The organism is Sorangiineae bacterium MSr11367, from assembly GCA_037157805.1.
Taxonomy (GTDB): domain Bacteria; phylum Myxococcota_A; class Polyangia; order Polyangiales; family Polyangiaceae; genus Pendulispora; species Pendulispora rubella.
This window is the reverse complement of record CP089983.1, coordinates 12,257,501-12,372,843: the sequence shown is the minus strand read 5'-3', so window position 1 is coordinate 12,372,843 and position 115,343 is coordinate 12,257,501. Positions and strand designations below refer to the sequence as shown.

At 64.6% G+C, this 115,343-nt stretch carries 92 protein-coding genes and 2 rRNA genes (2 of these 94 running past the window's edge); 38 read left to right on the top strand and 56 right to left on the bottom strand.

The window, feature by feature from the left end:
* Positions 1 to 1,480, top strand: the 3' portion of a protein-coding gene (locus LVJ94_48065) for a hypothetical protein (protein ID WXB04638.1). It extends 356 nt beyond the left edge of the window; 1,480 of the gene's 1,836 nt are visible here — the last part of the coding sequence; the start codon falls outside the window, past its left edge; it ends in the stop codon at positions 1,478 to 1,480.
* A 2-nt stretch (positions 1,481 to 1,482) separates the two neighbouring features.
* On the opposite strand, the gene LVJ94_48060 is transcribed toward LVJ94_48065, so the two are convergent.
* Positions 1,483 to 2,856, bottom strand: coding sequence for an NAD-dependent succinate-semialdehyde dehydrogenase (locus tag LVJ94_48060; GenBank protein ID WXB04637.1), 1,374 nt, complete (start codon positions 2,854 to 2,856; stop codon positions 1,483 to 1,485).
* A gap of 81 nt (positions 2,857 to 2,937) precedes the next feature.
* Positions 2,938 to 3,927, bottom strand: coding sequence for a matrixin family metalloprotease (locus LVJ94_48055; GenBank protein WXB04636.1), 990 nt, complete (start codon positions 3,925 to 3,927; stop codon positions 2,938 to 2,940).
* A gap of 202 nt (positions 3,928 to 4,129) precedes the next feature.
* Here LVJ94_48055 and LVJ94_48050 point away from each other — a divergent pair, with 202 nt between their 5' ends.
* Together LVJ94_48050 and LVJ94_48045 are read left to right on the top strand one after the other, a co-directional pair.
* Positions 4,130 to 5,182: a cobalamin-independent methionine synthase II family protein gene (locus LVJ94_48050; protein ID WXB04635.1), complete on the top strand. Its 1,053-nt coding sequence runs from the start codon at positions 4,130 to 4,132 to the stop codon at positions 5,180 to 5,182.
* On the top strand, positions 5,179 to 6,318 hold the full coding sequence (locus tag LVJ94_48045) for a glutamate--cysteine ligase (protein ID WXB04634.1): 1,140 nt from the start codon (positions 5,179 to 5,181) through the stop codon (positions 6,316 to 6,318). The genes LVJ94_48050 and LVJ94_48045 overlap by 4 nt, the downstream gene beginning before the upstream one ends.
* Here LVJ94_48045 and LVJ94_48040 read toward each other — a convergent pair.
* From LVJ94_48040 to LVJ94_48030, 3 genes are all read right to left on the bottom strand, one after another.
* Positions 6,315 to 7,847 (bottom strand): NAD(P)-binding domain-containing protein, encoded by a 1,533-nt coding sequence (locus LVJ94_48040; GenBank protein ID WXB04633.1) that lies wholly within the window; start codon positions 7,845 to 7,847, stop codon positions 6,315 to 6,317. The two genes, LVJ94_48045 and LVJ94_48040, sit on opposite strands and share 4 nt — an antisense overlap.
* A gap of 10 nt (positions 7,848 to 7,857) precedes the next feature.
* The gene (locus LVJ94_48035) at positions 7,858 to 9,552 is read right to left on the bottom strand and encodes an acyl-CoA/acyl-ACP dehydrogenase (GenBank protein ID WXB04632.1); all 1,695 of its coding nucleotides are present in this window, start codon (positions 9,550 to 9,552) and stop codon (positions 7,858 to 7,860) included.
* Between the two features lie 72 nt (positions 9,553 to 9,624).
* Positions 9,625 to 10,104, bottom strand: coding sequence for an SRPBCC family protein (locus tag LVJ94_48030; GenBank protein WXB04631.1), 480 nt, complete (start codon positions 10,102 to 10,104; stop codon positions 9,625 to 9,627).
* Between the two features lie 113 nt (positions 10,105 to 10,217).
* On the opposite strand from LVJ94_48030, the gene LVJ94_48025 reads away from it, so the two are divergent.
* From LVJ94_48025 to LVJ94_48000, 6 genes are all read left to right on the top strand, one after another.
* Positions 10,218 to 11,021, top strand: coding sequence for an SDR family oxidoreductase (locus LVJ94_48025; protein WXB04630.1), 804 nt, complete (start codon positions 10,218 to 10,220; stop codon positions 11,019 to 11,021).
* Positions 11,022 to 11,064: 43 nt separating this feature from the next.
* Positions 11,065 to 12,429 carry an MFS transporter gene (locus LVJ94_48020; GenBank protein ID WXB04629.1) on the top strand — a complete coding sequence of 455 codons (1,365 nt, stop codon included), beginning with the start codon at positions 11,065 to 11,067 and terminating at the stop codon, positions 12,427 to 12,429.
* Positions 12,430 to 13,235: 806 nt separating this feature from the next.
* Positions 13,236 to 14,471, top strand: coding sequence for an HlyD family efflux transporter periplasmic adaptor subunit (locus LVJ94_48015; GenBank protein WXB04628.1), 1,236 nt, complete (start codon positions 13,236 to 13,238; stop codon positions 14,469 to 14,471).
* A gap of 8 nt (positions 14,472 to 14,479) precedes the next feature.
* Positions 14,480 to 16,861 (top strand): ABC transporter permease, encoded by a 2,382-nt coding sequence (locus LVJ94_48010; GenBank protein ID WXB04627.1) that lies wholly within the window; start codon positions 14,480 to 14,482, stop codon positions 16,859 to 16,861.
* A 22-nt stretch (positions 16,862 to 16,883) separates the two neighbouring features.
* Positions 16,884 to 18,245, top strand: a complete 1,362-nt coding sequence (locus LVJ94_48005) for a sigma-54 dependent transcriptional regulator (GenBank protein WXB04626.1) — start codon at positions 16,884 to 16,886, stop codon at positions 18,243 to 18,245.
* The gene (locus LVJ94_48000; protein WXB04625.1) at positions 18,242 to 19,573 is read left to right on the top strand and encodes an ATP-binding protein; all 1,332 of its coding nucleotides are present in this window, start codon (positions 18,242 to 18,244) and stop codon (positions 19,571 to 19,573) included. The genes LVJ94_48005 and LVJ94_48000 overlap by 4 nt, the downstream gene beginning before the upstream one ends.
* Here the strand turns inward: LVJ94_48000 and LVJ94_47995 are convergent.
* Positions 19,560 to 20,585: a hypothetical protein gene (locus LVJ94_47995; protein WXB04624.1), complete on the bottom strand. Its 1,026-nt coding sequence runs from the start codon at positions 20,583 to 20,585 to the stop codon at positions 19,560 to 19,562. The two genes, LVJ94_48000 and LVJ94_47995, sit on opposite strands and share 14 nt — an antisense overlap.
* Positions 20,586 to 20,802: 217 nt before the next feature.
* Positions 20,803 to 22,272: a polysaccharide lyase 6 family protein gene (locus tag LVJ94_47990; protein WXB04623.1), complete on the bottom strand. Its 1,470-nt coding sequence runs from the start codon at positions 22,270 to 22,272 to the stop codon at positions 20,803 to 20,805.
* A 321-nt stretch (positions 22,273 to 22,593) separates the two neighbouring features.
* On the opposite strand from LVJ94_47990, the gene LVJ94_47985 reads away from it, so the two are divergent.
* Complete coding sequence (locus LVJ94_47985) at positions 22,594 to 23,529, top strand: CPBP family intramembrane metalloprotease (GenBank protein WXB04622.1); 936 nt, start codon at positions 22,594 to 22,596, stop codon at positions 23,527 to 23,529.
* 181 nt (positions 23,530 to 23,710) lie between these two features.
* Positions 23,711 to 25,645: a glycoside hydrolase family 32 protein gene (locus LVJ94_47980; protein WXB04621.1), complete on the top strand. Its 1,935-nt coding sequence runs from the start codon at positions 23,711 to 23,713 to the stop codon at positions 25,643 to 25,645.
* 5 nt (positions 25,646 to 25,650) lie between these two features.
* Here LVJ94_47980 and LVJ94_47975 read toward each other — a convergent pair whose 3' ends face one another.
* The gene (locus LVJ94_47975; GenBank protein ID WXB04620.1) at positions 25,651 to 26,460 is read right to left on the bottom strand and encodes a methyltransferase domain-containing protein; all 810 of its coding nucleotides are present in this window, start codon (positions 26,458 to 26,460) and stop codon (positions 25,651 to 25,653) included.
* 70 nt (positions 26,461 to 26,530) lie between these two features.
* On the bottom strand, positions 26,531 to 27,817 hold the full coding sequence (locus tag LVJ94_47970; GenBank protein ID WXB04619.1) for a hypothetical protein: 1,287 nt from the start codon (positions 27,815 to 27,817) through the stop codon (positions 26,531 to 26,533).
* A gap of 320 nt (positions 27,818 to 28,137) precedes the next feature.
* Between LVJ94_47970 and LVJ94_47965 the strand changes: the two genes are divergently transcribed.
* A complete protein-coding gene (locus tag LVJ94_47965; protein WXB04618.1) occupies positions 28,138 to 29,703 on the top strand; it encodes a hypothetical protein in 1,566 nt (521 codons plus the stop codon).
* A 285-nt stretch (positions 29,704 to 29,988) separates the two neighbouring features.
* Positions 29,989 to 30,339 (top strand): hypothetical protein, encoded by a 351-nt coding sequence (locus tag LVJ94_47960; GenBank protein ID WXB04617.1) that lies wholly within the window; start codon positions 29,989 to 29,991, stop codon positions 30,337 to 30,339.
* A 21-nt stretch (positions 30,340 to 30,360) separates the two neighbouring features.
* Here the strand turns inward: LVJ94_47960 and LVJ94_47955 are convergent, their stop codons facing one another.
* The 5 genes from LVJ94_47955 to LVJ94_47935 all read right to left on the bottom strand — a co-directional run bounded on the left by LVJ94_47955 (position 30,361) and on the right by LVJ94_47935 (position 34,828).
* Positions 30,361 to 31,227: a hypothetical protein gene (locus tag LVJ94_47955; protein ID WXB04616.1), complete on the bottom strand. Its 867-nt coding sequence runs from the start codon at positions 31,225 to 31,227 to the stop codon at positions 30,361 to 30,363.
* 150 nt (positions 31,228 to 31,377) lie between these two features.
* Entirely contained in the window at positions 31,378 to 32,247 is an 870-nt protein-coding gene (locus tag LVJ94_47950; protein ID WXB04615.1) for a prolyl oligopeptidase family serine peptidase, read from the bottom strand.
* 140 nt (positions 32,248 to 32,387) lie between these two features.
* Positions 32,388 to 32,774, bottom strand: coding sequence for a cupin domain-containing protein (locus LVJ94_47945; GenBank protein ID WXB04614.1), 387 nt, complete (start codon positions 32,772 to 32,774; stop codon positions 32,388 to 32,390).
* A 57-nt stretch (positions 32,775 to 32,831) separates the two neighbouring features.
* Positions 32,832 to 33,488 carry a VOC family protein gene (locus tag LVJ94_47940; protein WXB04613.1) on the bottom strand — a complete coding sequence of 219 codons (657 nt, stop codon included), beginning with the start codon at positions 33,486 to 33,488 and terminating at the stop codon, positions 32,832 to 32,834.
* Positions 33,489 to 33,541: 53 nt separating this feature from the next.
* A complete protein-coding gene (locus LVJ94_47935; protein WXB04612.1) occupies positions 33,542 to 34,828 on the bottom strand; it encodes an epoxide hydrolase in 1,287 nt (428 codons plus the stop codon).
* A gap of 77 nt (positions 34,829 to 34,905) precedes the next feature.
* Between LVJ94_47935 and LVJ94_47930 the strand changes: the two genes are divergently transcribed.
* Positions 34,906 to 37,419, top strand: coding sequence for an RICIN domain-containing protein (locus tag LVJ94_47930; protein WXB04611.1), 2,514 nt, complete (start codon positions 34,906 to 34,908; stop codon positions 37,417 to 37,419).
* On the opposite strand, the gene LVJ94_47925 is transcribed toward LVJ94_47930, so the two are convergent.
* The 5 genes from LVJ94_47925 to LVJ94_47905 all read right to left on the bottom strand — a co-directional run bounded on the left by LVJ94_47925 (position 37,420) and on the right by LVJ94_47905 (position 46,194).
* A complete protein-coding gene (locus LVJ94_47925) occupies positions 37,420 to 38,646 on the bottom strand; it encodes a Hint domain-containing protein (GenBank protein ID WXB04610.1) in 1,227 nt (408 codons plus the stop codon). It lies immediately after the preceding gene.
* Positions 38,647 to 38,883: 237 nt separating this feature from the next.
* Positions 38,884 to 40,887, bottom strand: coding sequence for a Xaa-Pro dipeptidyl-peptidase (locus tag LVJ94_47920; GenBank protein ID WXB04609.1), 2,004 nt, complete (start codon positions 40,885 to 40,887; stop codon positions 38,884 to 38,886).
* A gap of 218 nt (positions 40,888 to 41,105) precedes the next feature.
* Positions 41,106 to 41,960, bottom strand: a complete 855-nt coding sequence (locus LVJ94_47915) for an SDR family oxidoreductase (protein WXB04608.1) — start codon at positions 41,958 to 41,960, stop codon at positions 41,106 to 41,108.
* Between the two features lie 18 nt (positions 41,961 to 41,978).
* Positions 41,979 to 42,920 (bottom strand): SRPBCC family protein, encoded by a 942-nt coding sequence (locus tag LVJ94_47910; GenBank protein ID WXB04607.1) that lies wholly within the window; start codon positions 42,918 to 42,920, stop codon positions 41,979 to 41,981.
* Positions 42,921 to 43,332: 412 nt separating this feature from the next.
* A complete protein-coding gene (locus tag LVJ94_47905) occupies positions 43,333 to 46,194 on the bottom strand; it encodes a tetratricopeptide repeat protein (GenBank protein ID WXB04606.1) in 2,862 nt (953 codons plus the stop codon).
* A gap of 173 nt (positions 46,195 to 46,367) precedes the next feature.
* On the opposite strand from LVJ94_47905, the gene LVJ94_47900 reads away from it, so the two are divergent.
* Complete coding sequence (locus tag LVJ94_47900) at positions 46,368 to 46,655, top strand: GFA family protein (protein WXB04605.1); 288 nt, start codon at positions 46,368 to 46,370, stop codon at positions 46,653 to 46,655.
* A gap of 23 nt (positions 46,656 to 46,678) precedes the next feature.
* On the opposite strand, the gene LVJ94_47895 is transcribed toward LVJ94_47900, so the two are convergent.
* Both LVJ94_47895 and LVJ94_47890 read right to left on the bottom strand, forming a co-directional pair.
* A complete protein-coding gene (locus LVJ94_47895; GenBank protein ID WXB04604.1) occupies positions 46,679 to 47,767 on the bottom strand; it encodes a pectinacetylesterase family protein in 1,089 nt (362 codons plus the stop codon).
* A 235-nt stretch (positions 47,768 to 48,002) separates the two neighbouring features.
* A complete protein-coding gene (locus LVJ94_47890; protein ID WXB04603.1) occupies positions 48,003 to 49,334 on the bottom strand; it encodes a phospholipase D-like domain-containing protein in 1,332 nt (443 codons plus the stop codon).
* A 279-nt stretch (positions 49,335 to 49,613) separates the two neighbouring features.
* Here LVJ94_47890 and LVJ94_47885 point away from each other — a divergent pair, with 279 nt between their 5' ends.
* The gene (locus LVJ94_47885; protein ID WXB04602.1) at positions 49,614 to 50,003 is read left to right on the top strand and encodes a hypothetical protein; all 390 of its coding nucleotides are present in this window, start codon (positions 49,614 to 49,616) and stop codon (positions 50,001 to 50,003) included.
* Positions 50,004 to 50,011: 8 nt separating this feature from the next.
* Here LVJ94_47885 and LVJ94_47880 read toward each other — a convergent pair whose 3' ends face one another.
* The 4 genes from LVJ94_47880 to LVJ94_47865 all read right to left on the bottom strand — a co-directional run bounded on the left by LVJ94_47880 (position 50,012) and on the right by LVJ94_47865 (position 54,977).
* Complete coding sequence (locus LVJ94_47880) at positions 50,012 to 50,791, bottom strand: M48 family metalloprotease (GenBank protein WXB04601.1); 780 nt, start codon at positions 50,789 to 50,791, stop codon at positions 50,012 to 50,014.
* Positions 50,792 to 50,828: 37 nt separating this feature from the next.
* Positions 50,829 to 51,602, bottom strand: coding sequence for a hypothetical protein (locus LVJ94_47875; protein WXB04600.1), 774 nt, complete (start codon positions 51,600 to 51,602; stop codon positions 50,829 to 50,831).
* A 26-nt stretch (positions 51,603 to 51,628) separates the two neighbouring features.
* Positions 51,629 to 52,327, bottom strand: coding sequence for a glutathione S-transferase N-terminal domain-containing protein (locus LVJ94_47870; GenBank protein WXB04599.1), 699 nt, complete (start codon positions 52,325 to 52,327; stop codon positions 51,629 to 51,631).
* Positions 52,328 to 52,394: 67 nt separating this feature from the next.
* Complete coding sequence (locus LVJ94_47865) at positions 52,395 to 54,977, bottom strand: DUF3857 domain-containing protein (protein ID WXB04598.1); 2,583 nt, start codon at positions 54,975 to 54,977, stop codon at positions 52,395 to 52,397.
* A gap of 144 nt (positions 54,978 to 55,121) precedes the next feature.
* Here LVJ94_47865 and LVJ94_47860 point away from each other — a divergent pair, with 144 nt between their 5' ends.
* Positions 55,122 to 57,062 carry a hypothetical protein gene (locus LVJ94_47860; GenBank protein WXB04597.1) on the top strand — a complete coding sequence of 647 codons (1,941 nt, stop codon included), beginning with the start codon at positions 55,122 to 55,124 and terminating at the stop codon, positions 57,060 to 57,062.
* Positions 57,063 to 57,155: 93 nt separating this feature from the next.
* Positions 57,156 to 58,274, top strand: coding sequence for a ferredoxin--NADP reductase (locus LVJ94_47855; GenBank protein ID WXB04596.1), 1,119 nt, complete (start codon positions 57,156 to 57,158; stop codon positions 58,272 to 58,274).
* Positions 58,275 to 58,283: 9 nt separating this feature from the next.
* Here LVJ94_47855 and LVJ94_47850 read toward each other — a convergent pair whose 3' ends face one another.
* The 19 genes from LVJ94_47850 to LVJ94_47760 all read right to left on the bottom strand — a co-directional run bounded on the left by LVJ94_47850 (position 58,284) and on the right by LVJ94_47760 (position 76,768).
* Complete coding sequence (locus tag LVJ94_47850) at positions 58,284 to 59,132, bottom strand: alpha/beta hydrolase (protein ID WXB04595.1); 849 nt, start codon at positions 59,130 to 59,132, stop codon at positions 58,284 to 58,286.
* Positions 59,129 to 60,094: a MaoC family dehydratase N-terminal domain-containing protein gene (locus LVJ94_47845; protein WXB04594.1), complete on the bottom strand. Its 966-nt coding sequence runs from the start codon at positions 60,092 to 60,094 to the stop codon at positions 59,129 to 59,131. The genes LVJ94_47850 and LVJ94_47845 overlap by 4 nt, the downstream gene beginning before the upstream one ends.
* A complete protein-coding gene (locus LVJ94_47840) occupies positions 60,091 to 60,831 on the bottom strand; it encodes an SDR family oxidoreductase (protein WXB04593.1) in 741 nt (246 codons plus the stop codon). Before LVJ94_47840 ends, LVJ94_47845 begins: the two co-directional genes overlap by 4 nt.
* The gene (gene fabG / locus LVJ94_47835; GenBank protein ID WXB04592.1) at positions 60,828 to 61,574 is read right to left on the bottom strand and encodes a 3-oxoacyl-ACP reductase FabG; all 747 of its coding nucleotides are present in this window, start codon (positions 61,572 to 61,574) and stop codon (positions 60,828 to 60,830) included. The genes LVJ94_47840 and fabG overlap by 4 nt, the downstream gene beginning before the upstream one ends.
* Positions 61,575 to 61,591: 17 nt before the next feature.
* Positions 61,592 to 62,389 carry an SDR family oxidoreductase gene (locus tag LVJ94_47830; GenBank protein ID WXB04591.1) on the bottom strand — a complete coding sequence of 266 codons (798 nt, stop codon included), beginning with the start codon at positions 62,387 to 62,389 and terminating at the stop codon, positions 61,592 to 61,594.
* Positions 62,386 to 62,637, bottom strand: coding sequence for an acyl carrier protein (locus tag LVJ94_47825; GenBank protein ID WXB04590.1), 252 nt, complete (start codon positions 62,635 to 62,637; stop codon positions 62,386 to 62,388). Before LVJ94_47825 ends, LVJ94_47830 begins: the two co-directional genes overlap by 4 nt.
* The gene (locus LVJ94_47820; protein WXB04589.1) at positions 62,621 to 63,229 is read right to left on the bottom strand and encodes a hypothetical protein; all 609 of its coding nucleotides are present in this window, start codon (positions 63,227 to 63,229) and stop codon (positions 62,621 to 62,623) included. Before LVJ94_47820 ends, LVJ94_47825 begins: the two co-directional genes overlap by 17 nt.
* A complete protein-coding gene (locus LVJ94_47815) occupies positions 63,226 to 64,353 on the bottom strand; it encodes a hypothetical protein (protein WXB10817.1) in 1,128 nt (375 codons plus the stop codon). Before LVJ94_47815 ends, LVJ94_47820 begins: the two co-directional genes overlap by 4 nt.
* A 2-nt stretch (positions 64,354 to 64,355) precedes the next feature.
* Positions 64,356 to 65,624, bottom strand: a complete 1,269-nt coding sequence (locus LVJ94_47810; GenBank protein ID WXB04588.1) for a hypothetical protein — start codon at positions 65,622 to 65,624, stop codon at positions 64,356 to 64,358.
* Positions 65,625 to 65,635: 11 nt separating this feature from the next.
* Positions 65,636 to 66,862, bottom strand: coding sequence for a beta-ketoacyl-[acyl-carrier-protein] synthase family protein (locus LVJ94_47805; protein WXB04587.1), 1,227 nt, complete (start codon positions 66,860 to 66,862; stop codon positions 65,636 to 65,638).
* The gene (locus LVJ94_47800) at positions 66,859 to 67,488 is read right to left on the bottom strand and encodes an SDR family oxidoreductase (GenBank protein WXB04586.1); all 630 of its coding nucleotides are present in this window, start codon (positions 67,486 to 67,488) and stop codon (positions 66,859 to 66,861) included. Before LVJ94_47800 ends, LVJ94_47805 begins: the two co-directional genes overlap by 4 nt.
* Positions 67,485 to 68,798, bottom strand: coding sequence for a beta-ketoacyl-[acyl-carrier-protein] synthase family protein (locus LVJ94_47795; GenBank protein WXB04585.1), 1,314 nt, complete (start codon positions 68,796 to 68,798; stop codon positions 67,485 to 67,487). Before LVJ94_47795 ends, LVJ94_47800 begins: the two co-directional genes overlap by 4 nt.
* Before the next feature lie 9 nt (positions 68,799 to 68,807).
* On the bottom strand, positions 68,808 to 71,294 hold the full coding sequence (locus tag LVJ94_47790) for a redoxin domain-containing protein (GenBank protein WXB04584.1): 2,487 nt from the start codon (positions 71,292 to 71,294) through the stop codon (positions 68,808 to 68,810).
* A 15-nt stretch (positions 71,295 to 71,309) separates the two neighbouring features.
* The gene (locus LVJ94_47785) at positions 71,310 to 72,068 is read right to left on the bottom strand and encodes an SDR family oxidoreductase (protein WXB04583.1); all 759 of its coding nucleotides are present in this window, start codon (positions 72,066 to 72,068) and stop codon (positions 71,310 to 71,312) included.
* Positions 72,068 to 72,535, bottom strand: a complete 468-nt coding sequence (locus tag LVJ94_47780) for an acyl carrier protein (GenBank protein ID WXB04582.1) — start codon at positions 72,533 to 72,535, stop codon at positions 72,068 to 72,070. Before LVJ94_47780 ends, LVJ94_47785 begins: the two co-directional genes overlap by 1 nt.
* 31 nt (positions 72,536 to 72,566) lie before the next feature.
* The gene (locus LVJ94_47775; GenBank protein WXB04581.1) at positions 72,567 to 73,376 is read right to left on the bottom strand and encodes an alpha/beta hydrolase; all 810 of its coding nucleotides are present in this window, start codon (positions 73,374 to 73,376) and stop codon (positions 72,567 to 72,569) included.
* A complete protein-coding gene (fabD, locus tag LVJ94_47770; GenBank protein WXB04580.1) occupies positions 73,364 to 74,251 on the bottom strand; it encodes an ACP S-malonyltransferase in 888 nt (295 codons plus the stop codon). The genes LVJ94_47775 and fabD overlap by 13 nt, the downstream gene beginning before the upstream one ends.
* 119 nt (positions 74,252 to 74,370) lie before the next feature.
* Positions 74,371 to 75,300, bottom strand: coding sequence for a hypothetical protein (locus LVJ94_47765; protein WXB04579.1), 930 nt, complete (start codon positions 75,298 to 75,300; stop codon positions 74,371 to 74,373).
* A 19-nt stretch (positions 75,301 to 75,319) separates the two neighbouring features.
* Complete coding sequence (locus LVJ94_47760; protein WXB04578.1) at positions 75,320 to 76,768, bottom strand: cation:proton antiporter; 1,449 nt, start codon at positions 76,766 to 76,768, stop codon at positions 75,320 to 75,322.
* Positions 76,769 to 77,283: 515 nt separating this feature from the next.
* Here LVJ94_47760 and LVJ94_47755 point away from each other — a divergent pair.
* From LVJ94_47755 to LVJ94_47735, 5 genes are read left to right on the top strand one after another with little or no spacing between them, the layout of a single operon-like run.
* The gene (locus tag LVJ94_47755; protein ID WXB04577.1) at positions 77,284 to 78,075 is read left to right on the top strand and encodes an outer membrane lipoprotein-sorting protein; all 792 of its coding nucleotides are present in this window, start codon (positions 77,284 to 77,286) and stop codon (positions 78,073 to 78,075) included.
* A gap of 4 nt (positions 78,076 to 78,079) precedes the next feature.
* Complete coding sequence (locus LVJ94_47750; protein WXB04576.1) at positions 78,080 to 79,297, top strand: FtsX-like permease family protein; 1,218 nt, start codon at positions 78,080 to 78,082, stop codon at positions 79,295 to 79,297.
* Between the two features lie 43 nt (positions 79,298 to 79,340).
* Complete coding sequence (locus tag LVJ94_47745; GenBank protein WXB04575.1) at positions 79,341 to 80,588, top strand: ABC transporter permease; 1,248 nt, start codon at positions 79,341 to 79,343, stop codon at positions 80,586 to 80,588.
* An 11-nt stretch (positions 80,589 to 80,599) separates the two neighbouring features.
* The gene (locus LVJ94_47740) at positions 80,600 to 81,403 is read left to right on the top strand and encodes an ABC transporter ATP-binding protein (GenBank protein ID WXB04574.1); all 804 of its coding nucleotides are present in this window, start codon (positions 80,600 to 80,602) and stop codon (positions 81,401 to 81,403) included.
* Positions 81,400 to 81,654, top strand: coding sequence for a phosphopantetheine-binding protein (locus LVJ94_47735; protein ID WXB04573.1), 255 nt, complete (start codon positions 81,400 to 81,402; stop codon positions 81,652 to 81,654). Before LVJ94_47740 ends, LVJ94_47735 begins: the two co-directional genes overlap by 4 nt.
* Positions 81,655 to 81,681: 27 nt before the next feature.
* Here the strand turns inward: LVJ94_47735 and LVJ94_47730 are convergent, their stop codons facing one another.
* From LVJ94_47730 to LVJ94_47720, 3 genes are all read right to left on the bottom strand, one after another.
* The gene (locus LVJ94_47730) at positions 81,682 to 82,500 is read right to left on the bottom strand and encodes a helix-turn-helix transcriptional regulator (GenBank protein ID WXB04572.1); all 819 of its coding nucleotides are present in this window, start codon (positions 82,498 to 82,500) and stop codon (positions 81,682 to 81,684) included.
* A 742-nt stretch (positions 82,501 to 83,242) separates the two neighbouring features.
* Complete coding sequence (locus LVJ94_47725) at positions 83,243 to 84,457, bottom strand: hypothetical protein (GenBank protein WXB04571.1); 1,215 nt, start codon at positions 84,455 to 84,457, stop codon at positions 83,243 to 83,245.
* The gene (locus LVJ94_47720; GenBank protein WXB10816.1) at positions 84,450 to 85,133 is read right to left on the bottom strand and encodes a queuosine precursor transporter; all 684 of its coding nucleotides are present in this window, start codon (positions 85,131 to 85,133) and stop codon (positions 84,450 to 84,452) included. Before LVJ94_47720 ends, LVJ94_47725 begins: the two co-directional genes overlap by 8 nt.
* A 124-nt stretch (positions 85,134 to 85,257) precedes the next feature.
* Here LVJ94_47720 and LVJ94_47715 point away from each other — a divergent pair, with 124 nt between their 5' ends.
* Complete coding sequence (locus LVJ94_47715; protein WXB04570.1) at positions 85,258 to 86,973, top strand: hypothetical protein; 1,716 nt, start codon at positions 85,258 to 85,260, stop codon at positions 86,971 to 86,973.
* Here the strand turns inward: LVJ94_47715 and LVJ94_47710 are convergent.
* Together LVJ94_47710 and LVJ94_47705 are read right to left on the bottom strand one after the other, a co-directional pair.
* Positions 86,957 to 88,204, bottom strand: a complete 1,248-nt coding sequence (locus LVJ94_47710; protein WXB04569.1) for a DUF418 domain-containing protein — start codon at positions 88,202 to 88,204, stop codon at positions 86,957 to 86,959. The genes LVJ94_47715 and LVJ94_47710 overlap by 17 nt on opposite strands.
* 185 nt (positions 88,205 to 88,389) lie before the next feature.
* Positions 88,390 to 90,354, bottom strand: a complete 1,965-nt coding sequence (locus LVJ94_47705; GenBank protein ID WXB04568.1) for a M57 family metalloprotease — start codon at positions 90,352 to 90,354, stop codon at positions 88,390 to 88,392.
* Positions 90,355 to 90,924: 570 nt separating this feature from the next.
* On the opposite strand from LVJ94_47705, the gene LVJ94_47700 reads away from it, so the two are divergent.
* The 7 genes from LVJ94_47700 (at position 90,925) to LVJ94_47670 (ending at position 99,482) form a co-directional block, all read left to right on the top strand.
* Positions 90,925 to 92,028: a cobalamin-independent methionine synthase II family protein gene (locus LVJ94_47700; GenBank protein ID WXB04567.1), complete on the top strand. Its 1,104-nt coding sequence runs from the start codon at positions 90,925 to 90,927 to the stop codon at positions 92,026 to 92,028.
* A complete protein-coding gene (locus tag LVJ94_47695; protein WXB04566.1) occupies positions 91,977 to 92,873 on the top strand; it encodes a hypothetical protein in 897 nt (298 codons plus the stop codon). The genes LVJ94_47700 and LVJ94_47695 overlap by 52 nt, the downstream gene beginning before the upstream one ends.
* A gap of 79 nt (positions 92,874 to 92,952) precedes the next feature.
* A complete protein-coding gene (locus LVJ94_47690; GenBank protein ID WXB04565.1) occupies positions 92,953 to 95,250 on the top strand; it encodes a hypothetical protein in 2,298 nt (765 codons plus the stop codon).
* Between the two features lie 54 nt (positions 95,251 to 95,304).
* Complete coding sequence (locus tag LVJ94_47685; GenBank protein ID WXB04564.1) at positions 95,305 to 97,071, top strand: hypothetical protein; 1,767 nt, start codon at positions 95,305 to 95,307, stop codon at positions 97,069 to 97,071.
* 24 nt (positions 97,072 to 97,095) lie between these two features.
* Positions 97,096 to 97,878, top strand: a complete 783-nt coding sequence (locus LVJ94_47680) for a carboxymuconolactone decarboxylase family protein (GenBank protein WXB04563.1) — start codon at positions 97,096 to 97,098, stop codon at positions 97,876 to 97,878.
* Positions 97,879 to 98,146: 268 nt separating this feature from the next.
* The gene (locus LVJ94_47675) at positions 98,147 to 98,539 is read left to right on the top strand and encodes a hypothetical protein (GenBank protein ID WXB04562.1); all 393 of its coding nucleotides are present in this window, start codon (positions 98,147 to 98,149) and stop codon (positions 98,537 to 98,539) included.
* A gap of 13 nt (positions 98,540 to 98,552) precedes the next feature.
* Positions 98,553 to 99,482, top strand: coding sequence for an MBL fold metallo-hydrolase (locus LVJ94_47670; protein WXB04561.1), 930 nt, complete (start codon positions 98,553 to 98,555; stop codon positions 99,480 to 99,482).
* 56 nt (positions 99,483 to 99,538) lie between these two features.
* Here LVJ94_47670 and LVJ94_47665 read toward each other — a convergent pair whose 3' ends face one another.
* Positions 99,539 to 99,913: a VOC family protein gene (locus LVJ94_47665; GenBank protein ID WXB04560.1), complete on the bottom strand. Its 375-nt coding sequence runs from the start codon at positions 99,911 to 99,913 to the stop codon at positions 99,539 to 99,541.
* Positions 99,914 to 100,068: 155 nt separating this feature from the next.
* Between LVJ94_47665 and LVJ94_47660 the strand changes: the two genes are divergently transcribed.
* Positions 100,069 to 100,983: a hypothetical protein gene (locus LVJ94_47660; protein WXB04559.1), complete on the top strand. Its 915-nt coding sequence runs from the start codon at positions 100,069 to 100,071 to the stop codon at positions 100,981 to 100,983.
* A 55-nt stretch (positions 100,984 to 101,038) separates the two neighbouring features.
* Here LVJ94_47660 and LVJ94_47655 read toward each other — a convergent pair whose 3' ends face one another.
* Positions 101,039 to 101,914 carry a dienelactone hydrolase family protein gene (locus tag LVJ94_47655; protein WXB04558.1) on the bottom strand — a complete coding sequence of 292 codons (876 nt, stop codon included), beginning with the start codon at positions 101,912 to 101,914 and terminating at the stop codon, positions 101,039 to 101,041.
* Positions 101,915 to 101,972: 58 nt separating this feature from the next.
* Here LVJ94_47655 and LVJ94_47650 point away from each other — a divergent pair, with 58 nt between their 5' ends.
* The gene (locus LVJ94_47650) at positions 101,973 to 104,303 is read left to right on the top strand and encodes a GH92 family glycosyl hydrolase (protein WXB04557.1); all 2,331 of its coding nucleotides are present in this window, start codon (positions 101,973 to 101,975) and stop codon (positions 104,301 to 104,303) included.
* On the opposite strand, the gene LVJ94_47645 is transcribed toward LVJ94_47650, so the two are convergent.
* Positions 104,272 to 105,039, bottom strand: a complete 768-nt coding sequence (locus LVJ94_47645; GenBank protein WXB04556.1) for a tyrosine-protein phosphatase — start codon at positions 105,037 to 105,039, stop codon at positions 104,272 to 104,274. The two genes, LVJ94_47650 and LVJ94_47645, sit on opposite strands and share 32 nt — an antisense overlap.
* A 40-nt stretch (positions 105,040 to 105,079) precedes the next feature.
* Between LVJ94_47645 and LVJ94_47640 the strand changes: the two genes are divergently transcribed.
* The 5 genes from LVJ94_47640 to LVJ94_47620 all read left to right on the top strand — a co-directional run bounded on the left by LVJ94_47640 (position 105,080) and on the right by LVJ94_47620 (position 109,289).
* A complete protein-coding gene (locus LVJ94_47640; GenBank protein WXB04555.1) occupies positions 105,080 to 106,528 on the top strand; it encodes an MFS transporter in 1,449 nt (482 codons plus the stop codon).
* A 44-nt stretch (positions 106,529 to 106,572) separates the two neighbouring features.
* The gene (locus LVJ94_47635) at positions 106,573 to 106,902 is read left to right on the top strand and encodes a multidrug efflux SMR transporter (protein ID WXB04554.1); all 330 of its coding nucleotides are present in this window, start codon (positions 106,573 to 106,575) and stop codon (positions 106,900 to 106,902) included.
* Positions 106,899 to 107,471 carry a TetR family transcriptional regulator gene (locus LVJ94_47630; GenBank protein WXB04553.1) on the top strand — a complete coding sequence of 191 codons (573 nt, stop codon included), beginning with the start codon at positions 106,899 to 106,901 and terminating at the stop codon, positions 107,469 to 107,471. Before LVJ94_47635 ends, LVJ94_47630 begins: the two co-directional genes overlap by 4 nt.
* A 128-nt stretch (positions 107,472 to 107,599) precedes the next feature.
* Positions 107,600 to 108,760 carry a M23 family metallopeptidase gene (locus LVJ94_47625; GenBank protein WXB04552.1) on the top strand — a complete coding sequence of 387 codons (1,161 nt, stop codon included), beginning with the start codon at positions 107,600 to 107,602 and terminating at the stop codon, positions 108,758 to 108,760.
* An 82-nt stretch (positions 108,761 to 108,842) separates the two neighbouring features.
* Entirely contained in the window at positions 108,843 to 109,289 is a 447-nt protein-coding gene (locus tag LVJ94_47620; GenBank protein ID WXB10815.1) for a nucleoside deaminase, read from the top strand.
* Between the two features lie 14 nt (positions 109,290 to 109,303).
* On the opposite strand, the gene LVJ94_47615 is transcribed toward LVJ94_47620, so the two are convergent.
* The 4 genes from LVJ94_47615 to LVJ94_47600 all read right to left on the bottom strand — a co-directional run.
* Positions 109,304 to 111,706 (bottom strand): transglycosylase domain-containing protein, encoded by a 2,403-nt coding sequence (locus LVJ94_47615; protein WXB04551.1) that lies wholly within the window; start codon positions 111,704 to 111,706, stop codon positions 109,304 to 109,306.
* A gap of 76 nt (positions 111,707 to 111,782) precedes the next feature.
* Complete coding sequence (locus tag LVJ94_47610) at positions 111,783 to 112,172, bottom strand: TfoX/Sxy family protein (GenBank protein WXB04550.1); 390 nt, start codon at positions 112,170 to 112,172, stop codon at positions 111,783 to 111,785.
* A gap of 117 nt (positions 112,173 to 112,289) precedes the next feature.
* Positions 112,290 to 112,406, bottom strand: a 5S ribosomal RNA gene (gene rrf, locus LVJ94_47605).
* Positions 112,407 to 112,537: 131 nt separating this feature from the next.
* Positions 112,538 to 115,343, bottom strand: a 23S ribosomal RNA gene (locus LVJ94_47600); it runs 154 nt beyond the window's last position.

Genomic DNA, 115,343 nt, shown 5'->3' with positions numbered 1-115,343 from the left:
GGGGGGCGCCCTCACCATCCAGAACAATGCCGTCGTCGAATGGATCGGCCCCAGCCATCTCACCAAGGTCGGTGGACTTAAGATCTCCGGAGAACGGAAGCTCGAGCACATCGGGGGATTCCAGGCGCTCGAAGAAATCCAGAACAACTTCATCCTCGAACATACGCCTCGATTGTCGGCCTTCGACAAGCTTCCGGCCCTGACCACCGTTCGAGGTTACGTGTGGATCGAGGGGGACTCGGACGATCTGGGCACGTTCCGCGACTTTTCCGCGTTCGACAACGTGAGCACGCTGGGCGAGTTGCGCCTCCGAGACACGCGATTGCAGCGCGTGTCCTTCCCCCGGGTCACGGCGATCCGCGGCTCCGTCTATCTATGGCGGTGCCTCTCCCTCCGGACGCTGGACCTCGGGGGTGTCGAGACCGCCGGGGCCGTGACCCTCGACCAGGTATCGTTGTCGACGCTCGAAGGCCTGCGGAACCTGACCTCGGCAGGGCACCTCACCATCGCACGATCCTTCCTCCTGCGGGATCTTCGCGGCCTCGAGCATCTCACGACGATGACCGGCCACCTCACCCTCGAGAACACCGCGCTGACCTCCCTCACGGGGCTCGAAAATCTGTCCAAGGTGCGCGCCTTGAACGTCACCGACAACGACGACCTTCCGAATCTGCACGGCCTCGATGCGCTCGTGTCGGAGGCTGGAATATGGATCTCCGGCAACAAAGAACTGACCGAGATTGGCAGTTTGAACGCATCGACCCAGATGGAGGTCGTCAACGTTCGCGAGAATCCCAAGTTGACGCAACTCAACGCGCTGCACGGCCTGAAGTCGGTCCAATTCGTGATGGTCGAGAAAAACGATGCCCTCACGTCGCTGGGAGCCTTCGAATCTTTGGAGACGGTGAACGGTGATGTGTCGTTGGATTTCTATGCGGCCAACCATTTGACCAGGCTCGACACGTTCACGTCGCTCCGCGAGGTGAACGGCAATCTGAGCATCAGCAGCTCCGCCCTGACATCCATCGACGAGCTGCATTCGTTGAGCCAGATCGGGGGCAATCTTTCCCTGTATGCGCCGTCGCTCACCAGCCTTGCGCCACTGAGCTCCGTGACCACCTTGGGCGGTTATCTGAGCGTTCGGCACTGCGATGCCCTCACCGACTTGACCGGGCTCGATGCCCTGCAGTCCGTGGGTGGTGGGCTCACCATCGAAGACAACGCCAACCTCGCCAGCATCACCGCGCTCGCGCAGCTCACGACCGTCGGCGGCAATTTCAACATCGGATACAACAAGAAGCTGCGCAGCATGACGGCGCTGGCACAGCTCACGACGGTCGGGGGCGACTACTTTACGGTCTGGGCCAATTCGTTGCTTCCCCAGTGCCAGGCGCAGAACCTCGACGCGCAGCTTCGTGCGCACGGGTTCTCAGGCACGACCCAGATTCGGTACAACGACGAATCTGGGACCTGCAACTGACGTCAGCGGATCCAGACCGATTTCGCGTTGGTGAAGGAGCGAACGCCCTCGATGCCCAGCTCGCGGCCGAACCCGGAGTCCTTGATGCCGCCGAACGGAAGCCGCGGATCGCTCTTGACCATGCCATTGACGAAGACGGCGCCGACCCGAAGCTGCGCGGCAACGCCGTCGAGCTCCTTGGCATTGCCGCCCCACACCGCGGCCGAAAGACCGTAGACGGTGTCGTTCGCCGCCTCGACGGCCGCCGCCGTGTCCTTCACGCGCGTGACGATGGCCACGGGGCCAAAGAGCTCTTCCCGGAATGCCGCGGCGTTGGGCGGCACGTCCGCGATCAGGGTCGGGGGGTAGTACGCGCCCGCTCCATCCGGCACCGCGCCCCCGAGGAGCAGCCGGCCGCCCGAGGCCACCGCCGCCTCCACCTGCTGGTGCAGCCGCTCGCGCTGCGCGCGGCTCACCATCGGCCCGAGATCCGTGGTCTCCGCCATCGGATTGCCCAGGCGCAGCTTGCCCATGTTCTCGCGAAGCAACGCGACGAACCGATCGTATGCGCTGTCGACGACGATGAACCGCGTCGCCGAAATGCACGTCTGCCCGGCGTTCATCGTCCGGGACTTCACGCCCACCTGCGCCGCCTCCTCCAGGTTGGCGTCGCCGAGGACGACGAAGGCGCCGTTGCCCCCGAGCTCGAGCACCACCGGCTTGAGCGCCTGCCCCGCCGCCGCCGCAAAGGACCGGCCCGCGCGCGTGCTTCCCGTGAGGGTGCCCGCGGCGATGCGGCGATCGTTCAAGATCCCCGGCAGCTGATCGATGTCCGCGAACAGGTTCTGCACCAGCCCGGCGGGCAGGTCCGCATCGCGGAACACCGCCTCCAGCGCCAGCGCGCATTGCGGGACGCTCGGCGCATGTTTGATCACCAGCCCATTGCCAGCCATGAGCGCGCCCGAGGCGAGGCGCACAGCCTGCCAGTAGGGGAAATTCCAGGGCATGATCGCGAGCAGCACGCCCAGCGGCTCGTAGTGGACCGCGCTTCGGGACGCGTCGCTCTCGACGATGCGTGGCGCGAGAAACGCTTCCGCTTGCGAGGCGTAGTACTCACAGGCGAGCGCGCACTTCATCGCCTCGGCGACACCTTCCGCGAGGGGCTTTCCCATTTCGCGCGCCGCATGCTTGGCCAAGTCGCCCGAGCGGGCCTTGAGCAAGGCCGCCACGCTGCGAACGCCGTCGGCCCGCTCGCGCACCGAACGCTGCGCCCATTGCCCTTGAGCATGGTCGGCCCGTCCGAGAATCTGCTCGATCTCCGCGGCGCCCGCGAGGGGAAAGGTTCCCAGTACTTCTCCGCTTGTCGGGTCGATGGAACGAAACGGCGTCTCTTTCATGAGCTCTCTCCCTGAGCTCCACTCTCGCACGGAAACGCTTCTGCATCGCGGTCTCTTTGCCGCGCGAGGGCTTCTGGAAGCTCAGCGGCCGTCGATGTCCCTTCGAACCGCGCGCGCGGTTCGAAGGCGCCGCAGGAGAAGAAGGCTGAGCGCGCTCAACACGCTCCACACGGCCGTGAGCACCGAACTGTCCGAACGGGAAGGAGGCACCGCGCAGCCCCCGCCCTCGATGGATAAGTTGTCGGCACACGTGGTCATGTAGCCGTGCGCGGGCGTGGGATCGCACGTGCTGGCACGCACGAGGCCATCGCCGGTGCCGTGGTTTTGGTCGGGCTTGTACACGTTGCAGATGCCCGTGGAGTCGTCGGGCGAAAGGTCGCGCATCCCGACACCGAAGTACGTCGCGTACATCGTGGCGTCGGCCACCGTCGAGTGCGCAAAGCCGAGGAAGTGCCCTGCTTCGTGCGTGGCGATGCTGAGAAGGTCGACCGCGCCGGCGGGCGGAGCGTCGCTGACCGAAAGCGGCTTTGACTGCGCGCCATTGATTTCCATGTCGGCGCCCGAAATCTCCCCGGTGTCCGTGTCGTAGCGCACCGTCGTGAGCCCGAGGGTGGCGCTCGGATCGAGATGGGTCCACCCCGAATCGCGAAAGATGATGACGTTCTGGTTGGGGGCATCGTCGTTGAACTCGACCTTGTTGCACTCGACGGCCCCCAGGTAGCTCACGTCCATGCTCACCCGCCCCACCGGCGTCCCGTTCAGCGAGCACGTGGTGGCCGTCCACGTCCCGAACGCGCGCTTGAACACGCGTTCCGCGTCGCTCAGGGAGACTTGCCGGCTCGCGTTCTTCTGCAGGCTGAATCCGACACAGGCGTTTCGCCAGAAAAGCGGTTTGCCGTAAGGGCAGCAGGCGTTCTGCTCCTGCTCCTTCCAGCTCGAGCATCGATTCGTTTGGTCCGAGTCACCGGGTTCCCGGCCGGTCATCGTGCGACAGAAGCCATGCGCGCTCGGGGCGGCTCCCAGGACCATCCCCGCCGCCGCCAAGAAAAGAAAGGTTGCCTTGAAGGTCATGAAGTGGGCCCGTAAAACCCGCGTGAAAGAGAGCCCGGTGGGCTCGGTGATGTCGATGAGATGCCCGCGTATTCCAATTTGATTCTGGGCGACGCTCGAGCTGAATTCGATGAAAGAAAACCGGATGAGCAAAATTCTTTATTACGACTAAGCCGGATACGGCGCTTGTCGCCCATCCGACGGCGCTTCTAGCATCCGCGCCATGGCCATTCCCACCGAACCAATCGGAAGTATTCCGCGACCGCAGCGTTTGATCGATGCGGTCCAGAAGAAGTCCCCCGCCGACGTCCTCGAACCGTTGTTCGACGAAGCCGTGCGCGACACCCTCCGCGGTTTCGAGAAGACCGGCTCGCTGGTCCTCACCGATGGAGAGCAGTGCAAACCGAGTTTCGTGACCTATCCGATCGCGGGACTTGCGGGCTTGTCGGACGGCGGAATCACCATCCCATTCGCGGACGGGCATCAGCGCCAATTGCCGCAGATCGCGCGCGGACCGTTCCGTTATCGAGTGTACGCCGACGGATACCTCGCCCGCGCACGCAAGCACACCAAGCTGCCGGTCAAGCAAGCGGTGATCTCGCCGTCGGCGATCAGTCTGCTGTACCCCGCCGAGGGCATCGCCGATTACTCGCGCGAGAAATTTCTAGGCGATGTCGTCCGCGAGGCGGAGACGGACATCCGCCGTTGCCTCGCCGCGGGCGCGGACAGTGTGCAGATCGACTTCACCGAGGGGCGTCTATCGCTCAAGTTGGATCCCTCGGGCCAGTTGCTCGAGGATTTCGTGGCGATCAACAACGAGGTGCTGGGGAAGTTCACCGAAGCGGAGCGTGCGCGCATCGGTGTGCACACGTGTCCGGGCGGTGACCACGACTCGACCCACAGCCTCGACGTCGATTACGCGGAGCTGTTGCCGCGGTTGTTCCAGCACCGCGTGGGACGCTTCTACCTGCAGCTCGCCAGCGAGGCCGATCCCAATCGTGTGCTCCAACTGGTGGCCCAGCACCTGCCACCGGGGGCCCGGGTCTTCGTCGGGGTGACCGATCCGATCGATCCCCGCGTCGAGTCCCCCGAGGAGGTGCGCGATCGCGTGCTGGCGGCGGCGCGCCACATCCCGGTCAATCAGCTCGGTACGTGCGACGACTGCGGCTTCGCGCCATTCGGCGACGACGTGTCCACGTCGCGTGAGCTCGCATTTGCCAAGATCACGGCGCGCGTTCGCGGCACGGCCCTGGCTGCGAAGGAGCTCGGCGTGTGAGTTCGGACGTGGGCGGCGATGGCCCCCGCTTCGGGGTGGAGGAAGAGTTCCTGGTCGTGGATCCGGAAACCCGGGCGGTCGTGCCCGGATCCGAGGCGGCACTGCGGCAGGCACGGGATCGGCTCGGCGCTCGCGTTGGCGGGGAGATTACGAAGTTCCAAGTGGAGAGTCGGACCGATCCGTGCCGCACTCTCGAGGAGCTCTACACGCAATTGGCCGAGGCGCGCGCCGTGCTTGCGACCTCGGCCGCCCATGCCGGACTGCGGATCGTAGCCTCGGGTTCGCCGGTGCTCGGAAACGTCGTTTCACCACCTCTCACCGAGGGAGCCCGGCAAGCCCGCGGCGATGCCACCTTTCGGGGGCTGCACGACGAAGCGAGCATCTGCGCCGTGCAGGTGCACGTGGAGCTACCCGATCGCGAGCGAGCCTTGATGGTGAGCAACCACCTGCGGCCCTACCTTCCGCGGCTGATCGCGCTCACGGCCAACTCGCCGTACTGGGCCGAGCACGATACCGGGTACGCCAGCTGGCGCACGATGACCTGGCACCGATGGCCGGTGGCCGGTCCGCCTCCGTATTTCACCTCGGCGAAGCACTACGACGCGATCATCGCCACGCTGCAGGAGACGGGCGCCTTGGTCGACGCGGGCACGATCTTCTGGGACATCCGCCCGTCGGTGCACCTGCCGACGCTCGAACTCCGCGTCTCCGACGTGCCGATCACCGCCGAGGAATCCGCCCTGTTCGCCGCCTTGGTTCGGGCCCTCGTGCTGGCCTCTCTCCCAGCCGTGGACGCGGGCGAGCGCGGACCGATCATCCCGCCCGAAATGATGCGCGTCGCCTACTGGCGCGCCGCCCGCGATGGGATGGCAGGCCACGGCGTCGAGCTCTCCACCGGACACCTGGTCCCCGCCGCGACGCTCGCGCAGGGCATGCTCCAGGTGGCTCGGCCCTTCCTGGCAGAGCACGGAGATCTCGACCGCGTTGCGGGCTGGCTGCGCCGCGTGATCGAGGGTGGCGACGGCGCCACGCGACAACGGCGGATGGCCGCGCGCTCCGGCCGGCTCATCGACGTGGTGGACGATTTGATCGCCCGCACCGCACCGGAGAGTCGGGGCCAAGCAAAAAGCCTTTAGCTCCCGAGCTCGCGGTGGAAGAAGTCGCGCAGAGGCGCGACGTGCCGGTCAGGGCGCCGCCATTCGGCGAGCAGATCTTCCAGCAAGTGGCACTCGGCCGTGAGCTCACCGCGTCGATAGCGCCGGACCACCGGGTGGATGAAGGCACTCTCCTGGGCACGCTCTGGGGTCGGATGCCGCTCGATGGCGAAAACATCGCCATACGCACGGCGCCCCCATCGCAAGGTGACCGTGTACAGATGCGGCGCGTGCGCGAAGCGGGACACGGCATAGTCCTCGGGCAAGTCGGCATAACATCGCATCTGCCCCGTTGCCTCGTCGAGCACCAGCGCGTCGCAGAGGTATTCGAACTGTGTCCACAGCGCGGAGCTCCAGTTCACTCGGTCCAGCACGTGCGAGGTGAGTCTCTCGGACGCGGCCGGCACCTGGTCGTAGGTCAGCGGGGCGCCCTCGTAGCGCTCGCGCAGCAGGGAGGTGAGCGTGCGCAGGTTGTAGCGGAATCCGTCGATGAAGGCCGACGAAGCGCGCTTGAAGTCGCGGGCTTGGGCCATGGTGCCGGCGAAGTAGAGGCCGTCGACGTTGGTCGACTGCCAATCCGTGCGGACCGCCGGCAACCTCCCGCCGTGCACCAGCTCCGGGGTGCACTCCGGGGCGAAGATGGATGTGTTCATCCGGAAGCCCGTGCAGCGGATCACCACGTCGTAGGCAAGCGTCGCGCGCTCGCCGTCGGCATGGGTGTAGGTGATGTCCGCCTCGAAATGGTCGCCGAACCGGCGTATCTCGTCGATGGTGCAATCGAGGACCGAGTGCAACGTCTTGAACTGATAGCTGTCCAGGAACGCCCCGAACTGGCCACGCACATCCCCCGGGTGCTTGGTGTTCCACGCCAGACGCAGCGGTCGCGGGCTGGCGAGATGGATCATCGACGCTTCGCCGAGAAGGGCATTCGCCGTCTCGAACGCGGAGTTTCCCTTGCCGATGATGAGCACCCTCCGATCGGCATACGTGGACGGGGCGGTCGTCATGGTCTCGTAACCAACAGCGTGCTCGATGCCGCGAATGGCCGGAACGAACGGCTTGCCCCAGCCGATGGCCGCGATGAGGCAGCGTCCTAGAAGGGGGCCGTCGGCAGTGTGCACGAGGAAGCCGCTCCCCTCGCGCTCGAGTCGCTGCACCGCCGTGCCGTAGCGCACCGCGAGCTTGTGAAACCGCTGAAACGCGGCGAGGTAGCGCACCAGATCGTCGGCGCGCGGGAAGTAATCGCGGCTGAATTCCGGGAACCGCAATCCCGGCGAATCGTGGAGCAGCGAATTCCAATCCCATCGCAGCCGTATCTCGGGATCGGCGCTGCGCGTGTGCACCTTGTTGAGCGAAATCAACGTGCGATGGCGCGGAAATTCCCGAAAGAAACTCCCCGGTGCGGTCTCGCGTTCCAGCGTCACGTAGTCCGCGCCCGCCTGCTGCAGGTAATAACTCAGCTGCAAACCGGCGGGCCCCGCCCCAACGATGATGTAGTCGTAGGTTCGCATCGACAATCGACTACGGGTTCATTCGATACACGCCCTTCAGGGCGTCCACGTGCTCGGTCCACACCTTGCGGTAGCGCGCGTCGTCCAGGATCGGCTTTCGAATCATCTTGGTGCAGTGTTCCATCTGCTCGGTCGTGCTGCTCGGCTTACTGTACAGATTCAGGGCGAGGCGCGAAAAGTCGCGCACCATGAAGTCGAAGATCTGGTCGACCAGTTCGCCCTCGATGGCGTAGAGGCGCGCGTTCTCCAGAATCAATTGGGCGTAGACGACCAGCGCGAAGAGTTCCCCTCCGGCTAGTAGAAAATCGACATCTTTGAGCTGTGATTCGCTCGGGGGTGCCGCCGCCAGCATCGCTTTGAAGAGCGACGCCTGCTCGGCAAAGAGGCGCACGTTCGGCTGCTCGAACCCGACGAATGCGCGGGTGTAGTCGTGAAATCGAATTTTGCTCAGCCCCTTGGCCGGCCCTTGATGAAACAGAAAATCGTCGTGGACGGCCTGGTCGCGCCGCGGAACGTCGGGAAGCTCGGCAGGGAAAAAGAAATAGCTGGGCATGAACTTCACGATCAGCGCAATGTTCACGTGCACCGTACCTTCCAGCTTCGGTAGCGCGCGAATGTCGATGGCCGCCTGGCCGAAATAGGTACTCTTCTCGAAGCCTTTGGCGGCGATCACGTCCCAGAGCAAGTCGATGACCGCTTCACCCTGCGTGGTCACCTTCATCTTCACCATGGGATTGTACAAAAGGTAGCGTCGGTCCTCGGCGGACGCCGAACGCATGTAGTCGGCCGCGCGCAAGGCGAACAGTTTCATGGCCACGAGCCGGGCATAGGCGTCCACGAACATCTGTTTGACGTGCGGGAAGTCGGTCACGTGCATGCCATACAGGCGGCGATGGGCCGCGTGATCGATGGCCTCGTAAAATGCGTGCGTGCAAATCCCGATGGACGCCCAACCGAGATTGTATTTCCCGATGTTGACCGTGTTGAGCGCGGCGTTCCACGCCTCCTGGCCCTTTTCCAGAATATCGTCCTCTCCGACGGGGTAATCGTGGAGCGCGTATTCGGCCACGTAGTTCTGGCTGGAAACGACGTTTCGAATGCACTCGAACGCCTTGTGCTGGGAGTCGGCGGCAAAGAAGACGTAGTCCCCCGTGTCGAGCTTTCCGAACGTCGACACGAGGGCCGCCTGGTTGGCATTGCCGATGTAGTACTTGCGGCCATTCGCCACGTAGCGCCCATTCGCGGCCGGCGTGAGGTTCATGTCGGTGGAATAGATATCGGCGCCGTGCTCCTTCTCCGAGAGCCCGAAGGCGAAAATCCCGCCCGCCTCGAGCATGGCGGCGGCACGGCGCTTGAGCGGTTCGTTCGTGCTCATCCAAATGGGGCCCAGCCCCAGCACCGAAACTTGCCACGTGTACCAATACTGCAGTCCGTAGAATCCGAGTATCTCGGCGAATTCGCAAATGCGCCAGGTGTCCCAGCGGGCGTCGGGTGCGCCGTACCCCGCGGGGGTGCACATGGTGGCGAAGATCTTCTTCTCTTTGACGAAACCGAGAAAATCCGAATACCAGACACGCGCATAGTAATCGTCCAGGAGCTTCTGCTTCCCCTTGTTCTCGAAGAACGCGATGGTGTCGACCATCACCTCCTTCGAACGCGCATCGTGGTACGAACGACTGTGGTGCTTCGGGTCGAGTAGGATCATGGGCCCCCTCCAAGCCGACCTACCTTCGCGCGATTGCCCGTGCGCTGCAACCCGCGCGGCGGGCGTTGTGCCTCAGCTCCGTTTGCTCGTGGGCAGGCCGTCGGGGAAGCGATCGGGCACGAGATTCAGTTGCACACCGTGCTCCAGAAGCGCTTTTGCGCCCGCCAGCAAGAACGAAAAGCCCTCGGTCGAGTCCACGAGCAATTTGGCTATCTCGGCGGGGCTGCCGCGGAATCCGGAATTGGTGATGCGGACGAAGGTCGTGCCGTCCGGGCGTGCGGTAAAGACCCACTCGACATCCGTGGGGTAACCATAGCCGGACCATTCGACGACGATTCGCTCGTTGGGCTCGATCACCTTGACCTTGGCCGTGCTCGAGAAGTCGTACCACTGCCAATCCCACTGCACCGTCTTGCCCGCCTCGAGCTTGCCGCTCCCGTGGCTGAACCAGATTTTGCTGGTGATGGCCGGATCGACGAAGGCCTCGAACACCTTGGCCACCGGGCTCCGAATCAGCATCTCGGCCCTGGCGGCCAGCTCTTGAGAACTCATGGTTTTCTCCTCTGGTTTACTGCAACCTTTTGGTTGCACGTGATGTAGCAACCGCCCCGCCGAGCCGCAACCATTTAGTTGCACTTCAGCTCGCACTCCTCCACGATGCGGACATGGCGGAGTTCGACGGCAAGGTGGCTCTGGTTTCCGGCGGAATGAGCGGCATCGGGCGGGCCACCGTGGATCTGCTGCTCGACCGGGGTGCGTCGGTCGCCCTGTGCGGGATCGACCCACGGGAAACGGAACGGGTCGCCGCGGAGTTGGCGGGGAAGGCAGGGACGCGTGCCCTGGCCCGCACCGCGGACGTGACCCAGGAGTCCGAGGTCGCCGATCTGATCGCGGCCACCGTGGAACGCTTCGGCAGGTTGGACGCCGTGGTCATGGCCGCAGGTGTGCAGACCTATGGAACGGCCGCCGACACCGCGGCCGCGGATTGGGAGCGCACCTTCGCGGTGAACGTCACGGGGGCGTTTCTCGTGGTCAAACACGCGCTCCCGCACTTGCGGGCCAGCGGCCGTGGTGCCATCGTGGCCGTCTCGTCGGTGCAGGCGTTCGTATGCCAGAGCGCGGTCGCCGCCTACTCGGCGACCAAAGGCGCGATCAACGCGTTCATCCGCACGGTGGCGCTCGACGAGGCCCGGCACGGTGTCCGCGCCAACACGGTCTGCCCCGGATCGGTCGACACACCGATGCTTCGTGCGAGTGCCCGGCGATTCAGCGACGGCTCTCCTCAAGGCGAGCAAGCGATGATCACACAATGGGGATCGGCGCACCCGCTTGGACGAATCGCGCGGCCCTCCGAAGTGGCCGAGGTGATCGCGTTTCTGGCCAGCGAGCGCGCCAGCTTCGTCACGGGGACCAGCCTGCCCGTGGACGGTGGCCTGTTGTGCACCGTCGGCGTCGCGTTGCCGGATTGACGAGCGCCTTGCCGGAGGCGGCGAACCGTGAGCACCTGGGGAGATGCACGACGCCCCCGCGCGACACGATCCCGCTCCTACAGGGACCGCGCCGAAGAGCCCCGTTCTGGCCATCATCGGCGCGTCGTCCGGCAACTTGGTCGAGTGGTTCGACTTCTACACGTATTCGTTCACGGCGATCTATTTCGCCTCCGCGTTCTTTCCCTCGGGCGATCCGACGACCGAGTTGCTCAACACGGCCGGCGTTTTCGCCGTGGGCTTCTTCATGCGGCCGCTTGGCGGGTGGTTGTTCGGCCGCCTGGCCGACAAACTCGGGCGGCGCACCTCGATGATGGTGTCGGTCCTGATGATGTGCTTCGGCTCCCTCATGGTGGCCTGTTTGCCGACCTACGCCACCGTCGGCAAGCTCGCACCCGCGCTCTTGCTCGTGGCCCGGTTGATTCAAGGGCTGTCGGTGGGCGGCGAGTACGGCACGAGTGCCACCTACATGAGCGAGGTGGCGGTGGCCGGCAAACGGGGGTTCTACGCGTCGTTCCAATACGTCACCCTCATTGGCGGGCAGCTGCTCGCGGTGTTGGCGCTGGTCATCCTCCAGCAGCTCCTTTCGGCCGACGAGCTCAAGGCCTGGGGCTGGCGCATCCCCTTCGTGCTCGGTGCGCTCGGCGCCGTGGTCGCATTGTTCCTGCGCCGCTCGCTGGTGGAAACGAGCAGCGCCGAAACGCGCCACGACGAGAAGGCCGGCACGTTGCGTGGGGTGCTGCAACACCCGCGGGCGCTGCTCATCGTGCTCGGGTACACGGCGGGCGGCTCGCTGGTCTTCTACACGTACTCCACGTACATGCAGAAGTACCTGGTCAACACGGCGCACCTGGCGCGCGAGACGGCGAGCCAAGTCATGACCGCCGTTCTCTTTTGCTACATGCTCATGCAGCCCGCGTTCGGTGCCCTCTCCGACCGCATCGGCCGGCGTGCATCGATGCTCTGTTTCGGCGTGTTCACCACCTTGGGCACCGTGCCGCTGCTCACCGCCCTCGGCCAAGTGCAGTCGCCGATGGCTGCATTCGCGTTGCTACTGCTCGCCCTGGCGGGGGTAAGCTTCTACACATCGATCAGCGGGCTGGTGAAAGCGGAAATGTTCCCGCCCGAAATCCGCGCCCTGGCCGTGGGCCTCTCGTACGCCATCGGCAATGCCGCATTTGGCGGGACGGCCGAATATGTGGCCCTGCGGTTCAAAGCCCACGGCCTCGAGCGAGGGTACTTTTGGTATGTCACCGTCCTCGCCGCCGTCGCGCTCCTCGCATCGTGGGCCATGCCCGATCCGCGCAAACACGGTTACCTCCGCGACGAAGCCGCGCCCCCGGGCAAAGGCGCACCCGCCCCGTCCGCGGTGGAGAACGTGGACGGTTAGAGGCCTCCGACACCTGCAAGAAAGCAGTACGCGGCAAAGGTTCACCGCGATACGCGCTCCGGGCTCGGCGAAGGTCCGCGGCTCGCCGGCACGCGTTAACGTGACCGCGTGGGGGCGCGCACCGCCACGGGCGGGGAGGGGGGCGGGGTGTCCGGGACTGTCCGGGACAGGCGAACGGCTGTCCGGGACAGGGGCGCGGTACGGGTCCGAGGCCTTTTTCGACGGGATGCGGATTGGCACTGCGTTGGCAATGCGGCGGGTCAGACCTTGGAGTGCGGAGCTCCGGATGCCGCCCTCGCAAGGTCGCGGATTTGAATGATGGGTTGCCACAAGGTACGAGTGGGAGGCAACAGCCCTCCACGTGCCCGTTGACGCGCGGAGCCACCCCTACGGGGGTCCAGCCAGCGGGAACACCACGTAGAGCGGTGACGGGAGGCGCTGCGGGCGCGGACCGGTAGCCGACATCCACGTTGGGGAAGCAGCGCAAAAACTGCTCGCATCTACCGGAACCTCTTACCCCTCATTTTTATCTGGCAGCGAGAAGGCCAGAAGAAGAACGTCTGAGGTTGCGCGGAACGCGCGATCACGCCCCCGTTTGTCCCCCCCCTCCCCCACTCCGGCATGAGCTCCACGTTCACTGCCCATAAAGAAGCGATTGCCACCCGTTCTCTGGTCGCGCCCCAACCGTCCGGCTGTGGGAATCGCCGTCCTGCGGGCGGACGGTCCGTTCGGGATAACCGGACGTCTCAATACGAGAACCGCGTACCAACGCGGATGGCACATGCGTTGCTCGGGGACGCGATTCGATGGACATTCCTCGCGTCCCACGCGCGGCCCGCCGCCAATGGCTCCTTCCGCTTCTCGGCTTGGTCATCGTGCTGCTCGTCACGGTCTCCGTGGGCCGGCTCAAGGCGGCGGCGCCGACCCTCGACCGGTCCGCGTTGTGGCTCGGCACCGTGAAGCGGGGGCCGATGCTGCGGCACGTGAAGGGCAATGGTCGCCTCGTGCCCGAGCAGACGCAATGGATCACCACCGAGACCGCCGGTCGCGTCGAGCGGATCTCCGGCCGGCCGGGGATGGCCGTGCAACCCGACACGCCGCTGATGGAGCTCACCAACGCCGACCTGATGCTGCAGGCGCTCCAGGCGGAGCGTGAAGTGGCCAGCGCCGAGGCCGACCTTCTCCAGATGAGCAGCCGACTGCGCACGCAGCAACTCAAGGAGCGCGGGGCGTTGGCCACGCTCGTCGCCGAGCGGATCGATGCCGAGCACCGCGCCCATGCGTACACGAACGGCGCGGGCGAGGTCTTCACGGAGCTGGACGTCCACCGGATGCAAGCGCGCGCCACCGAGCTCACCTCGCGCGTCGAGATGGCGAAAGAACAAATCGACGTCGTGGCCCAGAGCCTTCGCGATGAAATTGCGGCACAACGGAACCAAATCGGCCGCCGCCGCGAAGTCGCCGCATTCCGAAAGCAGCAGGTGGCCGCCATGCACGTGCGCGCCGGAGGGAGCGGCGTGCTGCAGGAGATCCCTGTCGAACTCGGGCAATGGGTCGTCCCCGGCACCGTCCTCGCGAAGGTGGTGCAGCCCGAGCGGCTGAAAGCCGAAATCCGCGTGTCCGAGGTGCAGGCGAAAGATTTGATCGTCGGGCAGCACGCCGAGGTGGACACGCGCAACGGCATCGTGGCCGGCCACGTCGCGCACATCGCCACCGCGGCCCATCAGGGAACGGTGACCGTGGAGATCGCGCTCGACGGCGATCTGCCGAAGGGCGCACGCCCCGATCTCAACGTGGAGGGGACCATCGAATTGGAACGACTGAACGACGTCTTGTTCGTGGAGCGCCCCGCCGGCTCGGAGACGGACGGCCCTTCGACGATCTTCCGGATGACGGCCGGGCAAGCGGAAAGGATCCGCGTCGTCCTGGGGAGAAGCTCGGTCAGCACCATCGAGGTGCGCGAAGGGCTCCGCGAAGGCGACGAGGTGGTGCTGAGTGACATGGCACGATGGGACAGTGTGGACCGGGTCAACGTTCGATGAATGGCACCATGCACGATTTACGCTTTGCATTTCGACAATTGGTCAAAGCCCCGGGCTTCACCCTGGCCGTTCTGCTGACCCTCGCGGGCGGCATCGGTGCCTGCGTGGCGATCTTCTCGGTCGTCAGTGGGGTGCTCCTGCGCCCGCTGCCCTACCCCGAGTCCGACCGCCTCGTGGTGATTCGAGAAACGAACCCGCCACGTTTTCCGGAGTTCCGCCCATCGGCGGCGCATTACTTCGAATGGCAAGAAGCGACGACGCAGTTCGAACAGCTGGTGGCGGTCCGCGCGGGCTCGCGAAGTCTGACGGGCAGCGCTGAACCCATACGCGTTCGCACCCTCGGCGTGACGCCCAACTACTTCACGGCGCTGCGCACACCCCCCGAGCGAGGGCGCGGCTTTGCCGCCGACGACGCGCTTCGGGGCAACGACGGCGTGGTCGTGCTCAGCCATGGGCTCTGGCAGCGCAGGTTCGGCGGACGGCCCGACATCCTCGAGCAGACCATCCAGCTCGATGAGCATGCGTTCCGCGTCATCGGCGTGATGCCCGAGGCCTTCGAGTCCGGCGACCGCAGCGAAGTGTTCACGCCGCTCGTCTGGCCCGAAGGGGCGGCGCACGATCATGTCTCGCGCATCGCCGACGTCTTCGGCCGCCTCCGGCCGTCCGCCTCCCTGGAGAGCGCCCAGCGCGAGGTGGCGCGCCTCTCCGAGCAGATGGCCGAGCAAAACCCGGACAGCAAGGGCTGGGGCGTGAAGCTCGTTCCCATGCTGGAGTTCCGCGTGAAGGGCGTCCGGGCCATTCTGATCTCCCTGCTGGGCGCGGTCGCGTTCCTGCTCCTCATTGCGTGCACCAACGTGGCGAACCTCCTGCTCGCACGCGCCACCACGCGCACCAAGGAGATCGCCACCCGCACCGCGCTGGGTGCGAGCCGAGGGCGCATCGTTCGTCAGCTCCTCGTGGAAGCCATCGTGCTCGCCGGGCTCGGGGGCCTGCTCGGTCTCCTCGTGGCGCATTGGGGCGTCGGCGTCCTCACGTCGCTCGCCCCCGACGACTTCCCGCGCCGGAGCGAGGTGGCCTTCGACCTCCGCACGGTGGCCTTCGCGCTCGCGCTCAGCCTGCTCACGGGGCTGATCTTCGGGCTCGCCCCGGCGATCCAGACGGCACGCGTGGACGTGAACGAGCTGCTGAAGGGCGGCGGACGAGGCGCAAGCGCCACGCGTCGTTCCCGAACCTGGCGCGGCACCGTGGTCGTCGTCCAGGTGGCGGTTACCCTGATGCTCCTCGTCGGCGCGGGGCTCCTGATGCGCACCTTTGCCGAGTTGGAGAAGGTGAATCCGGGGTTCGAGCCTCGAGGAGCCCTGGCCGTTCGCGTCTCCCTGCCCAAGGAGCGCTTCGCCACGCACGAGCAACGCGTGGTGTTCACCGAACGGATCGCACACCGCCTCGCCGCCCTGCCCGGTGTCCGCGCCGTGGGCGCCTCGCAGTTCGTCCCGTTCACGCCCGGGGGCGATTACACCTACTTCCGGACCGACGCCCAATCCGCAACCCGCACCGCCGAACTCCCGGCCACGAGCACCTTCTACATCAGCCCCGATTACTTCAAGGCGATGCACATCCCCGTGATCCACGGCCGCCCCTTCGAGAGCTTCGACACCGCGAACGCGGCCCACGTGGCCATCATCAACGAGACGATGGCCAAGACCCACTTCGGTGGCAACGCCCTCGGCAAGCGGATCACCGGCGTCCCCAACGAAGACTGGCGCGAGATCGTCGGCGTCGTCGGGGACGTGAAGCAGGAACTCGACGGCGCGGCGGAGATGCAGCTCTACGAACCCTTCACGCAGATCTCCGCGGGCGTCGCCGTATTCGTAATTCGGCACGACGACGCCACCGTCCGGCCCGACGCCGTGCGAAGTGTGATTTACGAGATCGACAAGAACCAGTCCGTCGACAGCCTGAAGCCACTCCCGGATTGGGTCGCCGAATCCATCTCCGGCCAGCGCTTCGCCATGCTGCTGTTCGGCGTCTTCTCCGGGGCGGCGCTCCTCCTGTCCGTCGTCGGCGTGTACGGCGTGACGGGCTACGCGGTCACGCAGCGCGAAAGGGAATTCTCGATACGATCCGCGCTGGGCGCGCAGACCCGCGACATCGTGCGATTGGTCTTGCTCCAGAGCGGCAAGCTCATCGCCGTCGGCGTCGCCACGGGCCTCGTGGGGGCGTTCGCGCTCGCGCGGCTTTTGGATCCGTTCTTGTTCGGCATCAGCCGCTACGATCCGTTGACCTACGGCGGGATCGTGCTGCTGTTGATCGTCGTCGGCGGCGTGGCCGCGCTCGTTCCTGCCCTGCGAGCCCGGCGCGTCGACCTGATGTCCGTCCTGCGGGCCGAGTAGCGGTATAGTGCCACGTACGGCCATGAAGATTCTGCTCGCAGACGATGAGCCCGACGTCCTCGCAGCACTGCGGCTCCTGGTCAAGGCCGAGGGGTTCGAGGTGGTCACCGCCTCGTCGCCCGAAGCGATCGTCGCCTGCGCCGAGGCCACGCCGCTCGACGTTGCGCTCATCGATCTGAACTACACGCGGGACACGACCTCGGGAACGGAGGGGCTCGATGTGCTCACGCGGCTGCGCGCCATCGACCCGACCTTGCCCGTGGTGGTGATGACCGCGTATGGCCGGATCGAAGGCGCGGTCGAAGCCATGCGCCGCGGGGCGCGCGATTACGTGCAGAAGCCGTGGGAGAACACACGCCTCGTCGCCACCTTGCGGACGCAAGCGGAGCTCGCGCGGGCCCTGCGCGACGCGCAGAAGCTCGAACGCGAGAACACGGCCTTCCGCCGGGGGGAGCTCCCGACGATGATCGCCGAGTCGCGCGCGATGCAGCCGGTGATGCGCCTGATCGAACGGATCGGGCCCTCCGACGCGAACGTCCTGGTCACCGGAGAACACGGCACGGGCAAGGACGTCGTCGCCCGATGGCTGCATGGTGCCTCGAAGCGCAGCAAGGCGCCCTTCGTGCCGGTCAATGCCGGGGGCCTGGCCGACGGCGTCTTCGAGAGTGAGCTGTTCGGCCACGTGAAGGGCGCCTTCACGGACGCCAAGGCCGACCGGGTCGGGGCCTTCGAGCTCGCGGATCAGGGCACACTGTTCCTCGACGAGATCGCGAACATGCCGCCCACGCAGCAGGCCAAGCTTCTGCGCGTGCTGCAGACCGGGGAGTTTCAACCGGTGGGCTCGTCCAAGGTGCGCAAGGTCGAGATGCGCGTCGTGTCGGCCACCAACGCGACCATCGCCGACGAGGTGGCCGCGGGTCGCTTTCGCGAGGACTTGCTGTATCGGCTCAACACCGTCGAAATTCAGCTCCCACCGCTGCGGGAGCGCCCCGAGGACATTCCGCTTTTGGCGTCGCACTTTCTCCGCGAGCACGCCGGCCGCTACGGATTGCCCGTCACGCGCTTCGACGTCGATTGCGTGGAGCTGCTTCGCGGACACGCCTGGCCGGGAAACGTGCGGGAGCTCCGCCACGCCGTGGAGCGCGCGGTGCTCATGGCCGAAGGCGACACCGTGCGGGCGGACGATTTCGCGCTCAAGCCGAAGCCGGTGGACAACGAGCGCAAGTTGGAGGACATGACGCTCGAGGCCGCGGAGAAGGTCCTCGCGGAGCGCGCCCTCGCCCGGGCCAATGGGAACGTGGCGGAGGCGGCGCGCGCACTCGGCCTCAGTCGCAGCGCTCTCTACCGCCGTCTGGCGTACTTCGGACTTCGTGGCGGCGCGTGAAGCTCCCGCACGACGCACGCATCTCGCTCACGGCATTTCTGGGCGCGCTTCCAGGGGCGGCCGTCGCACTCGCCTTTCTGGCGTGGAGCCCCGCGTCCGTCGACCTGCGCATCGCCTTGGCGCTCCTCATCGTCGTCGCGTGGGTGGGGGCTGCACTCGCCGTGCGCGCGCGTGTGATGCGACCGCTGCGGACCATGACCAATCTGGTCGAGGCCATCCGCGTCGGAGACTTCTCCCTGCGCGGCACGGGTGCGCGCGGGGGCAATCCGCTGGGTGAACTCATGCTCGAGATCAATGCGCTCGGCGACAACCTGCGCGAGGGGCGCTTGGCCGCGCTCGAGGCGGACGCGCTGGTCCGCATCGTCCTCGAGCAGGTGGACGTGGCCATCTTCGCCTTCGACGGCGCGAACCAATTGCGCCTCGTCAACCGCGCTGGCGCGCTCCTACTGGGTGCCGCGACCGAGGAGCTGCTCGGGCGCTCCGCGACGAAACTCGGCATCGCGCACTGGCTGCGCGCACCGAACGCCTCCCGCATCGAGGAGCCGCGCTCGGGCGGTACCTGGCAGATCCGCAAGAGCGTCTTTCGGCGCGGCGGCATTCCGCACGAGCTCCTGGTCCTCACCGATGTGAAACGTGTCGTGCGCGAGGAGGAACGCCAGGCCTTCGAGCGGCTCGTGCGCGTCTTGAGCCACGAGATCAACAATTCGCTGGCGCCCATTCAGTCGATTGCCCACAGCCAGCGCGCCCTTCTCGCCCGCGCACCGCGGCCGGCCGACTGGGAAGACGACGTCGCGAGCGGCCTCGAGGTCATCGCGCGCCGGGCGGAAGGCCTCGGGCGATTCCTGACGGCGTACGCGCAGATGGCCCAGCTTCCCCCGCCGCGGCGCGATCCCGTCGATGTCGCCGCGCTCGTGCAGCGCGTGGCGGAGCTGGAGACCCGCCTGCCCTTGCGCATCGCGCGCGGGCCGGACGTGACCATCGCGGGAGACGCCGATCAGCTCGAGCAGCTTCTCATCAACCTGGTTCGCAACGCCGTGGACGCCGCGGCGGAGACGCGCGGCGAGGTCGCCATCCGCTGGGATCTCGACGAGGTGCACGTCATCCTCGCGATCGCCGACGACGGCCGCGGCCTGGCCAGCAACGCGAATCTCTTCGTACCATTCTTTACGACAAAGCGCGGCGGCACGGGCATCGGCCTCGCACTGTCGCGCCAGATCGCAGAGGCGCACGGCGGAGAGCTCACCCTGACGAATCGCACGGACGCCACGGGATGCATCGCGCGACTGCATCTGCCACGCGGCCAGGCGGAGGGGTTCAATCGGGAATGACGAAGGCCACACTCTCGTCCGGCCCGTGCACGTAGAGCGGGCTGCCCGAGAGCCGTTCGGTCTTCACGTAAATGCTGAAGACGGGCACGCAGCCATCGCCCGTCTTCACCGCGACGCCGGGCAGGTGGTGGTAGAGCACCTTGTGGTGCTGCACCTTCGGAATGGTGGTGTCTTGGCTGTCGACGGTCGTATCGCAAACGCTGCCGTCCGACTTGAACTGCGTCACGACGAGCTGCGTCCGTGCCTTCGAGCCGGTGTCGGTCGAACTGGACGGGCATGGGGCTCCTTCGTCCGCGCGACAACTGGTGAGACCGATGTCGCCAAAGGCGGTGATCCGGGTGGTCCCAGCCGGTGCTTGCCAGAGCTTGCCCGCGACGTCCGGCAGGGTTGCCGTGCCCGGAACGACGGGCGTCCACGCGGGCGTGCCCTGGACCGCAATCGTCTGCCGCGCGGTTTCGCCCTGCGCCCCGCCGCTCACCGAGCGGACGACCTCGACGAAGCCGGAGAGAACGGTGACGCGACCGGCCGCGCCCAAGGAACGCATCCACGCCGAAAGCGTGCACGTGTACGTGCCGGCGCGAGGGGCCGTGAACAGGAGGCGGGTCGTGATGGGGGCAACGTCGTACGCCCCGCCGGGGATATCGATGTTCTCTCCGTGCACGAAGCGCTGCACCACCGCACCCGCGCTGTCGCGGCAGGTCACGTCGTTGTCGACCAGCGTGTGGATCGTGGCCTTACCAAAGCGCAGGTTGCTCGTGATGTACCTCGCGCTGCCCGCGGCCATGGTCACCGTCACGGCGGCCAAATTGATCTGCCGCATGGGATCGCTCGAGGCGGGCGAACGGAACTCTTGGTTCGCCGCAACATCGTCGCGAAGTACATCGGCCACAGCCGCCGCTTCGAGCGAATCGGTGTCCTTCTCGCCAGCCTCGGTGTCGTTCGCGCCCGCGCAAGCCACCGCACCGATGCATGCCAAACCGACGATTGCCGACAACTTCAACATGTCACCCATCGAATCTTCCTCCACGTGTCCTGGTTCCTTCCGGGAGACGGAGCACGAGGCGTACCGTCACCGTGAAGAAGGAACGACGCGGAGTTTTCGGACGTTTCCTCGCCGATGAACGCGCGCAACGGAGGACGCTAGGATCCAGGGTGACCGCCGCCAGCATCCCACGATGATCGGGAAGCGCACGGTCTCGGCTAGGAGTCTTTCACTCCCGGCATCGCTTCTAGGGTGCGGACGGACCGACGTCGGCCGTGGTCAGTGGACGCCGGCTGCTTCCGCCCTCGACGAATTCGTCCGCGCCCACGTCCATGGCGCCCGACCGCGGTTGGAGATCGAAGTCCAAGGTAACCTGGGAGTACGATCCTTGCGCCGTGCCGACGGCCGGCCCCGTGCCGGAGGCAAGCCGGTAAAGCCCATTGGCATCGGCCTCGAGCTGGGGGTTCACCAGACGGTATCCACTGGCACCGCCCGCGCTGCCGCCCCATAGGATGTTCCCCTGCCAGTGCAGGTTGGAGGCCTTGCCAACACGGACCAAACTGCCCGACCCGCTGCCTTGAAGAATGTTGTTCGCAAAGGTGCAGTCGTCGGGACCATACGGATCATTCCCAGGTCCGATATCCAACAGGATCCCCGAGCCGACTACGGTGTTGAAGGCAATCAACGCCCGGTCCACCCTCGCGTGTTCCGTGCCACTGGCCGTGTCGTCTTTCAACTCCCCCGAGCCCACGATGATCTGCCCGCTGCCACCCTGGATCAGGTTGTTGACGATGACATGATCGTTTTCGTAGAGGCGGATCCCCGAGCTTCCCCCTAACTCGATATTCCCTTCCACCCGATTGCGATTCCCATGCCGGAGCACGATGGATCCCTTGCTGTTGCGAAGCGTATTGTAGCGAACGACGTTGTCCGACGACTTCACCGAGATGGCCTCGCTGTCGCCATTGGCCTTCTCGAGAAGGTTGTGTTCCACCGTTGCGCCGGCCGACACGTGCTGCCGATCGCTGAGCCCGAGTCGGATCGACTCTCCGCCGTTCGTACCGCCGAACGTGTGATTGTAGAAGTAGTTGTGGTGGACCTTTACCCCCTTGGCCATGTCGTCCGTGAGTCCGCTGATCTGAAGAAACACCCCCTCGGTCGACTTGTTTTGAAAGGTGTTGTGATCCACCTCGGTGTCGTTTGCCGTCACCGTCAGCCAATTCTTCGTCGACCCGGAAATTTGGACGGTGTTGCGACTGAATCGGACGTGGTTTGTCTTCGACGAAATGCTCACCGGCGCTGACGTGGTGACTCGAAATCCGGAGATGGTCACATAGCTCAACGTGCCGAACTCGAACAACGCCGACCCTGTGAGCTCCGCCCCCCCGACGTTCTGTGCGGCCACGGTAATCGGTTGGGTCGCCGTGCCGGATCGGGAGAACCGAATCGGAGAACTCAGCGTGTAGCTACCGTTGGCCAGCTCGATCCGATCCCCGGGCGCGGCCGCATCGAGCGCAGCCTGCAACTTGGCAATCGAGGAAACCGGGATCACGCGAGCCGCGCTTTCCCTGGTTGAATCGGATGACGTGACACCGGTGTCAAGCGGCGAGCCATCTTCACCAGACGACTCCGCCGCACACCCCGATGCGAACGCGAGGCTTCCAACCAGCGCGACGACGGGAACGAGGAGACCTTCACCTCGAAGCGATTGGCTCATGGGTCTTTGTTTAGACATAGCAAAGTGGCACACGCAACAAATACCGACGTGCTGCAACGCAGCATTTCGCACTTATTCGCAAATTGCCTAAATGGAATTTTGAAACAAGGAATCGTTCGGAATCCGAGGTACGAGGATTCGCGGGTTTGCCACCTTTCGGAGACCGGCCCCGCGATTCCGTCTTCCAACAACGTGTCGCCGGAGCACCCGGTCGGTGCGCTCCGCAAAAGCCCGCCGGAGCGCCGCTCTCGGCGCGATCCGTCGGTGAGGAAATGGCACACAACCGGTGTCCCGCCGCGGCCGATTTGTTGGGTGAGACCCATGGCAAATTCATTTTTCTTGACGGGAGAACGCCGCCTCCGGCTTGGATTTCGTCTCGCACTCGCGCTCGCGGCCTTCTTCCTCGCTGCGCTTTTCGCCGCTGGCGCAAGGACCGGCTTGCGCGCAGTCGGTACCCCTCCCGCCGTCGCAATGTTGCTGGCCGCATCCCTCTGGATCGGCGCCCATCTGGGGCTCACGATCCTACTTCGGCATCGTGTCGATCGCCGGCCATGGGGTGGAATGGCCTTGCCGCCGCTCGCGAACGGGAGAACGCCGCTTCTCATTGGACTCGCCTTCGGCACGGCGCTGCTCTTCCTGGTCGCCGGCATCCAGCTCGGCGCGGGGTGGATCGAGCTCACGCGCTCGGGCGAATCGGGCATGGCCGCCGGCGTGGCCGCCGGCCTCGCCGGATCCATCGCCGTCGGCTTCAGCGAAGAACTTCTCTTTCGCGGATACATCTTGCAGAACCTGGGCGAGGAAATGCCTTTCTGGGCTGCAACCCTCGTCGCGGGCGTCGCGTTCGCGGTGCTGCACATGTTCGTCGGCGGCTTCGGGCTCGGATTCATTCTGAGTGCCGTCACCATGGGCGCGTTCTTCAGCATCACGCGCATTCTGTCAGGTTCGCTGTGGTTCGCGATTGGCACGCATGCGGCGTGGGATTGGGCGCAGGCCTATCTCGTCGGTTTGGGCGCCGTGAACCATCCCGCGCAAGACCATTCCCTGCTTCACGTCACCCAACACGGCCCAACATGGATGGTGGGCGAGGCGCCATCCATCGAAGGAGGCCTGCTGTTCACCCTGATCTTCCTGGCGGCGACGGCGGGCGCATGCGCCTACGCTTCCCTCCGGCGCAGGCAACTGGGATGGCACGCCCCCCTTCGCGCCGAGGGCCAGGGTAACGTCGTCGAGCGCGCAGCTTTCACGGATCCGGCTTAGGCAAACGTTCGCGCAAACGTTTGCCTTCCGTCCGGAAAGTTGGCACCGATTGCCTCGTGTCGAGCAACTTGGAAGTTGCGATATTCGAAATAAAGGCTGTCCCGAAATACGATTTTTGGCCGGCGTGCGCGCTCTTCGGATTCGGCGTGCTATAGAAACGCGAACCAATACGGAGTTGCTCATGCAAAGGGTGCTGACGTTCCTCGCCGTCATCGCGTGCATCGGAATATCCCGTTTTGCGTCCGGACAGGCTGCGCCGGGCTATTACGACGAGACGTACCGCCCGCAATACCATTTTTCGGCGGAGACGAGTTGGATCAATGATCCGAATGGGCTCGTCCACTACCAGGGTGAATACCACCTGTTCTACCAGTACCACCCGCTTGGCATCGCGTGGGGGCCCATGCACTGGGGACATGCGGTCAGTCCGGACATGGTCCAATGGACGCATCTTCCGATTGCGCTTTATCCGGATGCGCTGGGCGACATCTGGTCGGGCAGCGCCGTGGTGGACGAGAACAACACGAGCGGCTTTTTCACCCACACCGGGGGAAGTGGCTTGGTGGCGCTCTTCACGCACGCCAACGCCCCACAGCACCCGCAACAGCAAAGCGTCGCCTACAGCACCGATCGAGGGCGCACCTGGACCAAGTATCCCGGCAACCCGGTCATTCCGAACCCCGGCGTCGCTGATTTTCGCGATCCCAAAGTCTTCTGGCACGCACCCACGGCCCGATGGGTCATGGTCGTCGCCGGCGGGCAGCTTCGCATCTACTCGTCCCCCAACCTCACGAACTGGACGCTCGAGAGCATCGCGCCAACGATCGACACCGAGTGTCCAGACTTGTTCGAATTGGCCGTCGATGGCGGCGCGACGAAGAAATGGGTGCTCTCCAAGAGCGGGCGCGAGTACCTCGTCGGGCGCTTCGATGGGAGAACCTTCACGCCGGAGGGCGGCCCCTACCCGGTGGACTACGGGCCCGATTTCTACGCGGCCCAATCGTGGAGCCATATGCCGGACGGGCGCCGGGTGTGGATCGGCTGGATGCGCGGAGACGCCGGCTCGAAGCAGACGGTGTTCATGGGGAGGATGAGCCTACCTCGTGAGCTCACCCTTCGAACCTTCCCGGAGGGCGTCCGCATGGTTCAAGCCCCGATCGCGGAGCTCCAAGGCCATCGTGCCGCGGGGACCGCCCGGGGCACGACCATCCTGCGTTCCGGCACGCGCACGGTATCCGGCCTCGGTGGCGATTCGTTCGAGATCCGGGCGGAGTTCCAAGCCAATGCGAGCACCGCGTCCGAGTTCGGGCTGCGGGTGCGCATGGGCAACGGGCAATACACCACCGTCGGATACCGTCGGACGGCCGCACGCCTCTTCGTCGACAAAGACCACGGCGGGGGCGGATACACGGGTGTTCACGAGGCCCCCCTGGTCCCCGACGGCAATGGCCGAATCGTCATGCATCTCTACGTGGACCGATCGTCTCTCGAAGTCTTCGGCAACGACGGCAAGGTCACCCTGACGGAGTTGAGCTATCCCGATCGCGACAGCGTCGGGCTCGAGCTCTATTCCGTCGGCGGTGACGCGACGTTGAACGCGCTCCAATTTTTTCGAATGAAAAAGGTATGGGGGCCCAGTCCATTCATCACGGGCCTCTCCGGCTGGAGGGACGTCAAGGGCGATTGGGGCGACACGATGTACGGCCGGCAAGGCCGCTCTGGCGGCGATGGCTTCAGCCTTTCTTCGACCACGGGCGGCGATTTCACCTACGAAGGCAACATTCGCGTGTTGGGCGGCTACGCCGGGGCCCTGGTGTTCCGTTCCGACAGCGAGGGCGCGAACGCCTACATTGCCAACATCGATGTTGGCAACCAGGGCGTGAAGCTCTTCAAGTTGGTCCGCGGCGCATTCACCGATTTGGGCTGGTTCCCCACCGCGCTCCAGTACAACACAACGTACCACCTCAAGGTGGTCGCCCGCGGCGCCAACATCAAAGTATACCTCGGCAACAACTTGGTCCATGACCTGAACGATTCGTCCCACACCAGCGGCTACTTCGGTCTCAACGTCTTCAACGGCACCGCCGCCGTGCAGAACGTCGTGACGGCACCTTGACGCGTTTAGACGCGAAGCAACGGCTGCTTCGTGTACTCGGAAGGCACCGACGTGATCGGCTCGTCCAACTTCGCATCGGCCTTGCGACGGCCCACCGCGCGAACGTAACCAAGATGGTTCCCGCGGTCGGCCTCCAGGGCTTCGATCTCCGCGCGATTCTCCGGGCACACGGTCCTCTGCCAATCGAGCCAGACCTGCCAGCCGTCCGGCATCGTGTCGGCCATCTCGATATCGACGATGCCCGTCCGCTCCCAGTGCCGTTGCCACCACCCGGCCGAATGAAGGCACGCCATGCTCGGCTCCCACCAACTTCGAAGAGCTTCCGGTACACGGCCCTCGAATTCGCGCACGAGCCCAACGCTGGCCATGCCTATCGGGCCGCCCGGTTTCACGAACCGGGCAAGGTAGCTCAGGTAGAGATCGTCGGTGCCGTAGTACAGAAACGAATCGATGCTCACGATGGCATCGAAGAACTGCGTGGCAAAGGGTAGCGACCGCGCGTCCGCGTGGATCGGGAACACGCCATCGCCGACCCCGGCGTCTCGAATCCGCGAGAGCCTCTCGGACGCTCCGAACCACAGATCCGTCGCCCAAACCTGCACGCCAAATTCGCGATGCAGAAAGATGGACGACGCCCCTCTTCCGCAGCCCAGATCCAGCACGCGCATACCCGGTCGAAGGCGCAGCGCCCCGGCCAGCCACTCCGTCAGCCAAAGGGAGTTGGCACCGCCACTGATACCGGCCATGACCCAATCGGGATGATACGCCGACGCACGGGGAAACCGCTCCGAAAGCAAACGTGTGTCCGTAGCCATGCGCTACTTAAGTAGCATGCACTCAGCACGGTGGCGGTCAGAAGGCATGCATCGCGCGCTTTGATATCGCTCAACCCCACCCTTCCGCCGCCATGAGATCGAGAACCAGCGACGACCAGGCAAAGTCTTTGGCGCCGTGGCCGGTGGCGTCGCGCGGATCGTAGAATTCGCGCATTCCCGACTTGGCCACCATGTCCACGGTGCGCAACGCCAGGGTGCGGGCGACGTCGGCGTAGCCGTGGGTGCGCAGTCCCCAATACAGGTACCAATTCGTATTGATCCACGTCGGACCGCGAAAGATGGCATTCACCGTGAACCCCGGATCGAACGATGGCTCGGTCGCCGCGACGGAGGGCAGAGGGTATTCGAGCCAGAATTCGTTCCCGTCGAGGAGATGATCCTCGACCAGGCGTCGCGCAAGGGAGCGCGGCAAATCGGTCAGGATCAAGGGAAAGAGGCTCGAGATGGTGAGCGTACGGACCATGCGCCCGTCGCGGCCGTGGCGATCGAAAAACGCGCCGGTCTTTTCGTCCCAATGGGTCTCGATCAAGGCGGCGGTGACCCGATCGGCACGCCGGTCCCATTTTTTGGGCACTTCCACCCCGAAACCCGCGGCGCGGCATAGCCGCGCCAGAGCGCGCAAGGAATTCCCGTAGATGCTGTTGACCAAGACGTCCCGCCAGGCGAAGGAGGCATTCCGCGCGAGGAATCCGACCTTCGTCCGGTGTGACGCGTATTCTGCATGCAAACGGCGCAAGGACCGCTCGTAGGCTGCGAACGCGGCTTGTGGAGCGGCCCGGTCGACTTCGGTGAGCACATCGTATTTCGGGCTGCCATCCAGTCCCGATTCGTCGGGTTGGAGGATCGTCAGAAGACCGCTGTGTTCCGGATCGCGGTCCGCGGCCAGCCAATCGAAGAAGTCCATGACCCGTGGGAGCACGCGCGCCAGCCACGCCTCGTCGCCGGTGGCCGACCACACGTGCTCGACGGCGCGGACAATCGCGGGAGGTTGAATGGTGGTGGTCGTGCGTCCTTCCGACAGGGGGTCCAAGGCGATGACCCAGTTCTTTTCGGCGGAAGCCCGATGTTCGTCGTCCCAAAGAACGATATGCCCACAGAACCCGTCCGCGCGCTGCGCGGCCAGCCAGCAATCGAGCTCCATTTTGGCGAGGCTCGGGTCGACGTGGGTGAGTGCAATGGCGTGAAACGCACTATCCCACGCCCATTGGAAGGGATAATTCGCGGGGGCGGGGCATACGAAGGAATACGAATGCCGGCTCCTTGGACACGAGCCGGTGCGCCGGTTGTTCTCGAGCACCGCGCGAGCCAGCTTCCGAGCTACGTCCGCCTGCTGCATCGATCACGCATAAAGCCACTCCGCGACGGACGAAAGCCAAAAGACTGCCCCCTCGACAATGGCGTCCGAAGACGTCGCCGCGCAACCGGACATCGAAGCTTTCGCTAGCCGATCGCGCCGCAAACATCTGTATTTGGTCCAGCATCGCATCTCGAATCGGGGCGCGGCGTTGGGCAGGCCTCGCGCAACGTCGAGCCAATTCTGCCCATGGTGCTGGGCGCGTGGTGGCCCTTCGCGCGACAAAAGCCTGCGTGGAAACGATGGCACTGCGCGTGCTTGGGCTTCGGCTTCAACCTACGAACCCCCCACGGGAGGTGCACATGCAGCGACGGATCCTTGCAGGAATTCTTATCTTGGTAGCTACCGGTTGCGCGCGCGGATCCAGCGACGACGCGACGCGGGAAGGCGCGAACGGCGGCGGCGAGATCGACCGAGGATGGCCAGGAGATCCATCTGGGAACACTCCGGGCTCGGCGGAACAAGCGACGACGAAGCCCACCACCAAGAGCCTTGCGGAGCTCGGCATCGTGCCGTTCGACGTCGACCGGAACGATCTGGCGGGCCCCGACAGCCACGAAGCCATGTATGGGAAGCTGCCCGAGATCGTCGCCGTTCCAGGTGAGACGTTCGTCGATGTCGCCGTTCGCTCGACCGATACCGCCAGCGGGCCCAAAACGGTGGTCGTTCGGCTCGAGCCGAACGCCGAGGGCGTATGGGGAATCACCCGTCGCTTCGAAGTCAAATCGCTGGGCAACCTGCTCGGCTTCGCCCGCTCGGCGGACGGCCATTACTTCTATGCCACGGGGTCGAACGATCCCGACGTGACGAAGACCTTTCCCGCCCCCAAGCAGCACCGCTCGAACGTGGTGCGCGTGGTCCGGTTCGACGCAGATGGCCACACGTCGTTCGACGTCGATTTGGATATGGCGCGGGCGGCGGCGAACGCCGATGCGGAGCCCATCGTCTCCCCCGGCACGGCATCGAGTGCACGCCTCGCGGTCGCCGGCAACGTGGTCGCCCTCGTGCATGGCAATGCCACGGAGCCGGACGGAAATGGAACGCGCCATCAAAAGGCCTTGTCGACCTTTCTCGATGCCGGCACGGGCGCCATTCGCAACGTCTCGAGCCTCTGGGTCAGTCACTCGTTCGATCAACGATACGTGGCGGACGGTTCGGACCTTTACGAAGTCCACCTGGGCGATGCCTACCCCCGCGCCACCGTTCTGACCCGCGTGCACGACGGCGCGTCGGGCCCCGAACAGCAGGTGTATCGCATCAAGGGGGCGACCGGCGACAACAACACGTTCACGCGACTCGGCGGGCTGGCGCGCATCGATGCGGGTCCGGCGGCGGGGGGCTTCTTGACCTTGGTGGCCACCGAACGCACCGCCGCGACGAGCTCACGGATCAACGGCTCGCGCGATCTCGGGTTGGTTCGGCTCACGTCGGCGCTCGCCAACGGCTCCTCGGCGAGCGTGGTCGACCCGAACTTCGGCACCGCGTCCACGGTCGAATCGGGCGGCGAGCAAGTGACCAATCGCCTGCACTTCTTGACCGATTACCACACGAGCTCTCCGGGCAAGACGCACGCAGAGCGTCCAAAGCTGGTGCCAATTGGCGGAGGGGAATTCATCGTCCTCTTCGAGCAGTGGACCATCTCCGGCACGCAGCAGTCGTTCAAGGGAACGTTCGCCCTTCGCATCGACGGAAACGGCGCCATCCAAGCCGCGGCCAAACAGGTGTCGCAGCACCATCTGCCGCGCGGCGACGACGCCTTCGCCTACGGTGGCGGCGCGGCGTGGATCACCGGCAACGAGACGACGCGCGCCCTGACACTCCACCGTGTTTCGCGCGATCTCGGGATCACCGAACACGACGTGCAGTAAGATCGGAGCATTGACGGCAGGCGGGCCCTTCGTAGTTGCCCAACCAGCCCGCTACGGAACACGGCGCCGCGAAAAAACGCGGCGCCGTGCGCGCCAAGAGGCCGCGCTTGCTCGCACCCACGGCATGGTCGGAGCTCCGACGGAGGGACGCGCGTTGAATACCAGCGCGCACCAATTCAACGTCATCCTCTGGCGTGACGCAAACATCGTGGGCATGATCAAAGCCTCTTCAAGCAACGAACGTTTGCAACGCAGCAACTGAACGAACCAGGGGGATCGTCGAAGATGAAGCATGTGACCGTCGAGAATCTCGTTTGTGAAGCGTATCGATTGCTTGGGGATCTCGAAGACGTGGTGTCGTCGTCTCGACGAATCGGATACGGGGCGACCAACGAGCAAGCTTCGACCCTCGAAGACATGCAGCACCACCTCGTGCGCATCAAGGCCGCGCTTGGCAGGATGGAAGCGACGACCCCGCTCCATCGTGGCGGTCGCGACGAAGCCGTGTCCGAACCCATGGACACGCAAACGGCTGCCCTCGCGGACATCGGTCACGGGCTTTCCGACGTGCGCACGGCGCTCCGCAGGATTCAAGGCACGCTTCAGGGCGACGCATCCGGCAAGGCCGAGCAGTGAGCCGCTGTCCGGCGAACTCGCTCAGAAGGTGAAGGCCATGCCGAGGCTGGCCGGCGCATAGTAGCTGGTGGACGAGCCACCGCTTCGTGCGAGCGAGTACGCCGGAACATCGACGCGGGCGATGGCGGCGAGATGCGCGCTATGCATCCGCAGGATCTCGAGGCCCAATTCTGCATAGGCTCCGATGCCATTGTTGCTCTCGACGCCGTTGCCCGTGAGCCACGTCCACGCGATGCCGCCGCCGAGGAACGGACTTACCTCGGCCGACGTCAGGTAATAGCGACCGCCGATGTGCATGGCGTCGTACATCATCTTGTTCGAGTCCTGCGTCTTGCCTGCAAAACGCGCCCCGGCACCGATGGCGAAATCCGCCGTTTCGTAATGAAGCGTGAAATCGACTCCCGGGGCCACACTCTTCATATTGGGTGATACCGCGAAGAGCCCCAGCGCGAAGTGCATCGAGCCCTGCTTTCGCTTGGCGTTCTTCGTTTCTTCGTTGGTCAAACCCCCGAGGCGTTCCGTCTGGTCCACGGATTTTCCGCGAAGCAGGGCCTCGGAGATGCGCGGGGCCGCCGTGGCAACCTCCTCGATGCCCGAAAGCTTCATCTGCCGCTGATCGCGCGCCCCGCGAACATCCGCATCGAGCGTCAAGATCACCGCGGACCCGAGCTTGCCCAACCCTACTTGGTATACGCCACCGGCAGCGGGCCCGCCGCGCTGGACCTCCGCGCAAACGAGCTTCGCCGCCGTGCGCGCGTCCCCTTCGTCGATGCCCTCGTGGTCACCGAGCTCGCAACGCCAGGCTGTCGCTTCTTGCGCATGCGCCATCGTCGAAGGGAAACCGACAACCGCGCCAAGGAGCAAGAAGCCAAGGAATGCATCTTTCATGGGGCCCGCCATTGCGCAATGGCCATGCCATGATTGCAAATCGCTCGAAAAGGGGTCTGCTTCTGGCCGCCCGCGCGGCACCGGCCACGACGTTTGCGTCATGGCCCTGTAACCGGGCGATGACGGGGCGCATCGGGCGATGGCCAATGATTATGGGTGGCCGGTGAACCACGCGAGCACCGCATCCGGCGCTTCGGAGATCCACTCGTGACCATCGCCCGGGTGAACGATGAGGCGATTTTCGATACCGGCGGCGTTCAATCGGTCGCGGTAGCGTTCCGCCGTCGACAGAGGAACGGTGCCGTCGCTGCTCCCATGCAAAAGGAGCGTGGGCGGGTGGCTCGGATCGAGCGTTGGGATGACGCATAGCGGGCCGGCGCACGTCGCGTACGAACCGGATTGCACCCCGAGGGCCGCGAACCGCCCCGGATAGGCGATGCCCATGCGGCTCGTCATGTAACCGCCGCTGGAAATGCCGGTGGCGTACATGCGCGTGCCGCGCAACGGCCCGAACTTCCCCGCATCGATCGCGTCGAAAATAGCCAGCATGAGCCGATGATCGCCGGAGGCCGTCCAGGCATTGGCAAACAGCGGGTTGTTCGTATCCCAGAAGGTGAGCCCCTCCCCGCGCGCCTCCGGCGCAAGGACCGCGAAGCCATGGTCGAGCAATCGCTTCACGACCTGCGTCTGGTAATAGGCGCCAAACGGCAATCCCTTCGACGCCTGCCACGTCAGCGACGCACTGAAGAGCGAGCCTTGGAACATCACGACGGTGGGCCACCCTCCCGCCGGCGCCGTTCCGAGCGGTACTTGCCAATGGACATCGCGAAGGTTGATCGTATCCGTATTGTGAGGACAGCGCACCTCCACCGCCGACTCGGTGCATCGCGACGATAGGGCGGCCGTGTTGGCCGATTCGGACAATCCCACCGTGGGATCCGCGCCCTCCACCGCGCACGCACCAAGAAGAACGGTGAGCAGAATGGACGTCAGCGGGGTCGCAAAGGATGGATGGTTCATACATGCACCTCCGTGGTTCGAGCGCGCTTCACGCTCCGAGGATCCGAAGATGGACGATGACCCGCGTCCGCGCTTGTACGAGGGGGCTATGCCTCGCAAATAGTCTCACGTCAGGATGAAATTTCTCCAGCTAACCCGCGTCACTCCACCAACGTGACGAGCGGCTTTCCTTTTTCGACGATGTACGTGGCGAGTTCGCTCCCATGGTCATGGCCGACGTTTCGCGCGGCGTGCACCGTTCCGGCCGGGATGAAGAGGACCTCGCCGGCGTGGAGCGTCACCGGCGATTTCCCATCGATTTCATATTCCAACGAGCCTTCGAGAACATAGATGACCTCTTCGCCCGGATGCGTGTGCCGGCCGAAGCCCGCCCCCGGCTCGAAGCCCACGCGCACTTGAATGGCTTCGCGTCCCGGGACGCTGATATCGTTTCGCTGCAACTCGGTTCGTGTGATTCCCGTCGGCCGGGCATGCGCGGCATGCAGTGCCAAAACGCTTCCACCGATCACCACTGCTGCTGCCAACATGGCTCGCATCGTCTTCATCCAAGTCGTGCTCCTATCGAGTTCGAACGTTCGCAAAAGTTACTTACCGGACTGCTCCCGAACCATGTAATCGGCATACCACTCGGGCCAATGGTCATCGCGGTGACCGAGTGTCTTCTCGTACTCACCATGGGCAGCCTCGGCGCGCCGGAATGCGCTGGCGAGATCCGCCGGCGAGGCGAAGGTCGTCGCGTCGCCCGCCACGCGTCCGGGCAAGCGCGAGGTGATTTCCTGGAACACCCAGCCGTTGCCGTCCGGATCGCGGAACGAAGCGAAGGAACGGTAGCTGCGGTGCTCGGGATCGGGGCCACGAACGCGGATGCGCCCGAACAGGTAGGGCTCGTCCTTGCCTGCGTACGAGTCGCCGGCGTGGTGGAACGCCTCGCTCACGTCGACGCCGCGCGCGAGCAGATCCTTGCGCGTGGCCTCGAGGTCGGAGACGATCAGGTACAGCCCCTGGGCCGAACCGGGAGCGGCCGGGGTCACGTTCTTGCCGAAGATGACCGAGGCCCCGGAGCCGGGCGGCGTGAATTGGATCACGCGGAAGTCGTCGCCGGTGGCAAAGTCCGCGTCGAGCCGCCATCCGAGGCCCGCGTAGAAGGCCTTCGCGCGATCCACGTCCGAAACGGGGATGACGACGATCTCGAGCTTCATGTCCGCCAGCCGCGCCTTCGAAGTGTCATTTGCAGTTGTCATGGTTGTCCTCCTCGATGCACCGGGAGTACGCACGCCGGTGCCGCGTGTTTCACTCAATTCGACCGACGCAGCGATCGGAACGCGGCGCGAAGCTCCGCGCTGAAGAGCTCCGGCTGCTCCCACGCTGCGAAATGACCGCCTTTGTCCACCTCGTTGAAATAAATGAGGTTGCGATAAGCCCGCTGGGTCCAGCTCTTGGGGGCTCGGTAAATCTCACCTGGAAACACGGTCACCCCGACGGGGATGACGATTTCCTCCGTCTTCTGTGCCGCGGCACTCAAGATGCCACTTTTATTTTCCCAGTAAAGGCGCGCAGAAGATGCCGCGGTATTCGTCAGCCAATAGAGCGTGATGTCATTCAGGATTTCGTCTTTGCTGAGCCAGCGCAGGGGCTCGCCGTCGTTGTAGTCCGCCATCCACGCCGCGAGTCCGGCCGGCGAGTCCGTCAACGCGTAGCCCACGGTTTGTGGACGCGTGGCCATCATGACGGAGTACCCGCGTCGCTTCTTGTAGAAGTCACTGACAGCGTCGAACGCGGCTTTTTCGGCATCCGACAATCCGGGCGGCGCCGGCTCACCGCCGTTGATGGCTTTCTGGACATCCGCCGGGACCGTCGCAGGGAGGTTCACGTGGATGCCCACGAGCCCCGCGGGATTCTGACGCGCCATCGCGCTGGTGATGGGCGCTCCCCAGTCGCCGCCCTGCCCCACGTAGCGGGTGTAGCCGAGACGCTCCATCAGCTGCACCCAAGCCCGCGCAATGCGCTCGGGATCCCAGCCGGTACCCATGGGCTTGCCGGAGAAGCCGAAGCCGGGAATCGAAGGGATGACCACGTCGAAAGCGTCCTCGGCCCGTCCGCCGTGGGCGGTGGGATCGGTCAGCGGTTCGATGACCTGCCGAAGCTCCACGAGCGACCCTGGCCAACCGTGGGTGAGGATCAGCGGCAACGCGTGCGGGTGGCGCGAGCGGACGTGAAGGAAGTGGATGTCGAGGCCATCGATGGTCGTCACGAACTGCGGAAAGGCATTGAGCTTGGCCTCGATCGTGCGCCAGTCGTACTCCGTTCCCCAATAGCGCACGAGCTCCTGGAGCTTCGCACGCTGCACACCTTGGGACCCATCGGCCACCGTCTCCGGGTCGGGCCAACGGGTCGCCAGCACGCGCCGGCGGAGGTCGCTCAGGTCGTCTTGGGGAACGTGGATGCGGAACGGACGGATCGCCTGTTCGCCCGCGTTCGCCTCCGGTGCGGCTTCAATGCGGCCTCCGCTTCCACAACCGGCAGCGGCAAGGAAGAGAGCGAACAGTACGGTAAGGGGCCCCCGAATCGCGTTCGATCGCATCGTATGCGATACATCTGCTTCCGACATTGGCCGTTGTCAACCACCCCCCGAGCGCGCTCGATGATACCGTCCTTGCCATGAGGCCCGGCAAAGGGAGTTGGTTCGGTGCATTGGCCGGCGCATTGGCCATCTCGGGATGTGCCGATTCGGGCACCGCCTCGGCGGTGCGCTCGGAGTCCATGGCGCTTTCGACGGGCACGTCGTTTCTGAACCACGCGGCACTCCTTGGTCCCGTGGGGGACCCGGACTGGTTCGAACGCAACATCCCCTTTTTCGAGGCCCCCGACGAGGCCATCCAGCGCGTTTATTACTATCGATGGCAAAGCTACGAACAGCACCTCGTGTACACGGGGGCCCAATACGGCTTTCTCTCGAACGAGTTTCTGACACCCGTATTCTACGGTGCCCCGTACGGTGGCATCAACGCGGCCGCCGGGCACCACATCCGCGAAGGACGGTGGCTTCGCGATCCGCGGTACGCCAAGGACATCATCGACTATTGGCTCAATGGGCCGGGGATCTTTCCCAAACCAAAGGACGAATCGGTCAATCCGAACACGACGGATTGGGCGCATGAATACAGCTTTTGGGCGGCCAGCGCGGTGTGGGATCACTACCTCGTCACGGGAGATACCGCCTTTGCACTGGGCGAGTTGGCGCCGTTGGTGGCGCAATACCGCGGCTGGGATCCGCAATTCAATGCGGTGCTCGGCCTGTATTGGCAAGTACCCGTGTGGGACGCCACGGAGCTCTCGGCGTCCTCGTACGAATCGAGCGATCCGTACCATGGCGGCGCGGGGTACCGGCCCACGCTCAATGCGTACCAATACGGGGACGCGCGCGCCATCGCCAAGATGGCGCGGCTCGCCGGGGATTCGGCGCTGGCCCGCGATTTCGACGCCCGGGGCTCCGCGCTGCAGGGTGCCTTGCAAACGCGTTTGTGGGACCCGAAACGCCAATTCTTCTATGGCATCGCGCGGGACGACAATCCGACGGGGGCGTTCACCTCGTCGCGCGAGGCCATGGGTTTCATTCCATGGATGTTCGACATGCCGCCCGCATCGGATTCCATCGCCTTCCGGCAACTGCTCGATCCCAATGGATTCGCCGCACCCTACGGCCCCACCACCACCGAGCGGCGAAGCCGCTGGTTCATGCACCAGGCCAACGACGGATGTTGCCGCTGGGATGGCCCTTCTTGGCCCTTCGCGACCTCGCAAATCTTGACCGCGGTGGAGAACCTGCTGCTCGATTATCCACCCCAGGGGGACATTTCGGCCAGCGACTACGTCGCGCTGCTTCACACGTATGCGGCGACGCAATTCAAAAATGGCACGCCCTATGTCGCCGAAGCCCACCAGCCGGATACGAACCAATGGATGTACGACGCGCACGCCCATAGCGAGGATTACAATCATTCCACGTACACCGACAACGTCATCTCCGGGCTGATCGGCCTCCGCGGGCGCGCCGACGATCGCGTGACGGTCGCGCCCCTGGCGCCCGCGGGCTGGGACTATTTCGCGCTGGAGAATGCGCCATACCACGGGCACCTGCTGACGATCTTGTGGGACCGCGCGGGCACCCGCTACGGCGTGGGCGCGGGGTTGCACGTGTATGTCGACGGCGTGGAACGCGCGCGGCAGGGCACCACGAACGCGGTCGCCGTGGACGTCGGGCCTGCGGTGATTCCGCCCGACGAGACGCGGGTGAACCTCGCGGCCAACGGGCAGCGTTTCGCCCATGGCGTGCAGCCGTTCGCGTCGTACACGTCACCGTACGACGACGTGTGGCGGGCCATCGACGGCATCGTGTACCGCCAAGGCATTCCGCAGAATAGCCGCTGGACCAGCTATGCGAGCCCGAATGCGGAGGACCATTTCGGCATCGACTTCCAGCGCCAGGTCGTGATGGACCGTGTGGCCCTCTATTTTTACGACGACGCGGGCGGTGTGCGCGTTCCCTCCCGTTACGATCTCCAATATTGGAGCAACGGCGCCTGGCTCTCGGTACCGAATCAAACGCGCTCTCCGTCGTCGCCGGCGGCCAATGCGCGGAATGGGATCACCTTTCCGGCGCTGACCACGTCCAAGCTTCGCATCGTGGCCCCCAACCGAGGTGCTAACGTGGGCTGGGGGCTAAGTGACGTCGAAGCGTGGGGCGAGCCTATTTTTCACGTGGTGAACGTGCATAGCGGCAAATTGCTGGCGGTGGAAAATGCAGCGCAGACCGCCGGCGCCCAGGTCCAGCAGTACCACGACAACGGGACGCGCGACCATTTGTGGAGGTTCGTCCGCGCGCCAGGTGGGCAGTTCAAAATCGTGAACGAACATAGCCACCTGGTGCTCGGGATCCGGCAGGCCTCCATGGAGGACAGCGCGGGCGCAGTCCAGTGGAGCGACGACGGCGGTCCCGATCATGTGTGGCGGCTGATCGACACCGGGGGCGGGCGATTCAAGATCAAGAACTCGCACAGTGGCAAGCTGTTGGCGGTATCCGGGATGTCCACAGCGGACAGTGCGAACGTCGTACAATTCGCCGACAATGGCACCGCCGATCATTTGTGGACGTTGCAGGCTACGCAGTATTGACTATTTGCAGCTTGCTCCAGGCTTCGAATAGAGGAGTGTCTGCGCCTTGGTTTCGGCGTCGACCTGGTAGACGCAATTCACCTTGGGATTGGCCTTCAACTGGGGGAACTCGATGCGGTCCCACGTCGAATTGTCGCGCTTGTCGGGTCCCGCGAAGAAGTACGCGTTGCCGCTCGCCTTCCCCGCGTAAATGCGGGATTCGGTGCGCCACCAATCTTTCGTCGTGGGATCGTTGGGATTCCAGGTCGCGGAACAGATGCCCTGATCCTTGATCCTGCCCTCGAGCGTGTTGCGGCCATTGGCCCGTGCCCAGGCTTCGGCAGCTTCCTTGACGCCCGATCCATCGTTGAAGCGCCCGGACCAGAAGACCGCGCCATCGGGGTCCGAGGTGATCTTGCCGCCGGTGCTGGCGGGGCGGTCCGGCTTTCCACCGTTCTTCGCGCAGGGATCCGGAGGAGGCTTCTTCGCGTTTCCAGGATCGCCTTTGGACTTCCCAGGGTCTCCCTTCGAGCTTCCGGGATTGCCCTTGGAGTTTCCAGGGTCTCCTTTGGAGTTCCCGGGGTCTCCCTTCGAGCTTCCGGGATTGCCTTTCGCGCTTCCGGGATCTCCCTTTCCCGGTCCGCCTTTGCCGCCCTTACCGCCCTTGCCTCCTTTGCCCCACTTGCCCGGTTTGCCTCCGGGCGCTCCAGGTCCCCCGAAGTCGTCCCGCATGCACTGGTTGTGGACCCAGACGCCGCTGCGACCGACGAAGAACGTATGGTCGACCTCGACCTCGAGGTTGTAGACCATCGCCTCCTGCGCGATGGGCACGACGTTGGCCACGTGGACTTCGCGACCGTGGCGATCCAACGAGGCTTCGTGGGCACGCAGGTCTTCGGCCGCAACCCACCCACGGTCGAGCGTAAAATACGGGTGCTCGGGGGTGGACCGAATGCGTTCGCGTTCCCCGTCGACGGTAACCCACGCCACCTCGACCAACGAAGGTGCCGCACGTGCGAACGTGCGCGCGATGCGGCGCGCAGAGACCACATCGTCCGACTCGCCGCGCGCGAACACCCAATCGCCGACCGCAAGGCTCTCGATGGGGCGTTCGCCCGACGGGGTCGCCACCATCGTGCCCGCAACGAAGCATTGTCCCTCGACGTGGCACGCCTCGTCGGCGACGGGAGCGCCGTCGTCTCCGTCGCCGAGGGCTTGGCCGAAAGCCACCAACCATAATGTGGCCACGACGAGGAACACGTATTTGAACCTGGAACGATCGCGTCGGCGCGAGTCTTGCCGAAAGGCGTCCATTTTCACCCCATTTTCCTGCGACGCAAACGTTTAGCTCAAGGAGCGAGCCCGCGCCGGATCAAAATGAGTACGTGGGGATGGAGAGTATGGTTTCGCGCGTACCTCGATGGCCAATCGCGCGGGTCATGAACGGCATTCCGACCATGCCCGCGCCCGAGTTCAACGGAACGCTCAGTAGAACGTGGCTGTCGGATCGAAGCTGTCGGGCCAATCCGCCGGAGGGGGTGCGTGGATGCGCGGGGCGACGAGTAGCGCCGGATCCTCGGCGGGCGCGAGAACCGCGCGCGCGGAAACCGAAGTTGCCCCGAGATCCACGATGGGCAGGCGCAACGCGGACGCGGCGAGATCGACGTCGATGGTGGCGCCCGTGGTTTGCGGGGCGGTCAAATCTCGGTCGCTGGCCACGAGGACGAGCCCCAGCACGTGCCCCGCGTCGATGACCGCATCGTCCACGTCCAGCGGCACCACGACGTCGTACCAGGTGCTCGAATTCAGCGAGCTCGGGTTCCGAAGCGAATCACGGTGCGCCGCGTCCAACCAGCCGCGGGTGATCACGCCGTAGTCGGTATTCGCGACATCGAGCTTCGTGTCCGTGTAGCACGCGTCGTCACCGGAGGACGATTCACCCCAGCACGACGACGTGGTCAGGTTGACAATCCCGTCGGTTCCCGAGCGGTAGCTGAGATTCCGGCTGGCGCTCCCATAGTCGACGAGGCGCGCGGTGAGTTCGCTCGTCGGCTTGTTCGAGCGAATTCGCAACTTCACCTGGGCCGCGCCGGACATCCGAATCGCCCTCGAGAGCTTCTGGCTCAAAAAGACGAGACGGCCGTTCTTGGCCGTGTTCGGGCTCGACGTGGCGCTCGCCTCGGTCAACGACGGAACATCGGTAAAGGTCCGCAGCGGGGCGTCCGTGCTGGAGGGAAGCCCCCCGAGGGTGCCCGTCTGCCCATCGCCGATGCCCAAGGGGAGCGATTCCGTGTGCACGCCCTGCGCGGGCCATACCGCGTCGTCGACCCACGTGCCGGGCGCGCGTTCGACGGCGGCCATCGGCTCCTGCATGATTCCGTTGTCCAGGCCCAAAAGCCAATGATCGAACCAGCGATGCAGGGTGTTGACCCATTCCGTGCGCCGAAAATCGAACGGATCCACGTGGGCCACCTGCGGCAGCCAGATCTTGCGCGGTACGTTTCTGGCTGCGAGCGCGCTCCACCAGGGACCGAATTGATGGGGGGTCACGTTCCAGTCGTTGAGACCGTGGACGACGAAAACGCTCGCGCGAACTTTGGATACGTCGGGAATGTAGTCGCGCGCCGCGTAGAAGTCGTTGTAGTTGCCGGTCGCATCCTCCTGGCCCGTTCGGAGGGCCCGCGTTTGGGCGTCGCACACGCCCGAGGGGCGGCCGCTCATGCTCGTGGCCAAACCGCTCATTCGATTGGAGCCACGGAGGGTGCCGTTCGCGCGAACGTAAACGTACCAGCTGCTGATCGCGGCGATGGGTACGATGGTCGTCAGGCCTTCCACACCGGTGGCCGCAACACCGTTGGCGATGGTGCCGTCCCATGATTTTCCAATCATGCCGACTTTGCCCGTCGTCCAGTCGGCCACGACCGCCGTGCCGTTCGACCGGCGGGCCGTCGCGCGCCCGTTGAGCCAATCGATGACCGCCTTCGTGGCAAGGATTTCCTCTTTGCCGCCCACGTCGAGGCAGCCGGTCGAGCGATTGGTACCCGCCAGATCGACGCCGATGAAGGCATATCCGCGCGGCACGAAGTAATTATCATAATACAATGGCATCTTTCGAATGACGCCGGACGAGTCGTACGCTTTCAGCTCCGCCTCATTTCCGCGTCCTCGATTGCTGTAATACGGTGATGCCTCGAGGATGACGGGGACCTTGGTGGTATCACCCGCGGGGAGCCGAGGCCGCACGATGTCCACGGCCACCTTGTCGGGCTTGCCGTCGCCGTCGTTGTCCAGCGTCGTTTCGACCCACACGGCTTCGCGAATGGCGTCGGCGTACGAGTAAACGGGCGTGCTTTCGAGTGCCTGCGCGCGCGAAACGGACGGATCGTCCGTCGCCGCTCCGGAGCATGCCGCGAGAACGAGTCCCGTTCCCGTCAGGGCAGCCAGGCGTGCGCCGCGCACTGCAACGATACCGCTTTTCAGATGAGTCATGTTTGCGACCTCGGTGGATGGATCGCCCCTCTTGCGGAGTAGGCTGCGCTAGGTGCACACTCCGCAAGGGCTACCGCGGGGCGCTTGAAGCACACACCCGCAGGACCACTCATCCGGAATCAGCGTCCGTGACGTAGCACCCTCTCGAGGCGGGCGCAACGGCTCGAGCGCCCTTCCCACCAAGAACGTATCGCGATCGGCTTTGGCCTTGGCTCTTCCTACTTCGACCCCTCCCCGGACACCGCGGCGCTCCACTTGAACACCACGTTGCCGGTCGGGTCCGTGTACTTGTAGGATGCAACCGTCTTGACCATGTCCGACGTCGGGTATCGAAAGTGGGGCGCGTCCGCCGTTGCCGCCTCGACGATGACGCGCGCAATGTCGTCGCTCGATTGCGCATCTGCCGCGTAACGCGCCTCCACGGCGCCCATGTATGCCCTGAGCATCGGCGCGTAGGGATCGTTCGGCGGGGTGGTTTGCCGCCCCGATGTCTCGAGCACGTTGGCCACGAACTCGGTATTGACCGGCCCGGGTTCGATGAGCGAAAGGTGCACCCCGAACGCCCGTGCCATGGGCACCAGGCTCTCCATCAGCCCTTCAACGGCAAACTTGGCCGCGCAGTATGCGTCGTTGAAGGGCTGTCCCAGGAGACCGCCGATGCTCGATACGGTGATGATGCGCCCGGAGCGCGCCGCGCGCATGGGAGGAAATACCGCTTTCGTCGTGCGGACCACGCCGAAGAAGTTCACGTCCATCATGCGCTCGAACTCGGAGAGCGGAGTCTGCTCCATCGTGCCCAAGAAGCCCGCGCCCGCGTTGTTCACCAGGACGTCGATCTTCCCATAGCGGGTGAAGATCTCGGAAACGAGCACATCGACCGAGGTCGTCACGGAGACGTCCAGGACACGGATGTCGAGCGAAACCCCTTCGCGCGCAGCGCGCTCGCGCAAGGGGCCCGCCCTCTTCACGTCCCGCAGCGTGGCGATGACCGTGAACCCGGCGCGCGCGAGCGCCACGGCCGACGACAATCCGATTCCAGACGACGTCCCCGTCACCAACGCAATCTTGGGCATGAGTTCTCCGAAGCGATCTTACGAGGAGCGGCCGCCGAGGGCGGAATTGATGAACTTCACACCGGCCTTGAGGCGGTCGAGGATCGCCTTCGTGCTCTCATCCTTGTTCCCCGTGGGTACGAAGAGAACATCGTAGCGGAAGGCGCTCTTTTCATTTCCTCGTGCTTCGAGGTGAATCCTTCCTCGATAACGGCTGACCGGGAACGAACCTTTCAGGATTTCGTACTCCAAGGTGCGGCTGTCGTCGTTCTTGGAAATCAGCCGTTCCACGATCGAGTATCCCGCCTTGAAGCGAATCTCTCGAAGGTACGGGTCCTTCGTATCGACCTTGACGGATTGCGCATCGAGCACCCAGCTGATGTCGTTCCAATTGCTGATGACGGACCAGAGCCGATCGGCAGGGACGAACACTTCCTCCGCCAATTGCGCGGTTTGATATCCGTGCTTCTGCTGGATGTACTCCTCCAGCCGCGGCAAGCGCTCGAGGATCAGCGGGTCGACGTGCGAGAAAATTTGAGAGGCGGCCTCCGGCTTCTGCAATACCATCTTCAGCTCGAGCGTCACCAAGGTGTTGCCCGGCGAGTCCGTCTCCGTGATGGGGAGGAAGGCCAGCTTCGCGCTGTAGCGCTTGAACACCTGTGTCTCGCCCGGGACGATGATGGTCCACACGTATTGGTGATCATCCTGCTCGACGAGCTTCTCGAGCACCTGTTGGCCGTTCCAGTCGAACTCGATGGTGGATCCCACACCGTCGCCCGTTCCCGGCACGAGCTTCACCGGCGAAGCCGTTTCCTGGGACGAGTGTATGAACTGCTGGAGTTCCAGATAACTCTTGGTGATGTGAGGCCACACTTCTTGGATCGGATAAGGGAAGACACGACTCGTAAACCGCGTGAACTCTTGGTTGATGCCGTTCAATTTACCGACAAAAACGCCCGATTCGCTGCCAGTTGCGTTCATTCGTAGTCTCCGTTGTTTGAAGTCGCTCGATTCGACGATGGCGCAAGCGAAGCTACGAAATGTCGGCACATCATCGACATTTCAATATTCCATCCAAAGAATACGACTTATGGCCTATGGAATGATGGAGCGTCGTCAGCAGGCCAGCGGGCCGCGCGGTTGCGGTGTCGAATTCCAAATACGACCCGATGTCTTTTCGTCAGCTCCAGCCGCATGCCCCTCTTCACGGCATCATACATCGACCGTGATGCTGACGCTCTACTCCAACGGCTCGACGGCGCAAGAAATTTAACAACTGACGACACACAGTTGCCGCAAGAACGATTTCGACCTGAGTGGGTATCGCCATACCCGCCCTTCTTCCGTACGTGACGACTCGGTTGTGATCACGTTTCGTCGTGCGAAGGCTCGTTCATCGTTGCGGTGCGGTGGTCTTTGCCAACCACGTCTCGACGGCAACTGCGTTTTCGGCGTTGGCGCGGCCGGCGCGCCGGTAGCCGCCGGCAGCATCCGTGGCAAGGCGTCGGGCGCGATCGCGATCCCCGCCCGTCTGCCACAGAACGCGCGCAAGGGCGAAGTCGACGGTGGCACGATCGGCTGGGCGCGGCGGAATGGCCTCGCCCGCGAGAAGCTTTTCGGCGCGCTCGAGGGCCGCGAGCGCCTCCGGGAATCGGCCGAGCTGCTCGTTCGCTTCGCCGATGCACGCGAGGGCGTCCGCGATGAACGGCGCTCCGACGCCCGACCGGCGCTCGTTGGCCTCGAGCACTTGGGTACAGAGTTGCAGGGACTCGCGCTCCCGGTGCAGGGTGCGCAGAAGCCGTCCCAGCCGGACAGCAAGGCGGATCGTCTTCGGGTGGCTAGGCCCCGACATCCGTCGACTGGCGGCAAGCGCTTCCTCGTAGATCGTGCGCGCCGTCTCCAGATGCCCGAGCGCCTCTTCGGCGCGGCCGATGCCCGTAAGCCGGACGGGTAGATTTGGCTCGTTCGGCGAAGCCATGGCATACGCGCGACGATAGAGAGGCAATGCCACGTCGGGTTGACCGTCTGCCATATAGGCCGTCCCCAAGGTCGAGAGGGCATACGCCCGATCCTTGTCCTCGAGGGTCGAGGACTGCTCGATGATCTTCATGGTGCGCTGCCCCACCGCTTGCACGCCCGCGCTGTCCCCTTGCTCGCCCAGCAATTGCGTCAGCAGCGCCAGCGTTTCCACGAGGGGCGGGTAATCCGAACCAAATAGCGCCTCGGTTTCGGTCAGGGCCAATTGAATATGTGCGGTTGCTTTGTCGGTTTGGTTGAGAAACTGTTCGGCAATTGCCAAATTTTGATAAATCTCGACACGAAACACGTTGTGAGCCGCGTAGACATGCCGTGACATCTCCAATGCGGCATTCAGATGCTCGGTCGCCCGCTGATATTTTCCTGCACGCGATGCGACGATACCGAGAGCGAACAAAAGCTCGACATGCGCCGGCCCTTGGGCATCGAACCGCTCCACCGTCGCCTCGACGAAGGGGAGCAGGGGCTCGACCTCGCTCGGACGCCCTTGGCTGTTGCCAATCACACGAACCATTTGAATCCAAAGCAAGGGCAGCAACCGTTCTTGGCCACTCGCTTCGGCATCGGCGAGTGCCTGCACGAGGCTGGCCTCGGATGCTTCGTATTCGGCGGCCGTTTCCTGCAGGAGGCTAAGGCGGTAAAGCGCTTCTGCGGCGAACCCTCGATCGGGCAGATGCCGGGCCAGTTCGAGGGCTTCTTGCGCCGCAGCTTTTCCCGGCGCGACCTTGTGGGCATCGTTGAGCGCCCGGCTCTGGGCAAGGAGATCACGAATGCGATCCACGGTATCGGGGCTCGCTCCTTCGTGATGGGGTGTCGGCATGAGCGCGAGCGTCGTGGGATTCGTGCACGCCGAGAGCGAACCGAGTTGAAGGAGGACATCGTACGCATGGACACGCACGTCCCGATCGCCGTCGGCCAGTACATCGGTCACCGCGCGCAACTCCCGGCGACGTTCGTCGAGGCACGACGAAGATCGCTGGGACATCTCGTGGTCTTGGGCATGCCACCATTCCGCACGCCGACAGAGGTCGACGCTCGTGCGTTGCCATTGGTTGGCGTACGCATCGATGGATGCCGAGACCCCTTTCCAGAGCTCGTGCCCAAAGGCTTGGCCATCGCCAACGAACACGCTCTCGACCTTCTCCCTTCGCGGGGGGTCCCAGATCCCGGCGACCGCGTGCGTCGCCGCAAGATCACAATGCTGCGCCCGATGGCGCTGGAGTGCCGGCACCCCCGTGAGTCCCGCCGCCAGACATGCCACGGCGCCGATGCCCATCCCGCGCCATCGCCGTCGCCGCGGAACACTGGCCAGCGCGTCGAGCAGGTGCTCGAGCGACGGATACCGATTCGCGGGATCGCGGGAGAGACTGCGGCGCAGCACACGCAAATAGCCAGGATCCGTCCGCCGGCCAGGATCGGCCACTTGCCCGGCGCAGAGCGCCAGCATGGATATCTTCCCGCTCGTGTCGAGAAAGGGGTGATGACCGAACAACGCTTCGTACACCACGCACGCAAAGCTGAATTGGTCGCTGCGCGCATCGGTGTGCAATCCCAGGTATTGCTCCGGCGCCATGTACGCCGGCGTCCCGAGGAATGCGCCCGTCTCGGTGACGCGGCAATCCAACATCGACGGCGACGCCGACGGCGGCACCGATACGTGGTCTTGGACCTCGTGCGCGTGCACGGAGCGCGCAAGCCCAAAATCGACGACCTTGGCGCGTTGCTCGCGATCGACGAGCACGTTCTCGGGCTTGAAATCGCGATGCACCAGACCGGCATCGTGCGCCGCGGCAAGCCCGCGGCCCGCCTGCTCGAGGAGGCGCAACAGACCCCGCGGCTCGTCCCCGGCGCGGCGCATCACGGAGCGCAAGGATCTGCCGTCAATCACCTCCATGGCAAAGAAGACCTGTTCGCCAACCTCACCGACATCGAAAATGCTGACGACATTGGGATGGACCACCTGCGCCAAGGCTTGCGCCTCGCGCAGCAGCCGCGGTTGTGGCGACTCCTCGTCCGTCGTGCTTGGTCGGACGCGCAGTAGCTTGAGCGCGACACTGCGATTGAGTTTCGGATCGTAGGCGCGGTACACGCTGCCCATTCCGCCCGTGCCGATCAAATCGATCACGAGGTAGCGACCAACGTACGTTCCCGGCTGAATCTCGGACGTATCGCGCCACGGCTGGCGCTCCTCCGATTCTTCCTGCGAAGGGCGCGGCATACGGGGTGACGCTGCTCCGGTTGTCACGAAAAATCAAGGCGATATGTTAATGCTCCATGCGCACCGGTCGATGTCAGTGCGGAAACGTACGTTACGAAAGTGAAGGAGCTCCCCTGGGGCTCTATATTTGCCATTGTCGCGAATGTCGCAAACAATCGGCCTCGGCGTTCGGAATGTCCCTTCAGGTTCCACGCGCGGGCTTCCGATTGACGCGCGGGACTCCAAAATGGTGGACCCGCAAAACCGACAGCGGTGGCAGGCTCCAATGCGCATTCTGCGCCGACTGCGGTTCTCGCCTATGGCATCAGCCGGAAGGCCCATCGGAGACCATGACCCTCAAGGGCGGCTCGCTGGACGAGCCCCCGGACGCGGCGGCCGCCATTCACATCTGGGTTTCGCGCAAGCTCCCAGGCATCGTCATTCCCGAGGGCGCCCTTCAGTTCCCCGAAGAACCGGACTGACGGCTCGACACGCGCGAGGTCTACTACTTCGGAAAATTGGCCCACTTGGGGTCGTCGTCGAGCATGGCGCCGACCCATGCATAAAACGCGGGGGAGGTATCGTTCGCGATGCCGACGTGCAACGTGCCCGGAATGTAATAGTAGCGCGCGGCGGGCCACGAGGAGGCGATCTTCCGGCCCAGCTCTTCGAGCAGCGCGTTGAAGACCGCGCCGGAAAGGTTCATGAAGCCGGCGATGACGCTGTCGAAGGTGTAGGAGATGAGCGCGAATCGATTCGGGCCTTTGGAATACTTCGTGGCTAGAAAATCGAAATAGCCGGGGACTTCCTTGCACGCGGGGCAATCGGGGGGAAGTTGCACGTTCCAATTCGCCCTCACCGTTTCCCAGATTCCGGGTGCCGGCTGGATCATCGGACCGGAATCATCGATTCCGTCGACGCGCACCTTGGGGAATCGTTGCTGCACGCGGTCGAAGTTGAAGACGGTTCCGAAACCGCCGGCGCTGACGCCCGCCAGGATCAACCGCTTCATGCCTGGCCAGGTGGAGGCCGCGTAGTCGAGGGCCTTGCCCACGTTGTCGTAACCGACGTGGTGCGCGGTCTTGGTCACGCCGTCGTAGTCGTACGAAATGACATTGCTTCCCGCGTGATCGTCGCCGGTGCAATAGGGCACGTAGACCATGCTCCGCCCAGAAAGCGGATTGTTTCCCAGCGGAATGGTTTGAATCAGCAGCGCCTGCGAGTCGGATTCGAAGCTACGTTTCGTGTAGCCCGAATCCATATAGGTCGCTTCCTTGAGCCCGTAACAGGTCTCGCCATCCCAGCACGCTCCACCGCCCGCCATGTAGAAGATGAGCTCGGGCGATTCCGGCTCCACGTAGACGCCAATGCCCGTGGGCTGGCCATTTCCGCACTTCGACCCCGGGATATCGACCCAGGTCCATGTCCGGGCAGGGACACCCGACGGGGGTGAAGGCGGCGGAGCATCGGCGCCAGGGTCCACCCGATCCACCCGGTCGGAGCCGGACGACGCGCTGCTGCATGCGGGAATCGACGGCGCGAGCAGCGCGAGCCCAAAGGCCGCGAGCCACGGGAAGGTGCCGTGAGATGCCATGATCCATGCTCCTTTGGCAAAAATGCGACACTTGCCCAGCCTGCAGCCTCTCGATGCGAGGGCATTGGCTGACCGCCGTAAACGACGTGACGGACGAATCTTGATACGTGAGCCCTGGCATCGTCGAGCCCTGTCGACACCGGGTTTGCCGGATTCGCATTCCCGGTCCGAACGATAGCCTTCAGCTCGGTCGATTGGAGCTCAGCGGTTTCAGCGGATGAAACCTGGCCGAACCTTAGCGGATGATCCCGCCGCGGGCGCGGCAGGTATCGCGAAGGCGGTAGAAGTTATTCAGATAGTCCGTGTGCACGGCGCGCCCCATGACGCGGACCAGCGTTTCATCCGCCTGGCGCAGGGCCGAATAGGCGTAGTTGTGGCTGCCGGTGAACACCCGCGGCACGATGTCGTCGTCGTACGCGCCATCGACGAGCATGTATTTGGAGTGCACGCGCACGTCGATGCCGGGGCCGACGTGGAAGTTGCACCGGGTCAATTGGGGCCCGCCGGCGGCGCGCAGTTCGTTCAACGAAGCGTCGCTCGCTTCGGAGAACACCACATCGACCCAGCAGCCTGCCTTGCTCAATTGCGTGAGTTTGCGGGCCACCACGGAGCGATTGAAGGCCCACATGGCCACGCGCACATCCGTCTGCCGTGTCACGCCGTTGTCGTTGTACCGGCACGAGGTGACGCTCTGCAATGCGTTGTAGACCGTGTCCGAGGCTGCGTCGTCCAAGGGCTGACCGGAGCGCTCGTGCCGCGGGAAGAAGTGCACTTTGTAGTCGGTCCCGGTGGGCGTCGCCCAATAATAATCATTGTTGCCACCCGAGGTGCGTCGGTAACGTCGCAAATCTTCGAAATAGGTACGAAAGGCACCGTACGTCCCCGCATCGCTCCACGTGAGCATATTGTTGTACGACTCGTTGGTGTCCCAAAGTCCCATGTTCGAGGAGCCTTGGAAGACCACGTTGGAGACGACCCCGCTGGAGAGTGCCACCTTGGAAAAGAGGGCAAACTTGTTGTGGTTGTACGCGTAGCTTTTGCTGCCATCGGACCATGTCACCACGCGCGTGCCGATGCAGCCTCGCTTGGGGCCATTCGGGAATTGGTCGTTGCACGTGACCACGTACGAGGGCTTCGAGTCGTCGCCCCCGAGCACGTTCGCCAGCCGGGTATGGGCGGCGTTTCCCGTATTGCCCAGATCCAGAATGACCTTGACCCGAACACCGCGCGCGTGCGCGGCCAACAGCCGCGCCCCGAGATCCGGATCGTCCGCCGTGTCGTCCGTATCGGGTGGGTCCCACCCGAAGAAGGACATTTGAATTTCTTCCCCTGCGGGGACGCGATCGATCAATCGGGCAAATTGAATGAAGATTGCATTTTGGGCGGCCTTGGTGCCAATGGGGTCGTTGAAGACGGCCTTGTTCATCACCGGATCGGGCTCCGCCTCCAATGCACTCGCCTCCGCGAACGCATTGTCGTTCGCGTCGAGGCTCGCCTCGGGCGCGCACCCCAACGACCCCACCATGAAACCAAGCATCCACCGGATTCGACACGTTCGTACGAACATGGGCCACCTCCGTGCCGCTCACCACGCGAGCTGCGCCCACTGTACGAAGTCCGAGTCCGCTTGGAAGGATCACGGGGGATCCAGAATGCGCGATGTACCGTACCAACGCCGCTCGGGTGTACCAATGGAAGGCGGTCTTCGTGGTACATCGCGCAGTGGCTTTGCGAGCAGAATCACCCTTTGTTCGGAGAAACCACACCTCGCGCGCATGGCATGGGACTTGAGTACACCGCGGAGGCTGGCCATCGACGCATTCCTCCTTCGACGAAGGACATCTCCATGAACCTGGATAAAACCAAGTTGCGCATCGGTTTGGGCATTTTGTTCGGCGCCACGGCGCTGGGGGTGCTGATCTCGTCGAACCGCAGCGCCACGGCCGCCGAACCGGCGCCGGACCCGAACGACTTCGCCGCGCGTGGCTGCACGCTCGCGTGGCAAGCACACGATGTCGGGCGGGATATCAACCTATGGCGGTGCGGTTCGCAGGTGCACGCGCAAATCGCCAGTGCTCGAAAGGGTGATACGGTCTGGCTATCGCAGACCCCCGAACAGAAATCCACCGTTCGAGACGGCTGGACGTTCGCGAACACACAAGACAGTTTCTCGCCCCCCGAGTTGGGCGTTCGTGCATGCGGGCGCGTCGTCGGGCGCAACGTCGTTTGCAATTGATGGAGGGCTCACGCGCGCTCGGCGAGTCGAGCTTCGAGCCGTGCGCGTCGATCGCGGATGGATGGATACCCGCGGCCCATTTCCCAGCGGGCGCGGGCTCCGCGGTCGAGCAAGGCTGAAAGGGCGGTTCGCCACTCGGGTTGCCGATGCTTGTCCAGCTCCCGCTGGGCGGCGGCCTCCACGTCGTCGGGGCCGTGGGCCATGTCCAGATCGCCGTAGTCTTCGGCGACCTTTCGCAACACGTCGAACAGCCGCAAGCATGCCCGCCCGTCGTAGCCCACCTCGAGGCATCGCTCGAAGGCCCACGCATCGGCGTCGATTTCCTGCTCGCGCGACGTGGCGAGGCGCACCGCGGCCACGGCGAGGAAGGAGGCCACTTGGGCCACGGGGAGGTGCTTCGCCCAGCGCAACGCCGGCACGAGCTGCTTCGTGTGGCCGAGCCGGTGGTGCGCGAGCTCGTGCGCGAAGAGAAAGGCCACGGCATCTTCGGGCATGGCTTCTTCGATGAGGCGCCGGCCAACGTAAATGTATCGCCCGGGAACGGCGAAGGCCGTTCGCTGCTCGGACCAGAACACCACGGGTCGCTTGCGGATGCTCGCAGGATCGGCGGCTTGCAGACGTGTGGCCACGCGTTCGCAAAGCTCGGGCGCCCAGCCGCTCTTCTCGACGACGACCTGTTCGTCCATCCAGGCCAAGAGCTCGTCGCCCAGCGCATCGCTCTCGTCCGACAGCTCACTGTCACGCCGGGCTGCGAGCCACGCTTGGAAGTCGAGTTTGACGTCGTCCATGCGTATTTTTAGCACGTTCTACGGAGCGCGCATCGCATCACCACAAGGCAACCTTGGGGGCCGCCCCCACGAGAACGGCCAGGCGGTCCGCCTCCGAGAAGGCCCCACCGAGGACGATGGCCGAGAGATCCAGCATCTCGCCGACGTGCCACGCGATCCCGGCGGCGGCGGTGATGTCGTGGGGATCGCGGCTCGTGTAATACACACCGCCGATCTCGCCCAGCAGGGACCATGCGCCACGCCGGTCGAGTGCGATGTCCACATCGAGGCCGCCCACGAAACTCGTCGGGCGTCCTGTGTGAACGCTCTCGCCCGGATCGAGGATGAACCCGACGTTCAGGACCACGTGGTAACGCTCGCGCGACACCCCGAAGAGCCCGAGGGCGCCGTAGCCGATCCCGTGCGCGTCCATGATGGGGATGCGCGGTCCCAGTTGAAGTCCGATGGCGTAGGCATTCGGCCCGCGGCCGTCTTCGCGGGAATCCCACACACCGAGCTTGACGCAGGTCCAGAGCGCTTCGCTCGCCACGGTCCGCGAGCTTTCCGCAAAGTGATCCACACTGAACGCGCCGTCGATGTCGAGTTCCACGTTGGGCAGGATCCCGAGGTCCAACTCGAAGTCGGGCAGCAGCATGCGATTGCCGCCCGGCCCATCGCCGAACGCCGGTCCGATCTGCACATCGAGCTCCGCCATCCCGGTGTCCTCGAGCTCGAGATCCGTCGGCTCGAAGCGCGGCCGGGTGGGACGCGCCTCCGCCCGCGGGGCCATGGCAAGGGTGATGCTCATCGCCGCGAGGACGCGACCTCTCATCTCCTTTCCAGTAGCATGGACCGCGGTCACGCGGGGATGGTCAACCCTCGCTGCACGGCAGGCCGTGCAAGGCCACGTTCCAGCCATGCGCCCACACGGGGGAACGTGTCGAATTCGACCAAGCTCCCCGCGCCGTAGAAGCCAATCAGGTTGCGCACCCAGCCGAGCGTGGCCACATCGGCGATGGTGTACTGCTCGCCCATGATCCACGGGCGGTCTCGGAGCTGCGTTTCAAGCACACCGAGCAGGCGTTTCGACTCGGTGGTGTAGCGCTCGAGCGGACGCTTGTCCTCGATCTGCCGGCCGGCGAATTTGTGAAAGAAGCCCACCTGCCCGAACATCGGCCCGATGGCCGCCATCTGAAAGAAGACCCATTGCAGGGTTTCGTAGCGGGCCGCCGGATCGGCGGGCAGGAGCTTGCCGGTCTTCTCGGCCAGGTACACCAGAATGGCCCCCGACTCGAAGAGGGCGAGCGGCTTACCCCCCGGCCCATTCGGATCGATAATGGCCGGGATCTTCCCATTGGGGTTCAAGGAAAGAAACTCGGGGGTCCAGCTTTCGTTCTTGCTGATCACGACCGAGTGCGCTTCGTAAGGCAGCCCAATCTCCTCCAGCATGATGGAGACTTTGACCCCATTGGGGGTCGTGCAGGAATAGAGTTGCAACCGATCTTCGTGCTGGGCAGGCCAGCGGGCAGTAATCGGGAAAGCGGACAAGCTCGACATTGGGGAGGCTCCCATGGTGAAAAAACGTCCCATCATGCCATGGGCACCGCGAAGAGTCCCGCCCTTCTCAGCCTCGCACGAAGGTCGCTCCCACCCGGCGCGAGCCGCGCAGGTAGAGGATCCAAAGAGCACTCCACGCCAACGTCGTAAAGACGGCGCCCGCGCTCGCCGTCGCCTGCGGCCGTTCGACCAGCCACGTTTGGACCGCGACTGCCTCGAGAATGGCATACGCGATCGCTATCAATAGGTATACCGTGCAATGAAATGGGAATACCCGCCTCTTGGTGAAGAACAAGCCCGCGAGCAGGACCGCATAGATCGTAAGTCCCAATGCCGCAATCTGCTCGACCACGATGACGACGGCGAGGCCCGGGCGGTAGGTGTGAAGCCCCACGGTGGTGAGCGAGCGCCATACCGCCAACGAAAATACGGTATGAAGGTCGAATACGGACCGTACGAAGAGGATGAAGGGCGCAACGGCAACCTGCAGGCCCAGGAGCACCAGCAAGCCACCGACGGGCATCGGCCGTAGGCCGCGTTTCGTGCGCTTGCTCCGACCTTGGGACGGGCGATAGACGCGGACGGCCCCCGCAATGGCAAGCGCGGTGGAGACGAGCACCACCGCGAAGACACCCCAATTGAAGCCATCCGCCGGCGGCGTGCGGTACGTGATGGACCGTGCGACGATCTGCTGCACGCGGTCGATCTTCTCCGCGTGCACCTTCGCGTCCTTCGGCTCCACCTCGGGGGCATACGTCGTGAGATCATATTGATAATACAGCGCACGGTTCGCGTACGTGGGCTCAAACACGAGCTCCATGGCGGGGCTGGTCACGGTTTCCGTCGCGGCCATGTCGGACGTCAAATCGAACGGAAGCTCGAGTTCCACGACGTGACGCACGCGAAGCGGGTACGGAACGGCCAAGGGCACCTTTCGATCCTCCGCCGGCCGCGCCAGCGAACGCTCGATGGAGCGCGCGAACACGCTGGCAATGTGGCGACCTTCGTTCGCCTGCCACACCCAGAAGTTCGGTATCGTGAAATGGGCGGTCACGGTGATGACATTGCGCGCGCGATCGTCGACCTGCTCGAGCGGCTCCCTCTCGCCAATCGCTGGATAGTCCGCTTTGTAGAGCTCCAAGTATCCCTTGGTGAGTTGCTCCGGCGTTTGCGTGCGAAACGTACCCCGCATCGCATCGGCCATGGCGCCCTCGTAGCGGCGCTCGGAATCGAGGCGCGCCGCATCGGACGAACCGGGCGAGGGCACCACGATGTGATCGCGGATCCACGGCGAGGGATCGCTGGGCGTTCCGTTCGTCACCGCCTCGAGATCGGTGCTTTTGGCATCCAAAATGAGCACGCGCTCGAAGGGCGTGTCACGCAGGCGCTCGAGCGCACCGCCTTGGAGGGTCGCCGTGGGATCGACCCAATAGATGACGCCGTCCGGCTTCTCGACGCGAACGATGACGTGATCGAACGCCGCCGGGCTCGGTGCCCACGCATCGAGGACGTGCCCGTGCGTGGTATGGACCAGCGCCGGACGCGCTCGAAATCCCGTTCCCGCCTCTTGCAAAAGCGCAACGAGCAGCGCCGTCTTGTCTTTGCAATCCCCATATCGCCGCTGGAAGACGACGTCGGGGTCGGCGGGTTTTCGACGCCCGAGGCCAACCTCGATCCCCAAATAGCGGACTTCGTCCTGCACGAAACGAATGGTTCGCGCCAAAAACTCGTCCGCAGACCCGCTTTCGCGCAGGGTCTTCGCCGCCCAATCGTGCAGCCGAGGACTCGAGCGGACGCGAAAGAGCTCGGTGCCCCATTCCGCGACTTGCTGCCATGTTTCGTATTCCGATATTTGCACCCAGGGATACAGGTCGTACCAAGAAGGCACCCCGGTTTCGGCCGGTTGGGCCTTCGTTCCCGGCAGGTTCCAGACGTACTCGTCATCGTTGCCGACCGCACGCGGCTCGGCGACGGGCACTTCGTTCCCAGGAGGGCCGTGCATGGCAATGGCCACGCGCCGCCCGTGGGGCATCACCAGGCGCACGTACAGGCGATCGATGGGCTCGGGCGCGCCGAGCATCATCGTGTCCGCATAGCGCCCGCCCAAGGTCGGATCGGCGCCTTCCAAGGTGTAGGCATATTCGACGACGTCGCCCACCCGCAGGTCGGTCAGAAAAACGATGGCCGAGTTTCGCCCGTCGTAAACATGATCGTCCAGGCCTCGCTCCCTTTGGATGATCTTGACGGCATCGCGGGTCAGGCGATTGAGCACCTCCGAACCGCGCCGCACCACGATCGAGTGCAGCAGAAGCCGTTGAAAGCTGGCGTCGAACTCGATGGAAACCTGCGAGTTGCTCTGCAACCCCGCCTCGTTGGTAATGACGCGTGCCCAATGCCAATACGACTCCAGGGCACGCTCGTGAATGCGAACCTGATGATCGTACAGCAGATAGCGACTGCCATTCGGCGAGGCGGGCGCAGGACCCAGGCCGCCGATTTCCACGGGAACGACGGTGCGCCACGAGGGGGCGGGCTGCAGCGCCCATGATGCCGCACCGCGCGCATCGCACGCGAGCAGAAGCACGACGCACGCGAAGACCAGCCCATGGAGGAGACGAACACCTGAACCGAAGGTTCGATTGGGGGCCACGATGTTCGGTCCATCGACCGGTGCTCCTCCAAGGTTGCGTCCCTTCCAGTAGCTTGGTCGCGGGTCGAGATGTGAAGGTCACACGGGCGTCGTCGGTCGTTCGGGCGACGGCGCAGGTTTTCGGGATCTGCTAGACGTCGGGCCGTGCCTCTCGTGGTGACCCCTCGCCGCGTCGCGGTGGCAACGTTGGTGAGCATTCTGGCGGCGGCCGGTACCGCGGCGGCGGCCGATCCGGCGGGCACCATCCGCAAAGGCGCAGCGCCGGCGGAGACGGCCGCCGCGTACGCGCGCACCGGCGCAGCGCTCTTCGCGAAAGGTGCCGTCGAACGGAGCCAAGAGGCTTTTCTCCGAGCCGCCCTGGTGGATCCCGACTTTCCCTTGCCTCCGCATTCGCCCGCCACGGTCATGCGCGCTGCCGATGCCGCCCGGGCGCAGGCGGATTGGCTCGGCCGATTCGTGATCACCGCCGGGATTTCGCGCCCCGTCGATGCCCAACGCCCCCTCGCGATCGCATGCACCGTGGTGGCCCCCGTCGCGGATGTCGCCAAGAGCATTCACCTCTCGGTGGAACACCCGGATTCGTCGATTCGATTCGAGCGAACGAGCCCCGCCGGCGGCAAGGTCTCCTTCGAGGTTCCCGCCGCCATCGTGCTCGCGCCGGCCGTCGTGGTGACCCTCTCGTTGCTCGACGGCGAGGGCCATCACCTGGCGGATCTCGAGCAACGCGTCGAGGTCCAAACGGCGCCGAAAGCGCCCCCCGGCGACACCGCCGCGGAGTCCGAGCCTGCACCATCTCCGCCCCCGGAGAATGCGGCCCCGCCCTCCGAGGAGGGCGCCTCCGAAGCACCGAAAAGCAACGTTTTCGACCTCCATGGGACGATTCGCAACCTTTCGGCGGCGATCCATCCCCTGCAAAGCCAGGAGCACACCCGCCCAGAAGGTTCGACCCTGGCGCAGCTTCGCGTGATGGGCAAAGTGCATGCGAGCGAATCGCTCACGTTCGAGTCCCATGTCGTCCAAGGATTCGGATTTTCCACGACACCGACCGCGGTCGCGAACCTCGGGCCCTTCGGCCCGCAACGCTACCGGGCATTGAACCTCACCGGCGTGTGGGCTTCATCCGACCAGGCGGCCGCCGCGGTGTTCGTGGATCGATTGAGCATGAAGCTGGCCCTCCCGTGGTTCGATGTGACGGTCGGACGCCAGCCCATCAACTTTTCGAAGGCCTATTTCTGGAGCCCGCTCGATCTGTTTCTTCCCTTCAGCCCGCGAACCATCGATCGGGAATACAAAGGTGGCATCGATGCCCTCCGCGTCGATGTTCCCCTCGGTGAGGCATCGGGCATCAATGTGGTGGCAGCACCCGGGTCCCAGCTGCGGTTCGACCCCGCCACGGCAACCCTCGTGACCCCGTCGTTCGCGGAGGTCGATCTGGATGCATCCGCGGCCATCGTCCGGGGTTTTACCAACGTGCGCGGGTTCGACTTCTCGCTTCAAGGAGGCAGCATCGTCGGCGGCTGGCACGTGGGAGGAGGCGTCGCCGGCGAGATCTTGGGCATCGGGGTGCGTGCGGAGGCCGCGTACTTCGTATCGCGGGACACTTCGACCCTCGCGCTGCCTGCCGCGGGTGGGGCTCCGCCGACGGCCATTCGCATTTTTACCGATCATCCGGATTTCGTACTGGGCTTCGAGCGACGATTCGAGAGTTCGCTCTACCTTAGTTTCGAATATTTCTACAATGGCGCGGTGCCAGGCAATGGCGACTACCTGACCCCGACGATCCAATCGACCCTCGGAGGCGTGACCAACCTCTCACGGCACCTCGTGGGAGGTGTCGTCACCTACGACATTCGGCCGACGCTCATCGGCAAATTGAGCAGCGTCGTCGGAATCGCCTCGGCCCCGTCGGTCCTCATCGGCCCCTCTATCGATTGGTCCATCACCGAGAATGTGGACCTCACCGGGGGCGCGCTGATTTCAATTGGGGCTCATCCAGATTATTCGCGCGGACCGGCGCCCGTTCTCCAAAGTGAATTTGGCTCTTACCCAAATGTCTACTTCCTTCAGTTCAAATGTTATTTCTGACACTGGACGAATTGACATACGAATTGGAGTGCCCATATCGGATATATGGGACTACGCTCTGCCTTGTCGACCCTCCTTCGTGATGTGGACCGCATGCGTGCCGAGACCATCGGCGCGCGCCCCTCGGCGACGCGCGTGGTTCGCGTCGCCAAAAACGATAGCGCGCCCACGCCCACGCCCATGACCCTCGGCGCACGCGTGGTGGTGGTCGCGGACGTCGTGCGCGAGACCGACGATGCCGTGAGTTTGGTCCTGCGCGATCCGAGTGGGGCGCCCTTCGTATTTTCGCCCGGGCAGTTCTTGACCTTGATCGTGGAGGTGGCGGGCGAGCGGCTCCGGCGTTCCTATTCGATTTCGTCGTCGGCGGACGTGACCGATACGGCGACGGTCACGGTAAAGCGGGTGGCAGGCGGGAAGGTCTCGGGACACCTCGTCGAGCGCGCACAGGCCGGGATGCACATCGAGGTGCTCGGGCCCGCGGGTGCCTTTACACCGTCGTCGCACGCGCTGGTGCTGTTCGCGGGCGGGAGCGGGATCACGCCGATGATGAGCATCGCCCGGACGACGCTCGCCCGCGATCCCGAGGCGCGGATCGCCCTCATTTATGGGAGCCGGAGCGCACGCGACATCATTTTCAAGGAGGCCCTCGACGCGCTGGTGCGCGAGCACGCGCCGCGGCTGGTGGTGCGCCATGTCCTGGGCGAGGCACTCGATCGAACGGTCGCTGCACGCGAACTCGATGCGCTCGGCGGCGAGCATGCCGGGCGCCCCGAGACCGAGTACTTCATGTGCGGCCCCGAGCCGATGATGCAGGAGGTGCGCCTGGCGCTCGGCGCCCGCGGTGTTCCCGACGCGGCGGTGCGCGAGGAGAAGTTCACCCCGGCGCGCCCCCTTCGCGTCGCGCCGGCCAACGACGCTCCGCGCGCGGAGAACACCGTGCAGCTCCGCGTGCGGCGCGAAGGGACCGATCCCGCGATCGAGGTTCGAATCCCCACCAACGTGCCGATCCTCCAGGCCGCACTCGCGGCAGGTGTCGAGCTCCCGTATTCGTGCACGGAAGGAGGGTGTGGCGCGTGCCGTGTCCATGTGGACGACCCCTCGACGATCGACATGGACGTGGCCAACTGCCTGTCGTCGAAGGAGATCCGGGAGGGGTACATCCTCACGTGCGTCTCGCGGGCACGCGGCAATGTGGAGTTGCAGGTGGAGTGACATGACCGGTCAGGCCACCCTGCCCAGGAAATCCTGGAGCACGGTGGCCATGCCTCGCGGGTTGTCGAGCATCACGGAGTGACCTGCGTCCGGCACCACCGCGTGACAGCCTTTTTTGAGGACGCGCGTCATTCGCTGCGCGGTGTGCTCGGAGAGGACCACGGATTCAGCACCGCGCACGATGAGCGTCGGCTGCTGGATCGTCTCGAGCAGCGCCCACCGAGCATCTTGCGACGCGGTCTCCTCGAAGGCGAACATCGCCCGACGGAACGCGGGATCGAGCTTCGACTCGAACCCTCCGTCGGGCCCCGTGCGTAGCCCATTCGCGGCAAGGATGGTCAGCGCCAGCGCGTCCGCGAGCGGGTAAATCGTCTCGAGCCATTCGCGGTATTCGGCGCGCGAGGTGTAGACCGCCGGCATCCGGTCGGTGAGCCCGCGCACCAGGCGCATGCCCGATGGACGGATCTCGGGGCCGACGTCGATGAGCACGAGCCCGGCAACCCGCGACGCATGCTCGCGGGCAAGCCGCGCCACGATGTCACCGCCGAACGAGTGGCCGACGAGGATGCAGCGCTCGATCGCGAGCGCGTCCAAGATGGCCCGCACGTCCTCGGCGATGGCCGCTCGGTCGTAGCACGCGGTGGGATCCCACTCCGAGTCGCCGTGGCCTCGGAAGTCGATGGCCACGATGCGCCTCTCCGGAAGGTTCACCACCATGCGGTCCCAGGCGAACGCGGACAGACCGAAGCCGTGGCACAGGACCAGCGGAGCACCGCTCGTCCCCGTGACGCGTGCGTGGAGGAGGAGGCCATCGTCGCCCCAGAGGTATTCGCGCCACCAATTCGATTCGGCGCTCATCGCACGCCCGCAGCCTTCACCATCGCGGACTCGAGGATGGCGCGCCCGAGGGTGGCCGCATCCCCGTGCCGATCCTGGAGGGACAGATCGGCATGCACGATCCGCCGCCCCTCAACGGTGGCCACCTCGCGAACCATCGCGTGCGACGTGAGCTCCTGCCCCGGAACGTCGAACCCTACGTACTTGGCCTCGAGACGGCGGAGCTCCGCCGACGGGCCGGCGCAAAGCATCATGTGCTGGGCGAAGAACGCCATCTTCAAGAGCCCCGGCGCGATGACGTCCGGGAAGCCAGCCCGCGCGGCGTAGCGGCTATCGTAGTGCAATGGATTGAAGTCGCCCGAAGCCCCCGCATACTGGACGAATTGCATCGTGCTCAGTGGCGCCTTCGTGAACGGCGGCAACCGGTCCCCGGTTCGCAAGCTCGCGAGATCCACCTCGGCACCGGCCGGCACCTCCCCCCGCGCACGCGTGACACCGTGCGGGACGAAGCGCGGCACGGCAGCGAGGGGCGGCGCCGGCTCGCGGGAGGCTTCGCCCAGGCTTCCCGCGCAGACCCCCTCGAAATCGACGATGAACCGCACCGTCACCGCCCCGACCCGCGCCCCACGCGCATCCGCGTAGCGCACCTCGAGCCCGAGCTCCACGAGCGGCCCGCGTTGCGCGACCCGCGTGAACGATGCGGTCGTCGTGATCGCCTCGCCGATCACCGGGGCTCGATCGAACGTGAACGAGTTCTCCGCGTTGATGAGGTGATCGTCCCCGCCCGCGGGAAGGGGCGGCCGCTCGTACGGAAGCGACGCCAGGAACGTCGATGGAACGCGCAGCTGCCCATCGACATCGAGAAGAATCGGATCGCCCACCGCCTCGGCAAACCGCGTGACCGCGCCCCGCTCCACGAGGCTCGTGATCGGCGCACACGGCCGCGCGAGCAGCTGCTGGAGCTCGGACACGAGCGTGGTCATCGCAAGGTCGCCCCGCCGTCGGCCCGCAAGATCTGACCGCACATCCAATCGAGCTGCCCGCTGGCGAGGCTGGCCACGACGGACGCGATCTCGTCGGCGCCGCCGAGCCGTCCACCCGGCGTGGCCGCGACCGCATCCGCCGCAAGCTTCTCCCAATCGGGAAAGGCGCGAAGTGCGTCGGTGTCGACGAGGCCTCCGGACACGGCATTGACGGTGATGCCGCGCGGCCGGAGGTCGACGGCAAGGTAGCGAATCAGGCTCTCCAGTGCGGCTTTCGAGGGTCCGACGACGCCGTAATTGGGCACGACCCGCGAGCCGCCCACGCTCGACAGCGCGACGATCTTGCTGCCCGGCCCCATGAGCGGAAGCGCGCCTTTGACGAGCCACAAGAGGGCGCAGACGTTGACCTTGAAGGCGAGCTCGATCTGGTTTGGGCGGATGTCGAGCAGCGGCTTGAACGTCCCGATCGCCGCGTTGTGAACGAGCACGTCGAGCCTCGACAGGTGACCCAGGGAACGCATCATCGCCGCCACTTCGTCGGGCTCCCCGACATTGGCGCAGGCCACCCAACCGCGACGGCCTTCCTTCTCGACCAGCGCCAGGGTCTGCTTGGCCGCATCCTCGTTGCGCAGGTAATTGATGACGACGTCGAACCCGTCGCGCGCCAGGCGCACCGCGATGCTCCTCCCGATGCCGCGCGAGGCGCCGGTCACGAGCGCGACTTTGTCGCCGCTCATTGAATGCCCCCGGTGACCCGCACGATCTCCCCCGTGACGTAGGACGCCGCATCGGACAGGAGAAACGCGACCACGTTGGCAATCTCCGACGTGGCCCCGAACCGCCGCAGCGGGATCCTCTGGCGGGGGTCGATGTCCTTCATGACCTCACGGGCCATCTCGGTCTCGATGTACCCCGGGGCCACGGCATTGACGCGGATCCTCTTCGGCGCGAGCTCGATTGCGAGCGCTTTGGTGAAGGCATCGACCCCGCCCTTCGACGCCGCGTAGTTGACGTGCCCTTTGCTTCCGACCGAGCTCGCGATCGAGGAAAGGTTGACGATCGACGCCGCGCCGGACGAACGCCCCATCATGATGGGGAGCATGGCGCGGGTGCACGCGTAGATGCCCTTCAAGTTGACGCGGAGAACCTCGTCCCAATCTTCCTCCTCGAGCTCGAGCAGGAGTTGGTCGCGGATGACCCCCGCGTTGTTGACCAGGTAATCGAGGCCGTCGAGCTCCTTCTCTATTTTCGTGGCGAGGTCGCTCATCTCCTTGACCGTCGCCACATCGCCTTGGTGCGCGATCCCGCGTCCGCCGAGCTTCTCGATCTCGGCCACGACCGCGTCGGCCTGGGCGCGCTGCGTGCTGTAGTTGACCACCACCGTTGCGCCGCGTCGCGCCAGCTCGAGGCAGCATGCACGGCCAATCCCGCGCGAGCCGCCGGTCACGAGCGCCACGCGATCCTTCATTGTCTTCTCCATCGTGTCTTCTCCTGTGGTCAGTGCGGCGCTTGAATGCGTTGCCAACCCTTTTGCAGCCAACCGCCGTCGGCGGCGATGCGGCCGATGGGCAACTTCGGGTCGGCGGATACGAGGCGCGCGATGAGGCGTGCGATCTCCTCGGGCTCGCCGAAACGCTGCATGGGGATCGCACCGCGGTAGGCGTCGAGCTCGTGGGCGAAGTGGTCGTGAAGCATGCGCGTGTCGATGAGGCCGGGCACCAGGTTGATGCACCGCAGGCCCTGCGCCGCGTAAAGGGCGCCGATGGCCTCGAAAAAGGCGTCGGCCGCCGCCTTGCTCGCGCCGTAGTGGCCATGCGACTTGTAACCGATGGCCCCGAGCGGAGCGGAGATCGTGCTCACGTTGACGACGGTGCCGCCGGGGAGGAGTAGCTCACGAAAGGCCTTGAACACGCGGATGACGCCGATCGCATTGACCGCCCAAACCGCGTCCCACTCCTTCTCCTCCATATCGATGAAGAAGCGGTACCCATCGCCGAAGGTGCCGGCGTTGGCGATGAGGGCATCGAGGCGCGGCATATTTCGTCCTTGCTGCGCGCCGACGAATTCCGCGTGCGCGGCGTGGATCGATTCGGCGCTGCCCGTGTCGAGCTTCAGGGCACGCGCCTGGCCACCGCGGCGGAGGATCGTCTCGACGACCGCCTCGGCGGCCGCCTGGCCGTGATGATAGGTCAGCCACACCTCGTGGCTCTCGCCGAGCCGGATCGCGCAGGCGCGGCCGATGCCCGAGCTGCCCCCGGTCACCAGGGCCACGGGACGCGGGGCGGCCGATGTCATGGTCCCTTTCGCTCCAGCAGGTCCGAGGCGGCGCGGGCCAGGCGCGCGCACGTGTCGTAGTCGGGGAGCGCCTCGTTGGAGAACTTGATGGCGTACTTGCGCTCGATCGCCGAGACGACATTGAGGAACGCGAGGGAGTCGACCCCCGCTTCGGCGAAGAAATGCTGATCGTCGCTCGCGAGCTCGACACCGAGGTACAGCTTGATCGACTCGCGAATGGTCTGGGATAGGTCAGCCAACTGAGTCATGTCGTCCCTCCGCATCCATGTCCTGGTTCAACGCGTATTCCGGGTGCGAAAGCAGCACGGCGAGGGCATAGTCCGCCGCGACCTCCTGGCCCGTGGTGCTGGGCATCGCGAGCTCCGACTCCACGACCAGCACCGGGTCGCGCGCCTTGACGAGCCATCGTTGGGCAATCCGCCACGCGGCGGCCAGCCCATCGCGCGAGGCCAGGCTCAACGCCGGGCCCCGAAGCTTGTACAGGGTGAGCACGCAGCTGGCCGCGACGTGGGGCACGAGCGAGAGCGCGACGGTGCTCGGCGACAGGTCGCCAAAGGAGACGACCCGACCGGTGTCCGCGTCGAGCAGATTGGCGGGCCGCCCGTCCCAGCGCGTGGCGAGCACGAAGCCGCAACGCCGAAGCGCGTCGGGCTGATGGCGGATCGGTCCAAGCGCGCGATGCACGGCCTCGACGAGGATGCGCACCTTGCGTTCCCGCCGGAGCATCGGGCTCAGGGCGGGTGCCTCGCCGCCTTCCACCGCCCGCGCGGCGAGATCCGCGAAGGGCGATCCCTCGGGCAGGGTCCCGGCCATGCCGACGCAGAGCACCCGGGGCGTCATGACGGAACCCGCTTGAAGAGCGTCGAGCAGATATGCCCGCTCATCGCGATGGTGTTGTTCAATGCGCTCTCCAGGCGATGCGAGGTCGTCGCGCCCGATTTGGCCAGCGCCGGCGGCATCCAGCGCCGCTCGAGCGACAAGATGGTGGCGATCGCTTCGACGACGCCGGCGCCGCCGATGCTATGCCCGATCAATGGCTTCACCGAGTACACCGTGGGACCTGGTTCGCCGAACGTACGCGCGATGGCGTGGACCTCGGCGTCGTCGACGAGCGCGCTCCCGGTCGCACCCGCGTTGACGCAGTCGACGTCCGACGGGCGCAGGGCCGCCGACGCGATCGCGCGTTCCATGGCCTCGCGGACGGCGGTCCCCTCGGGATCGAGCTTGCCCAATCCGGTGATGTCGTTGGCCACGCCGTAACCGGCCATCTCCGCCAGCGGCCGTGCCCCTCGCGCCTCGGCGCGATCCGCATTCTCGAGCAGAAGCAACCCCGCGCCATCACCGAGGACGGTACCGTCGTGGTCCGAGGCAAACGGCCGGCAGCCGGTTTGCGAGAGCATGCGGAGCGACTCGAACTCGACGAGGAGTTCGTCGTGGAGCAGATCCATCCCGCCGACGAGGGCCCAGTCGCAAAAGCCCGCGGCAATCCAATCGAAGCCCAGGCCGATGGCCATGTTGGAGGCCGTGCATCCCGTGAGCACGCTGCCGCCTTCCTCGGCCCCCAGGCGGTCCTGAAGCCACGCGCACCAGCGATCGACCCGCCACTCTCGGCTCGCCGTCTTGTCTTCGTGGGCATCCCCGTCGAAGTGATTGGAAAAAAAGACGGCCCCGCGGCCGCGTCGTCGGAGCTCGGACTCGCTGATGCCTGCGCTGTTCAAGGTCTCGGTGAGGATGCGCGCCATGGCCCAGCGGCACGTCGAACCGGCCCCGCGACGCTCGATGTCCTCGATGACCGCATCGGGCATCGGTGCGCTGAGCGTCGGTGCCCCCGAAAGCGAGAACCGCGGAGACTGGCGGATCGCACACTGGTCGCCCACGATGCCCTGCCAAAAGCGATCGACGCCGGCCCCGTAGGGCGTCACGACCCCCATGCCGGTCACCGCTATTTTTCGCCCGCTGACCATGCTCACGCGCGCCCCAACACCAAGACGGCGTTCTGCCCACCGAGGCCGCGCGCGATGTGGAGCCCCGCGTGGAATCGCCCCTTCAACGGCTGCTCGGTCACGAAGCCCAGGCTCGGATCCACGGCCGGATCGTCGAGGTTGTGGATCGGTGGAACCTGCCCATGCTGCATCATGAGCAACCCGAAGATCGACTCGACGACGCCGGTCGCCGCCCCGAGATGGCCCGAGAGAGGCTTGGTCGCCGTGAGTGGCGTCGTTCGAAGCGCCCCGCCCGCGACGCGTGCGATCCCCTTGGCCTCGGAGGCGTCGCCATGCACGCTGGCGCTGCCATCGGCCACGATGAAGTCCACGCGATCCGCGGCCAGGTTCGCATCGGCCAGCGCATCGCCGATCGCCGTCGTGAGTCCCGTGCCGTCCGAAACGCCTTCGAAGACATCGACCACGTACGTCGCCTGCCCGAATCCGAGCACCCGGCCATGAACGCGCGCCCCGCGGCGACGTGCGCCTTCCGCGCTCTCGAGGATCACCGCCCCGGCGCCTTCGCCGGGCATGAAGCCCGATCGCGCGCGGTCGAAGGGGCGCATCGCCGAGCCGACGCGCTCCGTGTCCTTGCACAAGAGGCCGAGGCTGTTGTACGCGACCACGGCGAGCGGATCGGAGAGCGAGTCCACGCCCACCACCATGATGGCATCGGCATAGCCATGCCGCACGATCCACGCCGCTTCGCCGAGCGCCTGGCTCGACGCCACGGCCGACTTCACGTAGTTGCTATTCGGGCCCATGAGCTGATGGGCTACCGAGATGTAGCAGAGCGCGTTGTTCGAGAGCGACGTGAGCGCGACGTAGGGATCGACGTTGTCGAGCCCCGTGCGCGCGAAGGCCCCGATGTCGAGGTGCCCTCGCTCGTCGATGGCATGCGTGAGCCCTGGAAGGAACGCCTCCGGACGCATCTCCGACTCACCGCTCCCCGTGTAGATCCCGAACCGCGTGGGCTCGTAGGCCGTGGAGCCTTCGAGCCCCGCATCCGCCCATGCCCGGCGCGCCGCCGCCAGCGAGAAGACGGTCGCGCGATTGGTCATGCGCAGGATCTTTCGCTGCTTCACGTGCTCGACGGGATCGAAGTCCTCGACCGCGCTCCCGCCTTGCCCCAAAGGCTCCAAGGTCCGGACGGCGGACTTCGAATCGACGAGCCGCCCCCAGACCGACTCGGCATCGTGCCCGAGCGGGGTGGCCAGTCCTATTCCGGTTATCACCACATCGTGCTTGTTCACGTGCCCTGCTTTCATCCGGTGTACGCCTCGAGAACGAGTGCGCAGTTGTGTCCCCCGAATCCAAACGCGTTGCTGAGCGCGACCCGTGTTTCTCGCCGCCGACTCGTGTTCGGGACGTAGTCGAGATCGCACTGGGGATCGGGGTTGTGAAGGTTGATCGTGGGCGGGATGATTCCCTCCCGGATCGTGTAAATCGTGGCAATCGCCTCGAGCGCGCCCGCGGCGGTGATCGAGTGGCCGGTCATCGACTTGTTCGACGAGATGGGAACGTCACGGGCGCGCGCGCCCAGCAAACGGCGGATCGCCTGCGTCTCCACCACGTCGTTTTGCTGGGTGGCCGTCCCGTGGGCATTGATGTAATCGACGTCCGCGCCGGAGCGCCGCGCATCGCGCAAGGCCACGTCCATGGCGCGGTGCTGCGGGATGCCCTCGTCGGGCATGTCGGTGATCCGAAAGGCCGAGCCGGTGACCCCGTAGCCGGTCACCTCGGCGAGGGGAATCGCTCCGCGCGCCTGCGCCTGCTCGAGCGGCTCGAGGATGACGGCCCCGGCCCCCTCTGCCATGACGAAGCCCGATCGCTTCGCGTCGAAGGGCCGGCTGGCGGCGGCACTCGCCTCGGAGGAGAGCGCCGCAAGTTTGTAATACAGCGACAGGCCCACCAAGTTCGTCCAGCTGCATGCGCCGAGGCTCACGGCCACGTCGAGCACCCCCGCGCGGATGCGATGGAACGCTTCGCCGATCGCCATGCCGCCCGACGCGCACGCACCGTCGATGACCTGCGCCCCGCGCATCCGGCTGGCGATGCCGATGCGGCGCGCCACCAACGTGGCCATTCCGCCGAGCCGCATGCGGCGCTGGGTGAGGAGGCTCGGGGCGCGCGGCTTGGTCTCGTCGCCTCGATGGAGGGGCACGAGCTCGTCGTCGAGATCGGGCCACTCCATCGTGCCGCCGCAATACACCCCGCAGCGCGCGTCGGGCCGAAGGCTATGGAGGCCGGCTTGCGCCGCCGCTTCTTCCGCCGCCGTGAAGGCCATGGCCAACGTCCGCGGCAGCGACGCCGGCACCGTGAAGTCCTTCACCTCGCCGGCCACCTTGACGGGAAAATCGCGGGCGTCGAAGGAGCGAATGAAATCGATCCCGGAGCGGCCGTGGACGAGACCTTCCCAATGCGCGTCGGCGGAGAGCCCGAGCGGGCTCACGGCGCCACATCCGGTGACGACGACCCGACGATGGGTCACAGGGTGCCCCCGTCGAAGTGGATGACCTGCCCGTTGATCTTGCCCGAAGCGCTCGTGGTGAGCTCGGCCACGGCCCGCGCCACGTCCGCGACGCCGAAGGGCTCGCGAAACGGAAAGAGGAACTCGTAGAACGGGTGGACGATTTTCGACGTTGCGGCCTCCCAATCCGAGACCATTCCGAGCACGAGCGCGTTCGCCGTGATCCCCCGGCGAGCGCCCTCGCGCGCCACCGACTTGATCAGGATTTGGGTCGCCCCACTCGCCATCGACGCGAGCACGTCCTCGTCGCCGAGGCGCGCATTGAGGTTCGTGAGCGCAAGGATTCTGCCGAAGCGGCGCCGCTCCATCCCCACCAACACGCCCTGAATCGTCCGCAGCGCGCTGTGCACGGTTCGGTCGAAATAGGCGCGGTATTCGGCGCGCGGGATCGTTCCGAAGCGAGCGTCGCTCGGTTCGGCCACGGCCCACACGAGAATGTCGATCCCATGGTCCGACGCCCGAATCTCGTCCAGCGCCGCGGCCGGATCGAGGATGGCGCGAAGCGTGACATCGACCGCCGCGTACGCGGGTTCGAGATGTGCGTGCAGCTCTGGGGAGCCTCCGACACAAAGGGCCCTCCGAGTCATTGGAAACCGCCTCCCGCGGATGCCGGCTCGGAAGCCGGCCATTTTTTGAGGATCAGGGCGGCATTCTGACCGCCGAAGCCAAACGAATTTTTGAGCAGATGGGTGACGGAAGCTCGAGCCGATCCGGGCCCCACGATGGACAGATTGCACTCCGGATCGGGCCTTCGGTACGACGGCGCCCCCGGCAAAAACCCGGTTTGAAGAACCCGCACGGCGGCCACCAACTCGACCGCACCCGCCGCCGAAAGTGAATGCCCGAGCAAGGCCTTCGGCGCCATCGTCGGGACCTGGGTGGCCGACGCGCCCAGGACCAACTTGATCGCGTTGGCCTCGGCGAGATCGTTCTGCGGCGTCGACGTTCCGTGCGAGCTGATAGCGTCGATGCGATCCGGATCGAGCTGCGCCTCCTCGAGCGATTGCCGAATCGCCACCGACGCCGAAACGCCGGCGACGGGGCTGTCGGTGATGCGGTAAGCGTTCCCCGTCGAGCCGAACCCGAGGATCTCCGCCAGGATCGGCGCCCCGCGCTGGGCGGCGCTTTCCAGGCTCTCGACCGCGAGAACGGCCGCGCCCTCTCCGAGCACCAAGCCATTTCGGCGCTCGTCGAAGGGGCGGCACGCCTCCTCGGGGTCCGGGTGCGGCGAGAGCACCCCAAGTTTGCCGAGCGCGGTCACACCGGCCCAGCTCACCATGGCGTCGGAGCCGCCGGCGAGGATCACGTCGGCATGCCCATGTTTGATCAGCCGAAACGCCGACCCGACGGCCTGGGTCCCCGACGCACACGCATTGTGAAGGCTGTCATTGATTCCGCGCAAACCGAAATACGACGCAGGAAAACATGTCAGCAGATCGGTCAGATGCCGAAACATATTGCTCTTTGGATACGCGCATTTCTTCGCGTATCCCGCCCAATCGATCGCATCGTCTTTCCAATGTTCGTGATAACGAACGATCTCCTCCGATTCCATTTCCACCGGATGATTGGCCGTCGTCCCCGCGATCAGACCAATGCGGCGTGATTCGACGAAGCGGAGGAGATCCGCGTGCTCGAGCGCCTCGCGCACTGCCGAGAACAGCATCTGCATCGGGCGCGTGAGCGCGTGGCCGGCGCGGGCATCGAGATTCGGCCCGAGCAAGGCGGACGAGGGGATCGTCACCGGCGCGAAGACCGACGCGGGGAAGTCACGGTACTCGGCGCACTTCCGGACGCCCGATCGCCCAAGTTGCATGTTTTCCCAGAGCTCGGTCGCCGATGCTCCAAGCGGCGACACGCATCCGAGTCCGGTGACGACGACCCTGCGAGCCTTCATGGGCGATCCTCAACCGACCGCGGGTGCGGTCTGGTCCATGAGCGTGACGGGATCGGCCGCCGCATTCATCCCATTCACCATGGGGCGCCCCCCGCGACCGAGCTGGCCGAAGGTCTTCAGCAAGTCGTCGAACGGTGCCGCACCCGAGGATTGCGTGGCGCGGTAGACGTACCCCACCCGTCCCTCGCGATCCGCGATGACCGTGCCGCCCAGCCGGAGATCGTTGCCGCCGAAGACGAACTTGCCATATTCCCCTTTCGCCATCATCGCCGCAAAGAGCGGCGCGTCGGTGCGGAAGGAGCCGAGGTTGTCCTTCAGCGTATTGGGCTGAAGAAGGATGTTGCACGCCTCGTAGGCCTTTTCCGAGGGATCGGCCAACACCGGGAAATCGAGCTTGAGCGCCTTCTTGAATTCGGCGGCCTTGGCGACGTCGCCCATGGAGATGGCCACGACCCGCCCGCCGGCTTGCTCGATCTGAGCCCGCGCGCGATTGAGCCGAACCAATTCGACGCGGCAATGCGGGCAGCCGAAGTGCCGAATGAACACGAATGCCGTCGGCTTCTCGCTCCAATAGTCGGAGAGCCGCACATTCTTGCCGTCATCGGCCTGGAGCATGACGTCCGGCATGCGATCGCCATAGTGAAGCGCGCTGGCGCTCGGCGCCGTGCGGGGCATCATGGGCTGCGGTTCCATCGACTTCATCGCCTTGCCACCGCGGAGCTTGTGCACGGCCTTGCGCACCTCGGTCTCCGCCCAGTCGTAGCCGTACATCGAGAGGAAGAGCATCAGCATCGTCGGCCCGCCCAGGCGCATGGGCAGCGGCGCCTCTTCTTTGCCGGTGATCCGCATGAACTCCGGCTCGATCACCTCGTCGGGGGAGGCGTCGATCATCTCCTTCGCCTTGCCGAAGATGGTCTTGAACAGGTTGGGCATTCCCGCGTTCACGCGAACGATGGACTTGATCCCCGCGAGCTCCACCCCATTCTCGAGACGCCAGCGCGCGCGCGCACCGAGGCCTTCCTGGAAGCGCCGTTGAAGCTTCTGCACCCGCTCCGGCCCGAGAAGCCCCCATGGCGGCGTCCGCGAATAGAAGAGGGTCTTCTTCAAGCGCTCGCGCGATCGCCGGTGGTAATCATTCTCGTTGTCGGTGTTGCAATCGGTCTCCACCAGCCACCGCACGAGCTTCCATCGCTGCACGATGATGCAGGAAAAGACGGTGAGGTCGAGCAAGTGGGAAAGAATGAAAAACCGCGGATCCTTGATGGCCTCCGTGTATTTCTCCTTCACCATGCTCCGCATCATGAACCAGTCCTGACGCGTCGCCTCGTTGACCCGGTCGATGTACGTACGATCGAGCGAACTCTCGCGGAGATCCTGCTGGACGATGTTCTGGATATGCCACGAGGTCACCAAGCTGAGGGAGACGCCCTGGCTGTAATAGGCGTCGATGATCGATCCCGCGTCACCGACCATGCCGTAGCGGCGATGGCTGACGAACGTATCGGTCATGTATTGGACGTTCTTGTAATAGCGAAATTCGAGAACGTTCTCCTCTTTGAGCGCGCGGGTGAGCAGCGGATACCGGTTGATCAGATTCCAGAACTGATCCTTTGCCGTCTTTCCCGGCGGTGGTTTGCGCTGGTCGAACGTGGCGCCGATGCTGATCCGCTTGTCGGTGAGGCGGATGACCCAGATCCAGTAACCGTCGCCCCAGAGATGCGCGGTATTCCGATCGCGAACGGCCTTCTTTCCATCTTGAAACTCGAAGACCCACGGTTCGCCGAACAGTTCGTCCTCGATGCCATCGAGCTGCGCCCAGACGGCCGTCGTCTGGAAGCCGTCGTCCATGACCCGCTCTTCCATGGCGTGGTTCAACGTCTTGGCCAACAGACGGACGCGGCCCGAGCAGTCGAGGAGCCAACGAGCCTTCACCGTCCCCAGATTCTTGGTGGTGCCGCACTCCCAATCGAGTACGTGCTGGGAGCCGTCGTCGTCCGCAATCGTGAAATTCTTGACCTTGACGCTGTCGAGGAATCGAATGTTGGGATTCGCGCGAACCTGCTCGCGCATGAGATCTTCGGCCTCGGGCCGTACGATCTGGGCGTCGTAGAACATCGCCCGAAACAGTTTCTTGTCGATGACCGCATCTTGCCAGCGCTGCGGGATCTTCGACTGAAACGCCCACTCGGTGACGTCGTCGAAGCTCTCTTTGCCTTCCATTCCATAGTTGAACCAGACGCCATCCTTGGGAAACGAACCGTGGATGAAGTCGTCGAGCCCGCCGATGGCGCGGAGGAACGGATTGCTGAAAATGAGAAGCGATTCGCCGACCTTGAAGCTGCGCTTTTGATTGACGATGTCATCGATCAGCGTGACCTTGATCCCGCGTTTGGCGTACGCGAGCGCATTGGTGAGGCCGAGAATGCCCGCTCCAATAATGGCAACTTCCGTCTCGTGCACGGGCAATTGCCCATTCTGTTCCATCATGTCGTCCATCTGCTCCCCGCTTCTCTAGAATGTCCCGCCATTGACGGTGACGAGCTGACCATTTAGATACGAGCCCAAGTCGCTTGCGACCATGACTGCAACGTTGGCGATGTCCACCGCCAGCCCCGAGCGCTGGAGCGGACACGTGTCCTGGTAGAATTTCAGGATACCGGCGTACTCTGGACGATCTTCGGTGAATCCTTTCACCAAGTTCGTCTCCGGGATGACCCCCGGGCAAATCGAATTGGCTGTGATGCCGTAGCGGCTCACGGCCCGGGTGAGGCATTTGGTGAGGGCGTTGACCGCCGCCTTCGAGGCGGCGTACGCCGCTTGGTACATCATGCCGTGAAAGGCAATCTCGCTCGCAATGTTGATGATCCGGCCCGCGCGCGACGTCATGAGGAGGGGCAGCGCCGCTTGCGCCAAGAAGAAGGGCGCCTCGACGTTGACGTCGAACGCGCGCTGCCATTCATCCATCGAGTGCGTCTTGACCAGTCCACCGGGCGAAATCCCCGCGTTGTTCACCAGGATGTCGAGCTGGCCGAATTGGTCCCTGCACCGGCCAACGATGGAGTCGACCACCGCCGGCTCGGTGATGTCGCCCGCCACCACGATGCAGTGCTCGGGATGGGACATCTGCGATCGCGCCCGCTCGGCCACGGCCTGATGGACGTCGTTGAGGACGACCTTCGCGCCGTACCGGAGAAACGTATCGGCAATCGCCCGACCAATTCCCGAACCGGAGCCGGTGACGATGGCCGCGCGTCCCTCGAGCAGATTCATCACGCGACCTTCACGCGCTGCTGCCCGTAGCTGGCGAGCCACTCTTCGAGGAACGTCTCCCCCGAAGGTTGATTGGCCTGCTGAAGCTCCGTGACCTGGCGTACCCACGAATCGACGCAATACAATCGAATGAGCACGGATCGCGGGGCGCCCACGACGACGAGGGGATTGTCCTGGTGCTCGGACATGCGCGCCTTCAAGAAATCGACGGCGGCGGCGGTGAATTTCCCATCCTCGAGCATCGGAATCTCGCCCAAGGCCTCGGAGGCCTTGCGAAGAACATCACCCCGATAGAGCTTGACGCCGAATTCCTTGTTGATGCGAAACGAGATATCCAGGAGATCGAGCGACTCGATACCGTATTTGTCGACAAGAGAGTCCTGCGCTCCGAGTTCCTCCGGCGGAATGCCGAGGGTGCCGGCGATCATGGCCGTAATTTTTCCGATCACTTCCTCTTTCGTCGCCATCACATTCTCCTTGGTCAAAGAACGATTCGCATCAGACAAATTCACGCTGGCCCTCGAGGAACTCGAGAAGCGCGGCGGTGGTTGCCTCGGGACTATCCCAAGTCAGCATATGTCCCCCCTGGGGAACGACGTCGAGGCGGCAGCCCGCCCGTACCGCGGCGGCTTCGCGCACCGGACCGATGGGAGAAATCTTGTCGGCCGCGCCGTGGACGATTTGCATGGGAAGCGAGAGCGCCGCGATCGTGGCGCGGTAGTCGGACTCGAACGAGCTCACGAACTGACGCCACCCGCGAAACGGCTGGGAAGCATGCGGGCTGCGTCCTAGCATGAAGACGATCCGCTCGAAGAACTCCGGATTCTCGTTCAAGAACGTATCGGAGAAGAGCCAGAGCAAGACTTGCTTGAGGTATTGGCTTCGGGTGAGCCCGTCCGCCAGCTCCGTTTGCACGTCGAAGAAGCAGCGAACGAACGGCGTGACGTTGTACACACCGCTGACCAAGGAGATCGCCTGGACCCGCTCGGGCCTGCGCGTGGCGTAGTTCAGAAGAACCGACGTGCCAAATGAGTATCCGACGGCGAGGACGCGCGGCAGGTCGAGGTGCGTGAGCAGGGCGTCGACCTCGTCGAGCAAGGTCTCGCGCGTCGTCGGCAACGGAGATACCTCCGATTGCCCCGTGCCCTGCATGTCGTACATGACCAGGCGGTACCGGCTGGCGAGCTGACGGCGGATCGGCGCCCAGACCTGGGAATTTCCGCCGAGCCCCATGACGAGGAGAAGGGGCGGGCCGGAGCCGTCGACTTCATAATGGAGGCGGGCTTGGTTGACGGTCAGGAAAGGCACGTTGCCTCCTGGGAGTTCGTGTCGAGTTGCATGCGATGTGCTCTCAGCTGTCGAAACAGTGCGCTGAGCGTCTTGCCCGTCCCCACCTCTTCGATCTGGGGCGCGTCCATCGCGAGGAATCGAGACGCGATTTCCGTCCACCGAACCGGAGAACAGATTTGTGCCGCGAGCGTCTCGCCGATCGCTCCGTCTTCGTAGGGTTGGGCGTAGGCGTTGGACAGGACGGGGATGCGGAGCGGCTGGAACGCGAAGTCCTTCACGAAGCCGAGAAACTCGGCCTGCGCAGGCGCCATGTAGCGGGAATGGAAGGCGCCGCTCACGCGCAGCATTCGCACCTCGGCATCGCACTCCGACGAGAGATGCGCGGCCGCCCGCTCGACGTCCGCGAGCGGGCCGGAGAGGACGAACTGCGTGGGCGAATTGAGATTGGCCACGTCCATCGCGTCGAAGCCGCCCCGGGCCAACTCGCCCCGCAGCTCGTGTTCGGAGAGGCCGACGACCGCGCCCATTCCGCCGCCTTGAACGCGCCCCATCAGTTGTCCGCGTTTCTGCACGAGACGGAGCCCGGTGACGAAGTCGAATGCGCCCGCTGCAAAGAGGGCATTGTACTCGCCGAGGCTATGGCCAGCGGTCCAATCGGGCCGCGGGCCGCTCGACGCTTTGGCGAGGTATTTCAGCGCATTGACGACGTAGAGCGCGGGCTGGGTGTATTCCGTGTCGTCGAGACGCCCGCTCGCATCCGAGCAAAGCTCCTCGACGCTGTATCCGAGGACCGCGTTGGCGGCGGCAACCTCGGTGGGAAAGCTCTCGAAGAGCTCCGCCCCCATTCCGACGCGTTGAGATCCCTGACCAGGAAATACGTAAATGCTCGTCATGATTCACTCTCGAAGAGAGGCATTTCGCACTACGATTACTAAACACGAACTCGCTCGGGCGCCAGCATCGAAACCGTGACGGCCGTCACCCATACGGGCGACGCTCCGATTCGATGCCTCTATTTCGTATTGAGCAGCGCCTGCGCCGCCCCATCCGACGCTTCCTTGACCGTGAAAAGATCGGCGATGCGCTCTCCGTCCTTCTCACGCGATAGACTCGACCACACCTTCAGGCGGCTCCCGACGGCTTCCACTTTTCGCAGGCGAAACGCGAGCCGATCGCCCGCGTCCGCGTTTCCGAAATAGGAAATGTCCCTGGCCATCGGTTTCAGCGCAAACGCGCTGTCCGCACGCTGGTCCGCGCGGCCGGCCCGTGCCAACCGCGGATTGAACAGAGCGCGCTCGCACACGTCGTGAATCCGAGGGTACGAGGCGAAATACAGCAAGCTCGCACCGTTGAAGTCATAAAATGGATTCACCTCGTAGGGCACGACGTCGTCGGTCGCGTTCTCGGTGGCATCGAATCGCTCGCCCGCGAGCTCGAGCAGCGGCCGGTCGTCGGCCGGCGCGGTTCCTTCGAGTGCGAGTCGCTTGATCCGCTGGTAGCCTTGCCCGAGCGTGGGTACGGCCGGGAGGACTTTGCTCTTCGCCCGGCCGAGCTGCTGCGGCGTCGCGCGCGAGAGGCTCTTGTTGTCCGTGCGACGGGTGACGAACACGGTCCCCATTTCGATCTTGATCGTGCCCTTCGTGCCGGTGAACGTCACCTCGCTGAAGAACCGCTTGTCGCCGAATCGGCTAAGCACCCCGTTCGCCCGGAGCGTCTCGTTTTCGGCATACGCGCTGAGCGGCACGGTGCTCTCCATCCGGAAGCGGACGAAGCTCGCGTAAAGCCGTTCACCGGTCTCGTCGGCGAGCTCGCCCGACGGAACGCCGAGATCGGAGGTGAGCATTTTCCAGTGAAGATCACCGGCCTCTTTGAAGAGCCATCGCTCGGAGAGCGCGCCGCAGATCAGCTGCGGCATCCCGAGGTTGTAGGTGGCATCCATCATCGTCTCTCTCTCCCACTTCCTATTCCCTAGTTGGTTCGGCATGCGAAATGAGGGCGGTCGCTTCCCGCCGGTCCTCGGTCCATCGCAGCAACGTGAGCACCGGCGCCGTCATGAACGTGGTGACGAGGGCCATGATGACCATCATGGCGTAGATGGTCGGCGAGATGACCTGGAGGTCGAGCCCCAGGTTGAGGACCACGAGCTCCATCAAGCCGCGCGTGTTCATCAGCGCCCCGATGGCGGCGGCATCGCGCCAGCCGAGGCCCGTGAGGGCCGCTGCGCCGAAGCTCCCTCCGAACTTGCCCAGCACGGCCACGGCCACGATTCCGCCGCAGAACAGCCATTGGGTCGTCGTGTCGATCAAACCGATCTGGGTGCGCAGCCCGGTGAACGCGAAGAACGCGGGTAGAAGGAGCACGCGGACGAGGCCCGAGATCTGCGTCTCCATGTCCTTCGCGAGCTTGGAGTGGCTGGGGATGAACGCCCCGAAGACGAAGGCACCGAAGAGCGCGTGGACGCCGATGGCTTCGGTCGCAATCGCCGAGACGAGGAGGGCGACGAGAACGATGGCCATCGTCTTGTAGGAGAAACCATCGCGCGATTCCTCGTGCTTCATCGCGAGCCAGCGCAGCGCGGGCCGGCCGGCCACCATCATGAACGCGATGAACGCGCCGGAGAGCGCGAAGGTCATGGCCGCCTGGCTTACCCCCGAACGCCGGGCGATGGTGACGATGAGGGCCAGGAGGCACCACGCGGTGACGTCGTCCACCGCGGCACACGTGAGCGCGACGACGCCCAGCTTCGTGGATTGCAGTTGCCGATCGCGTAGAATCCGCGCGAGCACGGGAAACGCCGTAATCGACATGGATACGCCCATGAAGAGTGCGAAATGGGCGAAGGGAACGTCACTCGACGAAAATTTCGGATAGAGGACCAGCGCGAGGAGCGTGCCCAGTACGAACGGTGTCACGATGCTTGCGTGGGAGATGGCGACGGAGGTGTGTCCCCGCTTCTTGAGCGCCCCGGTGTCGAATTCGACACCGACGATGAACATGAAGAGGACCACCCCAATTTGGGAAAGAATCCCGAGGAGCGGTGTGATTTCCGCCGGAAACAGCATTTGCTGCGCGGAGGGCGCCACCCGCCCGAGAAGCGAGGGCCCGAGCATGATGCCCGCGATGACTTCGCCGATCACCGGGGGCTGCCCGAGGTAGCGGAATACGGTCCCCACCAAGCCGGCGGCGATGATGATCGCCACGAGGGCGATGAGCACGTGCAGCAGCGGATGGCCGGCCGTCTTCGTGGCAACGCTGGCGAGGAGCGCCTGGCCGGAAACCGGAGGAGCCGCGGTCAACATCTCGCCTCGTTTGCAAATCAGATGAAATGCACCCAGGGAGCCGCCGAGCATCGCGGTGTACGCAAAGGCTGATTTCCAATGGCCCGCCAGTACACCGCCGAGTCGATCCATTGAGGACATGTATCTTTGGGGCATGGATAAGTGGTCTCGAAACCAAACACGCCAATGTGGATGGGAATGGTGAGCCTGCGGATGCGAATAGGCGTCTCCGACGGGGAATGTCGAGCATTGCCGTTTAGCATGCGACACTCCTCCAATGCCAGTCATGGGGATTGCCGTTTCTGTCACATATAAATGTGACAAGGCGCATCGACGTACTGGCACGCATTCGACGATTGATTCAAATGGTCAGTTTCGGGGCGCCTCTATCCCCTTTAACTCCTTATTTCGGGAGCGAGCGACCCAGCACGCACCATCGTCTGATCCACACCTTCCGGAAGCTCGGCCGTAGAATCGCTCCACCCTGTTGGGTGGACCATTTGGGTCCAGGGGGCTGTCGCCCAAAAGTGCGACAGTCAGGACCATCCTGGGGCTAGCGTCCATAGAAACGCGTGATAAGGATGGTCAGCGACTGGGGCTGGGTAAGCGTTGTCAAATTGATTGTGTTCAGGTGAGAAGGAGATGTCATGATCCGCATTCTCAACGGCGCTGCGTTGGCCGCACTCTGCCTGTTTTCCGCACCTTCCACCGTTCGTGCCGAGCAACCCGCGCAAGCCGGAACTCGAACCGAACCGACGGCCGATCTCGCCGCGATCCTCGACTACGTGGACGACCTTTATTCGTCGAAGTCCAGCCACACGTCGGTCGCCATGCACGTGGTGACCGAGCACGCGACGCGCGACATGAAGATGGAGACGTGGAGCAAGGGCGAGGAGCGGTTTCTCGTTCGCATCCTCGCGCCTGAAAAAGAGGCGGGAACGTCGACGCTGAAGAATGGCACCAACGTGTGGAACTACTTTCCGAAGATCAACCAGGTGACGAAGGTGAGCGCCTCGCTCATGAACGCCGGGTGGATGGGAAGCCACGTCACCAATGGCGACATCGTCAAGCGCAACCGAATGTCCCAAAGCTATACGTACGCGAAATCTTTCGAGGGCGATCGCGAGGGTCAAAATGTCATCGAGCTGACCCTGGATCCGAAACCCAACGCTCCGGTCGTATGGGGCAAGGTCGTGGTCATCGTTCGCCGAAGCGATCGGAATCCACTGCAGATTCGTTATTACGACGAGGGAAAGGCCCTCGCGCAGACATGGTCCTTCTCGGACATTCGGAAGCTCGGCGGGCGCGATGTGCCGACGACCATCAAGGTCGTGCCGGCGAGCAAACCCAGGGAGTACACGGAACTTCATTATACGTCGATGGAGCTGAACATCGCGCTCGACGACACGCTCTTTTCCCAACGATCGCTCCAAAAGTGACGCCATGAACTCGTGGCGACTCGCTTGGCGAAACCTGCAACGAAACCGTGGGCGGACGGCGATCAGCCTCGCAGCGCTCGCGGTCAGCACCACGCTCCTCATCGTCCTTCATGGAATGGTGTACGGCCTCGACGACCTGGTGACCCGCGGGGCCGTCAACCTGGGGGTCGGTGAGGTCGAGGTCCACGCGAAGGCCTATGGCCTCGACCAATCCATCTACGCAACCTTGCCGACGGCCGAGGCCATCGCGGAGCAAGCCAAGGCGCAGGGCATCGACACCGCACGGCGCGCGCTGGGCGGCGGCCTTCTGTCGAGCGGGGAGAAATCCTCCGGGGTCCGTATCTGGGGCGTCGATCCCGCGGACGAGCGCCATTTGGGCAAACTACCGGGGCACCTGAAGGCGGGGCGCTACCTTCCAGAGGCCAACGCCAACCGCATCGTCCTCGGGAGCGAGCTTGCACGGCTCGTGGGCGCCAAGGTCGGCGACCGACTCGCGGTCATCGTGCAGTCCGTGGACGCCTCGACCTCGACCGAGATGATGACCGTCGAGGGCATTCTCGAGAGCGCCGGCGAACAGATCGACGGGGTCGTGGCCATCATCGACCGCCGCGACTTCGACGCCCTTTTCGGCACTGCCGGAAAGGTGCACGAAATTGCCCTTTCGTCGCACTTCCGTCTCTCGGAGGCGCAGGTGGCGGCCATCGCGCAATCCGCCGCCGGCGACGCGGCGGAGGTTCAGACATGGCGCGAGCTTCTGCCGGCGGTCGCCAATGTCGTGAACATCACGCGCTCCTCCGCGGGCCTTTTCAGCTTCGTGTTCTTCGCGGCCGCGGGGCTCGGCCTGCTCAACACGATGCTCATGGCTGCGTCGGAGCGAATACGCGAATTCGGCATCCTCAAGGCCCTGGGGGCGACCCCCTGGCGAATCCTGACCGATGTCGCGCGCGAAGCGTTTCTTCTCGGCTCGGTCAGCGCCTGCGCCGGCGGTGCGATCGGCTTCGGATTGGTGCTGATTCTTCAACGGCACGGAATCGATCTGTCGAAATTCGGAAAGCTGTCGCTGTCCGGCGTTGATTTCGAATCGGTCTGGCGCGCGCGCCCATCGCTCGACGGGGTGCTGGTGCCGGTGCTCGGCATGCTGTTGGTCACCGTCGTCGCGTCTCTCTATCCCGCATGGAAGGCCTCCCGCCTCCAGCCGGTGAAAGCCATCGCCCACGTCTGATGCGGCACATGCCCGAGGTTTCCAGCGGAAGCAGGGAATTGTGATGAATCTCGTGAAGCTCGCTTGGCGCAATCTTCTCCGGAACAAGCGCCGGACCTATATCACCCTCGCCTCGATTTCTTCGGGTTGCGCATTTGCGCTTTTCATCTTCGCCCTCATCGGGGGGATTCACAAAAAGACCATCGAAGATGCCGCTCGGATGCTCGCAGGGCAAATCACCGTCGAGCACCCGGATTATCGCGATGCACCCGGGCCCGGGCTCTTCGTTCCCTCGGTGGCGGCGATGCAAGCGATGGCCGCGAAGATCCCGGGAATCGAATCGGTCAAACCACTCGTCGCCGGGCAGGGAATGATCGCGAGCGGCGCCGGCTCGGTGGGGGTCGCCTTCCTCGGTGTCGATCCGGCCATCGAGGGCAACGTATCCCCGCTGGCACGGAACATGGTCCGCGGGCGCTTTCTCCTTCCCGCCGATGTTGAATCGCGCGGTGTGGTCATCGGAACGAAGCTCGCCGAGCGGTTGCACGTCGATTTGGGAAACAAGGTAGTTCTCACGACGACCGATACGCACGGCGAGGTCGTCGAAGAGTTGTTTCGCGTCATGGGGATCTTCAAGCTCGGCTCCGACGCCCTCGACGGCGGGCTCGTCGAAATGCCACTGGCCCTCGCACGCGGGGTCATCGGGCTGGGCGAGGACCAGGCCACCCAAGTCGGTTTCCTGCTCGAGAATCCCGACTCCGAGGAGCGAATCATCGTGGAAATCCGTCGAACGCTCGCGGGACAGCCGGTGGCCGTTTACTCATGGACCACATTGCTCCCCGCGCTCGCGAGCTGGGAGGCTTCGGGAACGCGCGGCCATCGGGTCATCTGTGCCGTGGTGATCTTCCTCGCGTCGTTCACCATCCTCAATACGATTCTCATGAGCGTGGTGGAGCGCAAACGCGAATTCGCCATGCTGCTCGCGCTGGGCACATCACCGGCGAGACTGCGGGTGCAGGTTTTTCTGGAAAGCTTTCTCCTCGGCCTCGGGGGCTGCGCGGTGGGCCTCGCGCTGGGATCCATTGCCGCCTTGATCACCGCACGGCAGGGGATCGACCTCCGCGGTTCGGTGAAAGATGGTGCGGCCCCCACCGTCGGAAACTACGCCGTGTCTTTGCAACTACGTCCGACGCTCACGTTGGAAGACGTGGCCTTCGTCGGCGTATTGGTTCTCGTGCTGACCATGATCATTGCCATCTACCCTACCCTGCGTTCGACTCGAATCCACGTGGCGAATACCCTTCGCTCGAACTAGGAGGTCCTGGAGTGAAGTACATCGTCGAGCTCGAACAAGTGACGAAAGAATACGACCTCGGCGCGACGAAGGTACGCGCCCTCGGAGGGATTGATCTCACCTTCGAGAAAGGAGAATTCTCCGTGGTCATGGGCCCTTCGGGGTCGGGCAAGAGCACGCTCCTCAACATCGTGAGCGGGCTCGATCGCGCGACGTCGGGAAAGGTCCGCGTCGTCGACGTGGACACCTCGGCATCGGACGATGGCGCCCTCAGTCGATTGCGCCTGGAAAAGATTGGCTTCGTCTTTCAAGCCTACAATCTGATTCCGGTGTTGACCGCCGTCGAGAACGTCGAATACGTGATGCTCCTGCAGGGCCGGCCGCCCGCGGAGCGATGGAAGCGCGCCAAGGAGATGCTGGAAGCGGTCGGCCTCGGCGGGCTGCACGATCGGTTTCCCCGCGAGCTCTCCGGCGGCCAGCAACAGCGCGTTGCCATCGCCCGCGCCATTGCGGCCGAACCGGTTCTCGTGCTCGCCGACGAGCCAACGGCAAACCTCGACTCGAAAACCGCGGCATCGTTGATGGACCTCATGGAGACGTTGAACCGCGAGAAGGGCATTACCTTCATCTTCTCGACACACGACCCCTCCATCGTCGCCCGCGCCAGGCGAAAGCTCACGCTTCACGATGGTCTATTGCTCGAAACCGAAGTTGCGGGCAAGGTAGACACCGACGCCGAATCGACGTTCACGGCCAGCGCGCGGGAGGATCGTCATGATCCGTCGATCCACGGCGAGCGTCCGCGGGCTATATCTGGTATATTGGGTGGTTCATGAGTCGTGAAGAAATCTTTTCGCTCTTGCAGGATTGTATTCTCTCGATCGTACCGGACGTGTCCCGGGAGCAGATCGTGCCGGACCGGAGCTTGAAGCAGCTCGGTGTCGATTCGATCGATCGCAGCGATATTGCGACGGCGCTCACCGAGAAACTCGGTATCCCGATCTCGTCCTTGGAGATCGGCAAGCCGAGAGATCTGGGCACCCTCGTGGAGATTCTGGAAGGGGAAGTTCTCGAAGGCCTGCTCTAACTCTCTTTTGGCATCCTGGCGGTTCTTCTACTTCGAATCGAATTCGAGCTGATTTCGGGTCGCGGGGGTAACGAACTCGCGAACCAAGTCGGCTCGATTCGATACGGCGAGCTTCTTGTAAAGGCGCCGTGCATAGGTCCGCACGGTATTTTCGCTGAGTCCGAGGATCGCCGTAATGTTGACGATGCTGTAGCCCGCCACGAGCAGGCGGGCGGTTTCGCGCTCTCGTACGGAGAGCCGCTCCATCGCGGTCGACGGTTCCTCGTCCTTGTCGGAGCCTGCGTGCGGGTCGGTCGCCCAAAGAAGGCACCGTCCCTCCTTCTTGTGCGCATCACATCCGGTCCATGCGGCGGCCAGGATGAATGGCGCCAAAAGATCCAGACGTGCGGTGTCCGCATCCGTAAACGTTGCTTCGTCCGCACGGTGTTCCAGACCGCACACTGCAAGCAGATTACCCGCCTCGTGCAAAAATACGATTAGCGCTTCGACGAAGCCGCATTTCGCCGAGTTGTCGCGAAAGTAGGGCACGTGGTCGTACGGGTCGCTCGCGTAGAATTCCGTTCCCTTGAATACCCAACGCGAACGCGAAACAATCGAGGTCACCTCGACTCGAAACGCGCCCGCCAGATCGGCCCCGTCCGCGATGTCGACCGGCCGTGCAATGCCATCGACCGTCCGAGACGCGTGCAAACGTGCCAAACCCTCGCGGTTGCAGCAGAAGAACGCCCCCGACGCCGGCACCAGGTTTTGCATGAGTCGCATGGCTCGCCGGCGAAAGTCTGCCGACGATTCCGACTGCTGGCACGAAGGCCAGAGGGGACCTCGCAGATTCGAGATGTCGTTCATGTTCGTTCCGGATGGAGCACCATCGAGAATGGAAAAAGGCAACAGCGCGAGCTGATGGAATTGGACTTGGACTACCTACTCCCGCCGGCGCCGCACGCTGATCGCTTCGTTGATCGCGAGTACGCCGCCTTGCACGAACGACGTTCCCTCGTCATCGCGCACAGAGAAACCAAATTATCAATAACACCGAAGTGACGATTGTCGATGGAGATCGACCGCGAATTCGCGGGTTCGAGCACAGGTTGCTCGGCGGTCGCGTTTGCCTTTGCGATGTCGAAGCGACAATGCGTTCGAACGAACGTGCGCAAAGGAGTTGCCCGTAATGTCTACTTTTCCGAATTGTGTCGTGGCGGTCGCCGCGCGGAACATGCTCGGATCCCACGGACATGAGTACCTCACGGGCAGTGGATGGGCACGAGGAGAATGCGGATGTCAGCCATTTGAACGACAATGTTCGACTACCGAGCAACGAAACGTATTTCCCATCCTTCATCGAGCTTCGACGAAGTCACGATATGCCCTGGATCTCCATCGTTCGGCGGCGCTGCGGAGATCCTTAACGCCGTGTAAGGAACATCGTAGTTCCTTGAGAATGCCGTGTACCGAGGGCATCGACAGGCACCGAAGGGTCGGGCGATGGGGTGGACTCGGGAAGGTTCGTGATCATCTCGTGCGTCCATCGCGCGAGGGCCCACACCCCGGTGATTCCGAGCCATTTCGTAATAGGCCTTTTGCGTTCACCTTAGGTGCGCGCAACGCCACCCAATGCCAACTCGATATCCGTCATCAAACTTCGCATGCGCGCGGGGTCGTGGTGTATTTCGGAATAGACGAGCGTGAGACGCAGCTGCCCGCGGAGGGTGGTGACGAAGAAGAAGGGCGGTGATGCGGTGCCGGTGGTGACGAGCTGCAGATCGACGAACTCGAGCTCGTCGGGCAGCGGCGGGACGGCCAGCCGGCCCAGATTGGACACGAGCATCGTCGTGCGGTTGTGGATGTCCATCGGCAACTTGGCCGTCACCAGGAGGAATTTCTCGGGGAGGCTCGTCGCACGTGCCGCGTCCATTTGCACCTGACATGCGCGCGCCAAATGAACGACGTCCTCGTCGCCGTTCGTCGAGACCGAGGCCGTCGCGAACCCGACGCACAGGCCCGGCACGTCGTTGGGCAGCGGCGGTCGAAGGCGAGCGCGGAGATCCACCGGCGAGTCGCAGGCGATGGTGTGCGGCGCGCCCGCGGGATCGAACCGGGTGCGAAACACCGTCATGAGGACACCGCATACCAGCGAGTGGACCGAGACGCTTTGCGCACGCGCCACCGCGAACAATGCGCCGCTCGTCTCCGCGTCGAGACGTGCTCCCTCGAACCGCGTGGCATCCGGGCCAGGATCCGACCGAACCGCCAACGCGGCGGCGGGAGGCGTCTTGGCGATGCGGGCCACGGACTCCGCCAACTCCGCCTCGTCGAACCGGCCTTGGAGCCGAGCCTCCATGGGCGCTTCCACAACGACGTCTTCCGCCGCCGGCACGGCCGCATCACCCGGCGCCCCCGTGTAGAGAGCCCACAGCCGCGCGTTCGTCGCCACGATGAACCGGCCGTCCCCTATCGGATGATCGATGGCCAAGGTCACGTGGCTCTGCGCACCGTCGGGCAAGATGGCCACGCGCACGAGCGCCCGCGTGCGCTCGAGTGGCGTGTTGATCTCGGTGTGCAACGCAACCCGGCGCACGCGGATCTCCGGCGCACGCGCGCCCTGGTCGCAAAACACGTAGCCATCGCCATCGCGCTCGATCGTCGCGCCCAGCCGGGGTCGCTCCCGCACGAGTGCGCAGAGCGCCCGTTGGAGCCGCTCGCGATCGACGTCGCCGCGCACCGTCGTCACCGCGAAGATCTCCTTCACGCCGTCGGCGATGAGGCGTATTTCGCTCGGCGACAAATACCGTGTAGCTCTAGGCATCGTCGGGATCCGCATGCCAATCGCGATCGGCGGAAAGGTAGATGAGCGGCAAACTGAGCGCGGACACCGCCGCTTTGACGGTGAGGTTCACCACGAAGATGGACCACACCGCCGGCCACGGCAACGTCAGCGGATGGTCCTTCAGAAACGGCAACGCGCCAAAGGCTCCCACGGCGAAGACCACGTTGTCGACCGGGATCGAGGCCGCATTGGAGAGCGCCACGCGCGCCCATTGATGGCGCGTCGTCACCCGTCGAACGAACCAATGGTACACCTCCGTGTCGAGCAGCTCGCTCACCACCTCGGCCAGGATGGACGCGATCGCGATCCGCCACAATGGCGCCAACACCGCCGCAAATTCGTTACCCAACGCGTAGCTGGGGTCACTCGGCTGGCGGGCAACCCATTGCAAGTACGCCGCCATGGCCAGGTTGACGGCCGCGGCGGTGATCACGAGTGTCCGTGCCGCACGCCGGCCCAGCGCCTTGTGGACGACGTCGCGCAAGGTGAACGTGATGGGATAAATCCACGTGCCCATATCGACCGCCCAACCGAGCACGGTCCCGATCTTCACGCTGGTGATGTCCGCGACCACCTGCGCGCCGACGTACGCGCCCACGGCCGCGATGCCCACGCGCGATACTGTGTTTTCGACCGCCGCCGTACCGCCTCGCATTCGTGCCAAGCGCCGAGCATCGGGTCTGCCCCAGCGCAGAGCAAGGGCTACCGTCGGCAGAACCATTGTTTCAAACAACTGTTTGACTTTGTGGTCCCTGGACGCCATAGACCAAGGACGCCGCATGGACACGCGCCTCCCCTGCCGCATCGCGCGGCTCCTCGTCGAACATCCCCGCTTCCCCTTGGCTTGCCTTCTGCTCGCGCTGCTCGTCGCGCTCCCATCGCTGGACGCCGGCTTTTTCAGCGACGACTTCATGCACCTCGCGTTTCTCCAGAAGCGTGCGGTGTGGAACCCTTCTTGGTGGGACCTTTATCGCTTTACGCCGGATGGCCCGGAGCACGTCGAGAAGCTCGTGGCCCAGGGCATGTACCCTTGGTGGGCAACGAGCGACCTCGCGCTTCACTTCTTTCGGCCCCTCACCAGCACGCTCGTGGCCTTCGATTTCGCGTCGTTTGGCCATCGGCCGCTCGGCTACCACGTGCACACGATCGTGTGGTGGCTCGCCCTCGTCGGGGCGGTCGCCCTCGTCTATCGCCAAATCTTGCCGCGCGCGCTCGGCCATCTCGCGCTGCTCTTGTTTGCGCTCGACGACGCCCATGCGCTGCCCATCGCGTGGGTGGCATCCCGTCACCTACTGGTGGGTGCGGTGCTTTCGCTGCTTGGCTTCGGGGCGCACGTGCGCTTTCGCGAGCGAGGCTTTCACGCAGGGCGCTGGCTCGGGCCGCTCGGCCTGGCCCTCGGGCTCGCGGCCAGTGAGGCGGCCCTCGGCGTCGCCGCGTATTGGCTCGCGTACGAATGGCTCGGACGGCGAGAGCGCGGGCGGCTTCGGCGCAGCCTACCGCTTTTCGCCGTCCTCGCGACCTACGCCATCGTGTACCGCGCACTCGGGTGCGGCGCGCGCGAAAGCGGTGCCTACGTCGATCCGGGCGCGGACCCGGTCCGATTTCTCGCCACCGCGCTGGAGCGACTTCCGATCTTCGCCGCCGATGCCCTCCTGGGCGTACCGGCCGATCTCGCGGGCACCTTGCCAAGAGGTCCCGTCCTCGCGGTGGGGCTCCTCGCGCTCGTGGGGTTCGCGGGGTTGCTCCGCGCGGTATGGCCGCGCCTCGACATCGACGAGCGACGGACGCTGACCTGGCTCGCAGCCGGCAGCGCGATGTCGGCGGTGCTGACCCTGGGCGGAATCCTCGGCTCGCGTCTGCTGCTCATTCCGAGTCTGGGCATCCTGGCGCTCATCGCCACCGTGATCCTTCACGGTGTCACGCGCCTCGGCCGGGCCGGTGCGGGTTTGCTCTTCGTCGTCCACGCGCTGCTCGCGCCGCTCGTGCTGGTGAAGGGCATGCTCATGCTGGGCACCCTCGCCGAGCGCCTGGAGCGCACCGCCGAAACCGCGGAGCTCACACCCGCGACGCAGCAGGTCGTCGTGCTCGCGGCCATCGATCCGCTCCTCGCCTTTTATCCGTCGTTCATTCGACGGGCCAACCACCCCGAGCGCGCCGAAAACTGGTTCACCCTCTCCGCCGCCCGCGCACCGCACCGGGTGACCCGCACCGGGCCCGCGTCCCTCCGGCTCGAGGTCGAGGGGACGACGTTGCTGAAGAGCACCCTCGAGCGCGCCTTTCGACGCCCCGAGCACACGTACGCCGTCGGCGACGTGACCCGGGTCGAAGGCATGCGCATCACCGTGGCGGCGGCGGAGGCGGGCGCGCCCACCGCCCTCGACATCGCGCTCGATGCGCCCCTCGAGGATCCGCACACCGCGTTGCTCGCACGCCAATCGGGCGCGCTTCGCAGGGTGACGCTCGCCGTGGGCGAAACGCTCAGGATTGTGCCGTAGCGAGGCGCATGGGCTGCCATCGTCCGTAGGTGAGGCAGCGCCACACCCATTCGAAAGGCCCAAATCGGAAATGCCGCAACCAATAGGTGCTCACCACGCACTGGAGGGCATAAAACGAAATACCCATGATCGCGGGGACGATGTATCCAACCTGGCCAATGAGGCCGAGCCCGTATCCATAGAACACGGTCGAAAAGACCATGCTCTGCGTCAGGTAATTCGTAAACGCCATGCGCCCCACCGGCGACAGCTTGGAGAGCGCCCTCTGCGCCACGCCACCGCCGTGAAGCAGCAAGACGATTCCCGCGGCATACCCCGCGGCCAACAGCGGGGCCGACGTGGCACCGAAAACATGGCGCCACACGCTTTCGCGCGGAATCAGCCGTTGATGGTACATCTCGTAGTAAATCGTCCGCAGCAAGGGATACGACAAGCCCGTCACGATGCCCAAGAACGCGGTCCAACGCAGGGCGCGGGCGTGCGCGAGCGGGGCGCGCAAGACGCCCGAACGCCAGACGAGCATGCCTACGAGCATGTTTCGCATCGTGCCCGGCCAATAAAAGATGTACGCCCGCCACATGTACACGGCGGCTTCGTGAAACCGATACCGAACGAGTTCCACATAGCTGGCGTGCCCATAAATGGGAATGGCTTCTTCGTAGTGCTTCGTGACGTCCAACCCGTTGGCGGCGTCCCTCAACGGAGGCCAGAATTCGCCCAACACGGGAAAGAGCGTGAGCAGCACGATGCCCACCCAGAGCACCCAGGCGCGTCGATTCATGAACGCCAGCGCGCAGAGACCGGCCGTCGCGTAATCGATGAGGATGTCGCCGTTCCAGAAAAGGAACATGTGCAAGAAGCCGAACACGCACAAGAAGAATAGGCGGCGTACCAGGAGCGCCATGGCACCGGAACTCCGAGCGCTCGCCCGCTCGTAGAAGATCGTCAGGCCGGCGCCGAACAGCATCGAAAAAAGCGTCATCGCCTTGTCCGAGAGAAAGATCTCCTCGAAGGTGCTCACCCAGTGCTCGGGGCCCGCCTCCCAATGGGGACCGCCATGGGCCATCAACGGCGTGCGAAAGCAGAAGGCCAGATTGCACATGAGCACGCCGAAGAGCGCGGCGCCGCGAATCACATCGATGTCGGCGATGCGCGCCTGGCGATCGATCGGAGAGCGGCTACGTTCCTCGACGGCGGGAAGCTCTGCGGCAATGGACGCGTCCAAACTCATGGTCCGGATCTTCGCAGCAAGGGGCACCAAAATTTCGAAGGGGCTTCCGCAGGATGCCATTTGGCGCCTTCTGCGTCACCGCGCGGCCCCGTCGTGCCGCTCAACGCGCTGCGTCTGGGGACTGCGCGGCCAACGAACCGAGGGCGCCCCGCTCGACCTGACGGGGCGCCCCAGCGATCATCCGATCAGCGCGCCGTGGCCACCCACGTGTTCCCCGCGCTGTTGTTCATCGGATCGTGGCACCAAACGTCCGCCTTGGCGTCGCCGTTGAACAAGCCCGTTCCAAACGTCGCACCGCTATGGCTGCACCAGCCGGACAGCCAGGTGCCGCCGCCGGAGAAGCCGCTGCCCGTCGACAATGCCACCCACGTGTTGCCCGCGCTGTTGTTCGTCGGGTCGTGGCACCAGATATCGTCCCGGTTGTCGCCGTTGAAGTCCGCCTGGCCGAACGTCGCACCGGCGTGGCTGCACCAGCCGCCCATCCACACGCCGCCACCCGTGAACCCGCTGCCCGTCGACAACGCCACCCACGTGTTGCCCGCGCTGCTTCCGTTGATCGGATCGTGGCACCAGATGTCCGCGCGGTTGTCGCCATTGAAGTCGGCCTGGCCGAATGTCGCACCGCTATGGCTGCACCAGCCGCCCATCCACACACCGCCACCCGTGAACCCGCCGCCCGTCGACAGCGCCACCCACGTGTTGCCCGCGCTGCTTCCGTTGATCGGATCGTGGCACCAGATGTCCGCGCGGTTGTCGCCGTTGAAGTCCGACGTTCCAAAGGTCGCGCCGGCGTGACCGCACCAACCGCCCATCCATACGCCGCCGCCCGTGAACCCGCTGCCCGTCGACAGCGCCACCCACGTGTTGCCCGCGCTGTTGTTCGTCGGATCGTGGCACCAGATATCGTCGCGCCCATCGCCGTTGAAGTCGGCCTGGCCGAACGTCGCACCGCTATGGCTGCACCAGCCGCCCATCCACACGCCGCCACCCGTGAAGCCGGAGCCCGTGGACAAGGCGACCCACGTGTTGCCCGCGCTGTTGTTCATCGGATCGTGGCACCAGATGTCCGCCCGGTTGTCGCCATTGAAGTCCGCCGTGCCGAACGTCGCACCGCTATGGCTGCACCAGCCGCTCATCCAAACGCCGCCGCCCGTGAAGGCGCTGCCGTTGGAGAGCGCCACCCACGTGTTGCCCGCGCTGTTGTTCATCGGGTCGTGGCACCAGATATCGTCGCGGCCATCGCCATTGAAATCTGCCTGGCCGAAGCTGGCGCCGGAGTGACTGCACCAGCCGCTCATCCAAACGCCGCCGCCGTTGAACCCCGTGCCGTAAAGCAAGGCCACTCCTTCGCGGTCGCGCGCCGTCAGCACCAAGTCGCCCGTCTGCGTCCCGTTGCATTGGGGATAATGCATGACCGAAGCCGAATCGTACGACGTGAGCGCGTACCAATTGTTGTCTTCGAAACAACGCCCCGATTCCGGTCGCGTATGTTCGTGACGGAAGCCAATCGTGTGCCCGAGCTCGTGCCGCAAAATGCCCGTAAGCGTCCAGGGCGCGGTATTGCCAAATGAGCTCGAATCGATCAACACGTTGCGATTCGCGCGCGCATAACTGGGAAAGAATGCCCGCGCCAAGTACGGCTGCCCGCTGACCGGACGCACGTCGAACACCACATTGGTGTTGCTCGCCGTGCAAGCGCCGTCTTGCGCGCTAAGGTGTCGAAATACCACGTACGCGCTGTTCGACCATGCCGCGGCGGCGTTGGCCATGGCACTGACCACGGTGTTGTAGTTCGAGCCGAACGAGGTACTCACGCAATAGGAGATGTTGACCTTTTGGTTATCGTCCCATCGATCGACGGCGTCGCCGACGCGATTCACGATCAATGCGCCTTGCCGAATGTATTGATCGAAAAACGCCTTTAGTTCGTCACGATTCTGAAGTGGGGTATCACCATTGACGATGTAAATGCCCGTATCGGGCTCGCGGTACACGGTGGCTTCGAATTCTTCGAAGCTCATCTGGGTATCGCGGACATCTTCGACCGCGGAACCCGAAGCGTCGGTGCCACAGCCCGCACCCGACGCCACGCCGACCGCGAGAAGCACCAGCGTGGAAGCCAATCGCATGGAACGAAAACGCTGCTTCATGACCAAGGACCTCTCTTTTGCCCCTCTATTAAGCTGCCGGATCAGCACGAACGCCGGGCATGGCTCGGCCAATGCCATCGAGGCCCGAGCCCTGAACCACGATGACCAAGCACGAACATGCACGGCCGCACGGCGCGCAGTCGCCGGTACCGTGTCCGACGCATTCGAGCCGTCCGAAAAGCACCCCGGGAGGTGGGCACCTCGGGAGCCACCCGTTTGTACGTACCGTTTCAAACGTGCGCAAGGGGCGAATCATTATTTGGGAATACGCGATATGCAGCGTCAATCGCACCGGAGCCGCGTCCAAAACCGACGCAGCGGCAATGTTGTCAAAGCAACAAACACGTTGCCCAACCGCCCGACGATTGTTTCGTAACCTGCGGCTCCCAACATGGTGCTTGTAGCCATTAAGGGTGACCTTGACAGGCGCACGCACTCTGCCGAACACAGGCTTCGGGTCGAAGCGTCGCGCACGAGGGTCGTCCGAAAGGTCTCCTTCATCGCCGGCCGGAGTACGTCATCCGCGATTGGCAGGCGTGCGGGATGGGTGTATCCAATGGATGCCTTCCCATGATCCCTCCCTATCGAGCCGACCACGTCGGAAGCCTTTTGCGACCGCGCGAGCTGCTCGCCGCCCGCTGGCGAGGTGCCGGTACGGAGGAGCTCGCGGCCATCGAAGACCGGTATGTGCTGCGGCTGCTCGCCCAGCAGCAAATGCTCGGGCTCGATGTATTCACCGATGGCGAGCTGCGTCGCAGCAACTTCATGAGCAACTTCACCGACGCCGTGGAAGGGCTCGATCTCGACGGCCACGTGGTGGCACGCAACTGGGACGCGACGAAACGCGATAGCAAGGTGCCGGTCAGCAATGTGACGGGCGTCGTCGTTTCCAAACTGCGCCAGCGGCGCGGGCTAACCTCGCAGGAGCTTCCCTTCTTGATGCAGCGAGCTCCCGGTGCCTTCAAGGTCACGCTGCCCAGCGCCACGCAATTTCCTGCCATTGCCTACAAGCGTGGGGTCTCCGATGCGGTTTACACGTCGCACTCCGAGCTTCTCTGGGACATCGTGGCCATCGTGAAGTCGGAAATAGCGGCGCTGGCCGCCGCCGGCGTTCCGTACATTCAAATCGATGCACCGCGATACAGCTATTACATCGACGACAAGTGGCGGGAGTGGATGCGCACCGAAATGGGGGTCGACCCCGAGGCCGCGCTCGACGAAGCCATCGCCGCCGACAATGCCTGTTTCGACGCCGCACGGCGCGACGGTGTCACGTTGGCCATTCACCTTTGCCGCGGGAACAACCGCAGCCACTGGTACGCGGAGGGCGGTTACGACGCCATCGCCGAAAAGCTCTTTGCGAGCTTGCACGTGGATCGCTTTCTTCTCGAATACGACGACGCACGCTCGGGAACCTTCGAGCCCCTTCGTTTCGTGCCACGCGGCAAGTTCGTGGCCCTCGGCCTGGTGACCAGCAAGACCCCCATGCTGGAAACGCAGGAGACCTTGCGCGCCCGCATCGAAGAGGCATCCCGCTACGTGCCGCTCGAGCACCTCGCCCTCAGCCCGCAATGTGGTTTCGCGTCCACCATGGAGGGAAACATTCTCACCGAGGACCAACAATGGGCGAAGCTCGAGCGCGTGGTCCAGACGGCGCGCTCGATCTGGGGTTGAGCCACGTGTTTCGTATTTCGCCGATCGCGGGCGCCCTTCTCCTGCTGGCCGCGTTCGGCTGCAGCGCCCACGGTTCCCCGCAAGCCGGCGCACGCACGGTCCCGAGTGAGCACTCCTTCGACGCCGAGCTGCGCGAGCGCATGGCGCGCGCCGAGGCCTATGCCAAAAGCCGCCCCGGCATCGCGGGCATCGTCCTGCGCGACCGCGAAACGGGCGCGGTCTGGCGCACGGCCGATGCGAAGACGCACATCTGGGCCTGCTCCACACCGAAGCTCGCCATCGCGGTGGACCTTCTCGTGCGCGAGGAACAGGGCACCGTCGTCTTGACCGCCGAGGACCGCGCGCACATGCACGACATGCTGCACAGCAGCGACAACGATGCGGCGCATGCTCTGTGGAATCGCTACGGGGGCGAGGCCGAATTCGGCCGGCGATTTCCGCGCTACGGCATGACGGACATGACCTTCACCCGCGAGCACCCGCACCATTGGGGCTGGATCCGCACCACCGCGGACGATTTGGACCGCCTGGTGAACTTCGTGCTCGACCAAATGCCGCCCAAGCACCGCGACTACCTCGTGCGTGAAATGCGCTCGGTCGATCCCAACCAACGATGGGGCGTTTGGGGCGCCGGTGCCGCCGCCAAGCCGGGCAACAAGAACGGCTGGGCCGACGACAACGACGACGGCTCCTGGATCATGAACTCCGTGGGCTTCGCCGGCCCGCGCGAACGATTCACCCTCGCCATCATGAACGACACCCGCGTCGTCCAAGGCGGCTTCGACGTGGGCCGCACCACCACGACCGAAATCAGCCGCATCCTCTTCGAAGGATATTTAAATTAGCCGTCACCTATTCGGGTGACTGCCCGATGAACGGGGTGATTCTTATTCCATCCTCGATGCATTGCCCGAGGAGGGACTCATGCAACGAGGTACACTTCTACCGATTATCGTTCTGATAATCGCCACGGCATTGGGGTTCGTGGCCTGCGAAAGCACCGAACCGACACGCCCCGCCGAATCTTCCACCCACGAGTCCATCGTGACCTTTGGACACGGGGTCTTCGTCGGCGCGAACGGCAAATCCATTTCTCCCGATTTGGCGCTCCTGCGCCGCACCCAAGAGGAATTCATCGATGTGCTGCGGCGTCAGGCCGCGACCATGGGCCACCCCTCGTCGCATGCCGTGGAAAGCCGCATTGCCGGCGAGATCGCCGACGAGGTTCTCGCACGGGCGCGGTTCATCGATTGGCTCAACGAGGACGTGCAGCCGGTCGACCGCATCCGCATTGGCACGGTCAACGAGGCGCTTCGCACGTATTACGTGGAGCAGTTCGCGCCCGCGGACATCGCCGCCAACGAAACGCGCAAACGGAACCTCCTGACCGCTACGTCGTCGGGCGGCGAAAAGTACATTCGCGAGTGCGTGGCCGCCGGCGTGCCCATTCCGCCGCCCATGTTCTCGAGCTCGTGGACGAACCGAGGCCTCATCGACGACGACTTCCTCGGCACCGGCGGCGCGGAGGTGATGCACTACGAGAGCACCCAGCCCGCCGGCACCTGCCTGGCGCTTCCGCGCTACCAGTCCGATGGAAAAACGATTTCCCTTCTGGGCATCATTTGCCTCGGCACCGTGAGCAACAAAGCGTGCTTCTGGGACAGCCCCCGCAGCGGCCCGCGCTTCACCCGCGGCGAGGTGATCGACATCAATCGCTTCGTCGGCGGATTCGACCTCAAGGCCAACAACCAGGGCGAGTGCACCGATTGCCATGGCGGTGAAAATCCTTTCGTCGTGCACCCCGAAAAGACGCCCTTCGTCGGCTTCTCGGCCTTTGGCACGGCTTGGTACGATCCGCTCGTTCACGCCGATTGGCTGCAAAACGCCGGGCCCACCAACCTGCTCGACGCGATTTCCTCCCCCGGCCGCTGCGACACTTGCCATCGCGCGGGCGGGTCCGGGCGCTTTCCTGCGCTCTCGACGCGCATGAGCGGCTATTGCGCGCGCGTCTTCGAAAACGCGGTGAGGCCGCGCCCCTCGCCGGGCACCATGCCGCCGTACGATATGGACCAATCGCAATTCAAGGCCCATATCGAAGCGCTTCGGGCACAATGCAAGGCGCCGCCATCGACCGGCACGGTGGTCCCCGTCGACACCAAGGACGACCCGTCCCACGTCTCGCCGCCCATCGTCATCGACCCGCTTTACGCCTGCGCCACCCAGGTCGCCGTGCGCGGGGCCATCCTCGATGCCAAGGTGACGTTGTCCATCAACGGATCCGACGTGGGAAGCCTCACCGCACGCAATCCCGCGCAAGAGGTGTTCAGCGTCCCCGCGCTGTCCGTCGGAGATCAAGTGGTCGCGCGCCAGGAGTCGGCCGGCGTCGTCTCGGGGCCCTCGGCCACGGTCATCGTGCGCGATCACAGGGTCGACTACCCGGCGGGGCTGCCTGCGCCGGTGATCGATCCGTCGTTGATTTACGAATGCGCCGAGATCATCGCCGTGCGGCACGTTCCCGGGGCCGTGCTCACCGTCACCGTCAACGGGGGTTCGCCCGTCAGCGGTGGGACCAGCACGGATTGGACGGCCATCTGGCCGGGCAAACGTCCCTTCGCCGTGGGCGATGCCTTCGAGGCAACGATCCAATTGTGCAGCGACGTGAGCCCGCCGTCGGCCGTCGAGAAGGCGGTGAGCGCACCGGCCAGCCTCTCCGCGCCCACATTCGATCCGCCGATGACGTTCACCGGGCAAGAGCTGGTGAACCTGTCGTCGCTCACCAATGGGACGCACACGAAGATCGACGTGGCCGGCGTTGGTTCCGCCGGGGGCTTCACCACGCCCATTTCGTGGTTTCCCAATTACGATATCAAAACACCGCTCGGCCGAAGCCTGATCTCCGGGGACGTATTGGTCGCGCAGCAAACCTTGTGCAAGCCGGGCCCCACCATCAAAACGCCGCCGGCGAGCCAATGCGAGGAGTTGCCGGCACCGCGCATCCATCAACCCATCGCCGGCACCAATTTCGTGGTCGTATGGCAATCCATTCCCGGCGCGCGCATTCGCGTGTACGACGCGGGCGGGAACGAAATCGGCGATGGCAGCGGCACCATCATCGTGTTGAACCGCACCCTCACGAGCAGCGATGTCCTCACCGTGGTGCAGCAAGTGGGCGACTGCCGCAGCAAGACGGGGTACCGCATCAGCGTGCGCGGCAAAAATTAGCACTGCCGCGGCACACGGGAAGGTTTTTCCCGGTTGCGGGTATCATCGTATCGAATGATGCCTTACCGCACGCGCCCCGAGCCCGAGGATCTCGAGCTCGGGGCCGACCCCGAGCTGCTCGCGCAGCAACGCCGGCAGAAGCTGCGCCGGACGATCGCGAGCCTCGGGGTGCTCGCCACGGCGGGCGGCTTGGTCGCGGGCGCACTCGTGCTTCGCGACCAGCACGTCCACCGCGCCGCGAGGCAAGAGGCGTGGGATCGGCTGGCCACGTGCCTCGTGGGGGCGGCGGGCGCATTGCCCCCCGAACAGGCGAGCCTCCGCGTGCGCAACGCGCAACTCGCCGTTCTCGGCGCACCGTCGGGCCGACAGGGCGATCGCGGGATCCCGGCATGGCCCGCGCGGTGCGGCCCACTTGCGCATCGACTCGCGCGCGCGGCTCGACGCGAGGGGGACGCTCCCTCACTGGCCGATTCGAGTGAACGCATGGGCACCGCTTTGTCGGATCCAGATAGCGGTACAGCCAACCTCGAGCCGCACGTTCGCGCCGTTTTCGCCGCCGCCACGGCGATCCCTTTGGCGGCACGGCTCCCGCCCGACGCCCTCGAAGCACCTGCGCCGGCGTCGCCCTTGCACGTGACCACACTCCCCAGGGCCGCGCGGCTGCCGGGCGAGTCGGTGCCCATCTCCGGCATACGCCCGTCCCCCCTTTACGAGGGGGCGCTGCGTGTCATCGTGACAGGCCTTTTCCCGGAGCGCGCGGCGTGCGTGCTCGGACAGGACGGGAAGGAGATGACATGCTCGTCGCTGGACGCCCCCAAACGCCCCAACGTCACCTCGGACCTTCAGGTGTGGTGCACGGGTGGGCAGATAGCGCTCGACGGCGGCAACATCCTCATGCCGCGGCGCGTGGGGGACGTTGATCCCGACGAATCTCCTATCGCGTGTGACACGCCCGATCCGTGTCCGTCGGCACTCGAAGACGGCAGTTTGGCCTATATCGCAGCCAAGCGCTCCGCGAACGAGCCTTACCTCGAACGGCTCGTCCGCATTTCGGCGAATGGACGCTATTCGCAGAACAAATCGGTCGATCATGTTCCCGGCGAGGAACTCGTACATGCCGATCTCGACGATGTCGTGCGTGTTCAAGAAGACGCGCGCGAGGCGCCGACGCTGGGCCGCTGCCGGGCGAATGGCACAGACATCGTCGCTACCGCAAGTTGGGGCCTCTGTCGGAACGTCGCGGGGATGCCCTATGTCTACCTTTCGTACTTCGATGGGCGTCGCTGGTTACCGCCCATCGAAGCCACAGGAACCGTCGGCCAGATTCATTGCGGCTCCGGAGAAGCGATTCTAACCCACGTGCGCCCGCCCACGAGCGTCTACGGAGCGCCTCCCTCACCCTTTTTCGATGGGACGCTCGAAGAAACCCACTGCACCTCCGCCGCGTGCGCCAAGCAAACGTTGCGTCTCGCCGAAATGATTTACCGCTCGACCGACATTCTTCCCATTCACGAGGACTCCGTAGCCACGACGCACCTCGATGGGAAGCTCGTGGTCGTATGGTCCGCGGGAGTCCGCGGCGGCCTTCGCATGAGGATGGCGCCCATCGATCGCATCGCTTCGGTGCCCGATACCATCCTTTACGACGACCATATCCGTGCCGGAGGTTTCGAAGACATCTCGACCCTTCGCGGCTTTCGCCTGGTTCCTTTTGCTTCGGGCGTGATCTTGTTCCTGGAAACGGTGGACGGCACGTTTGCGCTTCGCATCGACCCCACGGGCAAGGTGGAACCTCTTCCGTCGAAGATCGTCACCCCGTGACGGTGCGCGCGCTAAAACGGCCGCATGACCGACGAGCGATTCGACCGAGGGCTGAAGATCTTTCGTAGCCTCAACGACGAGCGGACCGCGAGCCCCGCCGAAACATTGGCGGACCTCGCACCGGATTTCGGGCGGATGACCCTATCCGCCTTGGGCGACTTCGTGGGCCGGCCCGGGCTCGACGTGCGCACACGCGAAATTGCGACCGTGTGCATGCTGTCCGCGCTCGGCCATTGCGAGCCTCAATTGCAACTTCACATTGGCATGGCGCTGCGCGCGGGGGCGGCGCCCAAGGAGATCGTCGAAGCGTGCATGCAGGTCAGCGGATACGCTGGTTATCCGCGCGCGCTCAATGCCCTCGCGGTCGCGCGCCGGGCCTTCGAGGAGCACGGCGTCACCGTCAGCGACGCCCCGCGCGAGGTCGTCCTCGCCTTCGTGAACGCGTTCCAATCGGGTGACTTGCCGGGCGCCATCGGGCTGCTCGCCGACGACATCGTGCTCCACGTGCCGGGCGAGCGCGCGGTGATTCCCTGGGCGGGCACTTGGCGCGGACGCGACGAAGTGGTCACCTTCCTGAAGACGGAAAGCTCCGAGGCGCAGCATACGTACTTTCGCCCCGGCGAGCCGCTCGCCTACCACGACCGCGTCTTTCTCCCCGGCGCCGAAGGCTTCCGCTTCGTGAACCGCAACTCGTCCTACGAAGGAAAATTCGTCGCCGAATTCGCCGTCCGCCAGGGCCGCATCACCCTCTTTTACATGCACCACGACAGCGCGGGCATCTCCAAAGCCTACACGGGCGGCGCTTAGATCGATTCGCCGCGTCGCGTTCCCATTCAAATCGAATTACGAATGCGACGACTTCGTACTTCGCATTCTCTTCGCGATATGAAAATTTCTATCGTATGCGCTCCTCGCGCCTTGGTCACATAGGGCGCTTTGGGGTTACCTGCACACCCCAAGACGGCCGCGACCATGAACGCGCGGCGGGGTGACGCACATTCGCCGCACCCATGCATCGTTTTTCGGGCACAGTTCTCTGGCCGCGGCCCCGCCGAAAGGCACGGAGGCATACCCCATGAAAGTAGAACGACAAGATCCCATTCTCCTCGTCGACCTTCGCACCGCCCAAGATGTCCTTACCGGCGCCAGCGCGCTCGACGCGCCCATTGCCATCCTCGACGGCGCCGTCCTCGAGCTCCCGCGCTTCGGCATGCTCGTACTCGCCAGCAAGGACAAAGGAGCGCCCATCCCCGATGAGGTGAGCAAACGCTGGAAGGAATGGGTCGAGTCACGCACCACCGAGATCAAGGGCAAGTGCGCCGGCATCGCCATGGTCACCAGCTCCACCGCGCAAGCCATGGTGTTGCGCCTCGCCGCCCCGGTGATCAAACGCATGTTCCACGCGCCGACGAAACCCTTCTCGGACGAAGCGAGCGCACGGCAGTGGCTCACGTCGCAGATGACGTAATCGCGGCCTCCCGATGATCCGAGGACGAACACGGCGGCTCGTAGCCTTGGCGCTCACGCTCGTGCCCCTCGCGCTGCTCGCAAACTCGTTCCGTGCGGCGCCGCTCCTTGCACCGGCGCCGCTGCCCGATCCTCTTCCCCCCGCGTCGCCGCCGGCCGACGTGGCGCTGTTCCAATTGCCCACCGGCGTGACGCACCGGAGTGCGGCCTTCGCCTACCGCGGTGGTTCATTCCGCGACGCACGCGACTTCGCGATGACCGCCGCGCTGGTGAAGCATCCGCGCGGCGACCTGCTCGTGGACACCGGCTTCGGCCGCGACGTCGACACGCATTTCCAGCGGATGCCCTTCCTCTTTCGCGCCATCACGTCCTACGAGCAGGGCCGCTCCGCCGCCGAGCAACTCGACGCCACCGGCTACGATCGCACGCGGCTGCGCGGCATCCTGCTCACGCACGCGCACTGGGACCATGTGAGCGGCATTCCCGAGTTTCCGGGCGTGCCCGTCCTGGTCAACGCCGACGAACGGCGCTTCGTCGACGAAGGCGGCTGGCGCACCGCCATCGCGCGCATCGGCCCCCCGCGTTTCGACACGTACGCCTTCGAGGGCGGCGCCTACCTCGGCTTTCCACGGAGCCACGACGTATATGGCGACGGATCCATCGTCGTCGTTCCCGCATCCGGGCACACGCCCGGCTCGGTCATCGTGTTCGTCGCTTTGGCCAACGGCCACCGCTACGCGTTCGTCGGCGATCTGGCCTGGCAGCGCGAAGGCATCACCGAGCGCGAAGAGCGCCCTTGGCTGGCGCGCACCTTCGCCGACGGCGATCCCGACCAGGTCCGCGAGAACCTCGTGCACATGGCCGCCATCGCCACGCGCTTTCCCGAGCTCACGCTGGTCCCCGCGCACGACGCCCGCGCATTCGGCGCCCTGCCGACGCTTTAGTCCTTTTCTTCCGTTTGCCGGGAAAACGTACCCGTTGGTTCGGATGAACCCGAAGGTCACGAAAGCGGCTGCACGAGGGCGAGTATGTTTCCTTCCGTGTCTTTGAACCACGCCGCCTTGGCGCCCCCGGCGGTGGCAATGTCGTCCTGCATGCCCGGCATGTCGTACGTTTCGAATCGAACGCCCTTGGCCTTGAGCTCGGCCACCTCCCGTTCGATGTTGTCGACCTGCCAAAAGGCTTGGCTCGCCTGGGACGTGCCCGCATGGGGCGTGGGGTAGAGAAAGCAGGCGGTGCCACCGGCAAACTCGTACGTCACGCCGCCCGAGAGCTCACTCTTGGGCTGGAAGCCGAGCGTCGCTTCGTAAAAGCGTCGCGCTCGAGCCATGTCCTTGGCGGGGAGATAGGCGTACATCGGTGATTTCTGCAACATTGGGCTCCTCCTCGATGTGCGGAGGACGAACGAATCGTGCCAATACCGACAACCGCGCACGACGTTTTTTGGGCGCGGTGACGGATTCACCCGTAAGGGCACAACCCGCGGGTATGCCCCTACCGATTCGCTTGGCCGTAGCTTCCCTGCTCCCTTTGATCGTTTGGAACCTGGCGGCGTGCTCCGACGGTGCCGATTCCGGCGGTCGGTCCACGGATGACCCGCTCGCGAGCGCACCCGACGGCGGGTGCGACCCCGGCCCGCCCACCGACGCTGGCACCGACACGGGCGCCGACGCTGGCGGAACTTGCCGCGGAACGCCCTTTCACGAGGCGCTGGTGGTGCCCTTGCCCAGCACGTACACCGTAGCCGGCTTCACCTTTTTCTCGGGATACCGCGAATTCGAAGAATTCGACTTTGCCACGCAGCAGGATCCCCGGCGCGTTCTCCATCACGCGCACGACGATTTCGTAAATGGGAATCTCCAAGTCCTGCGCGAAGACCAAATTTACCATCCTGAAGAGCGAATTCTTTCGCTGGCCAAGAACCAACGCATTTCGGAAATCACCCGCTCGGGTCAGCTGCGCGAATACCGGGTCCGCCAATCGAGCGACGCCAATCTCCAGGATTACACGTACAACTTGCCCACGCTCGGTCCCACCTCGGTGATGACCACGGTCGACCGTTGGAACACCCCGAGCACGGGCCGAACCGAGTATTACCTCGTGCGCAACGGCGCGGAGATCTATCAAAAAGAAGGATACAAAACGGTATGGTCCATGGCCGCCAACTTGGCGGGCTCCGGCACCAGCGCGTGGGAAGGCCTCGCAGCCACCTCGGAAGAGTCGACGGGAGGCCTCGTTCTCTTCCTCAATGCCAAACTCGATGCCGGAGGCTATGGCATCTTCGAACAACGCTGGCCAAACTCCCTGCCTTCGAGCGCCGGCCCCGCGGCATTGGTCATGCCCAATACGCACGCCGTGCCTTTCGGGGTCTCCGACGACGGATGCGAATTGTACGCAAGCCGCAAAAATGGGAGCAATTTGGAAGTCGTCGTCTATCGGCGTTGATCACGAGCCCGTGCCATGGACGCGGCGCAGGCGCGCGGCGTCCGTGGCCGGGGGCTTAGCGCGGCGGCTGTCGCAGAAAGAGCAGCACGTCCTCGCCCCACGCGTTCATTCCATAGCCACAAAATTTGCCGTGCCCTTCGCGAGGCGTGGTCCCGAACCGGGGAAAGATCCGCATGCGGTGCGGTTTCTCGGCGGCGGCCATCGCCTCGGCCAATGCGCGGCTCGGCGTGGTGTCGTAATCGTTTTGCGCCTGCACGAAGAACACGGGGACCTTCGCATCGGATACCGCCTTCTTCAGGCGCACTTGGAGTTCGGGCGATGTCGCCCACGTCGCAGAGGCCCCTGCAAAGTCGACCGCGGCCGAGAGCCCCAGATCTTTCTCGGCCGTGAGCACGGTCTGAATCCCACCAAAGGAACACCCGGCGACCGACACGCGCGCACGGTCGGCGTACGGTTGCTCCCGTATCCAATCGATGGCCGCAACGACGTCCGCATTTTGCGCGTCCATCTCGTCGACCAGGGCGCGCACCCGTTCGCCCACGGGATGGCGCCCGACGACGTCCTCCCAATACGGCCCCTCGGATCCGAGGGACCCGCGGCGATAGGGCATGAAGAAGACGAAGCCGTGGCCCCGGAACCAGTCCGCGAGTGCACCGGCCCATTCGATCGAGGGCTCGGCCTCGCTTCCATGGTTGTACACGACGACGGGAAAGGGGCCCGCGCCCGCGGGCTTCACCACGAAGCCGCGAAGCAGGTAGGGCCCGCTTCGAAAATGCACCTCCCCGGGCTCGTGTCCCGCGTCCACCTCTTCGAGCGCGCCCTTCTTGCCGTCGTCGCTCGGTTTGGCGCAGGCGCTTGCCCCGAGCGCGAGGCACAACGCTGCACGGACGAGCCACTCGAACGAGGTCCCTACGTCACGCGATCGTCGCATGCACGCTCCATCGGCCAACCGGTGACGCAGGGTGCGTGAAGAGTTAGTCTCATCCGCCATGAGCCGACCCTTCGCGGCAGCGCTGACGGCGATCTTGCTCGATGTGGGGGCCACCGCCATGGCGGCCAGCCCCGCGGCCTTGCCCGCCGACGACGTCGATCCCTTGATCGGCAGCACGGGCGGTGGCAACACGTACCCAGGGGCGACCGCGCCCTTCGGCATGATCGCGTGGAGCCCCACCAGCACGCGGGGCGATCAGACCAGCACCGGCGCGGCCAACGGCTACGAGTACGGGACGACCCGCCTGCGCGGCTTCAGCCTCACGCACGTCAACGGCGCAGGGTGCAACCCCGGCGCGGCCGGCGACGTTCCCATTTTTCCGCACGCGGGCGACGTCACCTCGTCGCCCACCGCCGACGTCACCGACGCCATCTACGCGAGCAATTTTTCGCACGCCGCCGAACGCGCGCAACCGGGGCGCTACGAGCTCGACTTGGCCAACGGCGTGACGACGGACGTCGCCACCACCGAGCGCACCGCCATCGGCACCTTTCAGTTCCCCGCAGGGAAGCCGGCGAATCTGCTGTTTCGCACGTCGAACTCGCTCAATGGCAGCGAGGATGCCGAAACGCACCTCGATCCGGTACACCGTCGGGTGACCGGCTCGGTGCTCACCGGCGCCTTTTGCGGCCGGCGCGCGAACGGCGGCATCAACAACCGGAAAAGCTACTACCGCCTTCACTTCGTCGCCGAATTCGATCAGCCCTTCACGGGCACCGGCACGTGGAAGGACGCCACCCTCCAGCCGGGAGGGCTCGACCAAACCGGCGGAGAAGGCTACGCCACCGGGAACGATCGCAAAGGCCGCGGCTCCGGCGGGTACGTCACCTTCGCGCCCGGCAGCCACGTGACCATGCGGCTCGCCATCTCGTACGTCAGCCTCGAGGGCGCGCGCGAGAACCTTCGCGCCGAGCTGCCCGCACGCGCCACCGTCGACGGCGTCGCCGCCGCTACCCGGCGCGCGTGGAACCACCACCTGGGCCGCATTCAAATCGGCGGCGGCACCGCGGCACGACGCACCATCTTCTACACGGCCCTCTACCATGCCTTGCAGCAGCCGAACCTGGTCAGCGACGTCGATGGCCGCTACCTCGGGATGGACCGGCAGCCCCATCGCCTCGAGCGCGGCCAGGATGCGCAGTACTCGAATTTCTCGGGCTGGGACCAATACCGCGCGCAGATCCAGTTGCTCGCGCTGCTGGAGCCGCGCGTCGCGGGAAACTTCGCGCAGTCGCTGCTCAACTACGCCAAGCAGAACGACGGCGTGTGGGACCGCTGGGTGCACATCAACGGCGCAACTCACGTGATGACCGGCGATCCCTCCGCCGCCACCCTCGCGACCTTCCACGCCATGGGCGTGCGCAACTTCGACACGCGCGGCGCGTTCGATTCGCTCTACCGACAGGCCACGGTGCCGCGCCCCGAGGGGCTGCAGGACGCCGGTTGCCCCGGCCAATGCGTCGGCCAGCGCCCCAACCTCGCGCAGTACATCGCCTCGCACTACAGCGCCAACGACGCGTGCCATTGTTGGGGCGGCGCCGCCGAGACACTCGAGGACGCGGTGGCGGACTTCGCACTGGGCCGCTGGGCGCGTTCCCTTGGCGATGCACGCATCGCGGGCGAGCTCACCGCACGCGGTGGCTATTGGCGCAACGTCTTCAACCCCGCCACGGGCTACGCCCAAGCGCGCAACCTCGACGGCGCGTGGGTCGCACCGTTCGACCCGGCGAGCGATCGCGGCTTCGCCCAGGGCAGCAGCGCCGCGTACACGTGGATGGTTCCGCACGACGTCGCCGGCCTCGCCGAGGCCATGGGGGGACGCGACCAAGCCATCGCACGGCTCGACGCCTTCTTCCACGACGCGAACGGCGGCTGGCTTCTGCGCGGGGGCGGCCCGCTCAAGTACGACCCCACCAACGAGCCCGACATCCACGCGCCCTGGTTGTACAACGAGCTCGGGCAGCCGCACAAAACGCAGGAAACCGTGCGCGAGATCGTCGACACGATCTACACCACGGGACCTTCCGGGCTGCCCGGCAACGATGATCTCGGCACCATGTCGGCCTGGTACGTCTTCGCCGCGTTGGGTCTCTACCCGCGAACCCCGGGCTCTGCCGAACTGCTTCTGTCGGCGCCTTCGTTCCCGAGCGCGTTCGTCCTGCCCGATGGCGGTGCCCCCATCGTGATTTCCACGTCGGGCGAAGGGAAATACATCGAGAGCCTGCGCCTCGATGGCGTCCCTCACCGGGATTGGAAGCTCGGCGAGGACTTCCTGCGCGAGGGAGGCATTCTCTCCTTCACCTTATCGCCTCGACGCCCTCTACCTTAGCGCCATCGTCGAGCAGGCGCGCCCGCAACCGCACCAGGTCGGCCGGGCTCATGCCCGCGCCGAGCAAATACGCCTCGACGTCGAGGTTTTCCACGGTTTGCCGGAGCGCATCGCGCGCGGTCATGTTCTTTCGGGCCATGAGCCCCGCGACTTGGTCGAGATCCCCGTCGCCCATGCCCATGCGCTGGAACAGGCTTCGGAGCGGCTCGGTGGTCAGCTCGTAGTCGTCGGCGATGGTTTCGATGTCCACATCGGCCAAGGCGAGAAGGAGCAAGGAGACCAGCCCCGTTCGGTCGCGTCCCGCCGAGCAGTGAAAGATCACGGCGCCGGTTTCCGCCTGCGCGATGGCCGTCAAGACGGCCACGACCCGCTCCGCTTTGCGCTCGAGAAAGGGCCGGTAGTAAAGCGGCGTGCCATGGATCTCTTGGGAACGGAGAAACCGCCAGAGTTCGACATCCTCGATCCCATCGAGGGGCACATGGACGCGGCATATTTCCGCATGCCGAGCGGCATCCACCGCATCGGCCGTCCCCCGCGCCTCGCGGTCGTTGCGCAAGTCCACGACGGTGCGCACCCCCGCGTCGTGGGCAGCATGCCACCCCAAGGCGGTGACGAACCGCAAATCCGCCGAGCGAATCAGCTGCCCGTAGCGAAGGGCGCGCCCTGCACGGTTGCTCAAACCGCCGAGATCGCGTGCGTTGTAAAAGCCTTCCCAGGTAACGTGCCGTTCACCCATGCGATCCAATTTACCGCACGGCGCGAGCGCAGAACGAGGCATGCCCTTTCGAGAGCAACTGCGCAGCTTCACGCGGCCGTTTTGGGCGGCCAACGTCATGGAAGTCTTCGAGCGGCTCCCGTACTACGGGGCGCGCGTCGTCGTGCCGGTGTACATCGCCAGCTCGCAAGATCCCAACGGCCTGCACTTCGACAACCGCGCCAAGGGCATCATCCTCACGTGCTGGACGCTCATCCAGTCCTTGCTGCCCATGTTCGTCGGTGGCTTCGCCGACAAGTACGGACGCCGCACCACCATGGGCGCCTCCGTCGGGCTCAAGGTCGCGGGCTACCTGCTCATGGCCACGCAGCGATCGTTCTGGGGCTTCTTCCTCGGCTGCCAACTGCTCGCCGTGGCCAGCGCCTTCTTCAAGCCGGGGCAACAAGCCACCCTGGCCCGCGCGCTCGATGAGCGCAACTCCGCGCTCGGTTGGGGAATCGTCTACCAGGTCGTGGGCCTCGCGGGCTGGCTTGGCCCGCCGGTCGCCGGGTTTTTGCGTCGTCTCTCGTGGAGCTGGGTCTTTCTCGCGTGCGCCGCCATCGTCGGGCTGAATGGGCTCGTTCTTTTGAACTACCGAGAGCCTCCACCCTCCGCGGAGGAGACCATGCACACGCGCAGCACATGGGGCGTGGTGGTGCACGCCGTCCGAACCATGGTGCGCCCGCGATTGCTCGCCTTCCTCGTGGCGATGTCCGGCTTCTTCGGCCTCTACTTCCAGCTCTTCGATTCCATGCCCAACTACATCGAAGAGTGGATCGATAGCCGCGACGTCATCGCCTTGTTCGGCCTTCGCGAAGGCTGGCTGGCTGTCTCCACGCCACGCGGGCTGCAGGTGCCGCCAGAGTTGCTGATCAACATCGAGGGGACGGCGGTCGTCCTGCTCATGCTCCCCATCACGGCCTTGACCGCAAAACTGGCGCGCCTCCCGGCCTTGGCCGTCGGCGGCAGCATCCTATCCGTGGGCTTCCTTCTCGCCGGCATCACTCCGATGGGGCTCTGCGCGTTGTTCGGCATCTTCGTCTGCGCGCTCGGAGAAATGATGGGCGGGCCCAAGTTTTGGGCCTACCTGGCCTCCATCGCACCGCGCGGCGAGGAAGCGCTCTACATGGGCTTCACCGGCGTGCCTGCGGCCATCGGCGTCACCGGCGCGACCTACGCCGGCAGCTTTCTCTACGACCGCGTCGCCGACAAAGCCAACCTCGCCCTGCGCTACCTCGGAGAGCACCGCCTGGTTCCCCCCGAGACCCTCGCCTCGCTCACGCGCCCCCAGGCCATGGCCGAACTCCAGCGCGTCACCCAGCTCGACGCCACACGAGCCACCCGGCTTCTCTGGGACACGTACCACCCGTACACGTTCTGGTTCGTCTTCGTCGGCCTCGGCCTAGCGAGCTCGATGGCCTTCGTCCTCTACGCGCGAGCAGCTCAGCGCTGGGAACAGGGAAAATCCTAGGGTAGCCTTGCCTATTGGGACGATCGTCCCAATATATCCGGGGCATGAATCCGTACCTCCTTTTGGCCATCGCCATCGCCGCGGAGGTCACCGCCACGTCGGCGTTGAAGGCCTCCGAGAACTTCGCGAAGCTGCTGCCCTCCGTGGTCGTGGTGATTGGCTACGTGGTGGCGTTCGGCGCACTCGGCCGCCTGTTGAAGGACGGGTTCCCCATTGCCGTGGCCTACGCGATTTGGTGCGCCGCGGGCATCGCGGGGGTGGCCCTCATTGGTGCACTCTTTCTGAAGGAGCCGCTCAACCTGACGATGGTCGGCGGGCTGGCGCTGGTCATTGGCGGCGTGGTCATGCTCGAACTGGGGCGCTCGCACTCATGACCATGGTCGATGGGCGCAAGCTCCGAGGCGATCGGAAGCGGGAGGCCCTCATCCATGCCACGCTGCGGTTGGTCGAACGCGATGGTCTCGCCGGCATCACGCACAGGCGCGTGGCCAACGAAGCCGGGGTACCGACGGCGTCGACGACGTACCACTTCGCGAGCCTGGATGATCTGCTGGTTGCCACGCTCACCTGGTGCGCGGACGAATTCGCGGTCGCCGTCGGCGATCGGGTCGCGCGCGCCGGTGGCGATGCGCGTGAAGAGATCCGCGCATTGGCCGAGATGATCGCGGAAGCCCTGGGGCCCGGTCGCGGGCGGTTGATGGCAGAGTACGAGCTTTACTTGCTCGCAGCTCGCCGGCCGGCCCTTCGTCCCGCGGCTCGTCGTTGGGCCGATATTTTGACCACGGTCGTGCAGCACGACGACAACGTGGCGTTCCGCGCATTCGTCGCGGGCCTCGACGGCCTGCTCATGCAGGGAATGATTCGCGACACGCCGCCCACCGTCGAGGAACTCGAGCCACTGGTCGCCTCGTTGATGCGCTCCGCCAGGGGCCAACGAAGCTAAGGGCAACGCGGAAGGGAAGCTTCCGGGAGATGGAACGAACGATTCCTTGGTCGCGCAGCCTTCATCATTCCGAAGGGCATCTTTCGCGCACCGAGTACGTGGCCCAACGCTTGCCCTAGGGCTCGCCCATGCCCTACGCGAAGCCCGCTGCCCTCGCCCTTCTGGGCATCGTCCTCTCCATCGGAGCGGCGTGCTCGAAGTCGGTCGATGGCCCCTCCCCGTCCGCGGATCTCGTGGAGATGGATGCCTCGAGCCAAACGCGTTCGGAACTCGGGGTCGAGACGTGGGGCATGCACCTCGGCGAAGGCCGTTTCACCGTGGTGAGGGGCTACGACGCGTCGAAGACCGCCATCGTCGAATTCGACTACCAGACGAGGCGCGGGGCCAAGTACGGCTTCGAGGCGCGGCTCCGAACCAAGGAGAGCTCCGTCCGCATGGAACTCGCGACGGCAGGCACGTCGTCCCCGCTCGAGGTCCTCGAGAATACGTTCAAAACCAATGCGCAGGCGCGACAGGTTCTCGATCGCGTCGTCGCCGATCTCGCTGCGCAAACGCCGCGCGCCCAATCCGTGAAATCGCTGACCGATGCGGACGGAGGAGGCCTCGTCGAAGGCCCGACGAACCTACTGCCGGGTTGCGCCGGTGCGATCGTCCAATCGGCGAACGAAGGCGCATCGACGGCGTCGAAGTGCGCGGGCACGAATGCGAGCGACTGCAATTCGGCCGGGATTGGGCGCGCCGTGCAAGCCCAAGACGCCAATGGGACCCAGTGCAACGACGGCCCGAAGATGGATCGCTTTCCGGTCGCGGGCCCGCACAACCTCGGCTACGACGCCAATTGGGCCACATGGGCCTGCGATGGTTCGAACGCCAACAGCGACTACCATACGGGCGCCGGCGATGCGAATCACCAGAGCGGGCACTTGGGCAACGACGTCTTCGCGGCCGTCGGCACGAAGCTCGTCGCCATCACCGATGCCACCGTCGTGGAGACCACGACGGAGGATCCTTCGCACGATCCCGGCGCATCACCCATCGGCGGCAACTCGATCACCCTCAAGGACAAGGACGGGTGGAGCTATTACTACGCGCACATGGACTCACCGTCGACGTTGGCGAAAGGCCAGAGCGTGATGGCGGGCCAGGAGGTCGGCGCCCTCGGCAAGAGCGGCCAAGCGCGCGGTACGGAGGCACACTTGCATTTCTCCATCTACCCGAACGACGACTACGACCAGGGCATCGATCCGTACGATCGACTCGAGAAGGTCGATCAGGACGCCTGCCGCTGACCCGCGTCGCGGTTGCGCTGCGACGCGATGTGGCTTAAGTGATGCCGTGTTGGACCCGGACGAGCAGCGCGATACGACGTGGATGCAATTGGCCCTGGCCGAGGCCGACGCGGCCGCGGCCCGCCTCGAGGTGCCCGTCGGGTGCATCCTCGTGGGCGCCGACGGTGTGGAAATCGCGCGCGGGTACAACCTGCGCGAAGCCCTGCTCGACGCCACGGCGCACGCGGAAATGGTGGCCCTCCGCGCCGCGGCTGCGAAAGCGCCGAGCTGGCGTCTCGACGGGGTCACGGCCTACATCACCTTGGAGCCCTGCATCATGTGCGCGGGCGCGTTCGTCCATGCCCGCATCGCACGCGTGGTCTACGGGTGCGACGACCCGAAAGGCGGCGCGCTCCATTCGCTCTACACCGTGGGGCAGGACACGCGATTGAATCACCGTTACGAGGTCACGCGTGGCGTGCTCGCCGACGAGTGCGCCGCACGCCTCCGCGCCTTCTTCGCCGCCCTCCGCGCGCAAGGAAAGAAGTAGGGCGGAGCAGTCGTCTATTTCTGAATCGACTGCTCGAAGAGCCGCGAGCCAATGACCGGCGACCGGGGCGGGGGTCGCGGCTGCTCCGGCTTGTGGAACATCAGCGTCTCGGAGAGCCCGTAATCGAGCTCCCCGCGCGAGATCGTTCCGCGCTTGAATGCGGTCTCCATCAAGAAGCGAATCGACTTGGTCCACGACTCGGAGAGCTCCCCACGCTCGTACGTCTTGTGGTACGCGAGCGGCCGCGGCAAAAGCGAGGAGAGGAAGAACGCCTCGGGCAAGTGGATCTCCTCGGGCTTGCGACCGAAGTAGTGCTCGGAAGCGTGCCCGACGCCGTACACGTCGGGCCCGAACTCCACGACGTTCAAGTAGAGCTCCATGATCTCCTGCTTGGAGAAATTCTGCTCGAGGTAGCTCGCCAGGATGACCTCCTCGAACTTGCGCGACAACGTCTTTTCGCGCGACAAAAAGAGGTTCTTCGCGAGCTGCATCGTGATGGTGCTCGCCCCACGCACGAACCGCCGCGCCTTCAAGTTGGCGATGAGCGAATCGCGAATGGCGCGGTGGTTGAAGCCATGGTGGCGAAAGAAGGCGCCGTCCTCGGTGGTCAGCACCGCCACCTGCAGGAAGGGACTGATGGCCCCGAGCTCCGTCCACGCTTCGGTGCCCGGCCCCGTCTCCTCCTGCCCCACCGTTCCATCGGGGTGATACACCTGGTGCAGGAACGGCTTCGTGAAGCGGCCGTGGTCGATCTCCTGCGGCACCACCGTGAGCTTGCAGAGGTTGTCGAAGTCGTAGTCGAGCAGCAAGTCGTCGAGCTTGCGCGAATCGAATTGCAGCTGGCCCTTTCCACCGAAGGTCCCCTTCATCGCGGCGCCGCTCAGGGTGGGGAGAAGCGCGCCGGGGATGCTCTCGAACAGCGCCTGACACTGCGCCTGCGGCACCGCGAACGACAGCGATCCCAGCGCATGGCTGCCGGTCTGCTCCAGGGTACCGCGAACGGCCACGCGCAGCGCGCCCAACGTGGCCTGTGCATCGTCGATGCGCAGAAGGCCCTTGTCGTTCAGCGCGCCCCGGGCCCGCGCCGAGATGGCCAGGCCTCGCACCACATCGTCGGCGAGCTTCGGGTTGGAGATGGAGAGATCCTTCGCCCCCACGTCGATGTCGAAGGCCAGCGCATCGCCCGCATCGGAGAGCACGAGGCTCCCTTTCCCGGACAAAGTGCCCCGGCCCACGTCGGTCAGGCCGCCCGCGCCCTCCTTGACACCGAGCGGTGCCAGCGCGACCGGCCCGCCGGCCAGCGAAAGCTCCATGTCACCCCGCTCGAGCGGAATGTCCCCGCGCAGCGACAGCGGCGTACCCGAGTGCGATTCCGTCGCGCGGTTCGTGGAGAACTCCACGGCGAGCCGATCCCCGCGCCGGGCAACCGACACGGGCCCCGGCCCCACGGTGAGCCGGTCTGCATCACGGCCCCATCGGAACGAGAGCCCCTCGACGTGCAGGGTCGCCTCCGGTTCCCAATGCTTCGCCAGGCCCTTGGCCAGAAGACCGAGCCGCGTTCGCATCGCATGCAAATCCGGCAGGGACAACAGCGGGGTGGGGTCCTGCGCCGGGTCCGGCGGTGGTGGCGGCGAGCCTTTCGCGCGTGCACTCGCCAAACGGCGGGAACGCGGGCCGGGTTCTTCCCGTTGCGTGGGGGCAGGCGGCGGCTCCGCGGGCGCGCTTGCCGGCTTCTTGGTCGACGACTCCATGGGTGCCGGCGCGGCAAGTTCCACCGCGACGCGCGCAGCCTGCGCCTCGGCCAGCGCGCCCTGCTTCGAAAAGCGCGCCCCCGCCTCGCTGAGTTCGACGCTCCATCCATCGTGATGCGCGTGGAGCTCCGGCACCGTCACCCGCATTCCGTCTTCGTCGCGGGCCAAGGCGATCCCCGATCCCTCGACCCCGTCCGCCCCGCCATTCCACGCGATGGACAAAGCATCGGCGGTGACCTCGAGCAGCCGCTTGCCGGTGGGCGCGCCCGCGCCCTTCGAGGGATGCCGCGCCCGCCACGCATCGAGCTCCTTCTCCAGGTCGTCCAAGGCCCCATTGGCCTCGACGTGCCCGCCCACGACCGCGACCTTCTTCGGTCGCAGCCACATATCGAGCGAAATCTCCACCTGGGACAACGTCGCCCGCGCCCCGCTCGTGCCCTCGGGGCGAACATCCACATCGGACAATTTCAGGGCAAACCAGCCTGGGCGAATGCTTCCCACGCCCACCTCGAGCCCGCGTTTTTCGGCCACGGCCTTTACCCGTCCCCGCATCAGTGGGGGAAACGAAAGCACGACGACCAAACCAACGCCGGCCACACTCAACAGCACCCAGCGAACGATCCCCGTTGGAATCGCGGCCAGCGCATCTCGAAGTCGACGCAACACCCATCGAGGTTAACGCGAGATGCCGCGAAATCGATCGATGGAGAAATGCTTGAGCACGCAACGAAAGCGCAGCCGTCTACTCTCGCGGCTTTTTCGCCGCGGCTTTCTTCTTCGGTTTGGTCACTTTTTTTGGTTTGGCGTTTCCCCTCGAAACGAGGGTATGCGCACGCGCGACCCAAGCTTTTAGCCGTTTCGAATCCCCCGAAACCGTTTCCGGCAAAAGCACCCAATGCGACATGGCTTTCCCACCGGGAGCCCACGGTCGCGCCCCGGACAAGGCCATCGCTTTTTGGAAAGCCTCTTCATCGGGAAGTTTGACCCCAATGAGGCCTTCTTTCCAAACCATCGCGAAGATCGCCCCGCCGACGAAGAGGGCATCGCAGCCAAACATCTTCTTGTGCCCGAGATCCGACAACGAGTCCGCCGCGCGCGTGAGATCTTCGAACAGCTTGAGCTTGTCGAGCATGGCGGGAACCATGGAGCACATGGCCTCGCTTGGCCATGGCGATCCGCGCCAACGCGATCGGCAAGGACAAAAAAAGAAAGGCCCGAGTCGTAATCGACTCGAGCCCTCATAAGAAAATCCCGGCGGCGTCCTACTCTCCCACACGGCTTCCCGTGCAGTACCATCGGCTCCGAAGAGCTTAACTTCCGAGTTCGGGATGGGATCGGGTGTGGCCTCTTCGAGATCACCACCGGAAACTGTGGGTGTCCACGTTTCCGAGCGTGTCTGTTGCTCAGTGAAAAGATCGTCTTTTCGAAACGGGTGCTAGCAAAACGAGCTTCGCAAACCCAATCCTGGGTGCGAACTCAAGTGTTTGCCTTAGAGACATGGTCAAGCCGCACGACCTATTAGTACTGGTCGACTCCGTCATTTACATGACTTCCATCCCCAGCCTATCAACCTTGTAGTCTACAAGGGGTCTTTAGAGGCTTGCGCCTGGGATACCTTGTCTTGAGGCCGGCTTCCCGCTTAGATGCTTTCAGCGGTTATCCGTTCCGCACATAGCTACCCAGCTGTGCCACTGGCGTGACAACTGGCTCACTAGAGGTGCGTCCAACCAGGTCCTCTCGTACTATGGTCAGCTCCTCTCAAGTATCCTTCGCCCACGGCAGATAGGGACCAAACTGTCTCACGACGTTTTAAACCCAGCTCGCGTACCGCTTTAATCGGCGAACAGCCGAACCCTTGGGACCTGCTCCAGCCCCAGGATGCGATGGGCCGACATCGAGGTGCCAAACCACTCCGCCGATGTGAACTCTCAGGAGTGATCAGCCTGTTATCCCCAGAGTACCTTTTATCCGATAAGCGATGGCCCTTCCATTCGGGACCACCGGATCACTAACGCCTGCTTTCGCACCTGCTCGACCTGTCGGTCTCGCAGTTAAGCTCCCTTGTGCGTTTGCACTCTACGCCTGGTTTCCAATCAGGCTGAGGGAACCTTCGCACGCCTCCGTTACGATTTAGGAGGCGACCGCCCCAGTCAAACTGCCCGCCAGGCAGTGTCCCCCGCCCAGGTTATGGGCGCAGGTTAGAATCCCAGAACATCCAGGGTGGTATTTCAACGGTGACTCCATCGAACCCAGAGGCCCGACTTCAAAGTCTCCCACCTATCCTACGCAGAATGTCCCGAAACTCACTGCCAAGTTGCAGTAAAGGTTCATGGGGTCTTTCCGTCTTGCCGCGGGTAGAGGGTATCTTCACCCCCAATACAATTTCGCTGAGTCCCTGGTCGAGACAGCGCGGATGTTGTTATGCCATTCGTGCAGGTCGGAACTTACCCGACAAGGAATTTCGCTACCTTAGGACCGTTATAGTTACGGCCGCCGTTTACTGGGGCTTCGGTTCAATGCTTCGCTTGCGCTGACATGTCCCCTTAACCTTCCAGCACCGGGCAGGCATCAGACCCTATACGTCGTCTTACGACTTTGCAGAGTCCTGTGTTTTTAGTAAACAGTCACAACCGCCGTTTCTCTGCAACCCTCCGACGCTCGAGACGCGAAGTCTCTCACGAAAAAGGGCACACCTTCTCCCGAAGTTACGGTGTCAATTTGCCGAGTTCCTTAACCAGGGTTCTCTCACGCGCCTTGGAATACTCTTCCCGCCCACCTGAGTCGGTTTGCAGTACGGTTACCGAAGGGGCTCTGTACGCAGATTTTCTTGGAAGTGTGGAATCACCAAGTTACGAAGCCGAAGCTTCGCCTCATCACCTCTCGGGCTAATGTCTCACTGTTTGTCTCTCTCGAGTCCTGGTGAGACACCCTACGGGCTTGAACACGGCAAACCAACGCCGCGCTTGGCCTATCCTACTCCGTCCCTGCTTACTTCAACGCCTTCCTCGGTAGCACAGGAATATTAACCTGTTGTCCATCACCTACGCCTCTCGGCCTCGGCTTAGGTACCGGCTAACCCATGGGAGGATTATCCTTCCCCAGGAAACCTTGGGCTTACGGCGAGCAGATTTCTCATCTGCTTTATCGCTACTCATGCCTGCATAAGCTCTTCTCACGTCCGATACCGGTCCTCACGGTCCGGCGTGTATCTACGTGAGAATACTCCTCTACCGCTTATTTCTAAGCCCGTAGCTTCGGTGCTGACCTTTAGCCCCGTTATATTTTCGGCGCGGACTCGCTTGACCAGTGAGCTATTACGCTTTCTTTAAAGGATGGCTGCTTCTAAGCCAACCTCCTGGTTGTCAATGCGCTTCCACATCCTTTGACACTTAGGTCAGACTTTGGGACCTTAGCTGACGATCTGGGCTCTTTCCCTCTCGACAATGCAACTTATCTCGCACTGTCTGACTCCCGGATACTACTCAACGGCATTCAGAGTTTGATTGGGTTTGGTAATCTGGTAGGACCCCTAGCCCATTCAGCGCTTTACCTCCGTCGGTATTCGTCCGAGGCTATACCTCAATATATTTCGAGGAGAACCAGCTATCTCCCAGCTTGATTAGCCTTTCACTCCTATCCTCAGTTCATCCCCTTAATTTTCAACTTAAGTGAGTTCGGTCCTCCAGACGGTGTTACCCAATCCTTCAACCTGACCAAGGATAGATCGCTAAGGTTTCGGGTCTACGCCACGCGACTTGTCGCCCTGTTAGGACTCGCTTTCGCTCCGGCTTCACCTATCGGCTTAACCTTGCCACGTAACGTAACTCGCAGGCCCATTATGCAAAAGGTACGCGGTCACACATTCCCTTGCGGGCATAGTGCTCCCACTGCTTGTAGGCGTACGGTTTCAGGTACTATTTCACTCCCCTAGCCGGGGTGCTTTTCACCTTTCCCTCGCGGTACTAGTTCACTATCGGTCAGTCAGTAATATTTAGCCTTACGGGATGGTCCCCGTAGATTCCCGCCGGATTGCACGTGTCCTGCGGTACTCAGGTACCTGCTACGGTCTGTCTTCATTTCGTTTACCGGGCTATCACCGTCTCTGGCCGGCCGTTCCATGCCGTTCAACTATAAAGACTCGCCGATGTCGCAGGCCCTACAACCCCTCAAGACTTGCGTCTTGAGGTTTGGGCTCTTCCCCTGTCGCTCGCCGCTACTGAGGGAATCGAGGTTTCTTTCTTTTCCTCCAGGTACTTAGATGTTTCAGTTCCCTGGGTTTGCCGCGTACGACTATGAATTCATC

Excerpts from the sequence above, each read along its gene's own strand:
- LVJ94_48060 (WXB04637.1), bottom strand. The coding sequence starts at position 2,856 with ATGAAAGAGACGCCGTTTCGTTCCATCGACCCGACAAGCGGAGAAGTA.
- LVJ94_48055 (WXB04636.1), bottom strand. The coding sequence starts at position 3,927 with ATGACCTTCAAGGCAACCTTTCTTTTCTTGGCGGCGGCGGGGATGGTC.
- LVJ94_48050 (WXB04635.1), top strand. The coding sequence starts at position 4,130 with ATGGCCATTCCCACCGAACCAATCGGAAGTATTCCGCGACCGCAGCGT.
- LVJ94_48040 (WXB04633.1), bottom strand. The coding sequence starts at position 7,847 with ATGCGAACCTACGACTACATCATCGTTGGGGCGGGGCCCGCCGGTTTG.
- LVJ94_48035 (WXB04632.1), bottom strand. The coding sequence starts at position 9,552 with ATGATCCTACTCGACCCGAAGCACCACAGTCGTTCGTACCACGATGCG.
- LVJ94_48030 (WXB04631.1), bottom strand. The coding sequence starts at position 10,104 with ATGAGTTCTCAAGAGCTGGCCGCCAGGGCCGAGATGCTGATTCGGAGC.
- LVJ94_48025 (WXB04630.1), top strand. The coding sequence starts at position 10,218 with ATGGCGGAGTTCGACGGCAAGGTGGCTCTGGTTTCCGGCGGAATGAGC.
- LVJ94_48020 (WXB04629.1), top strand. The coding sequence starts at position 11,065 with ATGCACGACGCCCCCGCGCGACACGATCCCGCTCCTACAGGGACCGCG.
- LVJ94_48015 (WXB04628.1), top strand. The coding sequence starts at position 13,236 with ATGGACATTCCTCGCGTCCCACGCGCGGCCCGCCGCCAATGGCTCCTT.
- LVJ94_48010 (WXB04627.1), top strand. The coding sequence starts at position 14,480 with ATGCACGATTTACGCTTTGCATTTCGACAATTGGTCAAAGCCCCGGGC.
- LVJ94_48005 (WXB04626.1), top strand. The coding sequence starts at position 16,884 with ATGAAGATTCTGCTCGCAGACGATGAGCCCGACGTCCTCGCAGCACTG.
- LVJ94_47995 (WXB04624.1), bottom strand. The coding sequence starts at position 20,585 with ATGGGTGACATGTTGAAGTTGTCGGCAATCGTCGGTTTGGCATGCATC.
- LVJ94_47990 (WXB04623.1), bottom strand. The coding sequence starts at position 22,272 with ATGAGCCAATCGCTTCGAGGTGAAGGTCTCCTCGTTCCCGTCGTCGCG.
- LVJ94_47985 (WXB04622.1), top strand. The coding sequence starts at position 22,594 with ATGGCAAATTCATTTTTCTTGACGGGAGAACGCCGCCTCCGGCTTGGA.
- LVJ94_47980 (WXB04621.1), top strand. The coding sequence starts at position 23,711 with ATGCAAAGGGTGCTGACGTTCCTCGCCGTCATCGCGTGCATCGGAATA.
- LVJ94_47975 (WXB04620.1), bottom strand. The coding sequence starts at position 26,460 with ATGGCTACGGACACACGTTTGCTTTCGGAGCGGTTTCCCCGTGCGTCG.
- LVJ94_47970 (WXB04619.1), bottom strand. The coding sequence starts at position 27,817 with ATGCAGCAGGCGGACGTAGCTCGGAAGCTGGCTCGCGCGGTGCTCGAG.
- LVJ94_47965 (WXB04618.1), top strand. The coding sequence starts at position 28,138 with ATGCAGCGACGGATCCTTGCAGGAATTCTTATCTTGGTAGCTACCGGT.
- LVJ94_47960 (WXB04617.1), top strand. The coding sequence starts at position 29,989 with ATGAAGCATGTGACCGTCGAGAATCTCGTTTGTGAAGCGTATCGATTG.
- LVJ94_47955 (WXB04616.1), bottom strand. The coding sequence starts at position 31,227 with ATGAAAGATGCATTCCTTGGCTTCTTGCTCCTTGGCGCGGTTGTCGGT.
- LVJ94_47950 (WXB04615.1), bottom strand. The coding sequence starts at position 32,247 with ATGAACCATCCATCCTTTGCGACCCCGCTGACGTCCATTCTGCTCACC.
- LVJ94_47945 (WXB04614.1), bottom strand. The coding sequence starts at position 32,774 with ATGTTGGCAGCAGCAGTGGTGATCGGTGGAAGCGTTTTGGCACTGCAT.
- LVJ94_47940 (WXB04613.1), bottom strand. The coding sequence starts at position 33,488 with ATGACAACTGCAAATGACACTTCGAAGGCGCGGCTGGCGGACATGAAG.
- LVJ94_47935 (WXB04612.1), bottom strand. The coding sequence starts at position 34,828 with ATGCGATCGAACGCGATTCGGGGGCCCCTTACCGTACTGTTCGCTCTC.
- LVJ94_47930 (WXB04611.1), top strand. The coding sequence starts at position 34,906 with ATGAGGCCCGGCAAAGGGAGTTGGTTCGGTGCATTGGCCGGCGCATTG.
- LVJ94_47920 (WXB04609.1), bottom strand. The coding sequence starts at position 40,887 with ATGACTCATCTGAAAAGCGGTATCGTTGCAGTGCGCGGCGCACGCCTG.
- LVJ94_47915 (WXB04608.1), bottom strand. The coding sequence starts at position 41,960 with ATGCCCAAGATTGCGTTGGTGACGGGGACGTCGTCTGGAATCGGATTG.
- LVJ94_47910 (WXB04607.1), bottom strand. The coding sequence starts at position 42,920 with ATGAACGCAACTGGCAGCGAATCGGGCGTTTTTGTCGGTAAATTGAAC.
- LVJ94_47905 (WXB04606.1), bottom strand. The coding sequence starts at position 46,194 with ATGCCGCGCCCTTCGCAGGAAGAATCGGAGGAGCGCCAGCCGTGGCGC.
- LVJ94_47900 (WXB04605.1), top strand. The coding sequence starts at position 46,368 with ATGTCCCTTCAGGTTCCACGCGCGGGCTTCCGATTGACGCGCGGGACT.
- LVJ94_47895 (WXB04604.1), bottom strand. The coding sequence starts at position 47,767 with ATGGCATCTCACGGCACCTTCCCGTGGCTCGCGGCCTTTGGGCTCGCG.
- LVJ94_47890 (WXB04603.1), bottom strand. The coding sequence starts at position 49,334 with ATGTTCGTACGAACGTGTCGAATCCGGTGGATGCTTGGTTTCATGGTG.
- LVJ94_47885 (WXB04602.1), top strand. The coding sequence starts at position 49,614 with ATGAACCTGGATAAAACCAAGTTGCGCATCGGTTTGGGCATTTTGTTC.
- LVJ94_47880 (WXB04601.1), bottom strand. The coding sequence starts at position 50,791 with ATGGACGACGTCAAACTCGACTTCCAAGCGTGGCTCGCAGCCCGGCGT.
- LVJ94_47875 (WXB04600.1), bottom strand. The coding sequence starts at position 51,602 with ATGAGAGGTCGCGTCCTCGCGGCGATGAGCATCACCCTTGCCATGGCC.
- LVJ94_47870 (WXB04599.1), bottom strand. The coding sequence starts at position 52,327 with ATGTCGAGCTTGTCCGCTTTCCCGATTACTGCCCGCTGGCCTGCCCAG.
- LVJ94_47855 (WXB04596.1), top strand. The coding sequence starts at position 57,156 with ATGCGTGCCGAGACCATCGGCGCGCGCCCCTCGGCGACGCGCGTGGTT.
- LVJ94_47850 (WXB04595.1), bottom strand. The coding sequence starts at position 59,132 with ATGAGCGCCGAATCGAATTGGTGGCGCGAATACCTCTGGGGCGACGAT.
- LVJ94_47845 (WXB04594.1), bottom strand. The coding sequence starts at position 60,094 with ATGACCACGCTCGTGTCCGAGCTCCAGCAGCTGCTCGCGCGGCCGTGT.
- LVJ94_47840 (WXB04593.1), bottom strand. The coding sequence starts at position 60,831 with ATGAGCGGCGACAAAGTCGCGCTCGTGACCGGCGCCTCGCGCGGCATC.
- fabG (WXB04592.1), bottom strand. The coding sequence starts at position 61,574 with ATGGAGAAGACAATGAAGGATCGCGTGGCGCTCGTGACCGGCGGCTCG.
- LVJ94_47830 (WXB04591.1), bottom strand. The coding sequence starts at position 62,389 with ATGACATCGGCCGCCCCGCGTCCCGTGGCCCTGGTGACCGGGGGCAGC.
- LVJ94_47825 (WXB04590.1), bottom strand. The coding sequence starts at position 62,637 with ATGACTCAGTTGGCTGACCTATCCCAGACCATTCGCGAGTCGATCAAG.
- LVJ94_47820 (WXB04589.1), bottom strand. The coding sequence starts at position 63,229 with ATGACGCCCCGGGTGCTCTGCGTCGGCATGGCCGGGACCCTGCCCGAG.
- LVJ94_47815 (WXB10817.1), bottom strand. The coding sequence starts at position 64,353 with ATGGTCAGCGGGCGAAAAATAGCGGTGACCGGCATGGGGGTCGTGACG.
- LVJ94_47800 (WXB04586.1), bottom strand. The coding sequence starts at position 67,488 with ATGACTCGGAGGGCCCTTTGTGTCGGAGGCTCCCCAGAGCTGCACGCA.
- LVJ94_47795 (WXB04585.1), bottom strand. The coding sequence starts at position 68,798 with ATGAAGGCTCGCAGGGTCGTCGTCACCGGACTCGGATGCGTGTCGCCG.
- LVJ94_47790 (WXB04584.1), bottom strand. The coding sequence starts at position 71,294 with ATGGACGACATGATGGAACAGAATGGGCAATTGCCCGTGCACGAGACG.
- LVJ94_47785 (WXB04583.1), bottom strand. The coding sequence starts at position 72,068 with ATGAATCTGCTCGAGGGACGCGCGGCCATCGTCACCGGCTCCGGTTCG.
- LVJ94_47780 (WXB04582.1), bottom strand. The coding sequence starts at position 72,535 with ATGGCGACGAAAGAGGAAGTGATCGGAAAAATTACGGCCATGATCGCC.
- fabD (WXB04580.1), bottom strand. The coding sequence starts at position 74,251 with ATGACGAGCATTTACGTATTTCCTGGTCAGGGATCTCAACGCGTCGGA.
- LVJ94_47765 (WXB04579.1), bottom strand. The coding sequence starts at position 75,300 with ATGATGGATGCCACCTACAACCTCGGGATGCCGCAGCTGATCTGCGGC.
- LVJ94_47760 (WXB04578.1), bottom strand. The coding sequence starts at position 76,768 with ATGGATCGACTCGGCGGTGTACTGGCGGGCCATTGGAAATCAGCCTTT.
- LVJ94_47755 (WXB04577.1), top strand. The coding sequence starts at position 77,284 with ATGATCCGCATTCTCAACGGCGCTGCGTTGGCCGCACTCTGCCTGTTT.
- LVJ94_47750 (WXB04576.1), top strand. The coding sequence starts at position 78,080 with ATGAACTCGTGGCGACTCGCTTGGCGAAACCTGCAACGAAACCGTGGG.
- LVJ94_47745 (WXB04575.1), top strand. The coding sequence starts at position 79,341 with ATGAATCTCGTGAAGCTCGCTTGGCGCAATCTTCTCCGGAACAAGCGC.
- LVJ94_47735 (WXB04573.1), top strand. The coding sequence starts at position 81,400 with ATGAGTCGTGAAGAAATCTTTTCGCTCTTGCAGGATTGTATTCTCTCG.
- LVJ94_47730 (WXB04572.1), bottom strand. The coding sequence starts at position 82,500 with ATGAACGACATCTCGAATCTGCGAGGTCCCCTCTGGCCTTCGTGCCAG.
- LVJ94_47725 (WXB04571.1), bottom strand. The coding sequence starts at position 84,457 with ATGCCTAGAGCTACACGGTATTTGTCGCCGAGCGAAATACGCCTCATC.
- LVJ94_47720 (WXB10816.1), bottom strand. The coding sequence starts at position 85,133 with ATGCGAGGCGGTACGGCGGCGGTCGAAAACACAGTATCGCGCGTGGGC.
- LVJ94_47715 (WXB04570.1), top strand. The coding sequence starts at position 85,258 with ATGGACACGCGCCTCCCCTGCCGCATCGCGCGGCTCCTCGTCGAACAT.
- LVJ94_47710 (WXB04569.1), bottom strand. The coding sequence starts at position 88,204 with ATGAGTTTGGACGCGTCCATTGCCGCAGAGCTTCCCGCCGTCGAGGAA.
- LVJ94_47705 (WXB04568.1), bottom strand. The coding sequence starts at position 90,354 with ATGAAGCAGCGTTTTCGTTCCATGCGATTGGCTTCCACGCTGGTGCTT.
- LVJ94_47700 (WXB04567.1), top strand. The coding sequence starts at position 90,925 with ATGATCCCTCCCTATCGAGCCGACCACGTCGGAAGCCTTTTGCGACCG.
- LVJ94_47695 (WXB04566.1), top strand. The coding sequence starts at position 91,977 with ATGGGCGAAGCTCGAGCGCGTGGTCCAGACGGCGCGCTCGATCTGGGG.
- LVJ94_47690 (WXB04565.1), top strand. The coding sequence starts at position 92,953 with ATGCAACGAGGTACACTTCTACCGATTATCGTTCTGATAATCGCCACG.
- LVJ94_47685 (WXB04564.1), top strand. The coding sequence starts at position 95,305 with ATGATGCCTTACCGCACGCGCCCCGAGCCCGAGGATCTCGAGCTCGGG.
- LVJ94_47680 (WXB04563.1), top strand. The coding sequence starts at position 97,096 with ATGACCGACGAGCGATTCGACCGAGGGCTGAAGATCTTTCGTAGCCTC.
- LVJ94_47675 (WXB04562.1), top strand. The coding sequence starts at position 98,147 with ATGAAAGTAGAACGACAAGATCCCATTCTCCTCGTCGACCTTCGCACC.
- LVJ94_47670 (WXB04561.1), top strand. The coding sequence starts at position 98,553 with ATGATCCGAGGACGAACACGGCGGCTCGTAGCCTTGGCGCTCACGCTC.
- LVJ94_47665 (WXB04560.1), bottom strand. The coding sequence starts at position 99,913 with ATGTTGCAGAAATCACCGATGTACGCCTATCTCCCCGCCAAGGACATG.
- LVJ94_47655 (WXB04558.1), bottom strand. The coding sequence starts at position 101,914 with ATGCGACGATCGCGTGACGTAGGGACCTCGTTCGAGTGGCTCGTCCGT.
- LVJ94_47650 (WXB04557.1), top strand. The coding sequence starts at position 101,973 with ATGAGCCGACCCTTCGCGGCAGCGCTGACGGCGATCTTGCTCGATGTG.
- LVJ94_47645 (WXB04556.1), bottom strand. The coding sequence starts at position 105,039 with ATGGGTGAACGGCACGTTACCTGGGAAGGCTTTTACAACGCACGCGAT.
- LVJ94_47640 (WXB04555.1), top strand. The coding sequence starts at position 105,080 with ATGCCCTTTCGAGAGCAACTGCGCAGCTTCACGCGGCCGTTTTGGGCG.
- LVJ94_47635 (WXB04554.1), top strand. The coding sequence starts at position 106,573 with ATGAATCCGTACCTCCTTTTGGCCATCGCCATCGCCGCGGAGGTCACC.
- LVJ94_47630 (WXB04553.1), top strand. The coding sequence starts at position 106,899 with ATGACCATGGTCGATGGGCGCAAGCTCCGAGGCGATCGGAAGCGGGAG.
- LVJ94_47625 (WXB04552.1), top strand. The coding sequence starts at position 107,600 with ATGCCCTACGCGAAGCCCGCTGCCCTCGCCCTTCTGGGCATCGTCCTC.
- LVJ94_47620 (WXB10815.1), top strand. The coding sequence starts at position 108,843 with ATGCAATTGGCCCTGGCCGAGGCCGACGCGGCCGCGGCCCGCCTCGAG.
- LVJ94_47610 (WXB04550.1), bottom strand. The coding sequence starts at position 112,172 with ATGCTCGACAAGCTCAAGCTGTTCGAAGATCTCACGCGCGCGGCGGAC.